Source organism: Streptomyces lichenis (assembly GCF_023218175.1).
In the GTDB taxonomy this organism is placed as follows: domain Bacteria; phylum Actinomycetota; class Actinomycetes; order Streptomycetales; family Streptomycetaceae; genus Streptomyces; species Streptomyces lichenis.
On sequence record NZ_JALPTH010000019.1, the window covers coordinates 1 to 112,766 of the forward strand.

Sequence of the window (112,766 nt, forward strand, 5' to 3'; positions counted from 1 at the left end):
CCACCCGCAGCGGCCCGGACACCGAGTGATGCGCGCCCCGGCCCGATGCCGGTACCGCGAAGTGCCGGGCCGCGCCCGGGTCTCCGCCGGCAACGCCACGTGGCGCGCCGCGCCCGGGGCGACGTGGGCAACGCGGGCCCGCTCGCGTCCTGCCTGGCCTCAGCAGCGCGACGTGGCGCGCCGCACCCGGGCCGACGTGGGCAACGGAGGCCTGCTCGCATCCGGCCTGGCCTCAGCAACGCGACGTGGCGCGCCGCGCCCGGGCCGACATGGGCAACGCGGGCCCGCTCGCGTCCGGCCTGGCCTCAGCAACGCGAGGCACACGTGCGACCCCTGCCGGCAACCCCTGCCGGGCGTCAGCAGCGCGGGACCCGGTGTTTCCCCTTCTGGCCGGGCCGGCTCAGATGCTTGTTACCGCCGGGGCCGGGAGCCGGTTGCCGCCTGGGTCAGGGGCGGGCGCCTGGGTCACCTTGGTCAGGGCCGGGAGAGGCGGCGGGTGTACCGCAGCTCGGTGAGGGTGGCGCCGCCGATGTGCCAGGGCTCCTCGGCGCCGTCCTGGGCGAAGCCGGCCTTCTCGTAGAAGCGCCGCCCCAGCGCGTTGCTGGCCAGCACCCACAGCCGCAGCGCCGGGTGGCCGGCGGCCGACGTCAACGCGACGACCTCGTCCATCAGCGCGCGTCCGATGCCGGTGCCGAGTCGCTGGGGGTCTGCGTACAGGGCGTACACCTCGCCGTCGCCGGGCCCGCCGTGCAGACCTCGCGGGACCACCTGCCCGCCCGCGGGACCGCTCGCGCCATCGGCAGTCGCGGGGGCGGGGGTGTCGGGGTGGCGGTAGGGGCCTAGGCAGGCCCAGCCGACTATCTCGCCGGCCTGCTCGGCCACCAGGTGGTGCGGACCCGTGCGCCCTTCCTCCATTTTGGGCAACGAGTCGGCGGGGTGCTGAAGTTCCGGGTTGGCGAGAGGTCGCCACGGTGAGTTGGACGAGGAGTAGGGCGAGGAAGAAGGGAGCGCTGTGGCGAGTTGATCGCGCAGACGCCGGGCGGTGGCCTCCTCGCTGAGGGCGTCCAGGTAGGGGCGCGGCACCAGGTCGGCGTAGGCGAACCGCCAGCCCGCGGTGCGGATGCGGGCGACGGCCGCGCAGTCGGCGGCCAGCATGGGCCGGACCCGTAGCCGGGAGTCCGGCGGGGCGCTCATCGCCGGGGGCCTTCCGGGAGCACCGCGTAGGCCTCGATCTCGACCAGCAGCTCCGGCCGGAAGAGGGCGGAGACCTGTACGGCGGAGCTGGCCGGCGGGCGGCGGGTGTCGATCACCTCGTCGCGCGCGGCGCGCACCGCCGGCAGATGGGCGACGTCGGTGACGAAGTAGGTGAGCTTCAGCACGTCGTCGAAGCCGGCTCCCGCGGCGGCCAGGCAGCGCCGCAGGTTCTCGAAGACCCGGCGGGCCTGGACCGCCGCGTCGCCCTCGCCCACGACCTCGCCCCGCTCGTCCAGCGCGCACTGGCCGGATATCGCGATGAACCGGCCGCTGCCCCACACCACATGGCTGTAGCCGGGCGCGGGAGCGATGCCCTCGGGGGCGGGCACATGGGTGAGGTGAGTCGTCATGCGGACCATCCTCACCCATGCCACTGACAGTCCCGCCCCGAGGCGTCAGCCGGGCGGCTCGGTGGGCGGTGTCAGCCTCGGTGGCCGAGCATGCCGTGCAGTGCCGCGCCACCGGTGGCGGGCAGGGTCGCGACCGACGTCCCGGCACGGCTGCCACGGGCGGCCGTACCGGCCGGCTCGGGTTCCGCGCGCGCCGCGCAGACCGCGTCCGCCTGCCCCTGGCCGCCGCCGTCCTTCGGCAGCTCACCGGTGTCCAGATAGCGTGCCAGGTGGCCGTCCGCGCAGGCGTTGCCCGCGAGGGTGACCCCGTGGTTGCCGCCGTCCTCCTCGACCACCAGCCGGGAACCGCGCAGCTCCCGCCGGGCCGTCACCGCTCCTTCGAACGGGGTCGCCGCGTCCTCGGTCGCCTGGAACAGCAGAACCGGGGGCAGCGCGTCGTTGGTCACCTCGATCCGGGACGCCGCCTCCACCGGCCAGAACGCGCAGGGTGCGTTGTACCAGGCGTTGTTCCAGGTGGAGAAGGGCGCCTTGGCGTGTGTACGCCAGTTGTCCTGGTACCAGGTGCCCCAGTCCTTGGGCCACCGGGCGTCCCGGCACTGCACGGCCGCGTAGACCGAGTAGCCGTTCTCGTCGGAGGCGTCGCGCGTGGCCAGCGCCTTGTACACGGCGACCAGCGGCGCGGGGTCGCGCTCGTTCGCGTACGCCGAGAACGCCTCGGCCAGCATCGGCCAGTAGCCGTTGTAGTAGCCGCCCGGCAGGAAGGTGTCCTCCAGCTCGGCCGGTCCGACCGTATGACCGGCCGGCCGGCGCTTCAGGGCCTCGCGCATCGCGTACCAGCGCCGCTCCACCTCCGCCGGGTCCCCGCCCAACTTGTACGCCTTGTCATGGCGCGCCACCCAGGCGGCGAACGCCTTGTGCCGGGCGTCGAAGGCGGTGTCCTGGGCGAGGTTCGCCTCGTACCAGACGCCGCGCGGGTCGACCACCGAGTCCAGCACCGCCCGCCGCACCCGGTCCGGGAACAGCCGCGCGTAGACCGCCCCCAGATAGGTGCCGTACGAGTAGCCGAGGTAGCTGATCTGCCGCGCGCCCAGCGCCTGCCGGATGGCGTCCAGGTCGCGGGCCGCCGCGGTGGTGCTGATGTGCGGCAGCAGCCGTCCGTACTTCTCGCCGCAGGCCCGCGCGAACGAGGCGGCCCGCGCCAGGTTGACCCGCTCGTCGCGGGTGTCCCGGGGCACCGAGTCCGGGCGCACCGGGGCGAAGTAGCCGGGCTTGCAGTTGAGAGCGGGCTTGCTGGCGCCCACACCGCGCGGGTCGAAGCCGATGACGTCGTACTGCGCGGCGGTCTTCGCGGGCAGCGAGGCGGCGACGAACCCGGCCATCGTCCTGCCGCCGGCCCCGGGCCCGCCCGGGTTCACCACCAGCGGTCCCTGGAAGGTCTTGGCGGTGTGCGGGACGCGGGAGAGGGCGAGGGTGATCCGCTCGCCCAGCGGGTCGTCATGGTCCAGCGGAACCGAGAGCTCCGCGCACTGGAGCCGGGGGTACGACGTGGTCGCGCACGCCTTCCACGCCGGCGGGGCCGCGGCCGCGGGAGTTCCCAGTGCCGGGGCCATGACTGCCGGAGTGGCCGGTCCTGGCGGCGCGGTGGCCGGAATCCCGGGTTCCGGCGGGGCGGAGGTCGGGCGGGCGGCGGCCGCGGGAGCGGCGGCCGTCACCGCCCCGGCCACCATGGCGCCCGCCGCGATCAGCACCCCTACGCGTTGTTGCATCTGGCCTGGCCTCCGAGTTGCATCGGAAAGGGACGGGGAGAGAGGGGAAGGAAACGGAGGAGGGGGCGAGGGCGCCCGAGCGAGCGCCGCCTGTCCCACTCCTGCCGGATCGTCCCCGTATTCCGATGCGGAGGGGCGGATTCCGACACGACGTCCCCCGATCAGGTGTGAGCCGGTCGGGGGCCGGTCCACCGGGGCGCAGACCGGGGCGGACTGGTATAGCAGGTCAGATCAGGTCATATCGGATGGCGTTCGATCACATCAGGGTGAGCTGGGTGGGTGCCGGCTCCTCTCGTTCCGGTCGGGGCGGGGCGATACGGCGTGCCGCGCCGCGCCGGGCCGGCCCGATCCCGAACTCGTCCGCCAACTCGTGCACCTGACGGGTGATCCGGCGCTGGTACCAGGTGGGCGCGTAGGAACCGCCCGCGTACATCCGTTCGTACCGCCCCACCAGCTGGGGGTGGTGGCGGTGCAGCCAGGTGGTGAACCACTCACGCGCGCCGGGGCGCAGATGCAGGACGAGTGGGGTCACCGAGTCTGCCCCGGCGTCCGCGATGGCGCGTACGGTGGCGCGGAGCTGGTCCGGGCGGTCGCCCAGGAACGGGATCACCGGGGCCATCAGCACCGAGCAGCCGATGCCGTGCTCGGCCAGCCGCCGCACCACGTCCAGCCGCCGTTCCGGCGCCGGAGTGCCGGGCTCCACGGTGCGCCACAGCTCGTGGTCGGTGAAGCCGACCGAGACCGAGATGCCGACCTCCGTCACCTCGGCGGCCTCCACCAGCAGCGGCAGGTCCCGCAGGATCAGCGTCCCCTTGGTGAGGATCGAGAACGGGTTGGCGTGGTCGCGCAGCGCCGAGATGATCCCCGGCATCAGCCGGTAGCGGCCCTCCGCGCGCTGGTAGCAGTCCACATTGGTGCCCATGGCGATATGAGCGCCATGCCAGCTCGGCGAGGCCAGCCGGCGGCGCACCAGCTCCGGCGCGTTGACCTTGACCACGATCTGCGAGTCGAAGCCCAGCCCGGTGTCCAGGTCCAGATAGCTGTGCGTCTTGCGGGCGAAGCAGTACACACAGGCGTGGCTGCAGCCCCGATAGGGGTTGACCGTCCATTCGAACGGCATCCGGGAGGCGCCGGGCACCCGGTTCACGATCGAACGGGCCCGTACCTCGTGGAAGGTGATGTCGCGGAACTCGGGCGTGTCGAAGGTCCTCGTCACGACCGCGTCCGCACCGAACAGGGCCGGGTCGGCGGTGGCCGCGGCGGGGTGGTCGCTCAGGTTGTCCCAGCGCATGGCGCCTCCTCGGTAGTACCGCGCACCACAATAGAACAAGTGTTCCCATGATCGCCGGAGGGAGGAGGACGGAAAGGGGGACAGGGGGAGTGGAGGTGGGGGCGGGCTGCTGGATTTGGGTGGTGGCAGGGCCTGGTGGTTGGCTGGCCTCCCCTGAGGTACGAACGCTGGAGGACGAGGTATGGCGCAGGTCGAGGCCACGACGGAACGGGTCATCGAGGCGGACGCGGAGGCGGTGTTCGGCGCCCTGGCCGACTACCGGCAGACCCGGCCGAAGCTCCTGCCGGAGCACTTCAGCGAGTACGAGGTGCGCGAGGGCGGCGAGGGTGCGGGCACCCTGGTCCACTGGAAGCTCCAGGCCACCAGCAAGCGCGTCCGCGACTGCCTGCTGGAGGTGAGCGAGCCGACCGAGGGGCAGCTCGTGGAGAAGGACCGCAACTCCTCCATGGTCACCACCTGGACCGTCACCCCGGCCGGTGAGGGACGGGCCAGGGTCGTCGTGACGACGGTCTGGCAGGGGGCCGGCGGCATCGGCGGCTTCTTCGAGAGGACCTTCGCCCCCAAGGGCCTGGGCCGCATCTACGACCAGCTGCTGGACAAGCTGGCTGCCGAGGTGGCCAAGTAGCGGTCGCCTGGTGGCGGGCGCCTGATGGTGGCCCTGCCGGTGGCCGGAGGGCCGTCGGCAGGGACCGCCGGCCGGCCGGTCCGGACGGTGGATTCGGGGTGGGTGAGCGGCGCCCCGGGTGAGGGGGATCGCGCCGCGCCGGGGGTTATCCACAGCCCTGGGCAGTCGGCTCGGGAGCGCGTACGGTCGGGGCTATGAAGATCCTCATCAGTGCCGACATGGAGGGCGCCACCGGCGTGACCTGGCCGGCCGACGTGCTGCCCGGCACGCCCCAGTGGGAGCGGTGCCGGTCCCTGTTCACCTCCGACGTACAGGCGGCGGCGCTCGGGTTCTTCGACGGCGGCGCCGATGCCGTGCTGGTCAACGAGGCCCACTGGACCATGCGCAACCTGCTCCTGGAGCAGCTCGACGAGCGGGTGGAGATGATCACCGGCCGGCACAAGTCGCTGTCCATGGTCGAGGGCGTCCAGCACGGTGACGTGGACGGCATCGCCTTCGTCGGCTACCACACCGGCGCCGGCAGCGAGGGCGTCCTCGCCCACACCTACCTCGCCAACTCCATCACCGGAGTCTGGCTGAACGGCGAGCGGGCGAGCGAGGGCCTGCTCAACGCGACGGTGGCCGCCGAGTACGGCGTCCCCGTCATCCTGGTCACCGGGGACGACCTGACCTGCGAGGACGCCCTGGATTACGCCCCGGAGGCGCGCAAGGTCGCGGTCAAGGACCACATCTCGCGGTACGCGGCGGTGTGCCGCACACCCACCCGGACGGCCGCCGACATCCGCGCCGCCGCCAAGGAGGCGACCGCCCTGGCCGTACGGTACGAAGCGGTGCGGGGCGGCCCGTTCACCGTGGAGCTGGAGTTCGACGCCGAGCACCTCGCGGCGGCCGCCACGGTCGTCCCGGGCGTGGCGCCCAGTGGGGAGCGGCGGGTCTCGTACACCGGCATGACGATGTACGAGACCATCCGCACCTTCAAGGCAGTGACCACGATCGTCTCGGCCGCAGTGGAGGAGCAGTATGGCTGACCTGACATCAGACGAGACCGACGACCTCACGCTGGACGAGGTGGTGGCCTTCACCTCCGACCTCATCCGCATCGACACCACCAACCGCGGCGGCGGGGACTGCCGGGAGCGCCCGGCCGCCGAGTACGTCGCCGAGCGGCTGGCCGACGCCGGGATCGAACCGCAGCTGCTGGAGCGCAGCCCCGGCCGCACCAATGTGGTGGCCCGGATCGAGGGCACCGACCCGTCCGCCGACGCCCTGCTGGTCCACGGCCACCTGGACGTGGTGCCCGCCGACCCGGCCGACTGGGCGGTGCACCCGTTCTCCGGCGAGGTCCGGGACGGGATGGTGTGGGGCCGCGGCGCCATCGACATGAAGAACATGGACGCGATGGTCCTGTCCGTGGTCCGCGAGTGGGCCCGCAAGGGCATCCGGCCGCGCCGCGACATCGTCCTCGCCTACACGGCCGACGAGGAGGACAGCGCCGTCGACGGCGCCGGGTACCTGGCCAAGCACCACGCCGATCTGTTCGAGGGCTGTACGGAGGGCATCAGCGAGTCCGGCGCCTACAGCTTCCACGCCGGTCCCGACCTCATCCTCTACCCGGTGGGGGCGGGGGAGCGGGGCACCGCCTGGCTGAAGCTCACCGCCGACGGCCGCGCCGGGCACGGCTCCAAGGTCAACCGGGAGAACGCGGTGAGCAGGCTCGCCGCCGCCGTCTCCCGGATCGGGGAGTACGAGTGGCCGGTGCGGCTCACCCCGACGGTGCGGGCCGCGCTGATGGAGCTGTCCGCCCTGCACGGCATCGAACCGGACCTCGACGCCGAGGACTTCGACGCGGATGTGCTGCTGGCCAAGCTGGGGCGGGCCGCCTCGCTGGTGGAGCCGGTCATCCGCAACAGCGCCAACCCGACCATCCTCCAGGCCGGCTACAAGGTGAACGTCATCCCCGGCACTGCCACCGCGCACATCGACGGCCGGATGGTCCCGGGCGGCGAGGAGGAGTTCATCCGCACCATCGACCAGCTCACCGGGCCGGACGTGGACTGGGAGTTCCAGCACCGCGAGATCCCACTGGAGGCACCGGTCGACTCGCCGACCTTCGCCAAGCTCCGGGAGGCGCTGACGCACTTCGACCCGGACGCGCATGTGGTGCCGTTCTGCATGTCGGGCGGCACCGACGCCAAGCAGTTCGCCCGGCTCGGCATCGTCGGCTACGGCTTCTCCCCGCTGCGGCTGCCCATCGGCTTCGACTACCAGGCACTGTTCCACGGCGTGGACGAGCGCGTCCCGGTCCAGGCCCTGCACTTCGGGGTGCGGGTCCTCGACCGCTATATGCGCTCCGCCTGACCGACCGTCGGCCGGCCCGGGGGCACCGGCCGAGCCGACCACCAGCTCGACCACGAGGGGGAAACGACCCATGGTACCCACCGGGCCCTACGGCACCTGGCCGTCGCCGATCGATGCCCGGCTGGCCGCCTCACACGACGGCCGCCCGGACTTCGTCGGAATCGTGGGCGAGGAGGTGTGGTGGACCGAGCCGCGCCCCGCCGAGGGCGGCCGGCGCGCCCTGGTGCGCCGGCGGGCCGACGGCACCGAGGAGGTGGTGCTGCCCGCCCCGTGGAACGTCCGCAGCCGGGTCATCGAGTACGGCGGCCGACCCTGGGCGGGCATCGCCACCGGCGGGGACGCCCTGGGCGGTGACGGCACCCGCGGTGACGGCAGTGACGCCATCGGCGGCGGCGGCGGCGACGGCGGTGACGGGACCGGGGCCGGGCCGCTGGTCGTCTTCTGCCACTTTCCCGACCAGCGGCTCTACGCCCACCGGCCGGACGGGGGCGGCGAGCCCCGGCCGCTCACCCCGCTGTCCGGCACCGGTGGCGGACTGCGCTGGGCCGACCCGGTCATCCTGGTCGACCGCGGCGAGGTCTGGTGCGTGCTGGAGGAGTTCACCGGGGAGCACCCCGGCGATCTGCGGCGGCTGCTCGCCGCGGTGCCGCTGGACGGCTCGGCCGCCGAGGACCGCGCCGCCATCCGCGAACTCACCGGCGACGAGCACCGCTTCCTCACCGGCGCCCGGCTCTCCCCGGACGGCCGCCGCGCCGCCTGGATCGTCTGGGACCACCCCCGTATGCCGTGGGACGGCACCACCGTGCTGACCGCCGACGTCACCGCCGACGGAGCCCTCACCGGGGTGCGGCCGGTCGCCGGAGGCCCCGAGGAGTCGGTCTGCCAGGTGGACTGGTCCGCCGACGGCTCCCTGCTGTACGCCTCGGACGCCGCCGGCTGGTGGGAGCTGTACCGGATCGCCCCCGGGGCCGTCGGCGGTACGGCCGAGGGCAGCATCCGGACGGACGGGGCGGACGGGCCCCGGCCGGTGGTGGGGGCCCCGCTGTGCGGCGGGCGCGGCGAGGAGTTCGGCGGCCCGCTGTGGCAGATCGGCCTCAGCTGGTTCCAGCCGCTCCAGGACGGCACCGTGGCCGTGGTTCACGGCCGGGGCGCCACCAGCCTCGGCATACTCGACCCGGAGACCGGGGAGCTCGTGGACGCCGCCGGCCCGTGGACCGAGTGGGCGGCCGGCCTGGCCGGGGACGGCTCCCGGGTGGTGGGCGTCGCCGCCAGCCCGCGCAGTGGGTACGAGGTCGTGGAGCTGGACACCAGCACCGGACGCACCCGGGTCATCGGCTCCGCCCATACCGACCCGGTCGACCCCGCGTACTACCCCGAGCCGCAGATCCGCACCTTCACCGGCCCCGACAACCGCGAGATCCACGCCCATGTCTACCCGCCGCACAACCCCGACCGCATCGCCCCCGACGATGAGCTGCCGCCCTATGTGATCTGGGCGCACGGCGGGCCCACCGGGCGGTCCGCCCTCGTCCTCGACCTGGAGATCGCCTACTTCACCTCACGCGGCATCGGCGTCGCCGAGGTCAACTACGGCGGCTCCAGTGGCTACGGACGCGAGTACCGCAACCGGCTGCGCGGCCAGTGGGGCGTGGTCGACGTGGAGGACTGCGCCGCCGTCGCCGAGGCGCTCGCCGCCGAGGGCACCGCCGACCCGGCCCGCCTCGGCATCCGCGGCGGCAGCGCCGGCGGCTGGACCACGGCCGCCTCACTCGCCGCCACCTCCGCCTACGCCTGCGGCACCATCCTCTACCCGGTGCTCGACCTCACCCAGTGGGGGCCGGATGAGACCCATGACTTCGAGGCGTACTACCTCGACTCGCTGATCGGCCCGCCCGACGCGGTCCCCGCCCGCTACCGCGCCCGCTCCCCGATCAACCAGGTCGAGCGGATCACCGCGCCGTTCCTGCTGCTCCAGGGGCTCGACGACGTCATCTGCCCGCCCGCGCAGAGCCGACGTTTCCTGGACCGGATCGCCGGGCGCGGGGTGCCGCACACCTACATCCCCTTCGAGGGCGAGGGCCACGGCTTCCGGGCCGAGGCCACCCTCGTCCGAGCGTTGGAAGCCGAACTCGCTCTCTACGTCGGCGTGTTCGGCATCGACCGACTTGACGTACCGCCGCTGGAGCTGCGGATATGACCGCCACCTTCGACGCGGACGCGCCGGGCAGGCCGGATGGCCCGGGCGGCCCGGAGGGCCCGTACGGCTTTCACGATTCCGACGGTCGGCGGGACGACGGGGTGCGGCCGTTGACGCGTCCTGGCCGGTTGCGCCCGGGGGACCGGGTCGCGGTGGTCGCGCCCAGCGGCACCGTCCCCGAGGAGCGGATCACCGCCGGGGTGGACATCCTGCGCGGCTGGGGCCTGGACCCGGTGGTGATGCCGCATGCCCTGGACGTCCACCCCCGGCTCGGATACCTCGCCGGCACCGACGAGGCACGCGCCCGGGACCTGGCGGAGGCCTGGTGCGATCCGGAGGTGGCCGCGGTGCTCTGCGCCCGCGGCGGATACGGCGCCCAGCGCCTGGTGGACCTGCTCGACTGGGACGCCCTGCGGGCCGCCGGGCCCAAGCTGTTCGTCGGCTACAGCGATGCCACCGTCCTGCACGAGGCCTTCGCCCTGCGCCTGGGACTCGCCACCCTGCACGGGCCGATGACCGGCGCGGCCACCTTCCTCCAGGACGAGCGGACCAGGCAGGAGCTGCGCACCACGTTGTTCGCCCCGGAGTCCGCCCAGGTCCTGACCGGACTGCCGGGCGCCCGCACCATGGTGCCCGGCCGGGCCCGCGGCACACTTTTCGGAGGCTGCCTCAGCCTGCTCGCCGCCGGGCTCGGCACCCCGGACGCCCGCTCGTCGGCCCGAGGCGGACTGCTGGTCCTGGAGGACGTGGGGGAGCAGCCCTACCGGATTGACCGCACGCTCACCCAGCTGCTGCGCTCCGGTCTGCTTGAGGGGTCCGCCGGGATCGTGCTCGGCTCCTGGGCGGAGTGCGGACCGTACGAGCGGGTCCGCGAGGTCCTGGTGGACCGGCTGGCCCCGCTGGGCGTGCCGATCGTGGAGGAGTTCGGGTTCGGGCACGGCCCCACCTCCCTCACCCTGCCGCTGGGCGTCCCCGCCGAGCTCGACGCCGACGCCCGCACGCTCACCCTGGAGCTGCCGGCTCTGCGGTAAGCCCCTGTCGCAGGGGCAGGGGCAGGGGCAGGGGCAGGGGCAGGGGCAGGGGCAGGGGCAGGGACCGGCCCGCCGTATCCGTCAGAGGGACCGTTACCGGGAGGCGGCCAGGGCGGCGTAGGCCGGGCGGACCACCTCGTCGATGAGCTGGCGGCGCTCCGGCAGCGGCAGGAACGCCGCCTCCAGCGCGGCCACCGTGAACTCCTCGAAGACCTCCGGCCCGTACTCGAACGCGTCCACCATGTGCTGGAACTCCCGGCTCATGGTCGTCCCCGACACCAGCCGGTTGTCGGTGTTGAGGGTGACCCGGAAGCCGGCCCGGCGCAGCAGGTCGATCGGGTGCGAGGCGTAGTCCTTGGCCGCGCCGGTCTGCAGGTTGGACGTGGGGCAGACCTCCAGCGCGATGCGGTTGTCCCGGACGTACGCGGCGAGGTGGCCCAGCGTGCCGTCCTCGGCGATGTCGTCGGTGATCCGCACCCCGTGCCCGATCCGCTCCGCGCCGCAGACCTGCACCGCCTCGTGGATCGACTCGGCGCCGACCGCCTCGCCGGCGTGGATGGTGAAGTGGCAGTTGTGCCGCTTGAGGTGCTGGAAGGCGGGCAGATGGCGGGCCGGCGGGTTGCCGATCTCGCCGCCCGCGATGTCGAACCCGGCCACCCCGTGATCCCGGTGCGCCACGGTGAGCTCGGCTATCTCCAGCGAGCGGTCGGTGTGCCGCATACCGGTCAGCAGGGTGCCGACGGTGATCCGGCCGCCGGCCCGCCGCTCGCCCTCGCGGAAGCCCTCGTTGACGGCCGCGACGACCTCGTCCAGGGTCAGCCCGGCCTCCAGGTGCTGCTCGGGGGCGTAGCGCACCTCCGCGTAGACCACGCCGTCGGCGGCCAGGTCCTCGGCGCACTCGGCGGCGACCCGGAACAGCGCCTCGCGGGTCTGCATCACGGCGCAGGTGTGGGCGAAGGTCTCCAGGTACCGCTCCAGCGAGCCGGAGTCCGCGGCATCCCGGAACCAGGTGCCGAGGGCAGCCGGGTCCTCGGTCGGCAGCCCTGCGTAGCCGCACTCGCGGGCCAGTTCGATGATGGTCGCCGGGCGCAGCCCGCCGTCCAGGTGGTCGTGCAGGACGGCCTTCGGGGCGAGCCGCACCCACTCCGCGATGGCCGGGGTGGAAGCGGGGGCAAGGTTGTCAGACAAGTGCATGGGGCGGGAGTGTACGGCACACCGCCGCCCTCGCGCCGTGACCCCGGTGACACCGGTACGGGGGACGCGCTGCCACCGGGGCGGGCCAGGGTCAGTTCGACTGGAGCACCGGAAGCGGGGCGGCCCCGGTGGGCAGCATGTGCTTGGCCGCCAGGACGGGGGTGCCGCCGACCCGGACCACCTGCGTGACCAGCACCGCCGGGGTGTCGGCGGGCCGGCCGAGCTGCTCACCGCGGCGCTGTCCGACCAGGGTGGCGGTGATCCCGCTGTGCGCGGTGAGCTGCACCCCCCGGGATGCCGCGGCCAGCACCGCCAGCATCGACGGGGCCGCGCCAGGCGCCGGTCCGGCGGCCAGGGCCTCGGCGAAGGCGGGGTGGGCGGTAGCGAGGACCTCCTCGTCGGCGGCCCACTCCTGGCTGAGCGCCGCCGCGTGGCCGTCGGCCGTCAGCAGCGACTCCCAGAACCGCAGCCGGGCCCGGGCGGGCGCCAGCAGGTGCTGGGTGGTGAAGTCGGTCGGTTCCTCGACCGCCCGTAGCAGCGCGCGCACCCGGACCGGGCCGGCCGTACCGAGGAGCTCCTCCAGCGGCCGGACGTGCTCGAAGCCGCGCCGCGGCGGCCGGTCGCTGACGGTCCGCCCCACGCCCCGGCGCACGGTGACCAGCCCGTCCTCCTGGAGCAGCAGCAGCGCCTCCCGCAGGGCCGGGCGGCTCACCCCCAGCTCGGCGGCGAGCCTGGGTTCCGAGGGCAGGGTCGAGCCCGGTGGATAGGTGCCGGCGTGGATGGCGTCCGCGATCCGCTCGTAGAGCACCACCACCGGTCTCCGCTGTTCCACGCTGACCACTCCCGCTCCTCCTCGGCCGGCTTGTCGGCAAGCCCGGCCGGTATGTCGGCAACCTCCACCGTGCCCGTCGGCAAGTTATGCCGGGTCGACCGCCTCGGGCAACGCTCCGGAGGGGGCGGGGGAGAGGGGGAGGGAGGGGTGAAGGGGGCGAAACGGGGCGAATGTGCCCGTGCGAGAGGTTCGAGGTCGGGAGGGTCTTGACGATTTACGCGCGTAGACCCGAAAGTGAGTGCGCTACTTGTCTGACAAGTTGCCCTTCCATGGCACCGCAACGGCATGACATGGCAGCGGCACGACGGCATGACAGCAGCACGACGGCATGGCATACGAGGCAAAGGGGCCGACATGTCCACCACCTCCGACCGTCCGGGCTCTCCGGCGGACTCCTCTGCGGATTCCCGGGCGGGATCCCGGGCGGATACCGGGGCGGTTTCCGGGACCGGATCAGTCTCCGGGACCGGACCAGTCTCCGGGACCGGATCCGATCTGGCGGGGCGCGGCCCCATGATGCTGGCGATGGTCCTCGCCGTACTCGGCTACCAGATCAACGCCACCATGCTCAGCCCCGCCCTGCCCGATGTCATCGAGCGGCTGGGCACCACCACGGCCGCCGCCGGGCTCTCCCAGACCCTGTTCTTCCTGATGGCCGCCATCGGCCAGGTGACCCTGGCCCGGCTCAGCGACCAGCGCGGGCGCAAGCCGATGATGCTGCTCTGCGCCGTCGTCCTGATCGCCGGCAACCTGCTCTGCGTCTTCGCGCCCAGCATCGAGGTCTTCATCGCCGGACGGATCCTCCAGGGCGTCTCCGCCGCGATGTTCACCCTCGCCTTCCTCACCCTCAACCAGCTGCTCAGCCCGGCCGGGTTCGGCAAGGCCGCCGGGGTCATCACCGCCGTCAACGGCGGTCTGGCCGGGGTGGACGCCATCGCTGGCGGCCAGATCGCCGACACCATCGGCTTCCGCGGCATCTTCGTCTGCTCCACCCTGATCGCCGTCGCCGGGCTGCTCGGTGTGCGCCGCTACGTGCCGGACGTGCCGCCCACCCTGGACGCCGGGGCCCGCTTCGACTCCCGCGGCATCGCGGCCCTCGCCCTCGGACTGACCGGTGTGCTGGTCGGTCTCGCCCAGGGCGCGGCCTGGGGCTGGACCTCCCCCCTCACCCTCGGCTTCCTGCTCGGCGGCCTGGCCGCGCTGGCCTTCTTCGTGGTCTCCCAGAAGAGCGCGCCCAACCCGGTCATCGACCTGGACGTCCTGGCCTCCCGCCGGGCCTGGCCACTGCTGCTCACCACCGTCTGCACCCTCGGCGGCGCCTTCGGCGCGATCGCCCTCACCATCCCGCTCTTCTCCCAGGACGCCCGGGTGGGCCTCGGACTGAGCGCGGTGACCGCCGCCTTCCTCTTCCTCACCCCGATCCAGCTCATCGGTGTGGTGTCCGCCCCGCTCACCGGCCGACTCGGCCCGCGGATCGGCTGGCGCACCGTGGTGGTCGCCGGGGCCCTCGCCAACTTCGTGATCTTCGCCCTCGCCACCGTCTTCCTGCACCACGAGTGGATCCTCATCGCCGCACTGGCCGCGCTCGGCGTGACCTACGGCGGGTTCATGCTCACCGGCCTCAACGGCCTCGCGGTCACCACCGCTCCCAAGGACAAGCCCGGCTCGCTCTCCGGTCTCAACGGAGCCTGCTTCGGCATCGGCGCCTCGCTGGGCATCGCCCTGGCTTCCGCCATGATCACCGCAGGCAGCGACGCGGGCGGGCCGACCGAGGCCGGGTACCAGCACGCGATGTACGCGGCGCTCGTCCTCCTCGGCATCGGCGTCCTCACCTCGCTGCTCATCCAACGCCCCGATCCCGCCGAGCAGTCCGAGGAGACTCCGAAGCTCCTGGTGACCCACCACTGACGGCCGCCGCCGCCCCAAGGGCCCCTACTGTGGGGCCATGACCTCCACGCACGGCACCGCCGTCCCCGTCGCCCGCGGACCGCGGGTCGCCCTGCGCGAGCTGCGCCACGAGGACGGCGAGGAGTTCACCGCCCGGACCCGGGAAAGCCGGGAGCTGCACCACCCCTGGCTCTTCCCGCCGGACAGCGTCAAGGACTTCGCCCGCTACGCCGGGCTGCGGGTCGGCAACCCCGCGAACGCCTCGCTCCTCGTCTGCGACCAGGACGCGGACGGTGCCATCGCCGGGTTCGTCAACATCAACAACATCGTCCGCGGAGCCTTCCTCAACGGCACCCTCGGCTACGGGGCCTTCGCCCACGCGGCGGGCCGCGGGCTGATGAGCGAGGCGCTGTCCCTGGTCACGGCGTACGCCTTCGGGCCGCTCGGGCTGCACCGGCTGGAGGCCAACATCCAGCCGGGCAACGCCGCCTCGCTGGCCCTGGTGCGGCGGGCCGGGTTCCGCAAGGAGGGCTTCTCACCGGCGATGCTCCATGTGAACGGGGAGTGGCGCGACCACGAGCGCTGGGCGCTCACCGCCGAGATGCCGACCGCCCGCGCGGCGATGGCGGAGCCGCACACGGGCGCCTGACCGGCCCCGCCGAGGGAGGGGTTGTCCCCGGCCCCTGCCGGTCGGCCCTGGACGGCGGTGATCATGCGCCGTCGTCCGCATCGTGCGCGTCATGCGCGTCATCGTGGTCATCGATCCCGCCGTGTACACCGGCACCCTGGCCATCCGCGACGAGGACGCTCCGCTCCGAGCGCTGCGTCGGCCTCCCTCTCAGGGGTGGTCGAGAGGGCCGCCGGGGTCGCGGGGCAGGAGGCTCCCCAGCGGGCCCAGGTCGAGGTTGAGATCGGCCAGGGTCAGCCCGTAGCGGTCGCACAGCTCGGTCATCCGGTCGTGCAGCACCATCAGGGTCATCCCGAGCCGCTCCTCCTCGTCCTCGGTCAGATCACCCGCGTCCACCCGGTGCAGTGCCTGCCGCTCCATCAGTTGCCGCAGCAGCTCGACGATGGTGAGCACCAGTTTCATCAGGTCGCGCTCCACGGTGTCCGGGTCCGCGTTGATCCGGTGCGCGGGCGGCGAGGGCCCCGGCCCCGCGCGACCGGATGGCGGCAACTGCCGGGGGGCCGCCGGAAGGAGCCGGAAGGCGCGGTCCGCCGCGTCCGCCAGCTCCCGGTAGCGGTCGGGGCCGGGGCCGGAGGGGGACGGCGACCCGGAACCGTACGCCGGGGGAGGGTCACCCGGCATGGGACGGCCCCGCCCAGGGTGACGGGTTCTCGGCGCTGATCGAGACGATCAGGGCCCGCAGGGAGACCCGTACCAGGTCGATGTCGGCGATGGAGAGGACCACGTCCCCGGTCACCACCACCCCGCCGGTCAGCAGCCGGTCCAGCAGATCGATGAGCGCGACCTGCCGGCCGGGGAGCGGGGAGCCCTCGTACGGGTCGGTGGGCGAGTACGGGTCGGTGGGGGAGTACGGCTCGGGGGTGGCGTACGGGTCGGGGGCGGCGTTCCTCGGGCCGGGGGCCGGGAAGCCGGGCGAGGTGTACCGGAAGGGGCCCTCGCTCATCACGGCCCCGCCGCCGCGCCGGAGCCGTCCAGGCCGGCGAAGGAGTACGGGGCCCAGGGACCGGTGACCTCCACTCGTACCGCGGGCTCCTGCTCGGCGGCCCGGCGGACCTCGGTCAGAAAGGCCGCGCACCGCTCCGAGGGCACCAGATAGGCGTCATTGGCGAGGTTCTCGGCCCCGCCCTCGGCCAGCGGGCCCTGCTGGACCCGGTGGTTCACCCGTTCGGCAGCATGGGCGGCCGCTGTGCGGCGCACGTGCTCCACGGCAGCCGAGGCGGCCCGGTGCGCGTCTTCCCGGCTGCGGCGCTCATGCCCCCGGGTGCGCAGATACGCCCGGCCCGGCCCGACGGTCCCGGGACCGTCGGTGGGGGAGGGGCGCCGTCCCGGCGTCGGTGCCTCGGGTCCGGAAGCGTGCGCTACGGGGGCGGGCCGGGCGGACGGGTCCGGTGCGGGTGCACTCGGCGGGGGCGCGGGTGGCGGTACGAGGTGCACCTTGACGCCCCACTCCACATGGCCGGCCAGCTGGGCCAGCCGGGAGGCGAACAGGTCCCGTCCGTCGGCCAGCAGGGCGCGTACGCCGTCCTCGTCCCGGTACACCGTCGCCAGCCGCAGCGGCAGCACCGGACCGGCGGCGGCCACGGCGTCCACCACCGCGTGATGGGCCCGGGCGACCGCCTCCAGCCAGCGGAGGTCCTCCAGCCGGGCGGCGAGTGCGGCCTCCTCGAAGTCGGCGGCGGCCACCGGTCCGGCCACGGCCGCCAGGCCGCCGTCCTCGATCAGCCGGACCCTCGCGCCGCCGACGCCCTGGAGGGTGGGCACCGTCTGCGCGAGCCCGGGCCCGGCGGCGGCGACGCCGTACACGTACACCAGCTCGGTGCTCACCGTTCGTCCCCGGCTCCCGGTCGGCGGCGCGGCCGGGTACGGGGCCGCTCACCGTCCTCCGCCCCGGCAGCCTCCTCGGGGCGGGCGCGGCGGGGCCGCCGGGGGACTCCCTCCCCGTCGGGGTCGGCGCGCCGAGGCCTTCGGACCGCACCCTCCTCGGGGTCGGCGCGCCGGGCGGGGCGCCGCCGGGGCCGGGGCGGCGGCTCGTCCACCACGACCTCGCCCGCCTCGTCCACCACATCCGAGCCCGCCTCGTCCACCACATCCGCGCCCGCCTCGTCCGGAATGGCTGCCTCCGCCTCGTCGTCCTCCCAGGCTTCCGCGTCCCAGACCTCCGCGCCGGAGGCGGACGCCCGCAGGGCCGCTACCTCCTCCCTCAGCCGCCGGTTCTCCTCGGCCAGCGCACCGCGTCCGCCGGTGCCGCTGACCCGCCGCTCGTCGCGGGCGCGGGAGGAGAGCGAGGGGTCGTGCTCCCACCAGTCGATGCCCATCTCCTTCGCCTTGTCGACGGAGGCCACCAGCAGCCGCAGCTTGATGGTGAGCAGTTCGATGTCCAGGAGGTTGATCTTGATGTCGCCGGCGATCACGATCCCCTTGTCGAGGACCCGTTCCAGGATGTCGGCCAGGTTCGCCGAACTCCCCTGGCCGTAGGGCGCGGCCGCTGAGGAGTAGGGGCCGAGATTGCGGGCCACGGGTTCGTTCACGGCGGTCGACCTCGATTCGGCGTCGGTGGGCCGGCCCGCCCGGACCGGGGCCCGGGCGCGGCCCGTCACTCAGCGGCGTCCCGCCCGGCGGCGCGGAGCCCGGTCCTCTTCCTCCTCGTCGTCCTCGTACTCGGGCTCGTCCTCCCCGTAGTCGTCCTCCTCCTCGTCTTCGTCCTGGTCCTCGTCCTCGTATTCGGCCTCTTCGTCCTCGGGCTCGGGCTCGTCCTCGTCTTCGTACTCCTCGTCCTCATAGGGCTCGTCGTCGTCCTCGCGGTCCTCGTCCGTGTCGGGCTCGTCCGCCCCGGACTCCTCCCCGGTGGACTCGTTGTCCTCGTGCTCCTCGTTGTCCTCGTTCTCTTCGGCCTCCGCGTCCTCGTGGCTGCGGACCACCTCGCCGTCGCGGATCTCCCCGCGCCAGCCCTCGGCGGGCTCGCTCTGCATGGTCACGAACTTGCGGTACAGCTTCAGATCGAGCCGCGCGCGGCGGCCCTGGGCGCGCCAGATGTTGCCGGTCTTCTCGAACAACCCCTTGGGGAAGTACTCCAGGACCAGCAGCACCTTGGTGAGGTTGTCGCCCAGCGCATGGAAGGTGACCGCGCCCTTGGTGGTGCCCTTGGCACCTTCCGAGGACCAGACGATCCGCTCGTCCGGGACCTGCTCCAGGACGCTCGCCTTCCAGTTGCGGTTGGACTTCGCGACCTTGACCTGCCACTGGGAGGTGGTGTCGTCGGACTGCTCCACGTTGACGACGCCCTTAGCGAAGCGGCCGAACTGCTGGAACTGGGTCCACTGGTCGTACGCCTGGCGCACCGGGACCCCGACGTCCACGTCCTCGATGACGACGACGCTCTTGCCCCGGGTCTCGCCCTTGCCGCTCTTTCCGCCCTTGCCGCCGCCGAACAGGCCGGAGACCTTGTCCTTCACGGTGTCCTTGACATGGGAGAAGGCCGCGCCGGCCACCGCCCGCTGGGGGGACTTCCCCTCGGCGAGGGCCTGGCCGCCCTTGCCGAGCGCGCCGGCGACGTTGCCGAGCGAGGAGCCCGGGTCGCCCAGCCGGCGGGTGGCCTCGCCGAGCCGTCCGCCCAGTGAGCCGACGGCCCGCCCCGCCTTGGCCTCCAGATACTGCCGGAGCTCGTCCTTGAGCCGGTCGCCGGCGTCACCGAGGGCGCCGGACAGGCCGCCGGCCGTCTCCTTCGCGCTGCGCGCCGTACCGGTCGCTTCCTGCTCACTCATGCGCCGGCCCTCCTCTGCGTCCGGCCGGATCCGGTCCGCTTGCGGGGTGCGGAAGTACGGGAGGACTCCGCGTTACGGGAGGAGTCCGCGGCCGGCGCCCGCTTGCGGGCCGCCCGCCGGGGCTCGCCGCCGTCCTGGTCGGCGGCCGCGCTCCGGGAGCGGGAGCCGCCGGAGGCCGACTTCTCAGCCGCGGTCTTGGCGGCGGTCTTGGTGGCGGTCTTCTTCGCCGGTGCTCGCTTGCGGGGAGGCGGAGGCGGTTCGTCCGGCTCCTCGTCCTCGCCCTCCTCCCCGTCCTCGTCCTCTCCCTTTTCCTCCTCGTCGTCCCGGCTCTCCGGCTCCCCCTCTTCCTCCTCGTCGTCCCGGCTCTCCGGCTCCCCCTCTTCCTCCTCCTCGTCCCGGCTCTCCGGCTCTTCCTGGTCCGCTTCCTCGCCCTTCTGCTCGCCTTCGTCGCCCTTCTGCTCGGCTTCCTCGTCCTCCGGGCCCTCCTCGTCCTCGCCCCGGCGCAGCCGTTCGGTCCGGGCGTGCAGCTGGTCGGCGAGCCGGTCCGCACGAGCGGCGACGGCGGAGGCCGCGGCCTCCTTGCCGGCGTGTTGCAACTGCTCCCGCAGCTGCCCGCTGAGCCCTTCCAGGGCGGGCGAGTCGCTGATCAGCGCGGTGACCTTCTTGGGGTCGATCTGCTTCCGCACCAGCCAGGTCGCCACGGCGATGGCGAGCTTGGCCTTCTTGGTGCGGCCGAGCACGTAGCCGCCGAGCAGTGCGGCGCCCGTGGTCGCTTTCGTCATATGGGAAGTCCTCCTGACACGCCTTGCGGCGGTGCGGGCGGACCGGCCCCGTCCGAGCCGGTGGGGTCCGCCGAGCGGGGGCCGCGCTGATCCGGGCCGGGGATCACCGCGGACCGCCTCCGGGGGCAGGGCCGGCGCCCTGGTGCCGGCGGATCTCCTCCAGCCGGTCCAGCAGCTCGTCCTCGCGGCGGTCGAACTCCCGTGGGCTGATCAGCCCGTCCGCGAGTTCGCGTTCCAACTCCCGCAGCCCTTCGAGTACCGGCTCGGGGTCGTAGTATTCGCGCTCCGCCGCATCTGTCACCTGCCGAACCACCCAGCCGACCCCGCGCACGGGGGCCAGCGGGAGGGTGAGCAGCTGGGTGAGTACGCCCATGGCCCGGTCGCACCCCCTCAGACGAAGCTGTACGGCGGGAGCGGGCCGTGCAGCCGGAAGCGGAACGCCGATGCACCGTGCTCGACCGCGAGTCGCGCCTCACGGTCGAGGAAGGCCGGCTGCTCGTCCTGCGCCACCAGGAAGGAGACGTTCAGCACGTCCTCGCCCGTCGGGTCCGAGGAGCGGGACTCCCGGGCCAGCGGCCCGAGGGCGGCGGTCACCTCGGCGGCGAGGGAGTCCCGGCGGGCCCCCTCCTCCGCGGCGGTCGGCTTTTCCGGCCGGTGGGAGGCCCGCAGGTGGTACTCGGCGCAGCCGTCCAGGGCGGCCAGCCGTTCCCGGTATCCGGGCGCACGTTCCTGAAGGGTCCGCCGGACGGCCTCGTCGTCGGGCGCCAGGGTGCCGAAGCGCAGCGGCAGCACACCGCCGTGGTCGCTCAGCCGGTCGAGTACGTCCTGGTGGGCGCGGACGTCCCGGCGGCCGGCGCGCAGCTCCTCGGGGGCGTCGCTGACCACCGCGTCCAGCGAACCGCCGGCGACGGTACGCAGTGGCCGCGGCGGGTCGCCCACCCCGTGGGCGCCGTCCAGGGCCGGCGGGGGCTCGGCCGCGGTGATCCCGTACACATAGACCGCCATGGCTCAGCCGTCCCGTCGCCGGTGGACGCGGCGCGCGGGCCGCGTGTCCTCGTCGACCGGCACCCGGACGTCGTCGTCGGTGGGAGGCGGGGCCCGGCGGACCGGACGCCGTCGGTCGGCGTCGGCGGACTCGGCGGCTGCCTCCTCGCGGTCCCGGTCCTTCCCGCGACCCCGGCGGAAGGACTCCGAGAAGGTGTCCGTGACCGCCTCCACGGCGCCGCTCAGCGCCCCCTTGGTCTTGCCGCGGGCGCCGCCCTCGGTGAGCCCGCCGACGACCTCCGGCAGTTGCGCCGGGGCCTTGCGGCCGGACTCCAGGTCCAGCCGGTTGACCGCCTCGGCGAAGCGCAGATAGGTGTCGACACTCGCCACGACCACCCGGACGTCGATCTTCAGGATCTCGATGCCGACCAGGGAGACCCGGGCGAAGACGTCGATGACCAGGCCCCGGTCGAGAATGAGCTCCAGTACGTCGTACAGCGAAGAGGCGTTCCCGCCGCCGCCCTGGGCAGCGGGGCCCGCACCGCTCTGGGGCACCACCGTCATGGTGCCTCCTCTCCTCCGACCCGCCGGTCCGGTGCCGCCCCGGTGCTGCCATGGCACCCGGCAGGGCACGGTGGGGGACGGGTGGTCAGCCACGCCGGTCGATCTGCCCCCGGGTGTAGCGGCGGACCCGTTCGTACGCGGTCAGTTCGCCCTCCGCGTCGAGCTGGACGCGGTAGCTGGCCAGCACGCTGGTCGTCTCGGGGATCCGTTCGAGTTCCAGGACCTCCACATCGGCCTCCCACCCTTCCTCGGTGGGCCGCACGGCGGAGATGGCTTCCGGTGCCCGCCCCAGCAGCTCACTCAGCTGGTCCGCGGCCGACCGCATGGCCTTCGGCGCGGACAGGCGGCCGTCGCCGGGGCGCACACGGGCGGGAGGCGGGTCTTCCGAGGCGAACCGCTCCGGGGACATCGCACCACCCTCCACAGGGGCACATTTGCCTATCAAGTAGAGGATATCGGACCAGATGGTGATGCGACGAATGGGTGAAGGGCCGGATCGGGTCGTCCGGTGCTTCACTCGTTCGAGGGTTCTCGGTGCGCCTCGGCGGCGGCGCACAAGTCCGGCTACTGGCGCCGGTCGACGTACTCGAAGACCGAGCCGTCCGGGTGGAGCGCGATCAGATTGCGCCCCACCGGCGTCGGCAGCGGCCCGGCGACGATCTTCGCCCCGGCCTCGCTGAGCGTGCCGTACGCCGCGTCCACGTCGTCGACCGCGATGGTCGCGGCCACCTTGCGCAGCACCTCCAGTTCCGCTTCCGGTCCGCTCATCAGCAGAAAGGAGCCCACGGCCGCCACCGACACCCCGCCGCGCTCGAAGCGCAGCGCTCGGGTGCCGGTGACCCGCTCGTAGAAGGCGGTCGAGGTCTCCAGGTCGTCGACGCAGACGCGCAGGGTGGTGCCCAGAATCTCCATGCGGGCCAGCCTAGTTGGGGCGGGACCTGCCGGGGCGGTGCGGTGCGGTGTGGTCGGGGGTTCAGGCCCGGCAGAGCACCTCGCCGTGCGGCACCGCGAACCAGGCGTCCTCGGCCCGCCCCCACTCCCGCCAGCCCTCGGCGATCTCGGCCAGCAGGGCGGGCGAGGCGTGTCCGCCCGCCACCGCCCGCTCGGCGTAGAAGGAGGAGACCGTACGGTCCGCCCACAGCCCGCTCCACCAGCTCCGCTCGTCCGGGGTGGCGAAGCACCAGGCCGAGGAGGTGGCCGTGACCTCGGTGAAACCGGCCCGGCGCGCCCAGGACAGCAGCCGCCGCCCCGCGTCCGGCTCGCCGCCGTTGGCCCGGGCGACCCGCCGGTACAGCGCCAGCCAGTCGTCCAGCGCCGGCGGCTCGGGGAACCAGGCAAAAGCCGCGTAGTCGGAGTCCCGGGCGGCCACCACCCCGCCGGGTCGGCACACCCGCCGCATCTCCGCCAGGGCGCGCACCGGGTCGCCCACGTGCTGGAGCACCTGGTGGGCGTGGACGACGTCGAAGGAGCCGTCCGGGAAGGGCAGCGCGTGCACATCGGCGACCCGGAAGTCGACGGCCTCCTCCAGCCCCCGCGCCCGTACCTCGGCGCGCGCCTGTTCCAGCACCCCGTCCGCCGCGTCGACCCCGGTGACCCGGCCGCCCGGCGCGACCAGCGCGGCCAGGTCCGCGGTGATGGTGCCGGGCCCGCAGCCCACATCCAGCACCCGCAGCCCGGGCCGGAGTTCGGCCAGCAGATAGCCGGCCGAGTTGGCAGCCGTACGCCAGCGGTGCGAGCGCAGCACCGACTCGTGGTGCCCGTGGGTGTAGACGGCCTGCTCGGATGTGCGGGCGGCGGCATCGCTCATGGCTTACTCCCGGGGTCGCTCGGGTGGTGGGGTGCGGCCAGCGTAGGCGCGTAGGTCGAATGGCGAGATAGACGTCTCATTGAGTGATACGTACTGGGGCGGGGGTGAGTGCGGAGGGGTCCGGTGCGCCCGGACTGCGGGCGTTTGGGGTGCGGGCTCAGGGGCACCGGGAAGGTCCGCCGGGCTGCCAGTCCGGCGGAGGTGTGCGCGGCAAGGACAGGGCCTTGGGGCTCCGCTCTTGGGTCCGCCGGGGTGCCGCCCGGAGGGCCTGGGAACTGCTCGCAGGTCCACCGGGACACGGCCTCGGATACGTCCGGGGGTGCTGTCCCTGTACGGCCCGGGGTCGCCGTCCGGAGGCGGCCGGGACACCGTTCCCGGAAGCTTCGGGGTCGCCGCCCTGGAGACGTCCGGGACGGGCCGCGGCCGCGGCGCAGCCCTGGCGCATCCGGGACGCGCCCCGGCAGGCGCGTCCGGGGTCACCGTTCCGGGAGGCCCGTGGACGCGCTGATTGGCACAGGGCGGCACAAGATCAGGCCACGCCGCACCAGACCGCACCGCACCAGACCGCACCAAGCCGCAGCAACCAGAGCAGACCGACACCAAGACCGGCCACACCAGAGCAGACCGGCACCAAGAAGCCAGCCTCACCACACCAGACCGCACCAGCCGCAGCAACCACCCCCCCGAGCACACCGCACCGGAACAACCGCACGATCACGCTGGAGGCCCCGTGACCCCGTCCGTCAGCCCGTCCGGCCCGACCACCCCGGCCGGGCGTACCGGCCCCGCCCGGTCCGGACCCTCCGGCGGCCCCCGCAGGCGCCCGCGGGTGGTGATCGTGGGGGCCGGGTTCGCCGGCTACCAGACCGCCCGCCACCTCAGCCGCACCCTGCGCGGCCGTGCCGAGATCGTCCTGCTCAACCCCACCGACTACTTCCTCTACCTGCCGCTGCTGCCGCAGGTCACCGCCGGTGTCCTGGAGGCCAGGCGGGTCACCGTCTCGCTGCCCGGCACCCTGCGCCAGGTGCGGCTGGTGCTCGGCCAGGCCGAGCGGGTGGACCTGGCCGCGCGTACCGTCCACTACAGCGACCCCGAGGGCGGGGAAGGCGAGCTGACCTACGACCGGCTGGTGCTCGCCGTCGGCAGTGTCAGCAAGCTGCTGCCCATCCCGGGCGTCGCCGAACACGCCACCGGCTTCCGCGGACTGCCCGAGGCGCTGTACCTGCGCGACCACATCACCCGCCAGATCGAGCTGGCCGGCTACTGCGGCGACCCCGCCGAGTGCGCCGCCCGCTCCACCTTCGTGGTGGTGGGCGCCGGCTACACCGGCACCGAACTGGCCGCCCACGGCAAGATGTTCACCGACGCGCTGGTGCGCAAGCAGCCCGGCTGGCCGCGCGGGGTCAAGCCCCGGTGGATGCTGCTCGACGTGGCCGACCGGGTCCTGCCCGGGCTGAGCGAACGCCTCGCCAGGACCGCCGACGAGGTGCTGCGCGAGCGCGGGGTGGACGTCCGGGTGAAGACCTCCGTGAAGGAGTCCACCAAGGACGGCGTACTGCTGGACACCGGGGAGTTCGTGGACACCCGCACCCTCATCTGGTGCGTCGGCGTCCGTCCCGACCCGCTCGTCTCCCTGCTGGACCTGCCCACCGAGAAAGGCCGGCTGGTGGTCACCCCGCAGCTCGGCGTGCCCGGCCATCCGGAGGTCTTCGCCTGCGGTGACGCCGCCGCCGTCCCGGACCTGACCCGGCCCGGTGAGTTCACCCCGATGACCGCCCAGCACGCCTCCCGCCAGGGCAAGGTGGCCGCCCGCAACGTGGCCGCCTCCCTCGGCCTGGGCACCCCGGTCGCCTACCGCCACAACGACCTGGGCTTCGCGGTGGACCTCGGCGGGGTGAAGGCGGCCGCCAACCCGATGGGCGTCCCGCTGTCCGGCCCGGTCGCCGGCGCCGTCACCCGCGGCTACCACCTGGCCGCCATGCCCGGCAACCGGGTGCGGGTCGCCGCCGACTGGCTGCTGGACGCGGCACTGCCCCGCCAGGCCGTCCAGCTCGGGCTGCTGCGCTCCTGGCAGGTCCCGCTGGACACCGCCTCGCCCGAGCTCGTCCACACCCCGGGCGCGCCGGGCACCTCCGGCACCCACGAAAACTCCGGCACGTCCGGGAACACGTCGTCCGGGAACACGTCTGGGAACACGTCTGGGAACACGCCCGGAAGCACCTCCGGAAAGGAGTGACATGCACTACGAAGAACTGGCCGAACTCGGACAGCAGCTGAGGGTGGACGCGGTCCGCGCCGCCGACGCCGCCGGCTCCGGCCACCCGACGTCCTCGATGTCGGCGGCCGACCTCGGCGCGGTGCTCCTCGCCCACCATCTGCGGTTCGACTTCGACCACCCCGAGCACCCCGGCAACGACCGGTTCGTGCTCTCCAAGGGGCATGCCTCGCCGCTGCTGTACGCGATGTACAAGGCGGCCGGGGCGATCGGCGACGACGAGCTGCTGACCTTCCGCGAGCTCGGCAGCCGGCTGGAGGGGCACCCCACCCCCCGGCTGCCGTGGGTGGACAGCGCCACCGGCTCGCTCGGCCAGGGCCTGCCCGTCGGGGTCGGCATCGCCATGGCCGGCAAGCGGCTGGACGAGATCCCGTTCCGGGTCTACGTCCTCTCCGGCGACAGCGAGATGGCCGAGGGCTCGGTATGGGAGGCCGCCGAGGCCGCCTCGTACCACCAGCTGGACAACCTCACGCTCATCGTGGACGTCAACCGGCTCGGCCAGCGCGGGCCCACCCGCGAGGGCCACGACCTGGACGCCTACGCCCGGCGGCTGCACGCCTTCGGCTGGCACACCATCGAGGTCGACGGGCACGACGTGGAGGACGTGGACCGGGCCTTCGCCGAGGCGCGCTCCACCATCCGCCAGCCCACCGCCATCCTGGCCCGCACCCTCAAGGGCAAGGGCGTCAAGGCGGTGGAGGACCAGGAGGGCTTCCACGGCAAGCCGATCAAGGACGCCGAGGCCGCGATCGCCGAGCTCGGCGGCCCCCGTCACCTCCATGTGGAGGTGCGCAGGCCCGAGCAGGGGGTCAGCCAGTCCACCCTGGGCGGGAAGTCCGGCGGCGAGGTCGAGCTGCCGCGCTACGACATCGGCGACGAGGTGGCCACCCGTACCGCCTACGGGCACGCCCTGGAGGCCCTGGGCACGGCCCGCGCCGACGTGGTGGCGCTGGACGGCGAGGTCGGCGACTCCACCCGTACCGAGTTCTTCGCCAAGGCCCACCCCGACCGGTACTTCGAGAGCTTCATCGCCGAGCAGCAGATGGTCGCCTCCGCGGTCGGGCTGCAGAGCCGCGGCTACCTCCCGTACGCCTGCTCCTTCGCCGCCTTCCTCACCCGGGCGCACGACTTCCTGCGGATGGCCGCGGTCAGCCAGGCCGGGATCAACATGGTCGGCTCGCACGCCGGGGTCGCCATCGGCCCGGACGGCCCATCCCAGATGGGCCTGGAGGACCTGGCGATGTTCCGGTCCATCCACGGCAGCACGGTGCTCTACCCGAGCGACGCCAACCAGACCGCGAAGCTGATCGCCACCATGGCCGATCTGGACGGCATCCGCTATCTGCGCACCTCGCGCGGCGACACCCCGGTGATCTACGGCCCGGACGAGACCTTCCCGGTCGGCGGCAGCAAGGTGCTGCGCACCCATGGCGACGACGACCGGGCGGCCATCGTGGCGGCCGGCGTCACCGTGCACGAGGCGCTGAAGGCGGCCGACACCCTGGAGGAGTACGGCATCCCGGTCCGGGTCATCGACCTGTACTCGCTCAAGCCGGTGGACAAGGACACCCTCGACGACGCGGCCGCCGCCACCGGCTGCCTGCTCACCGTGGAGGACCACCACCCGGAGGGCGGGCTCGGCGACGCGGTCGCGGAGGCCTTCGCGGACGGGCGCCCGGCGCCCCGGCTGACCCGCCTCGCGGTACGGAACCTGCCGGCCTCGGCCTCCCCCGAGGAGCAGCTGCACGCCGCGGGCATCGACGCCGAGGCGATCACCGCCGCGGTGAAGCTGCTGGTGGAGCGGGTCGTCACGCCCTGAGGCCGCTCGCCTCCGTCGCGGGCACCGGCCCCGGACCCTCTCGCGGGGGTCCGGGGCCGACACGCGCCGCGCGGGCGTGACCGCGGTCCGGCGCGGGTACCCGGCGGCGATGAGCGCCCGCGGCAGCACCCGTACCGGCACCGGTTCCAATACCGCTGGCACCGGCACCGGCACCGGCACCCGGACCGGTACCGGCTCCGGCACCCCGGTCCGTACGGTCCGGGCCGGTCGCCGGAGTGTGGAGGTGCTGATGCGGGAGCGCCACCCCGACGGCATCGACGGGCCCCGCTTCACGCAGAGGGACATGCCGGAGCACCATCCGGACCGGGTGCGCCGGGTGGAGGTGGCGCAGGAGGGCGGCACCGTCGTGCACACGGTCGCCGAGGACACCGCCACCCTGGTCCTCCTCGCCGGCCGGGCCGCCGTCGCCCCGCACCGCTGGCACCTCGTCGTGGCGCTGGACGGCCGCTGCGACCATGACGAGGTACGGGGCTTCGCCCGCGAAGTGGCCGGCACCCTGGCCGAGGCGCACCCCGAGGAGCTGACCGCCGCCGCGCGCAAGGACGCCCGGGGCGGCTGGCTCCACCTGGACGTCCAGCGCAGCGGCTCCGCGCAGACCGCCGTCGCGCCCTACTCGGTGCGCGCCCGGCCCGGTGCCCCGTTGGCCACCCCGCTGACCTGCGCACAGCCGGACAAGCCGGGGACCCATGCCCGTCGCTGGACCGTGCACAACGTGCCGGAGCAGGCCCGTGCCCGCCCCTGGGGCCCGGCGCCCCGGGGCCGCTCGCCGGCACCGGCCCGCCGGAAGCCGGAAGCGCTGCGCTGAGGGCGGTGTCCGGGCCGGAAACGGGGGCAATCGATCACCCGTCCGGGTCGTTTCGGATCAAGCGTGGGCCAAGGGTTTGCGAGGCCATGGTCCGGCAACCAGAGGGAACGAGGCTTCCATGGCAGACACATCAGAAGAATCCCAGGCATCCGGCAGAGACCGGGACGACACCGACGAGGGCGACACCCCGGAAGAGGAGGGCGCCCGCAGGCCGGCGGCGAAGAAGACCGCTGCCCGCAAGACCGCCGCCCGTAAGACCACTGCTCGAAAGACCACGGCTCGCAGGAGCACCGGCGGCAGCGGGGGCGGCACCAGCCGTACGAGGAAGAGCACCGCTGGCTCCACACGGTCCGCGGCCCGGGACGAGGACGCGGAACCGGACGAGCCGGAGGAGATCGAGGAGAACGAGGAGGCTCCGGAACCGGAGCCCCGCAAAAAGCCCAAGAAGGCCATGCAGATCGTCCGCGAGGCCGCCGCCCAGCTCAACGAGATGACCGGGCTGGAGGCCGAGTCGGTGTCCTCCTTCGAGCGCACCGACGACGGCTGGACGGTGCACGTCGAGGTGCTGGAGCTGGCCCGGGTCCCCGAGACCATGAGCCTGCTCGCCACCTATCTGGTGCAGCTCGACGAGGACGGCGATCTGACCGGATACAAGCGCGTCCGCCGCTATGAACGCGGCCGGGCGGACCGCTCCTAGGGAGGGAGAACGACATGTCAGTGGTTCCCGCACAGCAGAGCGGCGGCGGAGGCGGCAGCAGCGGCCTCTACGACGTCCTGGAACTGGTTCTCGACCGGGGCCTGGTGATCGACGCGTTCGTCCGGGTCTCCCTGGTCGGCATCGAGATCCTGAAGATCGACGTCCGGGTGGTCGTGGCGAGTGTCGACACCTACCTCCGCTTCGCCGAGGCCTGCAACCGCCTCGACCTGGAGTCCGGGCGCAAGGCCCCGGCCCAGCTCCCCGACATCGTGGAGGGCCTGACCGAGGGCGGCGCCCGCGGCAAGTCCAAGGGAGCGCTCTCCGGAGCCGCCGAGACCATATCCGGCGCCCTGAAGTCCGGCTCGTCCGAGCGCAGCAGCAGCCGCACGTCCCGTAAGAAGGAGGAGGAGACCGAGTGAGCACCTATGTCTACGGGATCGCGCGCAGTTCGCACCCCGGTCTGCCGGAGAAGCTCGGCGGCGTCGGGGAGCCGGCGCAGCCCGTGCGGGTCCTGACCCGGGGCGACCTGGTGGCGCTGGTCAGCGACGCGCCCGACAGCCTGCGCCCCAAGCGGCGCGATCTGCTGGCCCACCAGAACGTGCTGGCCGAGGCCGGCGCCGGGGGCTCGGTGCTGCCCATGCGGTTCGGCGGCGTCTCGCCCGACGACGACACCGTGCTGTCGGTGCTGGGCGAGCGCGAGGCCCACTACCTGGAGCGGCTGGACGCGCTGGACAACAAGGTCGAGTACAACGTCAAGGCCAGCCACGACGAGGAGTCCGTCCTCCACCAGGTGCTGGCCGACGACCCCGACCTGCGGGCGCTCAGCGAGGCCAACCGGGCCGCCGGCGGCGGCAGCTACGACCAGAAGCTGGCCCTCGGCGAGCGGGTGGTGGCCGCCGTCCAGCAGCGCGAGGCGCGCGACGCGGTCCTGGTCCAGCAGGCCCTGGAGGCCACCGCGGCCGACGTCAAGCCCGGACCGGAGAGCGGCGGCTGGCTTGCCAACATCTCCTTCCTGGTGGACCGCGACCGCTCCGACGCCTTCGTCAACGCGGTGGACGAGCTGAAGCAGGCCAACCCGCACCTGGTCCTCACCGTCAACGGGCCGCTGCCGCCGTACAGCTTCGTCGAATCGGAAGGGTGATCCCGCATGGGCCTGCTGGGAGAACTGCTGCTCCTGCCGGCGGCGCCCGCGCGCGGCACCGTCTGGGTGCTGCGCCAGGTGATGGCGGAGGCGGAGCGGCAGTACTACGACCCCTCCGCCATCCAGCGTGAACTCGCCCGGCTCTCCGACCGGCTGGACGCCGGGGAGATCACCGAGGAGGAGTTCGACCGGCTTGAGGACGACCTCCTCGACCGGCTTGAGAAGGGACCCCCGAACCGATGACCATGCCCGCCCCGCGGCCCTCCGCCTCGATGGCCTACCAGCCGGACGGCGGCGGCGCCAACCTCGCCGACATCCTGGAACGCGTCCTGGACAAGGGCGTGGTGATCGCCGGCGACATCAAGATCAACCTGCTGGACATCGAGCTGCTGACCATCAAGCTCCGGCTGGTGGTCGCCTCGGTGGAGCGCGCCAAGGAGATGGGCATCGACTGGTGGGAGAGCGACCCCTCGCTCTCCTCCCGTGCCCGCCAGGGCGAACTGGCTCGGGAGAACGCCGAGTTGCAGCGGCGCATCGCCGAACTGGAAGAGCGCGCCGAACTGGAGGAGCGCAACGCATGAGCACCGCCGCCCCCGACCTGCGGTATGTCTACGCGGTCACCCGGCCCTTCGACGGCGTCCCGCCGGAGGGCGTCCGGGGCATCTCCGGGCAGCCGCCGAAGCTGGTGCGCCATGGCGACCTGGTCGCCGTGGTGGACCCGGTGCCGGCCGCCGACTTCGAGGAGGGGCCGCTCAAGGCCCGCCTGGAGGACCTGGACTGGCTCGCCGCCACCGCGCGCGCCCATGACGCGGTGATAGCCGCGCTGGCCACGGTGACCTGCCCGGTGCCGCTGCGGCTGGCCACCGTCTGCCGCGACGACAGCGGGGTGCGGCGGCTGCTGGAGGAGGGCGGCGAGCGCTTCGAGCGCGCCCTCACCCGGCTGGACGGCCGGCTGGAGTGGGGCGTCAAGGTGTACGCGGAGCAGCCCGCGCCCGCGGCCGGGGCGGCGCCCGAGCGGGCCCCGGCCGGCGGCCAGGCCCGCGGCAGTGGACGGGACTACCTGCGCCGCCGGATGGAGGCACGCCGCAGCCGCGAGGCCGACTGGGGCCGGGCCGACGCGCTGAGCCGCCGGCTGCACGCCGAGCTGTCCGCGCAGGCGGAGGCGGCCGCCCTGCACCGCCCCCAGGACGCCAAGCTCTCCGGGGTCCCCGGGGTGAACGTGCTGAACGCCGCGTACCTGGTGGACCGGGCCCGCGGCCAGGAGTTCGCCGACCTGGTCCAGGGCTACGCCGAGGAGGGCGTCCAGGTCCGGCTGACCGGACCCTGGGTCCCGTACTCCTTCGCCGGCATCGGCGACGAGGAGCAGCCGGTCGGCGGTGGGGCGGAGCCGGCCGCCGGTGGCGCACAGTCGTCCGCTGGTGGCGCGGAGCCCGAGCCGGGCCCGAGCGCCGAGCCGACCGCCGGTGGCGCGGTGCCGGCCGCCGGTGCCGGTGACCGTGGCGGTGACGGGGCCGGTCCCGAGGCGGTACGCGGATGAGCGCGCCCATGGGGCCGGTGTCGGCCTCCCCGCTCGCCGAACGCCGGATCGCCCTGGTCGACCTGCTGGACCGGCTGCTGGCCGGCGGGGTGGTGCTCACCGGCGACCTGACCCTGAGCATCGCCGACGTGGACCTGGTCCGGGTCGACCTCAGGGCGCTGATCAGCTCGGTCAACGAGAACGTGCCCTCCCCGTTCGAGGTGCGCTGATGCGCGACGCCGAGCCCCCCTACGACATCCCGCACGACACCTCCTACGACATCCCCTCCGCGGAGGAGCCCGAGCCGGACCCCACCGGCAAGCGCCGGGTGGAACTCGACCCGGACACGATCGAGCGCGACCTCGCCCGGCTGGTGCTCACCGTCATCGAACTGCTGCGCCAGCTCATGGAGCGCCAGGCGCTTCGGCGCGTCGAGGGCGGCACCCTCAGCGAGGACCAGGAGGAGCGCATCGGGCTCACCCTGATGCTGCTGGAGGACCGGATGGAGCTGCTGCGCAGCCGCTTCGGCCTGAAGCCCGAGGACCTCAACATCGACCTCGGCCCGCTGGGGCCGCTGCTCTGACCCTGCACCGACCAGCGACCAGCAGGAAGCACCGTGAGCCCCGGCCGCCCAGGCCGGGGCTCACCTCGTCTCCGGACACCGGGTACGGACACCGGGGGAACTTTTCGCGCGTCGGCCCGGCCCGGCGCGCGGCTCCGGGCAGATCAGCAGATCATCACTTCCGTGGCCGCCCGTCCCCGCCGCACGGCCGCCGGCAACGTGAAGGAAAGGCCCCCGCCATGCCCGTCGTCAACAGCGCAGGTCGCCTGGTGCTCGCCGCCGCGGTGGGGGCCGGACTCCTCGTCGGCGGCTGCGCCGAGCCACCGCGTCCACCCGCCGCCGCGGTGCGCCCGCCCGCTCCGGCGGCCGGGCCGCCCCGCCCCGCCCCCGCCCAGGTCCCCGGACTGGGACCGGCCACCCGCTCCCGTATCCCTTCCGGCAGCAGCCAGGCCGTGGTGGTCACCGGCGACGGACCGGACTCCCCGCAGTCCACCGTCGTCCTCTACGAGCGCGACCCGGCGGCCGGCTGGCGGGCGGTCAGCCAGTCCTGGCCCGCCCACAACGCGCTGCGCGGCTGGAGTGCCCACCACCGCGCCGGCGACCTGCGCAGCCCCATCGGGGTCTACACGCTCAGCGACGCGGGCGGCCGGCTGCCCGACCCGGGCACCCGGATGCCGTACGACCAGACCGAATACTTCAACATGCCCGGCACCGGCTTCCTCGGCGAACCGCTGGAAGGCTCCTTCGACTACGTGGTGGCCATCGACTACAACCGGGTCCCCGGCAACACCCCGCTGGACAAGCGCCGCCCGCTCGGCGACGACGCGGGCGGCGGCGTCTGGATCCATGTGGACCACGGCGGCCCCACCAAGGCCTGCGTCTCCATGGACGAGGAGGACCTGCGGCAACTGCTGGTCGCCCTGGACCCGGCGCGCGCCCCGGTGATCGTGATGGGTGACGCGGGCACCCTGGGACGCTAGCGGATGCCCGGAAAGGCGTTGAGCCGGAGCCGGAGCCGGAGGCGGAGGCGAGGGTGACCATGGCCCGGTAGTGGCTGGCTCGTTTGTCGTAGCGCGTGGCCAGGGCCCGGTTGTGCCCGAGGCCGGCTTCCGCACCGCGCACGGCGCCGGCACTGCCGCCGGCGGCCTGGCAGAACCGGCCCGTCGGCGTGCGGCTGGTCATGCATGCTGGCAGCGGCTGCCGGTACGTCTAACTGCCGGGCGGCGCGACCCGCGTCGACATCACCTCCTACGCGGCGGCCGACCGGCTCTCGCCCTACCGGCCGATCGCCTCGGCCGTCTGCACCAGGAACGGCCGCGGAGACCGCCGCCGGAGGCCGCCGGCGGGTAGGAGGTGAGGGCCACTCCGCCGACCAGCAGCGCGGCGGCGCACCAGCGCAGTGGGGTGATGTGCTCGCCGAGGAAGAGGGCGGCGGAGGACATGCCGAAGACCGGCACCAGGAGGGAGAAGGGGGCGACCGAGGAGGCCGGGTGGTGGCGCATCAGGAAGCCCCAGGCGCCGAAGCCGAAGACGGTGGTGACCCAGGCGACGTAGACGATCACCCCGGCACCGGTCCAGTCCAGGGCCCGCAGGGCGTCGAGGTCGCGCCGCGGGCCCTCCACGGCCAGGGAGAGCAGCAGCAGCGGCAGCACCGGGACGGTGCTCACCCAGACCATGAAGTTGAGCGCGTCGGGCGGGGCGGCCCGACGGGTCAGCACGTTGGAGACGCCCCAGCACACGGCCGCCGCGATGACCAGCAGGAAGGCGGACATCGGTCCGGTGGAGCCCTCGTCCACCGCGGCGACGGCGATGCCGGCGACCGCCACGGCCATCCCCGCGATCCGGACGCCGCCGGGGCGTTCGCGGAGGAAGGCGCAGGCGAACAGCGCGGTGAAGACGGCCTGGATCTGCAGGATCAGGGAGGACAGGCCGGCCGGGGTGCCCCGGTCCATGCCGACGAACAGCAGCCCGAACTTGGCGACGCCCAGGGCGAGTCCGACGCCGACGATCCACCGCCAGGCGACCTTGGGCCGACCCACCAGGAAGACCGCGGGGAGCGCCGCCGCCAGGAACCGCAGCGCGGAGAAGAGCAGCGGTGGGAAGTGCTCCAGGCCGATGTGGATGACGGTGAAGTTGACCCCCCAGACCGCGGCGACGAGGAGGGCGAGGAGCAGGTGCCGGACCGGCATCGGCCCGGACGGGGAGGGGCCCGGGCGGGCGGCGGAGGGAGGTGCGGGGAGCGGACCGGAAGGGTTGGGAAGGGCGGTGCGTGGCATGGCATGAGCATCGCTGGCGGCGGACCGTGCAGTACAGCGCGGATTGCTGCATGGTTGGATGAAGCATCGCTGAATACTCCGCTGGGCGGAGGCCGTGGGAGGGGAGGGGTCGCTCGTGCTGGACCTCGGCCGGTTGAAGGCTCTGCACGCCGTCTCGGTCCACGGCACCGTGGTCGCCGCCGCCGCGGCCCTCGGGTACACGCCATCCGCGGTCTCGCAGCAGATCGCCAAACTGGAGCGGGAGACCCGCACCACCCTGCTGGAGCGCCGGGGCCGGGGCGTCCGGCTCACCGAGGAGGCCGAGCAGCTGGTCGTCACGGCGCAGGAGTTGATGGTCATCGTCGAGCGGGCCGAGGTGCGGTTGGAGGAACGGCGCGGGGAGCCGTCCGGGCGGCTCGACATCGCCTGCTTCGCCAGTGCCGCGCGCGGGCTGATGCCGACGGCGCTGGCCGACCTGGCCCGCCGCCATCCGGCACTGGACGCCCGTCTCCAGGAGATCGACCCGCATCTGTCGGTGGAGCTGGTGGCCCGCGGTGCGGTCGACCTGGCGGTGGCCCACGACTGGGACATCGCACCGGTGCCGGTCCCGCCAGGCGTCGCGGCGGCCGACATCGGGGTCGACCTGTGCGACCTCCTGGTGCCGGCCGGCCATCCGCTGGCGCACCGGGCGTCGGTGTGCCGGGAGGACCTGGCCGCCGAGCGGTGGATCTCCCAGCCCCCGGGCACCGTCTGCCACGACTGGCTGGTGCGCACCCTGCGGGCGACCGGCGGCGAGCCCCGGATCGTCCACCGCGCCGAGGAGAACCACACCCAGCTCGCCCTGGTCGCGGCGGGCCTCGGCATCGCCCTGGCGCCCCGGTTGGGCCGGGGAGCGCTGCCGACGGGGGTACGGGCCGTCCGGCTGGACCCGGTGCCGAGCCGGCGGCTGCGGGCCCTGTGGCGCACCGGCGCGGCCCGCCGCCCCGCCATCACCGAGACCGTGCGCACACTGGTACGCCTGTGGCCCGAGGTCGCGGGCCCGGACGCCGCGGCTCACTGAGTCGCCGCCCGCCCCGGCGTGCCCGGCCCGGCAGGCGGCGACGGTGGCGACGGCCGTGGGGCCGGCCACCGAACCGGCCGCGGAGACCTGCCCCGCCGGCGCCCGCCCGCCGCCGACCAGCGGGCGGTGAGCGGGCCGAGCAGCATCAGCAGCACATACGCGGTGGCCGGCGGCCCGATCCGGGGCCCGGTGGCGGCGGCCGGACCGGCGGGCCTCACCGGCGCCGCCCGGTATCCGTCGGCAGCCGCCGCCCGCGCCCACCCATCGTCCCAGACGAGTGGCCGACGATCCGCGCCGACCGCTCCAGCAGCCGCGCCGACCACGGTGGTCGGCTGGAGCCCGGCGGCCAAGTCGGGCTCGATGCCCGGGCCGAGGCGCTGGCCCCCTCGGACCCCGGTCGGTCGCCGCCTCGCTCACCCCAGTCCTGCCGGCCACGGACGAGATCCGAGCCCTGACCACAGCCTCCATCCGCCCGGGCCGTTCGGTGGGCCGTACTCGGTCATCCGACGACGCCAGTTCCCGGCGAGCGTCCGGCCATGCGGAGGCCGCGCTGGCTCCGCGACATCCTCGGGGACCGCCTGGACGTCCGGCGCGAGCCTCACCGGTACCTCGTCTTCGCCCCCGACCGACGACGCCACCGACACCGCAGGCGCTAGCTGATCGTCAGGCTCGTGAAGTGGATGGTAACGATCTGGGTGCTGCCGTTCTCGACCTTGACGACCCTGGGCTCTTGCAGGGTGAACCGCTTCGTCACATTGCCCGCGAAGTCCAACTGCTCGAGCGACGCCGACCCGGGCTGGGTCTTGCCGTCGATCAGGTCGGTGAACTGCTGGGACTGATCGGAACCGCGGGTCACGGTCACCGTGCCTGCCTGCGGCTGCTCTCCGGGGATGAGCCGGAGGCCGTCGGCCGGGTTCTGCTGGGTGGGTTGGTCCAGCGTGATCGCGGAGACCTCGGTGAGGGTGTCCGTGCCGCCGTCGACGCTCAGCCGGAGCTGCCGGGGGGCGAGCTCCTCGCCCTCCTGGAATTTCAGCTCGCCACCGTCGGGCTGGGACAGCGTCGAGGAGCCCTTCGCGCCGGCGTCGGGCGGGCCGGTGGGCGAACCGGCCTTCGGGGAGGCACTGGGATGCGGCGCACCGGTGTCCGAGGACCCGGAGCCGCACGCGGTCAACAGTCCCAGAAGCAGTAAGGCTGCGGCGGCCACGCCGGCCGTGCGGCGGCGCGAGCTGGTGGCGTAACGAGACATGCGGAGACTCCCTGAGATGCCGATGTCGAGGTGCACGTGATGCCGTACATACGGGTCACGTGTGAACGCCCCAAGCATGTGCGGCACTTCGTCCACCCAGCCACGAATTCCGGGCAACCCGGGACGGTGGAACGCGGAAACACCCTCTGGCCTGGGCATACGCAAAGCCCCTGGAACGCCGGGTTGGAACGCCACACTCCCCGAGACGGTCAGTTGAGTCGCAGCCCGTCCCTGGCGCCCAGGAGTTCCGGCCGCCGCCGTTTTCCGGGCCTGCTCCGTCGCGGCCCGCAGCGCGGTACGTACGGACCCATGCGCGCTCATGCCGGCGGCAAGCCCACCGCCGGCCTGCACCATCTCGGCGAGGACGCAGGGGCAGAGGGTCCGTCTCCTCGGACCGTGCGGCCGCTCAGGCGGAAGAAGTCAGCCTTCGGGCCGTGCCGCAACGTCCCCTGCGGCCCTGTAGCCGGAGCTGCACCAGCGTCCAGGCCAGCAGCAGAGCGAAGACCGTCAGCAGCACGCCGGCGAGGACCATATGGCGCTCGTTCGGCACGCGTCCGGTCTGGAGCAGCACGAGCAGAGACAGCAGCGCCCCTGCCGCGTAGATCGACCGCACGCGTCGCAACTGCCGTACGTTCCGCGGGGGAACGGCGTACTTCGTCAGAGCCATGCGTGCCGCATACCCCTGCATTCCCAGGACAGACCCGGTGAGTCACGTCCGGGGCGGCCGCGGTTCGACCGTGCGCTCGGCACAGGCACCCGTCAGCGGCGACAGAGCCGGACCCGGGCGCCTCACCATCCCCTCGGCGCGGCACCGGAGAAGACGGCACACACGACGCAGCCCACGAAGAACACTGCGAGGAAGGACCAGATGGCCACCGGCCCCACCCATGCGATCGCCGGGCGGGGCGGGCGGCGTGGTGGCCAGGTCCGGTCGGCCCGCCGGGTGGCGGACCGCCACCAGAGCTCCGACGCCCACCGTGGGAGGTCCACCGGTCCGCCCGCCGACCCGAGGGAAACCGCCTGAGGCGGGGGAGTCAGGGCGCCGAGATGTACGCCAGGCCGTGGGCGCCCGACTCGCCTTCGTGTTCGACCTCCAGGGTCGTGACCACCCGGGCCTCCGCGAGGTCCACCACGGTCACCGTACTGTCCAGGATGGCGGCCACGTAGCCGAACCGGCCGTCCGGCGACGAGGTGATGGTGAGGGGGAAGGCGCCCACCGGGACCCGGCCGAGGGGCTCGCCCCCGGCGTCGTGGATGTGCAGCACCCCCGGCTCCTGGGTGCCGAGGGAGGCGCCGTCCGACCCGGCGCTGACCCGGAGTTCACCTGCCAGCAGCAGCCCCTGGGAGGTGGTGTGGACGGGGAAGACCACGTTCTCGGTGGCGAGCGTCCGCACGGTCCGGCCCGTCGTCGTGTCGATGATCCGCACCCCCGCCCCGGGCACCGAGCCGGGGTGGTAATCCCCCTTGGGGGCGGCGACGTACACGTACCGCCCGTCCGGCGAGATGTCGATGCCCTCGCTGCCCGGGACCTCGATCCGGTCCAGCGCCTCGCCGGTCTCCAGGTCCACGACGGAGACGAAGGGCGCCTCCTTGTTGGCGGAGTAGGCCCGACGGCCGTCCGGGGTGACGGCGAACCAGTGGGGTCCGGGCGCGTGCACCGGGACCCGCCGCACCCGCCGGCGGGTGGTGGCGTCCAGGGCGACCAGACCGCCTGTCTCCTCCTCGGTGGCCTCCACGCTGACCCAGAGGAGGTCCCGCACCGGATCCAGCAGCAGGCCGTGCGGGGCGTGGTCGGGCGCGAGGTCCACGGTGTCCACGATCCGGCGGGTGTCCGGGTCGATCACCACCAGTTCCCGCGCCCGGCCGGCGTTCGCGTGGTAGTAGCCGGCGTGGTAGGTGATGGAGACGTAGAGCAGCCGGCGGGCCGGGTCGTAGCACAGTTCGTGGGGCTGACTGGGGAGGGGGAGGACGTCGAGCCGGCCGTGGCCGACGGCGTCGAAGAAGGTGACGGAGGAGCCGCCCTGGCTCACCACCGCAAGCATGTCGCCGGCCCTCGGGGACCGGGTACGGGCGGTGGCGGCAGCGGCGGTGGCGGCCGAGGAGCGGGCCGCTTCATGTGTACGGGTCATGACGGCAGCCTCACAGGGGGCTAGTGTTGACTCCAGTGCAACCTGCGCAAGGGTAGTGTGCGTCAAGCGCAAACGAGCTGGTCGGGGCGGGCTCCGGCCGGCTTCCCCATGATCGGAGTCACACCGTGGGACCGAGTGCCCGGCCGTTCCCGGAGCCGCCCCCGCCTGGTTCGCTCGATCTGAACCTGCTGGTCACCCTGGACATGCTGCTGGAGGAGGAGAGCGTCACCGCCGCCGCTGCCCGGCTGCGGTTGTCGGCGCCCGCCGTGAGCCGGGCGCTGGGCCGGATCCGCGCCGCCCTGGGTGATCCCGTCCTGGTGCGGGCCGGCCGCAGGCTGGTCCCCACCCCGTACGCCGTGGAGCTGCGTCCCCGGGTCCGTGCCCTGGTCGAGGAGGCGCGGGCGGTCCTGGTGCCGCAGCCGGCCGCCGATCCCGCCCGGCTGGACCGGCGGTTCACCCTTAGGGCCAACGAGATGATCCTGGCCTTCTTCGCGGCCCGGTTGATCGGGGCCGTCTCGCGCGAGGCGCCCGGGGTCGTGCTGCGTTTCCTGCCGGAGGTGCCGGAGGAAACCCAGGCGCTGCGGGAGGGCCGTCTCGACCTGGAGATCGGGGTGATCGCGCGGCCCGAGCCGGAAGTCCTGGTGGAGCGGCTCGGCGGGACGCGGCTGCTCGGAGTGGTCCGGCCCGGGCATCCGCTGCTGGACGCGGTCGGGCGGGGCGGGCGCGCCGGGGCGCGGGCGTTCGCCGCGGCCGACCATGTGGGGGTGTCCCGTAAGGGGCGGGTGCGCGGTCCGGTGGACGAGCGGCTGGTCGAACTCGGCCTGCGGCGGCGCGTGGTGGCGGTGCTGCCGAGCTACACCACCGCGCTGTTCCTGTGCCGGGAGACCGACCTGGTCTGCCTCACCCCGGTCGGGGTCGCCGAGCACTGTCCGGCGGCCCTGGGGCTGACCACCTTCGAGGTGCCGCTTCCGCTGCCGCCCCTGGACATTGCCATGGCCTGGCACCCGCGCGACGACGCCGACCCGGGCCACCAGTGGCTGCGAGACCGGGTGAGGGAGGTGTGGCGGCCGGACCCGGGCACCACCGGCTGCCCGGATGACCGGCTGCCCGGATGACCGGTCAGTCCGGGTGCCCGTTCAGTCCGGGGCCGCCGGGTGCCTCCCCGGCGCGGCGCGGGACCGGCCGGGGAGGCACCGGGGCGCGGAGGGCCCGTACGGGCGCACTGCCACGGCGTCCACCTCGAACAGCTTCCCCGGCAGGGCGAGCGCGGCCGCGCCGCGTGAGGTAGCCGTCCAGGCGGACGAGGGCCACGGATGCCCATGTCCGGGCCCGTGTCTTCCACGACCATGCCTTCCCCACCCGCTGCCTCGCGCCGGCCGTGGGCGCGCTGGTGTCGGCGCTGGAGCTTCGAGGGGCGGTGAGGTCACGGCCGCCCGTCGACCAGACCTCCTTCCTCGTCGGGCAGGCGTTCGATCGCGACCAGTGCCGCATCGTCGTCGAGATCGCCCTGGACGTGGTGCAGAAGGTCCCGGCGGAGGGCGGTGACCATCGCCTGAAGCGGCCGGTCCGCATGGGCGCGGACGTGTGCGGCCAGGTCGTGGAACCGGCCGCCGCGGTCCCGGGCCTCGATGAAGCCGTCGGTGTACAGCACCAACCGGTCGCCGGGGGCGAACGGCACGGTCTCGGCGACCGGGCGGGCGTCGAGCAGGTCGCCCAGTCCCAGTGGCGCGCCGGGCTGGTCCGGCTCGTGGGGCCGTACCGCCTCCCCACGCAGGACGTACGGTTCCGGGTGGCCGCAGTGCACGATCCGGGCCACCGGTTCGCCCGGCGGGAACTCCACCAGGAGGGCGGTCGCGAACCGTTCCGCGAACAGGGCGCCCGCACGGTCCTGGTGCGGCGTCCCGCCCAGCGCGGCGATCTGGCGCCGGGCCCGCTCGTCCAGTTGCTCCGACACCTCGGTCAGGTCGGCCTCCCGGTAGGCGAGTTCACGGAACGCGCCGAGCAGTGTCGCCGAGGCGTCCACGGCCGTCAGGCCCTTGCCCCGGACGTCGCCGATGAGCACTCGCGGGCCGAACGGGGTGCGCAGCGCCTCGTAGAAGTCGCCGCCGATCCGCGCCTCCGACTCGGCCGGCAGATACACGCCGCGCAGCTCCAACGGGCCGATCCGGGGCGGGAGCGGGTGCATCAGCGCGCGCTGCGCGGTCTCGGCGACCGAACGGACCCGCCGGAGCTGCGTCTCCCGGCGCTGCCGCAGGGAGCAGGCGGCGAGCGAGGCGAGCCCGGCCACGACCAGCGTGGCGAGGGTGACCTCCCCGTCCGGACGCCCCCAGCGCCCCGAGTCCGCCTGCAGCAGCGCGGTGACGGCGAGGGTGGCCGCGCCGACCGTCGCCGTCGCCCGGCAGGACAGCAGCGCGGCGGCCAGCACCGGCACGCCCGCCATCACCGGCAGGACATGCAGCCAGTCGGGGGTCAGCAGGTCGGTCACGGCGACGACCAGCATGAGCAGCACGGGTGCCGTGCCGGGGAGCAGGGGCGGGTGACGGTGGTCGCGCTCGGTGCCGGTGTCGCGGGGGCGCGTGGTGGTGTGCGGTGAGGTCATCATCGTGGGGAGAGCCGTTGGAGGGTGCAGGGGCGGTGGGGCCGGGCGGGCGGCGCGGGCGCGGGTGCCGCGAGACGGTCGAGGACCGCCCCGAGGTGCTCCAGCAGACGGGGGTCCCCGGCGGTGCCGGCGGGCGGGTCGCCGTCCGTCGTGGCCAGCCGGGCGAGGGCGTGCCGGGTGGCGGGCAGCGCGGGGTGCGGCCGACCGCCCCGGCAGGAGTAGACGCAGAGGGCGGCCGTGCGCAGCAGGCGCGGGTAGGGATCGGGGCAGGGGGTGCCGGTGGTGCCCGGTGTCCTCGCTCCGGTGGCGGCCGCCGGGTGGGCGTCCAGGAGACGGCCCGTCGCGGCGGCGCGGTCAGCCGCCTCGGTCAGGCTGTGCAGCACCTGGTGGTCCAGGTGCCAGCGGCGTCGGCGGGCCGTCGGGCGGACGTTCCAGCGCAGGCTCTCATGGGCCTCCTCCACGGCCTTGCGGGCGCGGCCCAGCGCCGTGTCGAGGTCGTCCTGCCAGGTGGGGCCGAGGACATCGCGCGGGCGCCGGTGCCGGGCCGCGGCGTCGGCCAGGCCGTCGAGGTGCCGGGCGGTGAGCAGGCGCAGGTCGTCCAGGGCCCGCTCGGCGGACCGTACGCGCACGGCCGGGAACAGCAGCGCGCCGCAGGCCAGACCGAAGGCCATGCCCAGCACGATCTCCGCGAGGTGGGAGCCCAGCTCACCGGGGTGGCGGCCCCGGACCATGGCGAAGGTGAGCAGCGCGGTCGTCGGCACGTGCAGGCCGTAGTGACCGAGGAAGCCCTGCCGGGCCGGCAGTACGGAGGCGAACGCGACCAGGCCGAGACCGGCCGTCGTGGGCTCCACGTAGAGCGCGCCGGGTATGGCGACAAGGACTCCGAGCAGACAGCCGGCGGCGTAGCGCAGGGCGGCGCCGGCGGTGCGCACCACGCTGGTCTCCACGATGAGCACCGCCGCGACGGCGCCCGCGTACGGCGCGGGCCTGTGCAGCAGCGTCGCGCACGTCTGCCAGGTCAGCCCGGCGGCCACCGCGGCCCGGGCGGCCTCGGCACGGCCCGCGCCCCCGATGCGCCTGGCGAGCCCGGAGAGTGCTGTGCCCCGCATGCCTTACCCGCCTCCTTCCCCCACCGCGCGATCACCGTCCGGTCGCCGGGACCGCTCAGCGGCCCGGGCACGGCCGCCAAGAGTAATAGGACATATGGGGATAGATGCAAATAAGGGAGGCGTATAGGATCCCTGCCCAAGCCTTATGGGCCGCACGGGTGTTCACGCCCCTGACGGCTGACTGCCAGCGCTCGCCCATGGACTGCGAGACCGCCGCTCGGGGGGAGGCTGTCGACGGAAAACCGCATGCCCGAAGGCTCGTACGGTCGGACGCTGATCACCTCGCGGCCGCCTGGAAGGCCGCCTACGGGCGCAGCCCGAATCCGGTGGGGGCGTGTACAGCGAGGCCGCCGAGGCCGTCGAGGCCGTGGCCCACGCCGTCGTCCAGCTGGACAACGCCAAGGCCGCGCTCGGCACCATGCCCGGCGAGATCGGCAACGCCCGGCACACGTTCGCCACGGTGATCCCGGCACCAGCCGCCGGCGACCCCATCGCCGTGGCCGAGGCGATGACGCCTGCCCTGTGGCAGGGGTAGACCTCCCGGCACGGTGGCCAGAGCGGCACCGTGCCGGACGCCCCGGAGGCCGCCCGGGCGGCGATTCACCTCGCTGCGGCGCTCGTGCAGTGGTTCATCTCCGGCGCCGGCCCGGCCCTGGGCGGCGGCCTGAGGGCCCCCCGTCCCGCCTCCGGCCCGGGCTTCGCCTGGTCGGTGGCCGGGCGTCGGGGGGCCTGGGTCAGTCGGAGGCCCTGGGTCAGCAGAGCTTCCGCTCGGCGGACTTGACCTTGTTGCCGGTCGAGCTGAGCGTCTCGGTGAAGTAGGTCGCGTTCCCGTCGCAGCCGGCGACGACGGACATGTTGCCGTTGCCGAACTGGGCGTGGGTGCGCGAGCCGACCGTGACATCGCCCTGCAGGAACCGCTTCTTCTGCACCCTGACCGTGAGCGTCACCCGGCTGGTGCCGCAGCCGGTACGGCTGCCCACACCGACGATGGTGCCGCCGGCGCCCGCCTTCGGGGCGTCGGCCCCCAGGCTGCACGCCGCCGCGGAGGCCGGGGTGGCGGCTGCCGGGCCCGCCACCGCGATCCCCGCGACCACCATCGATCCGGCCATGACGAGCGCTCCCAGGCTCCGGGAGATGGGGTTCATAGGACTGCCTCCTGATCGGCGTGACCGGTGAGGGGCGCCGGCCCCCGTCCGGCCGCCCCGGCGGCGGGTCTCCTCCGCGTGGAGGAGACCCGGCCGCACGGCAGAACCGTAGACACCCCCAACTGGCCCGTCAACAATAATAAATGAGATGCCGTCACCTCATTCACCTCAGTTGACGACGGTAGGATGGGTGCCATGGCAGAGGACAGCGTCGACGGACCACTGGCGGCGAAGGTGAACCGCCTGTTCAGCACGGTGCGCCGGTTGCCCGACGGAAACGAGTACACCTTCGAGGAGGTCGCGGGCGCGATCAAAGCCCAGGGAGGCCCCACCATCTCGGCCACCTACCTGTGGCAGCTGCGCAAGGGGCTGCGCGACAACCCGACCAAGCGCCATCTGGAAGCCCTCGCCGGATTCTTCGGCGTCCCGCCCGCCTACTTCTTCGACGACGCGGAGGCGGAGCGCATCGACGCCGAACTCGCCCTGCTCGCCGCCCTGCGGGACGCGCCGGTACGGCAGATAGCCCTCCGAGCCCGGGGGCTGTCCCCCAAAAGCCTCGACGCGATCAGGGACATGGTCGACCACGTCCGCGCGCTGGAAGGGCTGCCCGACCCGGCCGGCGAGCCGGACCGGTGACGCGGATCAGCCGCCGCGGGCTGCGGCGGCGCTGCACCACCGCGCTGCGCGAGCTCGGACTCCCGGACACCTTCGACCTACCCGCGCTGTGCGCCGCGCTCAGCGCCTCCCGCGGACGGCCGTTGCGGCGCATGCCCGTACCCGGCCTGCATGACGTGTGCGGACTGTGGATCGCCACCGACAGTGCCGATCTCATCGCCTACGAGCAGCACACCAGCGCACCCCACCAGGACCACATCGTGCTGCACGAGATCGGGCATGTGCTCTGCGACCACTTCCCGGCCACCCTCAGCGCCGCCGAGCAGGCGCGGCTGCTGCTGCCCGGGCTGGATCCGGCCCTGATCCGCCGGGTGCTGGGCCGCACCGGCTACTCCAGCACCGAGGAACGCGAAGCCGAGTACCTGGCCTCCCTGCTGGGCGAGCGCACCCGGCCCGCGGACCCGGACACCTCCGCGACCGGCCGATTGCGCTCGGCACTGGAGGGCGGTCACCGCGGTGGGTGAGGTACTGCGCCGCTACGGCCCGGCGCTGCTGGCCTGGGGCATGCTGCTGTGGCTGCGACCGAGCCCCGCGCCCGGCCGTCGGCTCGTACGGCTCTGCGTCCTCGGCCTCGCCCTCTCGCAGACGCTGCTCACCCCCGCCGCGATCCACCTCACGCACGCCGCGGGCATGGGCGGCGTGGAGAGGCTCGCCGGCCACCTCGCCATGCTCCTCGCCTGCTGGGCCGGCGCGCAGCTGCTGCTGCGTCTGCGGGGACACCAGGCAGGCGCCCGCGCCAACCCGATCTGGGCGATCACCGCGGGCAGCGTGATGACCCTGCTCTTCGCCCTCACTCCCGACCTGTACCCGCGGTCGCCCTGGGTCATGGAGTACTGCGTCGCCTACGCCGTGGCCCTGCTCCCGGAACTTCTGGTCATCGCCCTTCTCTGCCTGCGTGAACGGCGGGCGGCCCCGGACCGGACCCTGCGGCTCGGTCTCTCGCTGATCATCGCCGGGACCCTCGCCGCGGCCTGCTACATGGCCAGCCGGACCGCGGTCGCCGTCGCCGCCCGGACCTCCCTGGACTTCTCCCCGGGACAGGGGTTCGCCCTGAGCAAGGCGCTGCCGACCGCGGCACACCTGCTGGTGCTGGCCGGGGTGACCGTGCCGGCGGCCGCCACCTGGCTGCGCCGGCTGCGGCGCTACCGCCGGCTCCGGCCGCTGTGGCTCGCCCTCTACCAGGCCGAACCCGCCATCGCCCTGGAGCCTCCGGGACCACTGCGCGCGGTGGCGGACCTCCCCACCCGGCTGCGCCTGTACCGGCGGGTGATCGAGATCCGTGACGGCCTGCTCGCGATCCGCCCCTACCGGCCCACCACCCGGGGCCAGGACGACGGACGCGACCACCACGCGCGCGAGGCCTTCGAGATCGCGGCCGCGCTGCGCGCCCGCGCGGCCGGGGAGCGGCCCCGATCCGACGCGTTCGGCACATCCGGCGGCCACGACCTGAGCAGCGACACCGACTACCTCTGCCGGCTCGCCGACGCCTACCGCGCCCTCACCCGAGCCGACCGGAGGCGATGACCGCTACGACACACATCTACGTCCTGCCGCAGATGAGCGAGGTCCCGGATCGGATCAGGGTCCCCGGCCGCTGGGCGGACGGCCCAGGACCCGGCCCGACCACGCCGGCGGCGACAAGGGCCTGCGGTTCCCGACGCGACCGCCGCTGCCCGCGAGGTCACAGCTGCGGGCGGTAGACCGCCAGCGCCTCGTCCTCCTTGTCGAGCAGCAGTTCCGCCGGCGCCTCGGTGACCTCGCCGTCGTAGGCGAGCGGGGTCCCCGGGGCCAGCCCGGAGATTGTGAACCGGCGCAGCTTCTCGGCGGCGTGCACCGGCGACTTGCTCAGCGGACCGGCCAGCGCCGCCGCCGTCAGCCGCAGCCCGGGCAGCCGCCCGCCGTGCACCACCCGTACGTCCAGCAGCCCGTCCGCCAGGTCGTAGCGGCGGCCCGGGGTCGGCCCCATCCGCCGGTAGACGCAGTTGCCGGCGAACAGCATCCACAGCGGCCGGTGCTCCCCGCCCACCTCCGCCTCCAGCGGATGCCGTCCGCGCAGCACCCGCAGCGCCGCCAGCACCCCCGCCGACCAGCCGCCGATCCGGGGCGACCAGCGCTCCCGGCGGCGCACCAGCTCCGGGTAGACGCCCAGGCTGAAGGTGTTGAGGAAATAGCCGTGCTCCGCCCCGTCGGGGCCGGGGGAGAAGCGCCCGAGGTCCACCCGGACCGCATCGCCTGCGGCCAGTGCCCGGCAGGTGTCGTGCACCGACTCGATGCCCAGGTCATAGGCGAAGTGGTTGAGCGTGCCGCCGGGGAAGACCGCCAGCGGCACGGCGTGCTTGGCGGCGACCGCCGCCGCCCGGTTGACCGTGCCGTCCCCGCCGAGGACGCCCAGCGCCCGGAAGCCGCCGTCGCCGGCGGCCTTCTCCAGGGTCTCGGCCACCTCGTCCGGCTCGACCTCCATCACCCGGGCCAGCGGCAGGGCGTCGCGCACCAGCGCCGCCGCCTCCGAGGAGCCGGACGCCCGGTTGGCGACCACCACCAGCCCGTCGCCGCCGGGCAGCGCGGGCACATCGGCGTGCGGCCGACCGGGCGCGGGCAGCTGGTCGCGGGTCGGCACCATGCCCCGTACCGCGAAGGCGCACCCCACGCCGAGCGCCGCCCCCACCAGGACGTCGCTCGGATAGTGCACCCCGGTGTACACCCGGGACAGCGCCACCGCGGCGGCCACCGGCGCCACCGCGGCGCCCCAGCCCTTGGACTCGAGCAGCACCCCGGTGGCGAACGCCGCCGCCGAGGCGGAGTGCCCGGACGGGAAGGAGGTGGTGATCGGCTGCCGCTTCAGCTGCCGCATCAGCGGAACGCTGTCCAGCACCGGCCGGTTGCGCCGCACCGAGCGCTTGGCCACCGTGTTGACCGCCGCCGAGGCCAGCGCCAGCGAGGCCGCCCCGCGCACCGCCGCCCGCCGGGAGCGGGTGCCGCGGCCCAGCAGGACCATCCCGGCCGCCGTGCCGAACCAGAGCAGTCCGTGGTTGGCGCTGCGGCTCAGCCGTGGCAGCACGCGGTCGCCGCCCGGCCAGTGCCGGGCGGCGACGCGGTAGAAGACGTCGCGGTCCCACTCGGAGAGGGTGGCGGCGACGCGGGCACGGACGGAGTCGGCCGCGGGCTGTACGGCGTACGCATCGGACATGCCGTCCGCGTACCCCGGCCCGGCCCCGGCACGCGCCCGCGTCGAACGCCTGCGCACCGGCGGTGCGCGGTCCCGGTCGGGGCAGGGGTCGGGGGTCGGCCGGTGCCGGTACGCGGGGCCCCTCGCGTACCGCTCGGCCGGCGGGCTCAGCCGGCGCCGGTGTGCGCGGCCTCGCGCTCGCCCTCCGCGTACGGCCAGCGCAGCAGCGCCCCGAGGCCGCCCACGGGCACCTCCTCGTCGTCCTCCGGGCGCACCCGCAGGACCTCGGCGCCCGCCATCACCGCCGAGCGCAGCAGCGCGTCGTCCGCCCGGGCCGGCAGCGGATCGCGCTCACCGAGGTAGTGGGTGTCGCTGCGGCGCACCGCGATCTGGTCCGGCTCGGCGCCCACCCACACCTCGCGGTGCGCGTCCGGCCCCTCGGTGCGGACCAGCAGCTCGGCGATCCGGTGCTCCCGGGCCGCCTCCACCAGCGCCGGCACGCCCTCCGCGGCCGACGGACCGCCGCCGGTGTCCGAGCGCGCCGAGCGGAAGCGGTCCAGCTCCTGGTCGGCGGTACGGCGCAGATGCTCCTCGCGGGCCGCCTCCACGTCCTCGTCCAGCAGCCGGGTGCCCGCGCCGTCGGCCCGGCCGCCGTGCTCGCTCTCCACGGCCAGCGGCCGTACGTCGGCGGGCAGCCGGTCATGGACCGAGCGCCGCTCCCGGGCGTCACCCGCCAGAACGATCAGATCCGCGCCGGTCTCGTGCTCGCACTCGGCGACCGCCTCGGCGATCGTCCGCGCGTTCTCCTCCCAGGTGTTCTCCACGCTGGTCTGGAAGTGCCGTTCGGACCAGTCCGCCGAGGCGGTGCGGTGCACCGGCCAGTCACGGCCCTGCACCGTCCCGGCCAGCCGCTCGCCCCCCGGCCCGCGCAGCTCCAGATCGGCCCCGGTGCGGTCGATGTAGGCGACCAGGCAGACAGGTTCCGCGGCGGCCAGGTCCAGCAGCGGGCCGAGCCGGGGCAGCGCCGCCCAGGTGACCTCCGCGGGCGCCAGGGGCCGCCGGCTCAGCGGCGGGTCCAGCACCACCTCGCCGTGCGCGGCGAACACCGCCCGCCCCTGCTCGTGCGGCGGCCGCCCGCTGGTCAGCGCCTCGTACACGGCCCGCGCGGTGTCCTGGTCGCAGCCCTGCCCGAGCAGATCCTGGCAGGCCTCACGGGCCTGGAGCTCGCGCCGCTCCGCCGCCGACTCGTCGATGACGGAGGTGTCCAGATAGATGCTGGCCCACGGCCCCGGGCGGTCGAAGAGGCTGGTGAGGAAGGAGAGTTGCATGGATCTGATCCCTCCAGGATCGGTGGATCGTCGTGCACCGGCGACGAGTACCCGACGACCTGCCCGCCACACAGCTCACCCCCGCCGCCTCCGTTGCGCGGCCCGGCCGGTGCCGGGTCGCCGCCGGGCCGGTGTCGGGCAAGAGTGGTCGGGAACCCGGTACTCGCATGCGCCTGACTGTCCGACCTGGAGGTGGCGACCGCCATGCCCAACCCGCACGTCCCGTCCGAGCTGCCCGCCCGGCACGCCGAGGCGCTGGAGCTGTTCAGCGCACGGGTGCACGCCATCGGCGCCGACCAGTGGGACGACCCGACACCCTGCACCGACTGGTCCGTCCGCGAGTTGGTGAACCATCTCGCCGGCGAGCAGCTGTGGGTGGTGCCGCTGGTGCGCGAGCACCGCACCATGAAGGAGGTCGGCGACGCCTTCGACGGCGATGTCCTCGGCGAGGACCCGGTCGCCACCTGGGACGAGGCGGCCGCCGCCGCCCGCGCGGCCTTCTCCGAGAAGGGCGCCCTGGACCGGGTGGTCTCCCTCTCGTACGGGCAGACGCCGGCCACCGCCTACTGCGCCCAGATGGTCACCGACCTGGTGGTGCACGCCTGGGACCTGTCCCGGGGCATCGGCGCCGACGAGCGGCTGCCGAAGCCGCTGGTGGACTTCGCCCTGCGGGAGGTCGGCCCCCACGCGGACGCCCTGGCCGGCAGCGGGCTGTTCGGCCCGGCGGTCGACACCCCGGACGGCGCCGACGACCAGACCAGGCTGCTGGCCCTCACCGGCCGCGAGGCCTGAGAAGCCCGGGAGACACGGCAAGGCTCCCCGTACACGGCGAAGCTCCCGTACACGACAAGGCTCCTCGTCCGCCGCGCGGGACGAGGAGCCTTGCCGCGGGAGGCCCGGTGACGGGCGCCCGCCGGTCAGCCGGCCGAGGCCTTGGCGAACTCGGCGGTGAACGCCTCGTTGAACGCCTTCAGGTCGTCCGGCTTGCGGCTGGTGATCAGGGTGCTCGGCTCGGACGTGCACACCTTGACCTGCTCGTCCACCCAGGTGCCGCCCGCGTTCTGGATGTCGGTCCGCAGGCTGGGCCAGGAGGTCAGGGTCCGGCCCCGCAGGACGTCCGCCTCCACCAGGGTCCACGGGGCGTGGCAGATCGCCGCCACCGGCTTGCCCGCCTCGAAGAAGCCCTTGACGAAGGCGACGGCCTTCTCGTCCGTGCGCAGGAAGTCGGGGTTGGCCACCCCGCCCGGCAGGACCAGTCCGTCGAAGTCGGAAGCCGACACCTCGGAGACCGTCCGGTCCACCGGGAAGGTGTCCGCCTTGTCGAGGTGGTTGAAGCCCTGGATCTCACCGGAGTCGGTGGACACCAGGACCGGGGTGTCGCCGTTCGCCTTGACGGCCTGCCAGGGCTCGGTCAGTTCGACCTGCTCGACGCCCTCCGGCGCCACCAGAAACGCGATCTGCACGGTGTACTCCTCGTTTCTTCCTCGTCGTCCTTGTCCGTCTTCCGCCCCGCGCCGCCCGCTCAGGCGGGGTGGGGCCGGCGCTCCAGCGCCACGGCCACGTCCTGCACACTGCGGTAGGTGTCGTCCCGGGGGAGCTGTGCCACCCGGTCCGTCAACCGGTCGGGGGCGTGCCGTTCGCGCAGGATCCGCAGCAGGTCACCGCGGTGCGCCGGGAACGGCGTACGCGCCAGGAACCGGGCGAGCTCCAGCCGCAGCGCCTCGAACGGGTCGGCCGGCACATCCCGCGACGCCAGCCGCGGGTCGTCGTCGGCGATCGGCTCGGGGTCGTGCCACTCCTCGCTCCGCGTGGGGTGACCGGATCGGAGCAGCCCCTTGAGCTGGTGCTTCATCTCGTCGTCCTGGCGGCGGCTGAGCCGGTCACTGCCTCGCTGCATGTGCGCCCTCCATGTTCCTCGGGGTTCTCGGGGTTCCTCGGCTGCGGTCGCCGGGCCGGGTACCCGGCGATACGGAGGCAAACACGCCGGTTGGCCCGGGTTCGGGAGGTCTTCCGGAGGCGACCGGGCGAGGGCCCGGTTTGAGACCGCCCCGCAGCGGAGACCCGCTGCGGAACGACGGGAAGGAACAGGGTCGATGGGACTCATCACCGTACTGGTGCCCCTGCTCATGCCACCCGCCATGCTCGGCGGACTGATGGCCATGGGCCGGTACGAGGACTACATCCTTCCGCGCAGAGACCCCGGCCCCGAGCCCGCCGCCCGCCCCGCGCCGGTGGCGGCCCGCTCGGAGGCCACCGCACCGGCCGGTGCCGCCCCCGCGACCCCCGGGCCGTCGCCCCGGCCCCGGGCCCGCCATGCCCGTCCGGCCGAACTGGCCGGCACGCTACGGCGGCGCCCGCGTCCCGTCGGCAGGCGCTCGCACGCGGCACCCGCGACCGCGGGCGGCTGACCGCGCCCCGCCCGCCCCCGGCCCCGTACCGCATCCGGTACGGGGCCGGCGGCCGTCACCCGGACGGCAGATCCACCGCAGCCGCGACGCGCCCTCGATGAGCGGAATCGTCCCGTTACGGCCAGCATGGAAAGAGGAGTTTGCCGGGTTCGGCCACGGGCATGCGCACCTCGTGCTTCGGACCGGAGGCACGTCCCCGGAAGCGGCCCGCCGCTTCCCCGGGCGTGCGTGTCCGCGCCCGGGGAAAGGAGCTCTTCCTTCCAGGGTGTCAGCCAACCGTCAGCGCCGTTCAGGGAGCTGAAAGCCACATGCCTATCCTCGCTCACACGAAGCACCCGCACGACGACGCCCCCGACACGGCCGAGGCCTTCCAGCGGATGGCGGACCTCCCCGAGGGCGAGGAACGGGATGCCGTCCGACAGGACATCGTCCGGGCCTGGCTGCCCATGGCGGACCGGCTCGCCGGCCGCTTCCGCAACCGCGGCGAGTCCCTGGAGGACCTGAAGCAGGTCGCCGCCCTCGGGCTGGTCAAGGCGGTGGACCGGTACGACCCGACCCGCGGCGCGGCCTTCGAGAGCTTCGCGGTGCCGACCATCACCGGCGAGATCAAGCGGCACTTCCGCGACCACATGTGGACCCTGCACGTCCCCCGGCGCGTCCAGGATCTGCGGGGCCGGGTCCGCACCGCCTACCAGGAGCTCTCGCACACGGTCGGGGGCCGCGCCCCGACCGTGGCGGAGATCGCCAAGAAGGCGGGGATGACGGAGGAGGAGGCGATGGCCGGTCTTGAGGCCCTGGACAGCTTCACCGCCCTCTCGCTCGACGCCGAACTGCCCGGCACCGAGGACGGCTACACCCTGGTGGACGCGCTCGGCGGACCCGATCCGGCGCTGGACACGGTGATCGACCGCGAGGCGGTCAAGCCCCGGCTGGCCAAGCTGCCCGAGCGCGAGCAGCGCATCCTCTACATGCGGTTCTTCCGCGATATGACGCAGAGCCGGATAGCGGAGGATCTCGGCATCTCCCAGATGCACGTGTCCCGGCTGATCAGCCGCTGCTGCAACCAGATGCGCGAGGAGATCATGCGCGACTCCGGCGCCTGAGGCCCGCCTGAGGCCGCTCCCTCATCGCCCCGGCCCCGTGGGCCCGGCCCGCGCCGCGGCCGGACCCACGGGGCCGCCTCGTGCCCGGGCGACCGGATGCCCCCGAGCGGCGGGGCGCGCGGAACCTCCGTATAAAGAGGCCAGGGGGACGGCGGTGGACGCCCCTGGCCGGACGGCGGTCCGGGGCGGCGACGGTACGGCGGAGGTGAGCGCGTATGCGGCAGCCGGTCACCGAGGGGCGCGGCCCGGTGCGCTACGGGCCGCAGCCACCGGGCCCCGCGTCCGGGCTGCCGGTGCTGCCCGAGCTGGCCGACGTGGTCGCCGCCGCGGCCGGCAGCGGGGAACCCGCACCGCCCGGCGGCGGCCCCGAGCTGTGCGAGGCGGCCGGGGGCTACTGGCGGCGGCGCGGGGTGCACTGCGGGCCGAACGACCTGGCCGCCGCGCCCGGCGCCCCGGTACTGCTCTCCGCGATCATCGCCGCGCACGACGGCGACCTGTTGCTGCCCCGGCCCTGCCCCGCCTGGTGGGCGCCGCAGGCCCGGCTGCTGGGCCGGCCCGCGTACCACGTGCCCGTCCCGGCCGAGTGCGGCGGCGTGCCCGACCCGTACGCCCTGCTGGAGACCATCCGCCGGGTACGGGCCGAGGGCGGCCGCCCCGGGCTGCTGCTGGTCTCGGTCGCCGACGACCCCACCGGCACCGCGGCCCCGCCCGAGCTGGTGCGCGAGGCCTGCGAGGCGGCCGTCGGCGAGGGGCTGCACATCGTCAGTGACGAGACCTGGCGGGACACCGCGCACGACCCGGGCGGCACCGTGCTGGTCAGCCCCTCCGAGATGTGCCCCGAGGACACCACCGTGCTGGCCGACCTGGCCGGCGCGCTCGCCCCGGCCGCCTGGCCCGCCGCCGTCGCGCGCTTCCCCGCCGGAGAGCGCGGCGCCCGCTGGCGGGCCGACGCCCTGGACCGGCTCACCGCGCTGGGCGCCCAACTGGCCGCGCCGGTCGCCGCGGCCGCCACCCACGCGCTGCGCGAGCCCGCGCCGGTCGCCGCCCGGGCCGCCGCCTCGGCCGCCCTGCACGGCCGGGTGGCCGCCGCCGCCCACCGGACGGTGCTGGCCAGCGGCGGGCTCGCCCGGCCACCGCAGGCCGGACGGTGCCTCTACGCCGACCTCACCCCGCTGCGCGGGCAGCTCGCCGCCCGCGGGGTGACCGACGCCATGGAGCTGGAGGAGTACCTCGGCGAGGGGCTCGGCTTCCCGGCGCCCGGCGGGCACCGGTTCGGCGACGACCTCGGCGCCCTGCGGGTACGGCTGGACACCGCCCCGCTGCTGGGCGCGCCCCCCGACCCGGGCGGCCGGGCCCTGACCGCGGACGACCCGCTGGAGCTGCCCGAGGTGGCGGCCGCGCTGGACCGGCTCGCGGCCGCCTTCCACGAACTGCACCGCACCCCGGCGAACGGAGCTGGCCGATGACGGAACGGACCGCCCCCACCGGCCCCACCGACCCCGACCCCACCGGCCCCAGCGACGCCGCGCATACCGCCCCCGCACCCGCCAGCCCTACCGGCCCTGGCCCCACCAACACCGCGCCTACCGGCCCCGCCAACCCCGCGCCCACCGACGCGCCGCCCGCCGAAACGCCCGCGTCCGCCCATCCGGCCGTACCCGCCAGCCCTACCGGCCCTGGCCCCACCGATGCCGCGCCCAGGGACGCCGCGCCCACTGGTCCCACCCATGCCGTATCGGCCGGCCCCGCGCCCACCGACGCACCGCCCACCAAACCCACTGGCCCCACCCATGCCGTATCGGCCAGCCCCGCGCCCACCGACGCGCCGCCCGCCGAAACGCCCGCGTCCGCCCATCCGGCCGCACCCACCAGCCCTACCGGCCTCGGCCCCACCGATGCCGCGTCGAGGGACGCGCCCACCGGCCCCGCCAACCCCGCGCCCACCGATGCCGGTCCCGCCGATGCCGGGCCCACCGGCCCTACCCGTGCCGTATCGGCTGGCCCCGCGCCCACCGACGCGCCGCCCGCCGAAACGCCCGCGTCCGCCCATCCGGCCGCACCCGCCAGCCCTACCGGCCCCGGCCCCACCAACGCCGCGCCCACCGATGCCGGTCCCGCCGACGCCAGGCCCACCGGCACCACCCATCCCGTATCGGCCGGCCCCGCGCCCACCGACGCACCGCCCGCCGAAGCGGCCCCGTCCACCGAAGTGCCCGCAACCGCCCATCCGCCCACGCCCCCCGAGGGGCCCGCGCGGGCCCCTCGGCCGCCCGCCATTCCCGGGGCGGTCGCCGGGGCTCTGGGCCCGCATCCGCTCGCCCACCCGCATCTCCGCCCCTGGCCCCGCTCCTTCGCCGACCGGCTCACCGCGCCGCTGCCCGGCGTACGGGCCATGGCGCGACTGGCCCGGGAGGGCGCCATCCGGCCCCGGGCGGACGGGCTGCACGACATCCCCCATCTGCCCTTCGAACCGGAGCCGCTGCCCCCGGTCGGACCGGACACCACCGCCGTCACCTGGGCCGGGCACGCCAGCTGGATCGTCCGTACCGGCGGACTGACCCTGCTCACCGACCCGGTCTGGTCCCGCCGCATCCTCGGCACCCCGGCCAGGATCACCCCGGTGGGGGTGCGCTGGGAGGAGCTGCCGCCGATCGACGCCGTGGTCGTCAGCCACAACCACTACGACCACCTCGACGCGCCCACCATCCGCCGGCTGCCCCGCACCACCCCCGTGTTCGTCCCCGCCGGGCTCGGCCGCTGGTTCCGGCGCCGCCGGTTCAGCCGGGTCACCGAGCTGGACTGGTGGGAGTCGGCCGAACTCGACGGGGTGCGCCTCGACTTCGTCCCCGCCCACCACTGGTCCCGGCGCGGTGTCGCCGACACCTGCCGCACCCTGTGGGGCGGCTGGGTGCTCACCGCCCCGGACGGGCGGAAGGTCTACTTCGCCGGGGACTCCGGATACGGCCACTGGTTCGGCGAGATCGGCGCCCGCCACCCCGGTATCGACCTCGCCCTGCTGCCCATCGGCGCCTACGCCCCCCGCTGGTGGCTGCGGGATGTGCACACCGACCCCGAGGAGGCCGTCCAGGCCTTCCTGGACCTCGGCGCGCGGAACATGGCACCCATGCACTGGGCCACCTTCGTGCTCTCCGCGGAACCCGTGCTGGAACCGCTCACCCGGGTGCGAGCCGCCTGGCGGCGCGCCGGACTGGCCCGCGAACGGCTCTGGGACCTGCCGGTCGGCGGCTCCCGCGTACTGCCGTAGCCGCCGTAGCCACCGTGACCGCTCCGGGACGCCTCAGGCGTGGCGCCGGCGGCGTTGCAGCCGGTGCCACAGCCACGGCACCGCGCTCACCAGCACCGTCAGCGCCACCGCCGCCGCGACCCCCTCCCACGGCTCGGCGAACAGCGAACCGCCCAGGATGCCGATCAGCTGGTACGTCAGCGCCCACGCCAGGCAGGCCAGCAGATTGCCCCGCAGGAAGCGGCTCAGCGGCAGCTCCGCCAGCAGGCAGGCCAGCATCACCGGGATGCGGCCCGCCGGGACCAGCCGGGACAGCACCAGCACCGAGATCCGGTGCTCGTGCACCTTCTCCTGGGCCTGCTCCAGCCGCTCCGGCGCCGCCCGCCGCTTCAGCGCCGCCAGCCACTTCGAGCCGTGCTCGGAGTGCACTCCGCGCCGGCCCAGCCAGTACAGCGCCACATCCCCGGCGAAGGCCGCCGCCGAGGCCACCGCGAACACCGCCAGCAGCGGCAGCGGCGGCGCCGCCTGGTGGAAGGCGACCACGGCCGCCGAGCTGACGATCGCCCCGGTCGGCACCACCGGCACCAGCGCGCCCAGCGCCACCAGCAGGAACAGCGACGGATAGCCCACCGCCGACTGCGTACCCGGCGACGGCAGCTCGCCCAGCAGCGTCTCTATCAACGCCCCACCTCCGGGCGCACACTCTGCCCGTGCTCCAGCCGGTGCACCACCGTGCCCGGCGCCAGCCGGGCCGCGTGCCGGACGAACTCCTCGCCGGGGGAGTGGAACTCGTGCGGCCGCACCCCGTCCATCCCGATCGGCCAGTACGTGCCGTAGTGCACCGGCACCGCCGCGCCCGGCCCCAGCGCGGCCAGCGCCTCGGCCGCCCGCCGCGCGTCCAGATGGCCCGGGCCCAGGAACGGCCCCCAGCCGCCGACCGGCAGCAGCGCCACATCCACCGCGCCCACCGCCTCCGTCATCGCGTCGAACAGCCCGGTGTCCCCGGCGAAGTACGTCCGCGCCTCCCCGGCGACCACATAGCCCAGCGCCGGTGCCCGCTCCCGGCCCACCGGCAGCCGCCGCCCGTCATGGCGCGCCGGCACCGCCCGCACCACCAGCGGGCCGACCTTCACCTCCTCACCCGCCGCCACCTCGGTCAGCCGCAGCACCCTGGCCAGCCGCCGCAGCCCCGGCACCGCCCGCGGCGCGCCCCTCGGCACCACCACCCGGGTCCCCGGCGCCAGCCGGGCCAGCGAGGGCAGATGCAGATGGTCGGAGTGCAGATGCGACACCAGTACGGCGTCGGCCCGGGCCGCCTCTTCGGTCGGCACCGCCCCGCGCCGCCGCCGCAGATGCGCCAGCCGCCGCGCGAACAGCGGGTCGGTGAGCACCCGCGTCCCCGAGTCCTCGACCGTGCAGGTGGCGTGCCCCCACCATGTGACCTCGACCGCCACCCGTCCGTCCTCCTCGCTCCCGCGGCCCGTCCGCGCCTCCGGCCACCGCCGGACGCCGCCCCGTCACCGCGCCTACCGGGCTCCTTCGCCCCAGCGCCCGAGCCTAAACACGCGGCTGCCGGGCCCCGCGCGGCGGGGAGTAGGGTCATCCGCATGCACGGTGTACGTATGGCGAGCCCGACGCCACTGGAGGAGCCGGATCCCGCCGCGTGCCCCCGAGGAGCGCGCCGGCCGTGAGCGACGAGCAGCAGCGCGAGCCCGGCACCCCCGGCAGAGCCTCCGCAGACCCCTCCCCGTACGACTCCGGGCAGTGGGCCGCGTACGATCCGCACGCCCTCGCCGACCATCCGGCCGAGCCGGACGCCCCCGAGGCCCACCTCTCGGCCTTCGGCCACCGGCGCTCTTCCTCGCCCGGGATGCGCCGCGCCCTGAAGACCGCCGGGGCCACCCTGCTGCGGGTCACCCTGGTCTGGGCCGCCTCCAGCCTCACCCTGCTGGCGCTCGCCGGGATCCTGCCCGATGTCCAGCTCCAGTCCGAGGACGGCGAGTCCATCACCCGCACCGCCGTCACCGCCGCCTGGGCCGCCGGCGCCTTCGGGCTCCTCGGCGCCCTGGTCTGGCCCCTGCTGGTCCGAGCCCTGCTGCTGGTGCCCGCCCTGGTCCTCGGGCTGCTCGGCTTCGCCATCAACGGCTCCCTGCTGCTGGTCGCCCTCTGGGTCATCCCCGAGCGCGGCGGCGAGGCCGACCCGCGGGACGCCGTGGTGGTCGCCGCCGTGATGTCGGCCGTCGCCTCCGCCACCTCCACCGCCCTCGCCGTCCGCGACGACGCCGCCTACCGCCGCCGGCTCCACCGGCTCGCCGGCCGCCGCCGCACCGCACCCCCGGACGGTGCCCCGGACGCCGCCCCCGGCACCCTCTTCCTCCAGCTCGACGGCGTCGGCTGCCAGGTGCTGCGGGACGCCGTCGCCGACGGCACCATGCCCACCGTCGCCTCCTGGCTCGGCACCACCCACCGGCTCACCCCCTGGCGCACCGACTGGTCCAGCCAGACCGGCGCCAGCCAGCTCGGCATCCTGCACGGCTCCAACCACGACGTCCCCGCCTTCCGCTGGTACGAGAAGGACACCGGCCGGACCATGGTCAGCAACCGCCCCGGCAGCGCCGCCGAACTCCAGCGCCGCGCCATCGAGCGCACCGGCGACGGCGGACTGCTCACCCTGGACGGCGCCAGCCGCGGCAACCTCTTCAGCGGCGGCGCCGACCAGCTGGCCCTGGTGCTCTCCGTCTCCGCCCGCCGGGGCCGCCGCAACCGCTCCCGGGCCGGCTACTTCGCCTACTTCCGCGACCCCGCCAACGCGGTGCGCACCGCGCTCTCCTTCGCCGCCGAGGCCTTCCGCGAGATCGGCCAGTCCACCCGCGCCCGGCTGCGCGGCGACCACCCCCGGGTCGGCCGCGGCGGGCTCTACCCGCTGATCCGCGCCTTCGCCACCACCGTCGAGCGGGACGTGGTGGTCGCCGCCGTCATCGGCGACATGTTCTCCGGCCGCACCGCGATCTACGCCGACCTGGTCGCCTACGACGAGGTGGCCCACCACTCCGGACCGCGCAGCCGCGACGCCGCGGCCGTGCTGCGCCGCCTCGACCGCTCCATCTCCCTGATCGCCGAGGTCGCCGCGCACGCCCCGCGCCCCTACCGGATCGTGCTCCTCTCCGACCACGGGCAGAGCCCCGGTGAGACCTTCGAGTCCGCGTACGGGCTGAGCCTGCGCGACCTGGTCCGGTCCGGCTGCGGACTGCCCGTACCCCGGCACGCCCAGCGCCGGACCGGCGGCGCCGAGGCCCGCGACACCCTGCGCAGCGCGGTGCACCTGCCGCCCCCCGAGGACGAGGAGGCGGGCCCCCCGCCCGAACACGGCACCGACCCCGTCGTACTGGCCTCCGGCAACCTCGGCCTGGTCTCCTTCCCGGACATCCCCTACCGGGCCTCCAGGGAGGAGATCGACCGGCGCCACCCCGCGCTGCTGCGCACCCTGGCCGACCACCCCGGCATCGGCTTCCTGCTGGTCCGCAGCGAGCGGCACGGCTCCCTCGTCCTCGGCCCCGACGGGGCCGAGGTGCCCGTGGACGACCTGGCCGACGACCAGGGCCCGCTGGCCGGCTTCGGCCCCGGCGCCGCCGACGCCGTCCGGCGCACCGACTCCTTCCCGCACACCGCCGACCTCATGGTCAACTCCCGCTACCACCCGGCGACCGGCACCGTGCACGCCTTCGAGGAGCAGATCGGCTCGCACGGCGGCCTCGGCGGCGAGCAGTCCCACGCCTTCCTGCTCTGGCCGGTGACCCTCACCCCACCCGTCCCGGACCCCCAGCCCGCCGGCTCCGCCCTGGTCGGCGCCGAACAGGTCCACCGGGTCCTCCGCCGCTGGCTCACCGAAGGCCCGGGACCCCAGATACCGGTGGACCGCACGGCGCAGAATTCACCGCCGCACACACGCCCCAGCGAAGCATTTCCGGTCACCAGCCGCGTCACGCCGCACAAAAACGACTGATTTGGTGCAGCCTTCGCCCTACCCCGAGCATGTTCGGGTTTGCACGGCGAAAGGCGCACCACCCTCATGACCACGCTCAACCCCCCGGTCACCCCCGACGAGCAGAGCAGGCACTCCCGGCGGTTCGGCCTCCCGGTCGCGACCGCCCTGGTCATGGGGAACATCATCGGCGGCGGCATCTTCCTGCTCCCCGCCTCCGTCGCCCCCTACGGCACCATCAGCCTGGTCGCCTTCGGCGTGCTCACCGCCGGCGCCCTCACCCTCGCCCTGGTCTTCGGCCGCCTCGCCGAGAGGCACCCGCAGACCGGCGGCCCCTATGTCTACGCCCGCGAGGCCTTCGGCGACTTCGCCGGCTTCCTCACCGCCTGGTCCTACTGGATCACCACCTGGGTCTCCAACGCCGCGCTCGCCGTCGCCGCGGTCGGCTATCTGGACGTCCTGATCCCCGTCCGGCACTCCACGGCCGCCACCATCGCCGCCGCCCTCGCCGTCCAGTGGCTGCCCGCCCTCGCCAACCTGGCCGGCACCCGCTACGTCGGCGCGGTCCAGCTCACCGCCACCGTGCTCAAGTTCGTCCCGCTCCTGCTGGTCGCCGTCGGCGGGCTGTTCTTCTTCGACTCCGCCAACCTCGGCCCCTTCCAGACCGGTTCCACCAGCGCGGCCGGCGCGATCTCCGCCTCCGCCGCGATCCTGCTCTTCAGCTACCTCGGCGTGGAGTCCGCCGCGGTCAGCGCCGGCGAGGTCCGCGACCCCCGCCGCAACGTCGGCCGCGCCACCATCCTCGGCACCCTCGGCGCCGCGAGCCTCTACCTCCTGGGCACCCTCTCCGTCTTCGGCCTGGTCGCCCACGACCGGCTCATCGGCTCCAGCGCCCCCTTCACCGACGCCGTCAACGCCATGTTCGGCGGCACCTGGGGCGGCACCGCCGTCGCCTGCATGGCCCTGGTCTCCATGGTCGGCGCCCTCAACGGCTGGACCCTGCTCAGCGCCCAGACCCCCTACGCCGCCGCCCAGGACGGCCTCTTCCCCCGCTTCTTCACCCACAAGCGGCGCGGCGTCCCCACCTACGGCGTCCTCACCACCGTGGTGCTCGCCTCCCTGCTGACCGTCTACAACTACACGGCCGGCCCCGCCGGGGTCTTCGAGACCCTGGTCCTGGTCACCACCTTCACCGCCACCGTTCCGTACCTGCTCTCCACCGCCGCCCAGATCCACTTCCTGCTCACCGGCCGGGCCGACCGCGTCAACCGCCCCCGCCTCATCCGGGACGGCGTCCTCGCCCTGCTCGCCTTCGCCTTCTCCCTCTGGCTGGTCGCCGGATCCGGCTACGCCGCGGTCTACCAGGGCGTGCTGTTCCTCTTCGCCGGGGTCCTCGTCTACGCGGTGATGGCCGCGCGGGCCAGCCGGCGCCGCCCGGTGGCGTAACCCGCGTCGCCCGGTCGGGCGTTTCCCGGCGCGTAGCCGTCCGAGGGGCCCGGCCGCGGGTTACAGGCCCCCCATGACCAGCACCGCCGGGCCCGCCTCCCACGCGCCGCGGCGTCCGGCCGGTGCGGGCCATCGGCCCGGTAGTGCGCGACCACGGCGAGACGGGTCACAGACCCACCCGCGCCGGCGAACCCACCGGCCCGCAGTCGAACACCCGGCCAGGCACTACGCCGCGGACGCCGCCAGCGCCTCCAGCACCGGCCGTACCAGCGGATGCGCCTCCGCCCCGCGCCGGGTCGCGGCGAAGACGCGGCGGTAGGCGCCGGGCCCCGAGACCGGGCGGACGACCACGTCCTTCAGCTCCATCCCGCTCAGCGCCGAGCGCGGTACCAGTGCCACCCCGGCCCCCGCGCCCGCCAGCGCCACCGCCGCGCGGAAGTCGTCCGAGGAGTGCAGCACCCGGGGCGAGAAGCCGGCCAGCTCGCAGGCGAGGGCGACCATGTCGTGGCAGGGGTTGCCCGGGTAGGGCGCGATCCAGTCGCAGTCGGCCAGCTCGGCGACGGCCACCGTGGGGGAGACCGACAGCGGGTGCCCGGTGGGCAGCACCGCGTCGAAGGGTTCGGCGTAGAGCGGGACGCGGGCCAGCCGAGGGTCGCCGTCGCGCGGGGCGCCCCGGTACTCGACGGCGACCGCGAGGTCCGCCTCCCCGTCCAGCACCATCGGCAGGGACGCGTCGCCCTCGGCGTCCCGGACGCGGACCCGGATGCCCGGGTGGCTCCCGGCGAGCCGGGCGATCGCCGGGGCCAGCACCTCCGCGATGCCGGTGGCGAACGCGGCCACCACCACCTCGCCCCCGGTCCCGGCGGCGTAGGCCGCCAGCTCGGCTTCGGCGCGTTCCAGCTGGGCCAGCACCTCGTTGGCGTGGTTCAGCAGGATCTCCCCGGCGGAGGTCAGGGTGACGCCCCGCCCGCTGCGGTTGAGCAGGGTGTGCCCGGTCTCCTGTTCGAGCGCGGCGAGCTGCTGGGAGACGGCGGAGGGGGTCAGATACAGCGCGGCGGCCGCGGCGGTCACCGTACGGTGGTCCGCCACGGCCCGCAGGATGCGCAGACGGCGGGGGTCGATCACCCCGCCATTGTCGCGCGACCGCCGAAGCCGGTCACCCGGCGGCCATCACCGACCGCGCCTCGACGAACGCGGCCACCGCCCGCTGCACATCCGCCTCGGAGTGCGCGGCGGAGAGCTGGACCCGGATCCGGGCCTGGCCCAGGGGGACGACGGGGTAGGAGAAGCCGATCACGTAGACGCCGCGCTCCAGCAGCAGTTCGGCCATCCGCCCCGCCTCGGCCGCGTCGCCGATCATCACCGGGGCGATGGGGTGCTCGCCGGGCAGGATCTCGAAGCCCTCCTCGGTCATCCGGCTGCGGAACAGCTTGGTGTTGGCCTCCAGGCGCTCGCGCAGCTCACCGGCGGTCTCCAGCAGGTCCAGGACCTTCAGCGAGGCGGCGGCGATGACCGGGGCGAGGGAGTTGGAGAAGAGGTACGGGCGGGAGCGCTGCCGCAGCAGGGCGACGATCTCGGCGCGGGCGGCGACATAGCCGCCGGAGGCGCCGCCCAGGGCCTTGCCCAGGGTGCCGGTGATGATGTCCACGCGGTCCATCACCCCGTGCAGCTCGGGGGTGCCGCGCCCGCCGGGGCCGGTGAAGCCGACGGCGTGCGAGTCGTCCACCATCACCATCGCGTCATAGCGGTCGGCGAGGTCGCAGATCTCGGGCAGCGGGGCGATGTAGCCGTCCATGGAGAACACGCCGTCGGTGACGATCAGCCGGCGGCGGGCGTCCTGGGTGTCCTTGAGCTGCTGCTCCAGCTCGGCCATGTCCCGGTTGGCGTAGCGGTGGCGGCGGGCCTTGGAGAGGCGGATGCCGTCGATGATGGAGGCGTGGTTGAGGGCGTCGGAGATGACCGCGTCCTCCGGGCCGAGCAGGGTCTCGAAGACGCCGCCGTTGGCGTCGAAGCAGGAGGAGTAGAGGATCGTGTCCTCCTGGCCGAGGAACGCCGAGAGCCGCGCCTCCAGCTCCTTGTGCACGTCCTGGGTGCCGCAGATGAAGCGGACCGAGGCCATCCCGTAGCCGTAGCGGTCCAGCGCCTCCTTGGCGGCGGCGACCACCTCGGGGTGGTCGGCCAGGCCGAGGTAGTTGTTGGCGCAGAAGTTGAGCACCTCGCCGCCGTCGGCGTCCTTCGCAGCCACCGAGATCGCGGCGGACTGCGGGGTGGTGATGACCCGCTCGGGCTTGAACAGCCCGGCCTCGCGGATCTCGTCGAGGGTGGCGCGCAGCTCGTCGCGGACGGACGCGTACATGAGGAAGACTCCTAGGGTGAGGGCGGAAGGGATGCCGGATCAGGCGCCGGCCGAGGACCAGTCCAGGATGATCTTGCCGCTGCGGGCGGTGGCGGCCTCGTCGAAGGCGGCGTCGAAGTCCTGGTAGGAGTAGCTGCCGGTGATCACCGGGGTGAGGTCGAGACCGCCCTCCAGCAGGACCGTCATCGCGTACCAGGTCTCGAACATCTCCCGGCCGTAGATCCCCTTCACGGTGATCATGGAGGTGACGATCTTCGCCCAGTCGACCGCGAACTCCTCGGCCGGGAGCCCGAGCATCGCGATCCGGCCGCCGTGCGTCATGTTGTCGACCATCCCGCGCATCGCCTGCGCGTTCCCGGACATCTCCAGGCCGATGTCGAAGCCCTCGCGCAGGCCCAGGGTGCGCTGGGCGTCCTCGATGGTCTGCTCGGCCACGTTGACCGCCAGGGTCGCGCCGGCCTTGCGGGCCAGTTCGAGGCGGGACTCGCTGACGTCGGTGACGACCACGTTGCGGGCGCCGGCGTGCCGGGCCACCGCCGCGGCCATCACACCGATCGGGCCCGCGCCGGTGATCAGCACGTCCTCGCCGACCAGCGGGAAGGAGAGCGCGGTGTGCACGGCGTTGCCGAACGGGTCGAAGATCGCCGCCACATCCAGGTCCACCGGGGTGCGGTGCACCCACACATTGGACGCGGGCAGCGCCACGTACTCCGCGAAGGCCCCGTCCCGGCCGACCCCGAGGCCGACCGTGGCCCGGCAGAGGTGGCGCCGACCGGCCAGGCAGTTGCGGCACTTGCCGCACACCAGATGGCCCTCGCCGCTGACCAGGTCGCCCACCGCGATGTCGCTGACGTCCGCGCCGACCCGCGCGACCTCGCCGACGAACTCGTGCCCGAGCACCAGCGGGGTCCTCACCGCGCCCTGGGCCCAGCCGTCCCAGGAGCGGATGTGCAGGTCGGTGCCGCAGATACCGGTGCGCAGCACCCGGATCAGCACATCGGTGGGGCCGGTCTCGGGCTCGGGGACGTCCATGAGCCAGAGCCCGGGCTCGGCCTTGTGCTTGACGAGTGCCTTCATCGGTTGCGGCTCCAGGCTGCGGTGGGGAGTGGGGGAGGAGGGGAGCGGGGGACGGGGGAGACGGGAGAGATCGCGGACGGGGACCAATCTGCCCAGCCCGGCCGCCCGCGTCCATCGAGGTTTTCTTAAGCGGGCCGACAGGGCAGCTTCACGCGCCGCGCCTCTACCGTCGGGGTATGACGAGGGAAGTCTGGTACGCGGCGTACGGCTCCAACCTCCATGTGGACCGTCTGGCCTACTACCTGCTCGGCGGCCGCCCGCCGGAGGCCACCCGCGAGTACCCGGGCAGCCGGGAGCCGCGGATGCCCTCGGCCTCGGTGCCGGTGGAGCTGGCCGGAGCGGTGTACTTCGCCACCGAGTCACCCGTGTGGACGGGCGGACGGGCGTTCTACGATCCGGAGGCGCCCGGCCGGGTGCTGGCCCGCGCCCATCTGCTGACCGCGGTGCAGTTCTCCGATCTGGCCGCCCAGGAGATGTACCGCGAGCCGGGCGCCGACCTGGACCTGGGGCCGGTGCTGCGGGACGGGCGGGCGGCCTGCGGGGAGGGCCGCTACGAGACGCTGGTCCACCCCGGGATGCTGGACGGCCGCCCGCTGCTGACCTTCACCGCGCCCTGGCGGATGGACGAGGTGGAGCATACCGTCCCCTCGGCCGGCTATCTGCGCCATCTGGCCGCCGGGCTGCTGGCCACCGGGGCCTGGGACGAGGACGCGGTCACCGCCTATCTCGCGGCCCGGCCCGGCGCGGCCGGGCACTGGACGGCGGAGCGGATCGCCGCCCTGCTGGAGTGAGCCCCGGGCTTCGGGGGATGACCTGCGGGGTCATCGACGGGGCCGGGGCGCCCCGGGCATCGTGGGGTGCGCCGGGACCCGGTCGCCGCACTGCGACCGGGCTCCGGTGTCCCGCCCGCGGTCAGCGGGAGCGGAGGTAGGCGACCGTCTCCGGGTCGGCCGGCAGCAGCGTCTCGATGGCCAGCTCCGCGACGGTCACGTCCAGCGGGGTGTTGAAGGTGGCGATGGACGACACGAACGACAGCACCCGGCCGTCCTGCTCCAGCCGCATCGGCAGTGCGAAGGCCCGGTAGGGGGCGGGGTCGTCCGGGTCGTCGGTGTCGTCCGGGCCGGCCGGGGCCGGATAGGCCGCCACCTCCTCGTACAGCTCGCGCAGCGGCCGGGCGCGGGCCGGGGCGGTGGTCTCGGCGGCCCGCCGCAGCTGCCCCAGCAGATGCGCCCGCCACTGGCGCAGGTTGCGGATCCGCGGGGCGAGGCCCTCCGGGTGCAGGGTGAGCCGCATCGCGTTCAGCGGCGCGGCGAGCAGCCGCTCGGCCACCCCGCCCAGCAGCGCCGTCACCCCCTGGTTGGCCGCGACCACGTCGTACCGGCCGTCCACCACCAGGGCCGGGTAGGGGTCGTAGCCGGACAGCAGCTGCTCCAGGCCCTCCCGCAGCGCGCCCATGGCCGGGTCGTCGAGCGGGGTCTCGCTGTACCGGGGCGCGTAACCGGCGGCCAGCAGCAGCGCGTTGCGCTCCCGCATCGGTACGTCCAGATGCTCGGCGAGCCGCAGCACCATCTCCTCGCTGGGGCGGGAGCGGCCGGTCTCCACGAACGAGATGTGCCGGGCCGACGAGTCGGCGCGCAGGGCCAGTTCGAGCTGGCTGACCCGGCGCCGCTCCCGCCAGCCCCGCAGCAGGGGCCCTACTCCGCCGACCGGTGCGACAGTTGTCATGGGGCTGACGGTAGCCCAGGGGGCGGCCCGGGTGGTCGCGTCCCGGCCGGGCGGCGGCCCGGGTGGCCGACCGGCCGTGGGGATCCGGCCAGGGGTTACCCCGGCGGCGGTCCGGGGGACCGTATCGTCACGGCCGTACCGTCCGCCCCGACCCGAGGGAGCACTCCGATGCCCACTGAGCCGCTGTCGCAGAAGGAGATCGAGGACCGGCTGCGCGAACTGCCCGGCTGGTCCCAGGAGGGCGACCGGATCGCCCGCACCTACCGCCTTGAGGACCATGTGGCGGCGGCCGCGCTGGTCATGCATGTGGCCAGCATCCAGCAGCAGCTGAACCACCACTCGGAGCTGACCCTCGGCTACGACACCGTCGACCTCACCGTGCACACCCATGACGCCGGCGGCGCGGTCACCGCGCGCGACTTCGACCTGGCGGCCCGGGTGGAGGCGGTGGCCCCGGCGCACGGGGCCCGCTGAGCGGCGGCCGGCCCTTTTTGCCGTAACGGCAACGGCGTTCGCCGAAACGGCGTCCCGGCGCGCACGCTGGGACCATGACTTCCCACCACGCGGAACACCACGCGGAACGCCCCGCGGATCACCGAGACCCCGGCCACCCCCACGCCCACGGACACGCCGACCACGACACCGAGCTGGACTGGTCGGCGCTGCTGCCCCTGCTGGAGCAGAGCGCCGAGCTCCAGGCCCCCCTGTACCGCGAGGCCGGGCAGTGGCTGGCCGGCCTCCTTCCGGCGGGTACGGTCCGCCGGGTCCTCGATGTCGGCAGCGGGCCGGGCGTGCTGTCCTGCCTGCTGGCCGAGGTCTTCCCGTACGCCGAGGTGGTCGCCGTGGACGGCACCCCGGAGCTGCTGGCGGCGGCCGAGCGGCGCGCGACCGCGCAGGGCGCCCGGGTCACCACCCTGCACGCCGACCTGCCGGGCGAGCTGCCCGCGCTGGGCGAGGCCGATCTGCTCTGGGCGGCCAACTCCCTGCACCACCTGGGCGACCAGCGGGCCGCGCTCGCCGGGTTCGCCGAGCGGCTGCGGCCGGGCGGGCTGCTGGCGATCGTGGAGGGCGGGCTGCCGCAGCGCTTCCTGCCGCGCAACCCCGGGATCGGCCGCCCCGGTCTGGAGCAGCGGATCGAGGCGGTGCACGCCGAGTGGTTCGCCCGGATGCGGGCCGACCTGCCGGACGCCAAGGACGAGGTGGACGACTGGCGGGCCCTGCTGGCGGACACCGGGCTGGTGCCCAGCGGCAGCCGGACCTTCCTGCACGACTCCCCGGCGCCGGTGACCGACGCGGTGCGGCACCAGGCCGTCACCCAGTTCACCCGCTACCGGGAGGCGTTCGGCGAGGCGCTCGCCGCCGACGACCTGGTGGCACTGGACCGGCTGCTGGACCCGGCCGAGCCGCTGGGACTGCACCGGCGCACCGACCTGTACTGGCTGGCCGCGCACACCGTGCACACCGCCCGCAAGGGCTGACGGGCCGTCGGCCGCGCCGATACCGGGCATGGCGGCGCCGATCGGGGTCATCAGAGTGCTGACGGCGAACTGCCGGGACCGGTACGGCGAGAGGAACACGCGTGAGCGGAAAGAAGGACCGGAGCACCCAGGGCGACGCGGCCGCGGCGCCGGAGGTGGACGCCCAGCTGGAGGTGCTGCTGCGGATGGCCGAGGTCGCCGAGGACGGCCGGCTGGGGATCACCCTGTCCACCTCCGGCGGGGTGATCGCCGGTTCGCTGGTCGGCTCGGCCGCCTGGGCGCGCCGCTGGGAGCAGGTGGTCGCCCAGAACGCGGGGCCGGAGCAGCGCTCGGAGGACCTGGCACTGCTGCCCCGTACGGTCCAGGAGGCGCTGGGCGACGGCGAGGGGGCCGGCAAGGACGGGCTGCATCCCTTCCTGCACCTGGTGGACGTGGTCTTCCTGTCCGTGCACGGCACGGTGAGCGCGCCGCTGTGGCGGGGCCGCACGGCGGACGTCTCCGGCTGGGCGCTCGGCGGGCCCACCAACGGCTGAGCCGGGTCCGTGTCCGGGGCGGCGCCCCGTTCTCGTAGGGCTGGTGTACGGGGACGGGGCGCCGTCGCCGTACTCAGGAGCTCAGGGCCGCCACCGCCTCGTCCACGGTGGGGCGGAAGGAGAAGATCTGGTCCAGGCCGACGATGCGGAACACCCGCAGCAGATCGGCGCTCAGCCCGGCCAGCACCAGCGGCGTCCCGGCGGCCTGGGCCCGGTGGTAGCCGGTGACCAGCACGGTGATGCCGGTGGAGTCGCAGTAGCCCAGCCGGGTCAGGTCCAGCACCGTGCCGGCGGGCGGGTACGGGGCGGCCTCCACCGCGGCGCGCAGCTGCGGCGCGGTGTGGTGGTCGAGCTCTCCGTCCACGGTCAGCACCGTGGCGCCGGAGGGGTGGGTGCGGGAGGTGACGGTAAGGGTGCGTTCGGTCACCGGTTCTCCTGTGCGGATGGGGCCGTGGGGCGGGGCGGATCGGCCAGGGCTGGGTGGACGGGGGCGGTGGGCGGGACCCCGGCCGGGCGGGCGGGGACGGAGAGGGCGAGCAGGGCGGTGTCGTCGCTGACGCCGTCGCCGAGGTCGCCGAGGAGCTTGTCGACCGCGGCCAGCAGCGCCTCGGCCCCGTGCGGGGCGAGGTCGGCGAGGCGGTCGGCGAGGCCGTCCTCGCCCAGCATCCCCCCGTCGTCGGTCCGCGCCTCGGTGAGGCCGTCGGTGTACAGCAGCAGGGCGTCGCCCGGGTCCAGCCGGACGGTGTTGCGGGCGAAGTGCGGTGCGGGCAGCAGTCCGATCAGCTGCCCGCCGGGGGTGGGTACGGGCCGGGAGGTGCCGTCCGCGCGCAGCACCAGGGCCGGGGGGTGGCCGCCGGCGGCCAGCACCACCTCGAACGAGCCGTCCGGCGCGGACTCCAGCACCCCGAACACGGCCGTGCAGTAGCGCGGGTCGCCGTCCTGGTACTCGGCCTTGAGGACCGCGTCCAGGGTGGCCAGCGCCGCGCCGGGGTCCGGGTCGTGGATGGCGGCGGCGCGCAGGGTGTAGCGGGTCAGCGAGGTGAGGGCGGCGGCGTCCGCGCCCTTGCCGCAGACATCGCCCAGGAAGAACGCCCAGCGGCCGTCGGCCAGCGGGAACAGGTCGTAGAAGTCGCCGCCCACCTCGTCCGGGGAGGCGGTGTGGTAGGCGGCGGCCGTGCTCAGCCCGGGTACGGCCGGCAGGGCCGGGGGCAGCAGGGTGCGCTGGAGGGTGCGGGCCAGCCGCTCGGCGCCGGTGCGCATCCGCCGCTCGGCGGCCAGGGTCCGGGCCGCCGCCAGCCGGCCTTCCAGCTCCTCGGCGACCAGCGCGGCCAGCTCACCGAGGGCCGCCAGCCGGTCCGCGTCCGCCTCGCGCGGCCGGGTGTCCCAGACGTCCACGGTGCCCAGCCGGTCCCCGCCGGGCGTGGTGATCGGCGCGGCGGCGTAGAACCGCACCCCCGGCGCGCCCTGGACCAGCGGATGCGCGGCGGTACGGGGGTCGCGAAGGGTGTCGGGCACCACGTACGGCCCGTCCCGCTCGATCGCCGAGGCGGCGAGCCCCGGCTCGCGGCCGAGTTCGCGGGCGCCGGTCGGCCCGTACGCGGCCTTGAGGCGGATCCGGTCGGCGCCCACCACGGAGACGGTCGCCATGGGGGCGCCGAAGAGCCGCGCGGCCAGGGCGGCGACGCGGTCGAGGGCACCGTCGGGAGCGTCGTCCAGGAGCCCGTACCGGTGCACCGCGTCCAGCCGGCGCCGCTCGCCGGCCGTACGGGACGGGGCCGCCTCCGGCGTCCCGAGCATCCGGTTCCTCCCTTGTGCCGTCCCGGGTGTCCGCACCGCGCGCCGGCACACGGCGGCGGGGCGAGCTGGTTCCCGGTTCCGCCTGCCCGGGCGGAGGGGTGACGATGCCTGTGCGATGCCGCGACCGGCGCCGGACTCGTCCCACGGGTCCCACGCGCCGCCCTCGCGGCGGTCGACCCGGGTGACGGGCCGGGCCTGGTGAACCTCCTGGCCGGCCGATGGCCCGGACCGGCGGTGGTGCGGTGATCGTACCGGACGGGGGGCGCGGCGACGGCCGGTGGAAGGGCGCGTCGGGGCCCCGGGGCCCGCCCGGACGTGCGCGAACGCGCGCGAAGGCGCGGCCGCCGGGTGCGGCCGCGCCTTCGCGGGGTGCCGCCCTGACCGGGCGGCGGGGCTTCCTGCGGACGCCCGGGAGCGCCGGAGGGCTTCAGGAGTCGAGGTCGAAGGTGGCCGGGTCGGGCCCGAGCCGCTTGCCCTCGTCCAGGGCGGCGAGGCCGGCCAGGTCGTCCTGGTCCAGCTCGAAGCCGAAGACGTCGATGTTCTCCCGGATCCGGGAGGGCGTCACGGACTTGGGGATGACCACGTTGCCCAGCTGGAGGTGCCAGCGGAGCACCACCTGCGCCGGGGTGCGGTCGTGCTTCTGGGCGATGGCCCGCACCGCCGGGACGTCCAGCAGCCCCTTGCCCTGGCCCAGCGGGGACCAGGCCTCGGTGGCGATGCCGTGCCGCGCGTGGAAGGCGCGGGACTCGGCCTGCTGGAGCTGGGGGTGCAGCTCGATCTGGTTGACCGCGGGCACCACGGAGGTCTCCTGGATCAGCCGGTCCAGGTGCTCCGGGAGGAAGTTGGAGACGCCGATGGCCTTGGCCCGGCCCTCGGAGAGGACCTTCTCGAAGGCCTTGTAGGTGTCGACATAGGCGTCCTTGGCCGGCAGCGGCCAGTGGATGAGGTAGAGGTCGACGTAGTCGAGGCCCAGCCGGTCCAGGGAGGAGTCGAAGGCGCGCAGGGCGGAGTCGTAGCCCTGTTCGCTGTTCCACAGCTTGGTGGTGACGAACAGCTCCTCGCGGGGCAGCCCGGCGGCCCGGATCGCCTCGCCGGTGCCCTTCTCGTTCTCGTAGGCCGCTGCGGTGTCGATGCTGCGGTAGCCGGCCTCCAGGGCCGTGCCCACCGCCTTCGTCGCCTCGTCGTCGGACACCTGCCAGACGCCGAAGCCGAGCTGCGGCATGCTGACGCCGTTGTTGAGCGTGATGGAGGGGACCTTGCTCACGAGCGGTCGATCCTTACGTCGTCGTTGCTGGTGAATCGGTACGCCGGTGCGCGGGGCGGGCCGGTGCGACCCGGTACCGCAATGGTGCGGTGTACCGGTATGCCCCTATCCCGTTGCGCCGGTCGTACGCCCGATGTCAACAACCACATCCTGGATCATGTTCCCGCGGCGTGCGCGGCGAGCCGGACCGACCGGGGGCCGCTAGCGGTACAGGGCCTCGACCTCGGCCGCGTACTCGGCCTCGATCGCCTTGCGCTTCAGCTTCAGCGAGGGGGTCAGCAGCCCGCGATCCTCGGTGAAGGGGTGCGCCAGGATCCGGAAGGTGCGGATCGACTCGGCCTGCGAGACCTGGGTGTTGGCGGTCACCACGGCCCGCCGTATCTCGGCCTCCAGGGCCGGGTCGCGGACCAGCTCGGCGGGCGGCAGGGGCGGGCGGTGCTGCATGTCCAGCCAGTGCGCGACCGCCTCGCCGTCCAGGGTCACCAGGGCGGCCACATAGGGGCGGTCGTTGCCGACCACCAGGCACTGGGCGACCAGCGGATGGGAGCGCACCCGCTCCTCCAGACCGGACGGCGCCACGCTCTTGCCGCCGGAGGTCACCAGCATCTCCTTCTTCCGCCCGGTGATGGTCAGATAGCCGTCCGCGTCCAGGGCGCCCAGGTCGCCGGTGGCCAGCCAGCCGTCGTCGTCCAGGACGGCGTCGGTGGCGGCCGGGTCGCCCAGGTAGCCGGCGAAGACATGCGGCCCGCGCAGCCAGACCTCGCCGTCGTCGGCGATCCGCACCGCCGTGCCCGGGATCGGCGGGCCCACGGTGCCGTACTTCACCCGCTCCGGCGGGTTGGCGGTGGCCGCCGAGGCCGACTCGGTCAGCCCGTACCCCTCGTACACGGTGACCCCGGCGCCCGCGAAGAACAGCCCGAGCCGCCGGTCCATCGCCGAGCCGCCGGACATGGCGTGCCGCACCCGTCCGCCGAGCGCCTCGCGCACCCGGCCGTACACCGCCTTCTCGAAGAACTGGTGGCGCACCCGCAGTGCCGCCGAGGGGCCGGGGCCCTCCCCGAGCGCCCTGGCCTCCACCGCCTCGGCGTAGCGGACCGCCACCTCCACGGCCTTGTCGAAGACCTGCTCGCGGCCCTCGGCCTCCGCCTTGCGCCGGGCGGCCTGGTAGACCTTCTCGAAGACATAGGGGACGGCCAGCACGAAGGTCGGGCGGAACGCGGCCAGATCGGGGATCAGGGCGTCCGCCGACAGGGCCGGCTGGTGGCCCAGCTTGACCTGTCTGCGGACGGCCGCGATCTGCACCATGCGGCCGAAGACATGGGCCAGCGGCAGGAACAGCAGGGTGGCGGGCTCGACCCCGGGGCGCGGCCGGAACACCTCGCTCCAGCGGTCCACCAGGGTGTCGGCCTCGAACATGAAGTGCGCGTGGGTCAGCACACAGCCCTTGGGGCGCCCGGTGGTGCCCGAGGTGTAGATCACCGTGGCCACCGAGTCGGGGGTCACCGCGCGCCGGTGCCGGTGCACCACCTCGTCCGCGATCCGCTCCCCGGCCGCCACCAGCTCCGCCAGCGCCCCGGCGTCCAGCTGCCAGAGCCGGGACAGCCGGGGGAGCCGGTCGATCACCGAGCCGACCGTCATGGCGTGGTCCTCGTGCTCGACCACACAGGCGGTCACCTCGGCGTCCTGGAGCATCCAGTGGACCTGCTCGGCCGAGGAGGTCGGGTAGACGGGCACCGACTGGGCGCCCACCGTCCACAGCGCGAAGTCCAGCAGGGTCCACTCGTAGCGGGTACGGGACATCAGCGCGACCCGGTCGCCGAACCGCACGCCCTGGGCGAGCAGCCCCTTGGCCACCGCGAGCACCTGGTCGCGGAAGGAGGCGGCCGTCACCTCCGTCCAGCGCCCGGAGGCGTCCTTGCGGCCCAGGGCGACCCGGTCCGGCCGGCTCTCGGCGTGCTCGAAGACCGCGTCGGCCAGCCCGCCGACCAGGGGCGCCGCAGCCGGCGGCGGAACACTGAACTCGCGCAACGGCCTGCCTCCTCGGGGCGCGCCATTCGTGGGCGGGGGGTGGACGGTACCCCACCGCGAGGCGCCTGCGGGAGTGTCTTGGCCTAGTCCATTGCGCGGCCATCACCACAGGTCAGAGCGGCCCCGCTGGCCACAGACACGGGGCGTCAAGCCGTACTGACTTCTGAGTAAGGAGGTACGGGGGAATCTCCACCGAATCACCACGCCCCGCGCACGCCGGGGCGCACACCCCGGCGCACACGTCCCCCACCTGGGCGCCTCTGACCAGCGGCGGGCGGGACGCTGAGCCGGGGGCCTGAGCGGGGCCGGGTGGGGTGTGCGGGGCCAGGGCCCGGACCAGGACCGGACCACCCCCGTCCTCCCGTGATCATCCGGCCCGCTACGGTGGCCCCCATGCCCGCAGCAGCCGCACCCTCCTGGATACGCCCCGGCGCCTCCCGCCCCTGCACCCTGGTGGTGTGCCGCGGCTGCTGCTGCGGGGACGCCCGGAAGCACCCGGGCACCGACCACGCCGGGCAGCTGCGCCGGTTGCGGGAGGCCGCGGCGGCCTCCGGTGGGCGGCTCGCGGTGCGCACCAGCGACTGCCTGGGTCCCTGCGCGCAGGCCAACATCGTGGTGGTGCAGCCCTCCGGGGAGGCCCGGCGCCGGGGCGCCAAGGCCGCCTGGATCGGCTTCACCCTGGACGACGACTGCCTGGACGACATCCTCGCCTGGGTGGAGGCGGGCGGCCCCGGCCTGGCCCCGCCCCCGGACACCCTCGCCCTCCAGATGGTGGACCCGCCCCGCAAGTGACCCGGCGGCCCGGGCCTCAGTACAGCCCGTCCACCGCCTTGCGGGTGGTGGTCCTGAACGCGGCGACCGGGGCGTCCTGGAAGCCGCCCAGCTGCGCCCAGCGGACCACCGTCACCGTCCGCCCGTCCCGGCCCACCGCGAACAGGCTGACGTCGTTGCCGCCCCAGCTCCAGCTGGTGGCCAGCCCCCGCACGAAGGCCCCCTCCTCGACGTCGACCGTGCCGTAGTCGCGCCCGGTGGCGGTCACCTCCGGGTCCTGCTCCATCAGCTCGGCGGCACAGTCGGCGAGGTCGCGGCGGAGCAGCTCCACGAACTCCTTGGCCCGCCGTTCGTCGCGCTCCACCACCGTCAGCTGCTGGGCGCCCGCGTCCACATCGGTCCAGTAGTCGCGGTGCACGGTGGTGGACGGCAGGGCCGCCCCCACACACGGCGGCAGCGGGTCCGGCTGACCGGACACCACCGGCCCGGCGGTCCAGGCCGAGGACGGGTGCGGCGGCAGATCGGCCGGCTTGAGGAACCGGGGCGCGGCGGCGGTCGCGGACGTGGCGCCGCGCACGGGGGCGGGTGCCGACGCGGCGACGGCCGGTGCGGCGGCGGCCACCGCGCAGACCGCCGCCAGCACGGCGGCCAGTCCGCCGCGGACACCGGTGAGACCTCGGGTACGAACGTTCACGGCACTCTCCTCCAGGGTTCGGCCGGCGGGCCGGTTCGCCGCCCGCCGGTGGTCCGGCGAAGGGAGCCGGCCGCCGCGCCGGACGGCACGTCCCCCTTCGTCACCCCGTTGGACCCGCCGCACCCCGGGGGCGTTGTGCCCCGCACTGTCACAGCCCTGTCCCCGGTGTCACCGGATGGTGACAACGCCCCTGCCGGGCACGGCTGTTCACCGTGGAACCCCGGCAGCTCAGTCCAGCAGGTAGTCGAAGGAGTAGGGGAAGGGCGACTGCCCGGGCTGGTAGCTGAACTCGCCCTCGCCGCGCAGCCCGGCCAGCTCGCCGGTGCCGGAGCCGGGCACCACGGTGAAGGTGGCGCGCACCGAGCCGTCCTCCGCGAAGGTGGCCCGCTGCTCGATGACGAAGTTGCCCTCCCGCCCGTCCAGCCGCCCGGCCAGCAGCTCCATACCGGTGCAGGTGCCGGTCTTCTCGGTGGTGTACGCGATGGCGTACTCGCAGACCGTGCCCGCGGCCTCGATGCCGCCCGCGTAGTGGTTGACGACCGAGGCGCGGCTGAGCCGGGGGTACGTCCCGTCCGGGCCGGCCGGGGTCTCCCGCCAGTCGGCGAAGGTGATGCTGCCACTGGTCCGGATGGCCATGGGTGGTCCTCTCGTCGTCCTGTTGCGCGCCGCGCCACAGGTCCGGTGCGGCGGTGGAACCAGCATTCCGCCCGTACCTGACATCTGCTGTCAGGTACGGGCGGCACAATGGCGGCCATGCGCGCCGACCGGCTCCTCTCCCTGCTCCTGCTGCTCCAGAACCGCGGCCGGATGACCGCCCCCGAGCTGGCCGAGCGGCTGGAGGTGTCGGTGCGCACGGTGTACCGGGACGTCGAGGCGCTGGCCGCGGCGGGCGTCCCGGTGCTGGCCGACCGGGGGCCGGAGGGCGGCTACCGGCTGGTGGAGGGGTACCGCACCCGGCTGACCGGACTCACCGCCGCCGAGGCCGATGCCCTGTTCCTGGTGGGGGCGCCCGGTCCGGCCCGGGACCTCGGCCTCGGCGGGGTGCTGGCGACCGCCCGGCTGAAGGTGCAGGCCGCGCTGCCGGCCGAACTGGCCGAGCGGGCCCGGCTGATGGGGGAGCGGTTCCATCTGGACGCCCCGGGCTGGTTCCGGGGCGCCGACCCGGTGCCGCAGCTGGCCGCCGTCACCCGGGCGGTGTGGGAGCAGCGGCTGCTGCGCGGGACCTACCGGGGTCCGCGCGGTGAGGTGCGGCGGGAGCTGCGCCCGCTGGGCGTGGTGCTCAAGAGCGGGACCTGGTACCTGGTCGCCACCGCCGGTGATCCGGCGACCGCGCCGGTGCGGACCTACCGGGTCTCCCGGTTCACCGCGGCCGAGGTCGCCGAGGAGGGGTTCGAGCGCCCGGCGGGCTTCGCGCTGGCCGCGTACTGGGAGGAGTCCTCCCTCGCCCTGGAGTCCCGGATCGGCCGGGTCACCGCCCGGCTGCGGCTCTCGCCCCGGGCCTGCCGGCTGCTGCCCATGATGTACGGGGCGGCCGGCGGCCGGGCCCTGGCACAGGCCGGGGAGCCCGGGCCGGACGGCTGGGTGGAGACCGAGCTGGCCGTGGAGGCGTCCACCGTCGCGGTCGGCGATCTGCTGCGGCTCGGCCCGGACGCGGAGGTGCTGGGGCCGCCGGAACTGCGCCGGGCGGTCGCCGAGGCGGTCACCGCGCTGGCCGCCCGCTACCCGGCCGACGCGGACCCCTTGGTGGACTGACCGTCACTCCGGTGGATGGGCCAGGAGCCGGGCGCGCTTGCCGTCGAAGACCCCGGCCAGGGCCTCGCCCGCGGACCGCCCGCCCGCGAAGAGGCCCCGCCGGTCGACATGGACGACCAGGACGGGGTGGCGGTCGACCACCGCCGACACCCCACCCCCGTACAGGGCGTCCGACCAGGCGTCCAGATTCCGGCCGAACCACTCCGGCAGCCCCAGCGGCCCGCTGACCGCGTCCCAGAAGTCGCCGGGCGTCCCGATGGGCCGGCCGCGCAGATCGACGACCAACTCGCTCTCGCTGTCCGTCATCCCGGCAGCGTATCCGGGCCGGGACGGCGACCACGGGCCGGGACGGCGACCGCAAGGCACCAGGTGAAGGGTGCCGCTGCGCGCGGTAGTTGACAGCGTGCACTCGGCGGGCGAAAGTCCCGGCGTGACGGTGATCAGTGATCTTACGCCGGCCGAGACCCGCGTCTGGCGGGCCTTCCCGCGCGGCGAGTCCGTGGACTTCCGGGCCGCCGGAGACGAACCGCCCGCGCCGGGCGACGACTGGGGCGCCGAGCGGACCGTGCGGGCGAGTGTGCTGCGGGCGCTGTTGGTCAAGGCGCCGCGGGAGGAGGGGGAGATCGCGGCGCTCGCGCTCACGGGGGCGCGTATCACCGGCGCACTGGAGCTGAGGCACGCGGTGATCGAGGCGCCGGTCAGGCTGAGCGACTGCCACTTCGACGACATTCCCGACCTGTACGCGGCCCAGCTGCGCGAGCTCGATCTGAGCAGGTCCGTGCTGCCGGGCCTGACCTCGGGGGCGCTGCGGGTCGAGGGGGTGGTGCGGATGACGGGCTGCCGGGTGCGGGGACCGGCGCGGCTCGGAGGGGCGCGGATCTCCGGGGCGCTCTTCCTGGAGGGCGCGGAGTTCTCGGCGCCCGGCGCCTCCGAGCCCGCGCTGCAGCTCAACCAGATGGCGCTCGGGGAGGACCTGTGGGCGCCCGGGCTGCGCGTGGACGGACAGCTGCGGCTCACCGGCGCCTCGGTCGCCGGGCGGGTCAACCTCCAGGACGCCGAGCTCGACAACCCCGGCGGTATCGCGCTGGACGCCCAGAACCTCCAGGTGGAAGCCCATGTACGGGCCCGCTGCGTCCGGGTGCGGGGCCGGGTGGAGCTGCGCGGCTCACGGATACCGGGCCGCCTCGACCTGCTGCACGCCCGGCTGTCCCACCCCGGCGACACCGCCCTGCGGGCCAGCAGCGCCGTCATCGGCGAACTCTGGCTGCGCGGGGGCGACCGGATCGAGGGCACCCTCAGCCTGCGGCGCTCCCAGATAGAGATCCTGACCGTCGAACCCGAGATGCTGCCGGACCAGGTGTACCTCGGCAACCTCACCTACACCGTGCTCGCCCCGCACGAGCCCGCCGCGCGCCGCCTTCCGATGCTGGACCGGGACGGTGACCGGTACGAGCCCCATGCCTACGAGCAGCTGACCGCCGCGTACCGCCACATCGGCGACGACGACGCGGCCCGGCTCGTCCAGCTCGCCAAGCAGCGCCGCCGGCGCGCCACGCTCACCTGGTACGGACGGCTGTGGGGGTACGTCCAGGACGCCGCCGTCGGTTACGGCTTCCGGCCGTTGCGGGCGGTCGCCTGGCTGCTGTCGCTGCTGGCCGTCGGCTCGATCGCCTACGGCCTGGAGCACCCCCGCCCCGTCAAGGCGGACGAGGCTCCCGACTTCAACCCCGTCTTCTACACCCTCGACCTGCTCCTGCCGGTGATCGGCTTCGGCCAGGAACAGGCCTTCGCCCCCGCGGGCTGGCACCAGTGGCTGTCCTACGCCCTGATCATCACCGGCTGGATCCTGGCGACGACGGTCGCCGCGGGGGTGACCCGCTCGATCAGCCGGCAGTGACCTCGCCCGGGCCTCAGACGGGGGCGCCCGCCAGGTCCAGGCGGTGCTCACCCGCGTAGACGTTCATGCTCCGGCCGCGCAGGAAGCCCACCAGGGTCAGACCGGTCTCCGCCGCCAGCTCCACGGCCAGCGAGGAGGGGGCGGAGACCGCCGCCAGGAACGGGACGCCCGCCATCACCGCCTTCTGCGCCAGCTCGAACGAAGCGCGCCCGGAGACCAGCAGAATCGTCTCCTCCAGCGGCAGCAGCCCCTCCCGCAGGGCCCGCCCCACCAGCTTGTCCACCGCGTTGTGCCGGCCGACGTCCTCCCGTACGTCGATCAGCTCGCCCGCCGGGGAGAACAGCGCGGCCGCGTGCAGTCCGCCGGTGCGGTCGAACACCCGCTGCGCCGCCCGCAGCCGCTCCGGCAGCACGGCCAGCAGCTCCGGGGTGATCCCCATCGGCCCCGGACCCAGCGCGAACCGGGTCGAGGTGCGCACCGCGTCCAGGCTGGCCTTGCCGCACAGCCCGCAGGAGGAGGTGGTGTAGACGTTCCGTTCCAGGCCGGTCTCCGGCACCGGGACGCCGGGGGCGAGCCGGACGTCCACCACGTTGTAGGTGTTGGTGCCGTCGTCCCGGGCGCCGGCGCAGTAGACCACCGAGCGCACCTCCTCGGCCGCCGCCACCACCCCCTCGCTCACCAGGAACCCGGTGGCCAGCGCGAAGTCGTCGCCCGGGGTGCGCATGGTGACCGCCAGCGGCCGGCCGTTCAGCCGGATCTCCAGCGGCTCCTCACCGGCCAGGGTGTCCGGCCGCGCCGAGACGGCGCCGTCCCGGATCCGGACGACGCGGCGGCGCTCGGTGGCCCGTCCCATGTTCGATCAGCCCGTCCTTCGGTGTGCTAGTGCCTTCTCGTGACCGTTGACCGTGCCATTGTCGCGCGCCGGGAACGCCAGGGGACCTTCGGGAGATCTCCGGGGCATCTCGGGGGATCTTCGGCAGACGGGGAGGGGCGGTGGCTTCGCCGGTGCGGGCCGGTGGTGGCCGGTGATGTTGCGGACTCTCCAAGAGGAGAGCGTGATTCCTGTGGAATCACCTCACCGGTTACTCACCGGTCGCTGACGAGACTGGGGGGTCCGTACGCCCAGCAGGCCGTACGCCGCCGCTTCCGCACGTGGTTCCACACGTACCTCACGCAAGGGGGTCCCGGGCATGACGGGCACTCGTATCGCCGCGCTCGGGCACTACCAGCCCGCCCAGGTGCTGACCAACGCCGACCTGGCCGAGCTGGTCGACACCAGCGACGAATGGATCACCAGCCGGGTGGGCATCCGCACCCGCCATGTCGCCGGGCCCGACGAACCGGTGGACGAGATGGCCGCACACGCGGCGGCCAAGGCGCTGGCCACCGCGGGCCTGGCGCCCACCGACATCGACCTGGTCGTGGTCGCCACCTCCACCGCGATCGACCGCTCGCCCAACACCGCGGCCCGGGTCGCCGCCCGGCTCGCCATGACCTCCCCGGCCACCCTGGACCTCAATGTGGTCTGCGCCGGCTTCACCCACGCGCTGGCCACCGCCGACCACGCGGTACGGGCCGGTTCGGCCACCCGCGCCCTGGTGATCGGCGCCGACAAGATGACCGGGATCACCGACTGGACCGACCGCACCACCTGCGTCCTGGTCGGCGACGGGGCCGGGGCCGCCGTGGTGGAGGCCGCTCCGGAGGGCACCGACGCCATCGGCCCGGTGCTGTGGGGCTCGGTCCCCGAGATGGGGCACGCGGTACGGATCGAGGGCACCCCGCCGAAGTTCGCCCAGGAGGGCCAGGCGGTCTACCGCTGGGCCACCACCCAGCTCCCGCCGATCGCCCGCCGGGTCTGCGAGCGGTCCGGTATCGCCCCCGAGGAGCTGGCCGCGGTGGTGCTGCACCAGGCCAACCTGCGGATCATCGAGCCGGTGGCCCGGAAGATCGGCGCGGTCAACGCGGTCATCGCCAAGGACGTCACCGAGTCCGGCAACACCTCCGCCGCCTCCATCCCGATGGCGCTCAGCAAGCTGGTCGAGCGCGGCGAGGTCGCCTCCGGCGCGCCCGCGCTGCTCTTCGGCTTCGGCGGGAACCTGTCGTACGCGGGCCAGGTCGTCCGCATCCCCTGAGCCGGTCGTCGGTCGTCCCCGGTACGGGGATGGCCGGGTACGGCCTTTGTCCTGGGTGAGGAGAAAGTCGAGGGCGATTCCCGCGCAACTTCTTCCCCCTGCGGCAAAGCGCTGCTACGTTCCCCTCTCGACAGCAGGACGTGAACGGCCGGACGAGACGACGGCGGGGAGGGGCGCGTGAGACGGATGACGGCACGACCTGCCAACGCGCACCAGGCGCGGCTGCTGCGGCTGCTGCGCGACGGCGGCCCCAACTCCCGTGCCCAGCTCGGCGACCAGGTCGACCTGTCCCGCTCCAAGCTGGCGGTCGAGGTCGACCGGCTGCTGGAGACCGGCCTGGTGGTCGCGGACGGGCTCGCCGCCTCGCGCGGCGGGCGCCGTTCGCACAACATCCGGCTCGCGCCCGGCTTGCGCTTCCTCGGCGTGGACATCGGCGCCACCTCCGTGGACGTGGCCGTCACCAACGCCGAACTGGAGGTGCTGGGCCACCTCAACCAGCCGATGGACGTCCGCGAGGGCCCGGTCGCCGTGTTCGAGCAGGTGCTCGCCATGGCGGCCAAGCTCAGGGCCTCCGGGCTGGCCGAGGGGTTCGACGGTGCCGGGATCGGCGTTCCGGGCCCGGTCCGCTTCCCCGAGGGCGTGCCGGTCGCGCCGCCGATCATGCCCGGCTGGGACGGCTTCCCGGTCCGTGAGGCGCTCAGCCAGGAGCTGGGCTGCCCGGTCATGGTCGACAACGACGTGAACCTGATGGCGATGGGGGAGCAGCACGCGGGCGTCGCACGCTCGGTGGGCGACTTCCTCTGCGTCAAGATCGGTACGGGTATCGGCTGCGGCATCGTGGTCGGCGGCGAGGTCCACCGGGGCGTCACCGGCAGTGCCGGGGACATCGGCCACATCCAGGTCGTCCCGGACGGCCGCCCCTGCGCCTGCGGCAACCGAGGCTGCCTGGAGGCCCACTTCAGCGGTGCCGCGCTGGCCCGGGACGCCGAGGACGCGGCCCGCGGCGGGCACTCGGCGGAGCTGGCGGCGCGGCTGGAGGGCGCCGGACGGCTCACCGCGGCGGACGTCGCCGCGGCGGCCTCGGCCGGGGACGCCACCTCGCTGGAGCTGATCCGCGAGGGCGGCAACCACGTCGGCCAGGTCATCGCCGCGCTCGTCAGCTTCTTCAACCCCGGCCTGGTCGTGATCGGCGGCGGGGTGACCGGCCTCGGCCACACCCTGCTGGCCAGCGTCCGCACCCAGGTCTACCGCACCTCCCTGCCGCTGGCGACGGGCAACCTGCCCATCGTGCTGGGGGAGTTGGGCCAGCTCGCCGGAGTCACCGGCGCCGCCCGGCTGATCAGCGACCACCTGTTCTCCCCGGCCTGACCCGGCCGGGGCCGGCCCGCCCACCGGGCCGCCCGCACCACGGCACGCGCACCACCCGTTCCGTACGCGCACCACCCGTTCCGTACGCGATCCGCCTGTTCCGCACGAGCGCCACCTCTTCCGCATGCGCGCCACCCGTTCCGTATGAGCACCGCACGAGCACCTCCGCTCCACGAGTCCCAGGACTCGCCCGCGTCCCCCGCCTCACGAGTCCGGTGACTCGTCCGCGTACCCGCCCGTCCGTCCCGTCGGCCGCGCCACCGCCTCCGCCGACCCGCACCGCCCGCACCCCGTGTCCGCACTACCCGTGTACCCGTGTCCGTACCACCCGTGTGCCCGCCGCCGGTCCGGCGGGGCGCCCGTACGCCGAGGGAACCCACCATGGCTGCACCCGAACCACCGGCCGGCCCGGCCACCCCGCGACCACCGCTGCTCACTATGTCCGGCATCACCAAGTCCTTCCCCGGGGTACGCGCCCTGGACGGCGTGGACCTGGAGGTGCGGCCCGGTGAGGTGCACTGCCTGCTCGGCCAGAACGGCGCCGGGAAGTCCACCCTGATCAAGGTGCTCGCCGGCGCCCACCAGCCGGACGGCGGCATCATCACCTGGTGCGGCGAGGAGGTGCGGCTGCGCTCCCCGGTGGCCGCCATGCGCCTCGGCATCGCCACCATCTACCAGGAACTCGACCTGGTGGAGGGGCTGTCGGTCGCGGAGAACGTCTTCCTCGGCCATGAGCCGACCGCCGCCGGCTTCGTCGTCCGCGGCCGCGCCGCCCGCGCCGCCACCGCCGCGCTGCTGAAGCGGCTCGGCCACCCGGAGATCGACCCGGCCTGCCCGGTCGGCCGACTCTCCGCCGCCCAGCGGCAGATCGCCTCCATGGCCCGGGCCCTCTCGCACGAGGTGCGGCTCATCGTGATGGACGAGCCGTCCGCCGCGCTCGACCCGGACGAGACCGACAACCTCTTCCGGATCGTCGCCGACCTCACCGCGGACGGTGTCGCCGTCGTCTACATCTCGCACCGGCTGGAGGAGATCCGCCGGATCGGCGACCGGGTCACCGTGCTCAAGGACGGCCGGGCCGTGGCCGGCGGGCTGCCCGCCGACTCCACCCCCACCCGCGAGGTGGTCGCCCTGATGACCGGCCGGAACGTGGAGTACGTCTTCCCCGAGCGGCCCACCCTGCCCGCCACCGGACCACCCGTGCTGACCGTCGAAGGGCTGGGCCGCGAGGGCGAGTTCGCCCCGATCGACCTGGAACTGCGGGCCGGGGAGATCGTCGGTCTGGCCGGGCTGGTCGGCTCCGGCCGCTCGGAGATCCTGGAGACCGTCTACGGGGCGCGGCGGCCCGACACCGGCCGGGTCACCGTCGCCGGGCGGCCGCTGAAGCCCGGCAGCGTCCGGGCCGCGGTCCGGGCCGGACTCGGCCTCGCCCCCGAGGAGCGCAAGGCCCAGGGCCTGCTGATGCTGGAGTCGGTCACCGCCAACGTGTCCGTCTCCACCCTCTCCCGCTACTCCCGGGCCGGCTTCCTCGACCGCTCCGCCGAGCGCGCCGCGGCCCGGGCGGCCACCCGTGAGCTGTCGCTGCGCCCGGACAACCCGGACGCCCAGATCCGCACCCTGTCCGGCGGCAACCAGCAGAAGGCCGTACTGGCCCGCTGGCTGCTGCGTGGCTGCAAGGTGCTGCTGCTGGACGAGCCGACCCGCGGCGTGGACGTCGGCGCCCGCGCCGAGCTGTACGCGGTGATCCGGCGGCTCGCCGACGACGGGCTCGCGGTGCTGCTGGTCTCCAGCGAGGTCCCCGAGGTGCTGGGCCTCGCCGACCGGGTGCTGGTGCTGCGGGAGGGCCGGGTGGTGCACACGGCGCCCGCCGGGGAGCTGGACGAGCACCGCGTACTCGACCTCGTGATGGAGGGGAGCCCCGTACGGGACGGGCGCCCCGTGACGGAAGGGAGCCCGACGCCATGACGCAGCCCACCTCCCCGGCCACCGGTGCGGAGCACGGGAAGGCCGGGGGACCCGTCCGCGAGGACGCCCCGGTGCGGACCCGTCCGCCGCTGGGGCTGCGGGCCGACGTCCGCAACCTGTCGCTGCTCGGGGTGCTCGCGGTACTGGTCGCGGTCGGCGGGTTCACCCGGCCCGAGCAGTTCCTCGACACCGCCAACCTCCAACTGGTCCTCACCCAGGCCTCGGTGATCGGTGTGGTCACCGTCGGCATGACCTTCGTCATCACCAGCGGGGGCATCGACCTGTCGGTGGGCGCGATCGTGGCGCTCGCCTCGGTGTGGGCCACCACGGTCGCCACCCAGGAGTACGGCTTCGCCGGGATCCTGTTCACCGCGGTGGTCGTCGGCCTGGGCTGCGGACTGGTGAACGGGCTGCTCATCGCGTACGGCGGGATGGTCCCGTTCATCGCCACCCTCGCCATGCTCGCCTCGGCGCGCGGACTGGCCCTCCAGATCACCGAGGGCCGGACCCAGATCGTCACCGTGCGGTCCGTGCTGGACCTGGGCGTGCCCGATGCCTATGTGCTCGGCATCCCGCCGCTGGTGCTGGTCTTCGCGGTGGTGACGGCGGTCGGCTGGCTGCTGCTCAACCGCACCACCTTCGGCCGGCGCACCGTCGCGGTCGGCGGCAATCCGGAGGCCGCCCGGCTGGCCGGCATCGACGTCCGGCGCCAGCGGCTCTACCTCTATCTGCTGTCCGGGCTGTGCTGCGGGATCGCCGCCTTCCTGCTGATCGTGCTGGCCGGCTCCGGCCAGAACACCAACGGCAACCTCTACGAGCTGGACGCCATCGCCGCCGCCATCATCGGCGGCACCCTGCTCAGCGGCGGCCGCGGCACCATCACCGGCTCGGTGCTCGGGGTGCTGGTCTTCACCACGATCACCAACATCTTCGCCCTCAACAACCTGCAGAGCGACGTCCAGCAGATCGCCAAGGGCGCGATCATCGTCGCCGCCGTCCTGGTCCAGCGCCGCACCGCCGCCGAGCACTGACAGCCTCCGACCGGAAGGGTCCACCCGCCATGCCAGACGCCATGCCACCCGTCATGCCGGAGAACAGCCGCACCAGCCGCAGAGGACTGCTGTTCGGCACCGCCGCCGTCTCCGCCGGGGCGCTGCTGACCGCCTGCACCAGCAACGAGCCGAAGAACTCCGGCGCTTCGGGCCCGGCGGCGAGCGGGGCGCCGGCCGCCGACGACAAGCCCGGCACCCCGGTCACCATCGGCTTCGCCGGACCGCAGGCCGACCACGGCTGGCTGAACGCCATCAACGAGAACGCCAAGCAGCGCGCCGCCCGCTACTCCGAGGTCACCCTGGAGATCACCGAGGGCTCCAACGACACCGCCGCGCAGATCGGCCAGATCCAGACCCTCATCAACAAGAAGGTCGACGTGCTGGTGGTGCTGCCCGCCGACGGCAAGGCGCTCACCCAGGTCGGCCTCCAGGCGATGAAGGCCGGCATCCCGGTGGTCAACCTGGACCGGGTCTTCGCCTCCCCGCAGGCGTACCGCTGCTGGGTCGGCGGCGACAACTACGGGATGGGCCTCAACGCCGGGCGGTACATCGGCGAGCAGCTGAAGGACAAGCCGGACGCCAAGGTGGTGGAGCTCGCCGGGCTGGACAGCCTGGAGCTGACCAAGCAGCGCACCCAGGGCTTCGACGACGCGCTGAAGAACTACCCCAACATCACCAAGGTGGCCCGCCAGGCCGCCGAGTTCACCGTCGAGTCGGGCCAGGCCAAGATGGCCCAACTGCTCCAGGCGCAGAAGCAGTTCGACGCGCTGTGGAACCACGACGACGACCAGGGCGTGGGCGCGCTGCGGGCCGTGGAGCAGGCCGGGCGGGACGACTTCCTGATGGTCGGCGGCGCCGGTGCCCGCTCCGCGATGGACGCCATCAAGTCCGGCCGAGGGGTGCTCAAGGCGACCGTGCTCTACCCGCCCACCATGGCCGCATCCGCCATCGACCTGGCCCGGGCGCTCGGCCAGAAGAAGGGTGTCGGCGGTCTCGCCGAGATGGAGATCCCGTCCTCGATCACCCTCTACTCGGCCGTGGTCACCAAGGACAACGTCGACGAGTACCTGTCGACCGGCTTCAACTAGCCGGCCCCGTGCGCCGTTTCGACGGACACCGACGAGGAGGAACTGAACCCTATGGCCGCCAAGGAACCACCGGCCCAGTCCGGCGACCGGCCGGTGCTGGGCATCGGCATGGTCGGCTACGCCTTCATGGGCGCCGCCCACTCCCAGGGCTGGCGCACCGTGGGCCGGGCCTTCGACCTGCCGCTGCGCCCCGCGCTGGCCGCGGTCTGCGGCCGGGACGCCGCGGCCGTGCGCGCCGCCGCCGACCAGCACGGCTGGGCCGCCGCCGAGACCGACTGGCGGGAGCTGATCGCCCGGGACGATGTGCAGCTGGTGGACATCTGCACCCCCGGTGACAGCCACGCCGAGATCGCGATCGCCGCGCTGGAGGCGGGCAAGCACGTGCTGTGCGAGAAGCCGCTCGCCAACTCGGTGGCCGAGGCCGAGGCGATGGCCGCCGCCGCCGAACGGGCCCGCGCCCGGGGCCAGGTGGCGATGGTGGGCTTCAACTACCGGCGCGTTCCGGCGATGGCGTACGCGCGGCGGCTGGTCGCCGAGGGGCGGCTCGGCGCGCTGCGGCACGTCCGGGTCTGCTACCTCCAGGACTGGCTGGTGGACCCCGACTTCCCGCTGACCTGGCGGCTGGAGCGGGAGCACGCAGGCTCCGGCGCGCTCGGCGACCTCGGGGCGCACATCGTGGACCTGGCCCAGCATGTGGCGGGGGAGCGGCTGGTCGGGGTCTCCGCGCTGAGCGAGACCTTCGTCCGGGAGCGGCCCCGGCTGGTCGGGGCACCGGCGGGGCCCGCGGCGGCGAGTTCCATGGGGGCTGATCCTGCCGGTGGCGGTCCTGCGGCGGAGAGCGGGGCGGGCGCCGGCCTCCCGGCGGCCGGGGGCGCCGGGCGGGGGCCGGTGACCGTGGACGACGCGGTGGTGTTCACCGGACGGCTCGCCTCCGGGGCGCTGGCCTCCTTCGAGGCGACCAGGATGGCGGCCGGCCGGAAGAACGCGCTGCGGCTGGAGCTCAACGGCGAACGGGGCTCGCTCGCCTTCGACCTGGAGCGGCTGAACGAGCTGTTCTTCCACGACCACACCGAGCCCGCCGCCTCCGCCGGCTTCCGCCGGGTGCTGGTGACCGAGCCGGACCACCCGTATCTGGAGGGCTGGTGGCCGCCGGGGCACGCGCTGGGCTACGAGCACACCTTCGCCCACCAGGCCCGGGACCTGGTGCTCGCGGTCGCCGCCGGCACCGAGCCGTCCCCCTCGTTCGCGGACGGGCTCCAGGTGCAGCGGGTGCTGGCGGCCGTGGAGCGCAGCGCCGCCGACCACGCCGCCTACACCCCGACCGACGGCCAAGCCCCTACGGACGTGCCGCCCGCCGCCGGGCCGGTACCGCCCTCGCTCACCACCACCCCACCCCCGTCCCCGCCACCCCCGCCGCCCTCGTCCGCCGTCACCGCCTAGGAGGCCTTCCGGTGCCACGTCCCTTCACCCTCTTCACCGGCCAGTGGGCCGACCTGCCGTTGGAGGAGGTCTGCCGGCTCGCCCGCGACTTCGGCTACGACGGGCTGGAACTCGCCTGCTGGGGCGACCACTTCGAGGTCGACAAGGCGCTGGCCGACCCGGGCTATCTGGACGGCCGGCGGGCGCTGCTCGACAAGTACGGGCTGACCTGCTTCGCGATCTCCAACCACCTCATCGGCCAGGCGGTCTGCGACCATCCGATCGACGAGCGCCACCAGGCCATCCTGCCCGCCCGGATCTGGGGCGACGGGGAGCCGGAGGGCGTACGGCGGCGGGCGGCTCGGGAGATGGCGGACACCGCGCGGGCGGCGGCCGCGTTCGGGGTGCGCACGGTGATCGGCTTCACCGGCTCCTCCATCTGGCATCTGGTGGCGATGTTCCCGCCGGTGCCGGAGCGGATGGTCGAGCGCGGCTACCAGGACTTCGCCGAGCGCTGGAACCCCGTGCTGGACGTCTTCGACGCCGAGGGCGTCCGCTTCGCCCACGAGGTCCACCCCGGCGAGATCGCCTATGACTACTGGACCACCCAGCGCGCCCTGGAGGCGGTGGACCTGCGCCCCGCGTTCGGGCTCAACTTCGACCCCAGCCACTTCGTCTGGCAGGACCTCGACCCGGTGGGCTTCCTCTGGGACTTCCGGGACCGGATCTACCACGTGGACTGCAAGGAGGCCCGCAAGCGGCTGGACGGCCGCAACGGGCGGCTCGGCTCCCATCTGCCCTGGGGCGACCCTCGGCGCGGTTGGGACTTCGTCTCGGCGGGGCACGGGGACGTGCCCTGGGAGGACGTGTTCCGGATGCTGCGGTCCATCGGCTACGGCGGCCCGGTGTCGGTGGAGTGGGAGGACGCCGGAATGGACCGGCTGATCGGTGCGCCGGAAGCGCTCGCCACGCTGAAGCGGTACGACTTCGACCCGCCGGCCGCCTCCTTCGACGCCGCCTTCGGCTCCGCGGACTGAGGCATAACCGCTGCTGAGCGGCCCGGTGGCACGCGCGCGCCACCGGGCGGTCCGGCCTGCCCAAACCGACTTCGTCCCGCGCCGGGAGAAAGCCGGACCGAGGTGCGGCACAAGGGCTTTCCGCTCGGGACAAGGCAGGCTAACGTCCCTTCCGCCGCCCACTCTGAGGTGTGCACAACAACCCGGCCGGCCCGCCTCGGACCGGCCCCGCAGCCGGCGGTGGGCGGGGAGGCGCCGTACCCCCCGCCCACCGCCTCACCCCCCATCACCGCCGACCCCGGCACATGCACGCAGGCACCGCAGGCACCACTTCCAGGGAGGCAGGCCATGTCCGCTGAACACCGGGTCACCGAGGTACGCACCGGGGTCTGGCTGGTCGGGGCGCGCGGCTCCGTCGCCACCACCGCGGTCGCCGGATGCGCGGCGCTCGCCGCGGGCCTCCACCCCCCGACCGGCATGGTGACCGAGACCGGGCCGTTCGCCTCCGCCGGACTGCCTCCCCTTGCCTCCCTGGTCTTCGGCGGCCATGACACCGCCGCCGCCCCGCTGCCCAAGCGCGCCGAGGAGCTGACCCATGGCGGCGTCCTGCCGCACGGCCTGGCCACCGCCGTCCACGCCGAACTGGCCGCCGCCGACGCCGAGATACGGCCCGGCGGGCCCCAACCTGGCGACACTCGCGGCGACCAGGAGCTGATCGCCGCCTTCGCCGCCGACATCGCCGACTTCACCCGGCGGCACGGACTGGCCCGTACGGTGGTGGTCAACGTCGCCTCCACCGAACCCGCCCCGGATGAGGGCGCCGCGCGGCTGGCACCCAGCTCCCTCTACGCGGCCGCCGCCCTCCGCGCCGGCTGCCCCTACGCCAACTTCACCCCGTCCACCGGGCTGCGCACCTCCGCCCTGGAGGCCGAGGCCGCCCGGGCCGCCGTGCCGTACGCCGGGCGGGACGGCAAGACTGGCCAGACCCTGCTGCGCTCGGTGCTGGCGCCGATGTTCCTCCAGCGGGCCTTGGCCGTGCGCGCCTGGTCCGGGGCCAATCTGCTCGGCGGCGGTGACGGTGCCGCCCTCGCCGACCCGGCCGCGGCCGCCGCGAAGAACGCCGGGAAGGAACGCGTCCTCGCCGACACCCTCGGGCACACCCCCGAGGGCCAGGTGCACATCGACGACGTGCCCGCGCTCGGCGACTGGAAGACGGCCTGGGACCACATCGCCTTCGACGGCTTCCTCGGCTCCCGGATGGTGCTCCAGACCATCTGGCAGGGCTGCGACTCGGCGCTGGCCGCGCCGCTGGTGCTGGACCTCGCCCGGCTGCTGGCCCGCGCCCAGGAGGCCGGCCTCACCGGCCCGCGCCCCGAACTCGGCTTCTACTTCAAGGACCCGGACGGCGGCCCCGCCGCCCTGGCCGACCAGTACGCCGCCCTCCTCGCCTTCGGGCAGCGGCTGGCGGAGGCCCGATGAGCGGGCTCCGCGACGAGACGGACGGCGACGACGGCGGTACGGGCCGGGAGACCTGGGGGCCCTCGGCGGCCAACGGCCACCGGGGCGGCGGGAGCGGCCGCGTCACCGCGGCGGTGCCGCTCCCCCCACCGGGCCCCGGAGCGGCTACGAGTACGGGTACCGGTTCCAGCGAGGTGACCGTGCCCCCCGATCCGTCCGGTCCATCCGGTCCGTCCGGTCCGTCCGGCCCGACGGCCCGACAGGCGACGGACCCTCGCGACGGCAAGGACCACCGCACGATCCGCCGTCGGGCCCGCCGTCGGGCCTGGGCCGAACTGCTGCGGGTCTCGGCGCTGCCGAGCGTCCCGGGGGACGCCCTGGCCGGTGCGGCCGCCGTCGGTACACGGCCCCACCGGGGCACCGGATGGGCGATCGCCGCCTCGCTCTGCCTCTACGAGGCGGGGATGGCGCTCAACGACTGGGCCGACCGCGCGGAGGACGCGGTGGACCGGCCGCACCGGCCCCTCCCCTCCGGGCGGGTCGCCCCCGGCGCGGCGCTGGCGGCCGCCGGGGCACTGAGCGGCGCCGGACTGCTCTGCGCCGCCCGGGCCGGCCGGGCCCCGCTGGTGGTGGCGGGCGCGCTCACCGCCACCGTCTGGGCGTACGACCTCCGGCTCAAGCACACCTCCCTGGGCCCGGCGGCCATGGCGGCGGCCCGCGCCCTGGACCTGCTGCTCGGCGCCACCGCCACGGCGGTCGGGCCCGGTGGCCGGGGGAGCGGGAGTGCCCGGGCCGCCCTTCCGGCCGCCGCCGCGCTGGGGGCGCACACCTACGCGGTGACAACCGTGTCGCGCCACGAGGCATACGGCGGCTCCACCACCGCCCCCTTGGCCGCCCTCGCCACCTGCACCGCGCTGGCGGCCTGGGCCGCGCGCCCGACACGGCCGCTGCCCGGCGCGGACCGTTGCCCCGCCATAGGCGGTTCACCCGCCTCCGGGCGCTGGCCAGCCGTAGGCCGCCCGTCCGCCTTCGCCCGCTCGCCCGCCGTAAGCCGCTCCTTCGATGGCCGTGCGCCTGCCTTCGCCCGCCTGCCTGCCGTGGGGCGTTGGCCCGCCGGAGGGCGCTCATTCGTCGTGCGTCCACCCGAGGGCGCCGCCCCTGTGCGGGCCGCGTGGGCTGTGCGCCCGGCACGGCGGTCGTCCGGCGCGGGCCGCTCGCTCGCCTCCGGCCGCTCGTCTGCCGGAGGCAGTTGGCCTGCCTCTGGCCGTTGGCCTGCCGTGGGTCGTTGGCTCGCCGGAGGGCGCTCGTTCGTCGTCCGCCCACCTGAGGGCGCCGCCCCTGTGCGGGCCGCGTGGGCTGTGCGCCCGGTCTGGCGGTCTTCCGGCGCGGCCCACTTGCTCGCCTTCGGCCGCTCGTCCGCCGTAACCCGTTGGCTCGCCGGAGGGCGCTCATTCGCCGCCAACCCACCCGAGGGCGCCGCCCCTGCGCTGGCCGCGTGGGCTGTGCGTCCGGCACGGTGGCTGCCCGGCGTGGACCGCTCGCCTGCCGGAGGCCGTTCGTCCGCCGTAGGTCGCTCATTCACCGCCCGCCCACCCGAAGGCGCCGCCCTTGCACTCCGGGACGCCTTCCGCGCTACGGATGTGCTCCGGGACGTCTCCCGCGTGGTCGCCGGGCTCTGTGCCGTCGGCTACCTCCGTACCGCCGGGCCGCCGCTGCTGCATGCCGCGCTCAACCCCTCGGCCACGCTCACCCGGCGGGCCGTGGGCGGCGGTATCCGGGCGATGATCCCGCTCCAGGCGGCGCTGGCCGCCCGCGTCGGCTCCCCGGCCACCGGGCTCGCCCTGCTGGCGGCCGCCCCGCTCGCCCGTGTCCTGTCCCGGAAGGTGAGCCCCACATGAGCGACCACCCGACGCCCCTCCCGCCCCCGGCTCTCCGATTCGGCTACGGCACCAACGGGCTGACCGATCTCCGGCTGGACGACGCTCTCGGCCTCCTCGCCGACCTCGGCTACCACGGGGTCGGGCTGACGCTCGACCATATGCACCTCGATCCGCTCGCCCCTGGTCTCGCGGCCCGCACCGGCAAGGTGGCCGCCCGGCTGGCGGAGCTGGGGCTCGGGGTCACCGTGGAGACCGGGGCCCGCTATGTACTCGACCCGCGCCGCAAGCACGGCCCCTCGCTCCTCGACCCGGAACCGGAGGGCCGCGCCGCCCGCGCCGGGCTGCTGACGACCGCCGTACGGGTCGCCGCCGACCTCGGCGCGCACGCGGTGCACTGCTTCAGCGGCACTCTTCCCGCGGACACCACGGCGGAGACCGCCTGGCGACGCCTCGGGGACTCCCTGGCCCCCGTCCTCACCGCCGCCGACACCGCCGGCGTACCGCTGGCCGTCGAGCCCGAACCCGGTCATCTCCTCGCCACCCTCGCCGACTTCCACCACCTCCGCTCCCTCCTCGGCGACCCCGGGCCGGGCCTCCTCGGGCTCACCCTGGACATCGGCCACTGCCAGTGCCTGGAGCCCGAGTCCCCGGCCGACTGCGTACGGGCCGCCGCCCCCTGGTTGCGCCATGTCCAGATCGAGGACATGCGCCGAGGGGTGCACGAGCACCTTCCCTTCGGCGACGGGGAGATCGACTTCCCTCCCGTCCTGGACGCCCTCGCCGCCACCGGCTACCGGGGCCTGACCGTGGTGGAGCTGCCCCGCCACTCCCACGCCGGCCCGCAACTCGCCCGCACCTCCCTCGCCTTCCTCCGCACCCTCACCGATCCCTCCGGCCCCGCCCCGGCCCCGGCCGTGACCACCTCCGTGAAGGGAGCCCCGGCCCCATGACCGTTCCCCGTCCGTCAGGAACACGGACCGCCTCCGTCGCCGCCTCCCGGGCCGAGCTGGAGGAGCGGCTCGACGGCGCCGCCCGTACCTGGCTGTCCGAGGCGCTGGCCGAAGCCGCCCACGCCGCCGAACAGCATGCCGGTCAGCCCGCCGGTCAGGACGTGGCCGACCTGACCGGGATACCCGTGCCCCCGCCGGCCCGGCCGGCCGCGTGGGAGCTGCGGTTCGCCTCGGCGGGCCGCCACTGCGGGGGCGAGCACGCCGCCGCGGTCCGTGCCCTGCTGCTGCGCACCGCCCGGCCCGGCCAAGACGCCCTGGCCCGGCTCTACCGGTACGGCGACGCCGCCGAACGCCGCGCCGTGCTGCTCGCCCTGCCCGCCCTGTTCTCCGGGCCGGAGGCGCTGGACCTGGTCCAGGACGCCCTGCGCACCCATGACACCCGGCTGGTCGCCGCCGCCGTCGGCCCCTATGGCGCCGCCCATCTGGACCCCCACTCCTGGCGGCACGCCGTACTGAAGTGCCTGTTCACCGGGGTGCCCGTGGACGCGGTCGCCGGGCTGGCGAAGCGCGCCCGCGCCGACGCCGAACTGGCCCGGATGCTCACCGACTTCGCCGCCGAACGCACCGCCGCGGGCCGTCCCGTCCCCGGCGACCTGCACCGCGTCCTCGCCCTGACCGTCCCTCCGGAGGCCTCCTGATGCGCATCTTCGACCCGCACATCCATATGACCTCCCGCACCACGGACGACTACCAGGCGATGCACGGGGCCGGGGTGCGGGCCGTGGTCGAACCGTCCTTCTGGCTCGGCCAGCCCCGCACCAGCCCGGAGTCCTTCCACGACTACTTCGACGCCCTGCTCGGCTGGGAGCCGTTCCGCGCCGCCCAGTACGGCATCGCCCACCACTGCGCGCTCGCCCTCAACCCCAAGGAGGCCAACGACCCGCGCTGCGTGCCGGTCCTGGACACCCTGCCCCGCTATCTGGTCAAGGACTCGGTCGTCGCCGTGGGCGAGATCGGCTACGACTCCATGACCCCGGCCGAGGACACCGCGCTGGCCGCCCAGCTCCAGCTGGCCGCCGAGCACGGGCTGCCCGCCCTGGTCCACACCCCGCACCGGGACAAGCTCACCGGACTGCGCCGCACCCTGGACGTGGTGCGCGAGTCCGCGCTGCCGGTGGACCGGGTGCTGCTCGACCACCTCAACGAGACCACCGTCAAGGAGGCCGCCGGCAGCGGCGCCTGGCTCGGCTTCTCCGTCTATCCCGACACCAAGATGGACGAGGACCGGATGGTCGCCGTGCTGAAGGAGCACGGCACCGCACGGGTGCTGGTCAACTCGGCCGCCGACTGGGGCAGGAGCGATCCGCTGAAGACCCGCAGGGTCGGCGACGCCATGCTCGCGGCCGGCTTCGGCGAGGACGAGGTCGACCGGGTGCTGTGGCGCAACCCGGTCGCCTTCTACGGGCTGAGCGGCCGCCTGAGGCTCGACCCGCCCGACGACCCGGGCACCCTGCACGAGGGCAACTCCATCCTGCGCGGCGGTGAGTGAGAGGAGCCCCCGATGCGCTTCCGCCACCCGGACGGCACCACCGTCCACCTGGCCTACTGCACCAACGTCCACCCCGCCGAGACCCTGTACGGGGTGCTCGCCCAGCTCCGCGACCACTGCGAACCGGTCCGCCGCCGCCTCGGCCGCGACCGGCTCGGCATCGGGCTGTGGCTCGCCCGGGACGCCGCCGCCGCGCTGACCGCCGACGCGGGCGCCCTGCGCGGGCTGCGCGCCGAGCTCGACCGGCGCGGCCTGGAGGTGGTCACCCTCAACGGCTTCCCCTACCAGGGCTTCGGCTCCCGCGAGGTCAAGTACCGCGTCTACCAGCCCGACTGGACCCGCCCCGAACGCCTCGCCCACACCACCGACCTGGCCCGGCTGCTCGCCGCCCTCCTCCCCGACGACACCTCCGAGGGCTCGGTCTCCACCCTCCCGCTCGCCTGGCGCACCCCCTTCGACGCCACCGCCGCCCGCACCGCGCACACCGCGCTCACCACCCTGGCCGCCCGGCTGGACGCCCTGGAGGAACTCACCGGCAAGTCGGTCCGGATCGCCCTGGAACCCGAACCGGGCTGCACCGTGGAGACCACCGCCGACGCCATCGCCCCGCTCACCGCCGTGGGCAGCCCCCGTATCGGACTCTGCCTGGACACCTGCCATCTCGCCACCTCCTTCGAAGACCCGGCGACCGCTCTGGCCGCCCTCACCGCCGCGGGGATCGCCATCCCCAAGGCCCAGCTCTCCGCCGCCCTGCACGCCGAGCATCCGCACCTCCCCGAGGTGCGCCAGGCGCTCGCCGCGTACGCCGAACCCCGCTTCCTCCACCAGACCCGCACCCTGGCCCGACCGCTCGGCCCCGGCGAGACACCCGCCGACGCCGGACTCCTCGGCACCGACGACCTCGCCGAGGCCCTGGCCGGCAGCCCGGTCACCGGCAGCCCGGTCACCGGCGCGGCGGCCTCCGATGGCGCGGCCTCCGGTGGCCCGGTCGCCCCGCTGCCGGACGGGAGACCCTGGCGGGCCCACTTCCACGTCCCCCTGCACCGGCCGCCCGACCCGCCGCTCACCTCCACCCTCCCCGTACTGCGGGACGCCCTCGCCCGGCTGGTCGGCGGCCCGACGCCGCTGACCCGCCATCTGGAGGTGGAGACCTACACCTGGCAGGCCCTGCCGCCCGCGCTGCGCCCCCGCACCCGCGCCCGGCTCGCCGACGGGATCGCCGCCGAACTCACCCTCGCCCGCGACCTCCTCACCGACCTCGGCCTCAAGGAACTGCCATGACGACCCCCACCCCCGGCGGACCGGCGGACCCCGGCTCGCTGCCCTCGCAACTCCCCACCCCCCTCCTCGTGCTGGACGTCGTCGGCCTCACCCCCCGTCTGCTGGAGCACATGCCCCGGCTGCGGGCCCTGGGCGACTCCGGCTCCCGGGCGCCGCTGAGCACCGTCCTGCCCGCCGTCACCTGCACCGCCCAGTCCACCTTCCTCACCGGCGCCCTCCCCTCCAAGCACGGCATCGTCGGCAACGGCTGGTACTTCCGCGAACTCGGCGACATCCTGCTGTGGCGCCAGCACAACGGCCTGGTCTCCGGCGACAAGCTGTGGGACGCCGCCCGCCGCGCCCACCCCGGCTACACCGTGGCCAACATCTGCTGGTGGTACGCCATGGGCGCCGACACCGACATCACCGTCACCCCGCGCCCCGTCTACTACGCCGACGGCCGCAAGGAACCCGACTGCTACACCCGGCCACCCGACCTCCACGACGAACTCACCGAACTGCTCGGCACCTTCCCCCTCTTCCGCTTCTGGGGTCCCGGCGCCGACCTGGTCTCCAGCCGGTGGATCATCGACGCCACCCGCCACATCCTGCGCACCCGCGCCCCCGACCTCGCCCTGTGCTACCTCCCCCATCTCGACTACGACCTCCAGCGGTACGGACCCGAGGACCCCCGCTCTCACCGGGCCGCCGCCGAACTCGACGCCGCCCTGCCCCCGCTGCTCGCCGACGCCGCCGCCCAGGGGCGCACCGTCGTCGCCCTCTCCGAATACGGCATCACCCCGGTCAGCCGGCCCGTGGACATCAACCGGGTGCTGCGCCGCGCCGGGCTGCTGGAGGTGCACACCCAGGACGGCATGGAATACCTCGACCCCATGGCCTCCCGGGCCTTCGCCGTCGCCGACCACCAGCTCGCCCATGTCTACGTCCGCCGACCCGAGGACCTGGACACCGTGCGCGCCGCCCTCGCCGAGGTGCCCGGCGTCGAACGGCTGCTGGACGACCAGGGCAAGAAGGCCCACGGCCTGGACCACCCGCGCTCCGGGGAGCTGGTCGCCGTCGCCGAACCCGACGCCTGGTTCACGTACTACTACTGGCTCGACGACACCCGCGCCCCGGACTTCGCCCGGCTGGTGGAGATCCACCGCAAACCCGGCTACGACCCGGCGGAGCTCTTCATGGACCCCGAGGACCCCTATGTGCGGCTACGGGCCGCGACAGCCCTGGCCCGCAAGAAGCTCGGGCTGCGCTACCGGATGGCGGTGGTCCCCCTGGACCCCTCGCCTATTCGCGGCAGCCATGGACGCCTTCCCGCGAGCGACGACGACGGTCCGCTGATCGTGTGCTCCACCCCGCGCTCCCTGCCCGGCCGCGTCGCGGCCACCGATGTGAAAGCCCTGCTGCTGGACCTGGCCGGCCTCACCGCCACCGCCTCCTGAACACCTCGGGAAACCGTCGAAGTCCACTGAAGCAGACCCCACTGACAATCGAGTCTGGAGCCAGCCCATGCCCCACACCCCCCGCGACCGCGACCCCGAACTCGCCCACCGGCTCAGCAGGCGCGGCATGCTCGGCGTCGCCGCCGGCGCCACCGCCGCGGCCCTGCTCCCCACCACGGCGGTCTCCGCCACCGCGGCCGCCCCCGCCGCCGCCCCGGCGCCCGGCCGGGGACGCCCCGTACTGCCGCCCGGCCGGCTCGGCGTCCAGCTCTACTCGCTCCGCGACAAGGTCTCCACCCTCGGCTTCGCCGCGGTCTTCCGGGAGCTGGCGCTCTACGGCTACGACGAGGTCGAGTACGCCGGCTACACCCAGGGCTCCGCAGGACCCATCACCCTGGCCCAGCTCCGGCGGCTCACCCGCGACCACGGGCTGAACGCCATCGGCAGCCACGTCAACTACTACGACGACGGCAACCCGAACGCGTACAGCTTCGCCCAGAACCTCACCAAGGTCCTCGACGAGGCCGAGGCCCTCGGCCTGAAGCACATCGGCACCGCCTCCGGTCCCTGGCGCTACGGCGCCACCGTGGACGGCTGGAAGCGCTGCGCCGAGGACTTCAACCACTACGGCGCCGAGGCCAGGAAGCGCGGCATGAAGTTCTACCAGCACAACCACGCCGAGGAGTTCTCCTTCGCCACCGACCGGCCGGACGTCCGCCTCTACGACGTGCTGCTCGCCGAGACCGACCCGGACCTGGTCCATCTGGAGATGGACATCTACTGGGCGTACGCGGGCGCGTTCCGCTTCGGCCGGCGCCCGGACGGTGTCCCGGCGCCGTTCGACCCGCTGGACTACGTCCTGCGCGCCCCGGACCGCTACCCGCTGTTCCACGTCAAGGACGGCCGACGGGACATCGCCGAACGCGACGGCTACCGCATGGTGGACGTCGGCGACGGCGACATCGACTACCGGCGCTTCCTCACCGCCGTGGGCCGCACCCCCGGCGGCCGCCGCGACCACCACTGGCAGGCCGAGCACGACAACCCGGCCGACTCCTTCGCGTTCGCCCGCAAGTCCAGCGCCCATCTGCACGCGCTGCGCGAACGCGGCGGCCGCTGAGCCCGGGGCTCAGCCCGCCCCCCGGGCGGTCTCGGCGCGCAGCGCGGCCAGCAGCCAGTCATGGAGGGTGCCCGGCACCGGGACCGGCGGCCCGGACGGAGGCGAGACCACCTCGGTGACCAGCTCCCAGTAGCGGTCGATCCGGGGATCCGCGGTCAGCCGGCCGGCCAGCGCCCGGCGGAAGTCCGCGGTGTCCCGCACCCCGCGCGCACCGGCATAGGCGGCGGCGAAGCAGTCCAGCGCCCCGCCGGCGTGCGGCCCCCGCCCCGCCCGCATCTCGGCCGCCGCCAGCCCGTACGCCTCGGTCAGGCCCGCGTACAGCACCGCCGGGCGGTAGCCCTCCGCGGTGCTGTGCGCGGCCGGCTGCGGCAAGGCCCCACCCCCGCAGGGCGCGGAGACGAAGGCGTGCAGCCGGGCGAAGGCGAGCACCTGGGCGGGGGACGGATCGTCCGGCGGCTCGGGAACCGCCTGCTCGACCACCGCCGAGCGCAGCCGGGCCGGCAGCCGCGGCGGCAGCCAGCCGCGCCAGAACCGGGCCAGCGGGGCGGTACTGGGCGGCGACGCCAACGCGCCCACCAGCAGCAGCCGTTCGGCGCGCTCCTCGGCCGGGCCGGTGGCCACCACCCGTAGCGCCGCCTCCCGCCAGCGCAGCGCGGCCAGCCGACCGCCGACCTCCACCAGCCGCCGGTCGGCCACCTCCGCCAACGCCGCCCCGTCCGCGTCCCCGCCGGAGTCCACCCCGGACTCGATCAGCCGCCGCACCTCCGGCACCGGCACGTCCAAGGCCCGCAGCGCCCGGATGAACCGGAGCCGGCCCAGCGCGTCCACCCCGAACCGCCGGTGCCCGCCGGACGTACGGGCGCCCTCGGGCAGCAGCCCGCGATCGGAGTAGAAGCGGACGGTCTTGACGGTGACCCCGGCCCGCTCGGCCAGTTCGCCGATGCTCCACCGGTCACCCTCGTCTCCGGCCGGATGGGGCGCGGCACACACGTCTTGAACCTCCCTCAGGGGGAGTTCCTACCGTAGCCGCGCGCGGACGGCCGCAGGGGCCGGGACCCCGCGCAGGAGAGGGGGACTCCCATGGCGGAGCAGCCCATGACGGAGCAGCCCATGACGGAGTCGATGGCGTTCATCTTGGTGCCGGATGCGTTCACCGGGGGATGGGTCTGGGCGGAGACGACGGCCCTGCTGCGGGAGGCGGGTGCGGCGGCGTACCCGGCCACCCTGACCGGCACCGACCTGGCGGCACACACCGATGACGTACTGAGAGTGCTCGACGCCCTGACCGAGGAGCGGATCGTGCTGGTCGGGCACGGCTACGGCAACCAGCCCGCGACCGCCGCCGCCCACCGGCGCCCGGAGCGGATCGCCCGGGTGGTGCATGTGGACGCGGGGCTGCCGAGGAACGGGGTGGCGCCACTGGCCGCGATCGCCGACGAGCAGACCCGGGCCCGGCTGCTCGGCGGGGAAGGGGCGTCCGGGACCGCCCCGCGTTCCGTACCACCGCCCGGGCCCGGCGAGTGGGGCCGCCTCGGCAGCACCGAGGGCGTACCGGCCGCCGCGCTCGCCCGGCTGGCGGAGCGGGCGTCCCCGCAGCCGGCAGCCACCCTCACCCGGCCGCTCCGGCTCACCGGAGCCACCGCCCCGCCGCCGGACACCGCGATCCTCTGCACCGCGAGCGGCGTGAGCATCGCCCTCCTGGAAGGGCTGCTCGGCCTGGGCGACCCGGACATGACGGCGCTGGCGAAAGCGCGGGCGGCCTTCTTCGAGCTGGCCACCGGCCACTGGCCGATGCTCTCCGTCCCCGACCAGCTCGCCGAGGTGCTGCTGCGCGCCGCCGCCGGACAGGGGCACCGGCTGACCGCCCCGACCGAGGAGCAGCCGCCGGCCCATCTCCGGCCCTTCGTCCTGGAGGTCGCCGAGCGGCCCCGCGAGCGGCACGGCGCCGTCGACCTCCACCTCCCGGACGGCCCCGGCCCCCGGCCGACGATCCTCTTCGTCCACGGCGGCCCGGTCCCCACCGACCTGAGGCCCACCCCCAGGCACTGGCCCGCTCATCTCGGCTACGCCCGGTACGCGGCCGAGCTCGGCGCGGTCGGGGCCGTGGTCGACCACGGGCTGCACCGGCTCGACGCTTATCCACGGGCCGCCCAGGACGTGGCCGACGCTCTCGGCCTGCTCCGCCGCGACCCCCGGGTGGACCCCGACCGGATCGCCCTGTGGATCTTCTCCGCGGGCGGGCTGCTCGCCGCCGACTGGCTCGACGGGCCGCCGCCGTGGCTGCGCTGCCTGGCCCTGACGTACCCGGTCCTCGCCCCGCTGCCCGGCTGGCCCGCGGTCGACGGCCGCTTCCGCCCAACCGAGGCGCTGGCCCGCGGCACCGGCACGCCTCCCGTCGTGCTGACCCGGGCGGGCCGGGAGGACGCCGCCATCGCGAACACCGTCTCCGCCTTCCTCGCGGCCGCCCGGGACACCGGAGCCCCGGTCGAGGTGATCGACGTCCCGCACGGGCGCCACGGCTTCGACACCCTGGACCACACCGAGGAGAGCCGGGATGCCGTCCGGCGGGCCCTGCACGCCGTCCTCGGCCGGCTGACGGCCTGAGAACGCCGCCCCGGACACAAGCGGTGCCCGCCCCGGGACGCAGCGCGAGCGTGTTCCGTGCACCGCTCTGACCATCGGATATGCGGGTGAAGGGTGCCTCGGACCCCTGGTAGAGTTGTCGATGTCGCCGCGGGGAAGCCCGCGCGACAGACACCTTGTCCGGGTGGCGGAATGGCAGACGCGCTAGCTTGAGGTGCTAGTGCCCTTTATCGGGCGTGGGGGTTCAAGTCCCCCCTCGGACACCAGCGAAGGCCCCAGCGAAAAGCTGGGGCCTTCTGCCGTGCTGTGACGCAGTCGATGCGACGGGGCTGCTACCAGTTGGCCTCGATGGCGCCGCCCTGGTCCCAGCCGCCCACGGCGATCTCGGAGCCGCCCGCGGACTCCAGGGACGCGAACTTGCCCTTGTTCCACTCCAGGGCGCCGAAGCTGCCGTGGTCGCGGTCGTCGTCGTTCGCGGCGGCGGGGACGGTACCGAGCGCCGTGGCGGCGGCGATGAGCGCGGCGCAGGCGAGGGCCTTCCTCAACATGGTGAATCCTCCGTGAGACGCACCGCCCGGTCCGTCCGGGCGGGGTTCGGAGGGAGGGGTTCCCGCGTTCCGGGGCAGCGGCGCGCGTGTCGCTGCCGATCCCACCCTTTCGAGCGGGTCCGGTCAGCGCAGTCGGCCGGTGTCAGGCCGGCCGGCGGCGTACCAGGTCGTGCAGCCGGCCGCCGGTGTCGGCGGGCGGGGCGGCGGATCAGGGCCTGGGCGATCATCAGCCGCCGGCGCCGGCCGCCCGGGATCCCGGCGCCGCCCGCGACCATGGTGTGCGGGCCCATCGGCATCCGCCGGAGGTCCTCCGCCTGCCCGGCGTGCAGCCCGGCGAGCTCCACCGCAGCCCATACCTCCTCCTGGGTGTACGGCTCGGAGCCGGCCACGGCTCCAGGGAGGGGGCCACCTCTTCACCCGAACGGCGGGCACGCGGGGTGTTCGTACGCCTACACCGCTTCCGGCCGGGCACTCGCCGGGGTCCATGAGACGTCCGCGGTCGCAGTCCGCGGCCCGGAGGGAGGCGCCCGATGACCGCTCGCGCGGCGGATGGACCGAGCAGACCCGCCCAAGGACCGCACGGGGCCGACGGCGGTCCGCACGGGCTGGCCGAGATGCAGGCCGTGGTGTTCGACACGGACGGGGTCATCACCGACTCGGCCCGGCTGCACGCCGCCGCCTGGCAGGCCGCCTTCGACGCCTGGCTGGCCGCCCACCCGCCCGCCGACCCCGCCCGGCGCGGCCCCTTCGACCCGGTCGCCGACTACGCGCGGTACGTGGACGGCAAGTCGCGGCTCGACGGTGCCGCCGCCTTCCTGGCCTCGCGGGTGCCGGAGCCCGACCGCGCCACCGTGGAGGCGGTCGCCGCCGACAAGGAGCGCCGCTACACCGCGCTGCTGCGCGAGCGGGGCGCCGACGCCTTTCCCGGCACCGTGCTGCTGCTGAGGGAGCTGCGCCGTACCCGGACCCCGCTGGCCGCCGCCTCCGCCTCCCGGCACGCCCGCGCGGTGCTCGCCTCCGCCCATGTCCTCGGGCTCTTCGACGCCCTGGTGGACGGGGTGGAGTCGGCCCGCCTCGGGCTGCCCGGCAAACCGCAGCCCGCCCTCTTCCTGGAGGCGGCCCGGCGGCTCGGCGTCCCACCCGGCCGCTGCGCCGTGGTGGAGGACGCCACCGCCGGGGTCGCGGCCGCCCGGCGCGGCGGCTTCGGCCTGGTGGTCGGGGTGGACCGCAGCCCCGGCCAGGAACTGGCCCCCGAGCTGCGCCGGTACGGCGCCGACCTGGTCGTGTCCGACCTCTCCGCGCTGCTGCCCGAGCCCCCGGCCCGGCCGCCGCACCCGCCCGGGGCACCCCGGTGAGCACCGACCACCGGGCCTGGACCTGGGAGTACGAGGGGTACGCCGCCGGGCGGCAGAGCCTGCGCGAGTCCCTGTGCACCCTGGGCAACGGCTACTTCGCCACCCGCGGCGCCCTCACCGAGTACGGCGCCGACGGCACCCACTACCCGGGCACCTACGCGGCCGGCTGCTACAACCGGCTCACCTCCGAGGTCGCCGGCCGCGCCGTCGAGAACGAGGACATGGTCAACCTGCCCGACTGGCTGCCGCTGCGCTACCGCGTGCTCGACCAGACCCCGCCCCGGGAGCGGGAGGAGGGCCGGGACGCCACCGGGCCGGGCCCCGGTCACGGGCCGGTACGGGCGGCCGCCTCCGGCGACTGGCTCGGCCCCGCCGACGACACGGTGACCGGCCACCGGATGACCCTGGACCTGCGCCGCGCCATCCTGCACACCCGCACCCGCTACCAGGACGGCGAGGGGCGGCGGCTCACCGTCCGGCAGCGGCGGATCGTCCATATGGCCGACCCCCATCTCGCCCTGCTGCGCACCGAGTTCACCGCCGAGAACTGGGCCGGCACCATCGAGGTGGAGGCCGCCCTGGACGGCGCGGTCGCCAACACCGGGGTCGCCCGCTACCGGCAGCTCGCCGCTCGGCACCTGGTCCACGTCCACACCGGGGACGCCGACCCGGACACCGACCCCGGCACCCTCTGGCTGCGCTGCCGCACCAGCACCTCCGACATCCGGATCGGCCTGGCCGCCCGTACCACCGTGGCCCCGGCCAAGGCCGCGATCCAGCGCACCACCCACCATCCCGACCGCCGGGCCGTCCAGCGCCTCACCCTGGACCTGCGCCCCGGGCACCCGGTCACCGTCGACAAGTGCGTGGCCCTGCACACCTCCCGCGACGCCGCGATCAGCGACCCGCTGCATGCCGCCGTGGAACGGGTGCGCCGCGCCCCGGACGCCGACGCGCTGCTCGCCTCGCACCGCACCGCCTGGGGCCAGCTGTGGCGGCGGGCCGAACTGGAGGTCCCCGACGAGGCGGGGCGCATTCTGCGGCTGCACCTCTTCCACGTCCTGCAGACTCTGTCCCCGCACACCGCCGACCTGGATGTGGGCGTGCCGGCCCGCGGGCTGCACGGCGAGGCCTACCGGGGCCATGTCTTCTGGGATGAGCTGTTCGTGCTGCCCTATCTGAACCTGCACTTCCCCGAGGTGTCCCGGTCGCTGCTGACCTACCGGCACCGCCGCCTCCAACAGGCCAGGTTCGCGGCCCGGGACGCCGGCTGCACCGGGGCGATGTACCCGTGGCAGTCCGGCAGCGACGGCCGCGAGGAGGCCCAGCGGCTCCACCTCAACCCGTGTTCCGGGCGCTGGCTGCCCGACCACTCCCACCTCCAGCACCATGTCGGCTCCGCCATCGCCTACAACGTGTGGACCTACTGCGAGGCCACCGGGGACAGCGAGTTCCTGCACACCAAGGGCGCCGAGATGATGCTCCAGATCGCCCGCTTCTGGGCCGGGCGCGCCACCTTCGACCCCGAGCTGGACCGCTACCGCATCCGGGGCGTGATGGGCCCCGACGAGTACCACGACGCCTACCCGGACGCGGTACGGCCCGGTCTGGACGACAACGCCTACACCAATGTCACCGCCTCCTGGGTGCTGGCCCGCACCCTGGAGCTCCTGCGCGAACTGCCCGAGCCGCGCCGCCTGGAGCTGGCCGAGCGCACCGAACTGGCACAGGGCGAGCTGGAGTTGTGGGAGGACGTGTCCCGGCGGCTGCATGTCCCCTTCCACCAGGGCGTGATCAGCCAGTTCGAGGGCTTCGGCGAGCTGGCCGAGCTGGACTGGGAGGGCCTGCGGCGCCGGCACGGCGACATCCGCCGGCTGGACCGGGTGCTGGAGGCCGACGGCGACACCGTCAACCGCTACCAGGCCTCCAAGCAGGCCGATGTGCTGATGCTCGGCTACCTCTTCCCGCCCGCCGAGCTGAAGGCGCTGTTCGCCCGGCTCGGGCACACCCTGGACGACGCGGCCTGGGGGCGGACCGTCGACTACTACCTGCGCCGCACCAGCCACGGGTCCACGCTCAGCGGGCTGGTGCACGGCTGGGTGCTGGCCCGGGTGCGCCGCAAGGAGGCCTGGCAGTTCTGCCAGGAGGCGCTGGAGGGCGATATCGCCGACCTCCAGGGCGGCACCACCGGCGAGGGCATCCATCTGGGCGCGATGGCCGGCACCCTGGACCTGGTCCAGCGCGGGCTGACCGGACTGGAGACCCGCGCGGGCCGGCTGCGGCTGGACCCGGTGCCGCTGCCGGAGCTCTCCGCGTACGACGTCAGCCTGCGCTATCGGGGCCACTGGGGCGTCCGGCTGCGGATGACCCCGGGCGGGTTGCATGTCGCCGTACCGCCGGACGGCGGCCGGTCCCCGGTCGAGGTGGAACTGGCCGACGGCCGCACCGTGGCGGTGGAGCCGGGGCGCTCCTACGACCTGCCGCTGCCGGACTGAGGGCCCGCCCCGGTCACGCGCCTAGCAGGACGACCTCCAGGGTGCGGGGGCCGTGCACGCCCTCCACCCGGTCCAGCTCGATGTCGCTGGTGGCCGAGGGCCCGGAGATCCAGGTCAGCGGGCGCCCCGGGGCGAGCCGGGGCAGGGCGAGCGGCACCGAGGCGACCAGCTGCTCCGGCACCCGTACCACGCACAGATGCAGGTCCGGGACGAGCGTCAGCGCCCGGCGGCCCTGCCCGGCGCCGCCGTCCAGAACCAGGGTGCCGGTCTCCGCGACGGCCAGCGCGCAGCCGGTCACCACCGCGTCCACCGCGTCGAGTTCACGGGCATCGAGCGGCCCGGCCGGCCGGTCGTCGGGGTGCCGTTCGGCCCCGGTCTCGGCCAGCCAGTGGGCCGGCAGTCCCGGTGGCACCGCCACCGACCGGGCGCCCCGCTCGGCCAGCAGCCGCGCCACCAGGCCGGGCAGCCCGGCCGGTCCTGTGCGGTGGACCCGCGCCCGGTAGTCGGCCAGGTTCTCGTGGAGCAGGTCCACCAGGGCGGCCGGGTCGCCGGCGGGCGCATGGGCGGTGAGGTAGTCCCGGGACGGCTCGGGGGCTTCGGGCGCCCCGGCGTTGGCCGCCCGGATCCGGGCCAGGATCCGCTCCCGCGCGCTCACGACCCCTCCTCCCCGTCCCGGGTGCGCCGCCGCCACCAGTCGCGGAACGACCGCTCGGGCAGCTCCGGCAGGCTCCGCCCCTCGGTCCAGGCGCCCGCGCCGAGCGGGCGGGACGGGTGCAGCCGCCGGGTGGCCGACGCCAGCCGCTCGCCCGCGGCCAGCGCGGCCGGATGGTCGAACACCCAGGTGGCCGCCGCCATCGCGGCCCGCTCCAGCCGGTGCCCGGAGCGGTGCGGGGAGCCGCCCTCCGCCACCACCCGCTCGCGCAGCGCCACCAGCACCTCGGGGATGTCGATGGCCACCGGGCACACCTCGTAGCAGGCCCCGCAGAGCGAGGAGGCATACGGCAAGGACGCGTCCAACTCACTCACCGTACCGCGCAGTTGCGGGGTGAGGATGGCGCCGATCGGGCCCGGGTACACCGAGCCGTAGGCATGGCCCCCGGCCCGCTCGTAGACCGGGCAGACATTGAGGCAGGCCGAGCAGCGGATGCAGCGCAGCGCCTGCCGCCCGGTGGCGTCGGCCAGCGCGGCGGTGCGGCCGTTGTCCAGCAGCACCAGATGGAAGGCGCGCGGCCCGTCGCCGTCCGCGGTGCCGGTCCACATGCTGGTGTACGGGTTCATCCGCTCCGCCGTGGAGGAGCGGGGCAGGGTCTGCAGGAACACCTCCAGATCCCGCCAGGTCGGCACCACCTTCTCCACGCCCACCACCGAGATCAGCGTCTCGGGGAGGGTCAGGCACATCCGGCCGTTCCCCTCCGACTCGACCACCACCAGGGTGCCGGTCTCCGCCACCATGAAGTTGGCCCCCGAGATCCCGACCCTCGCCCGCAGGAACTTCTCCCGCAGATGGAGCCGGGCCGCCTCCGCCAGCTCGGCGGGCTCGTCGGTCAGCCCCTCCGGCGCCGGGCGGCCGAAGTCCCCCATCCGCTCCCGGAAGATGTCCCTGACCTCCCCGCGGTTGCGGTGGATCGCCGGCACCAGGATGTGCGAGGGCCGGTCGTCCCCCAACTGCACGATCAGCTCCGCGAGATCGGTCTCGTACGCGGCGATCCCGGCCGCCGCCAGCGCCTCGTTGAGCCCGGTCTCCTGGGTGGCCATCGACTTGACCTTGACGACCTCCCGCTCCCCGGTGGCCTCGACCAGCCCGGTGACGATCCGGTTGGCCTCCTCGGCGTCCTCCGCCCAGTGCACGGTGCCGCCCGCCGCGACCACCGCCTCCTCCAACCGGAGGAGGTACACGTCCAGTCGCCGCAGGGTCCGGTCCTTGATCTCCTTGCCGGCCTGGCGCAGCTCCTCCCAGTCGGCCAACTCGGCCACCGCGCGCTCCCGTTTGGCCCGGATGGTGTGGGTGGCGTGCCGCAGGTTGGCGCGCAGCACGGGGTCCGCCACCGCGGCCCCGGCCGCCTCGGGGAATGCCGGCATACCGAGAAACGTCCCGCTCATCGCAGCGGCTCCTCCTCCGTGCTCGCCAGGATCTCGGCGAGGTGCACGGTCCGCAGCCTCGCCGCCCCCTCACCGCCCGTGCGGGCCCTCACCCCCTCCAGATGCATCAGACAGGAGTTGTCCGCTCCGCACAGCACCTCGGCGCCGGTGGCCACGGCGGCGCCCACCTTGTCCCGGCCCATCGCCACCGACACCTCCGGGTTCTTCACCGCGAAGGTGCCGCCGAAGCCGCAGCACTCCTCGGCGCCCTCCAGCTCCACCAGCTCCAGCCCCCTCACCGCTGCCAGCAGCCGCCGTGGCCGGTCGCCCAGCCCCAGCAGCCGCAGCCCGTGGCAGGACGGGTGGTACGTCACCCGGTGCGGGAAGACGGCGCCCACGTCCACCACCCCCAGCACATCCACCAGGAACTCCGACAGCTCGTACACCCGCGGCCCGAGCCCCGGTTCGCCCAGCCCCGCGTAGTGGGCGCGCACCATCGCCGCACAGGAGCCGGAGGGGGTGACCACATGGCTGTAGCCGTCGAACGCCCTGGCGGTACGCCGGGCCAGCCGCCGCGCCTGCTCGCGGTAGCCCGAGTTGTACTGCGGTTGCCCGCAGCAGCTCTGCGCCGCCGGAAAGCCCACGGCCACCCCCAGCCGCTCCAGGATCCGCACCACGGCGATCCCGGTGGCCGGGTACACCGCGTCGTTGACGCAGGTGACGAAGAGCGCGACCCGCACGGCGGCGGCTCCCTTCCGAGGTCCGGAGCGTGCCCGGAGTCCGGTGGTTCCCCTCGATCATCTCAGTCCGGTGGAGGCGGTACGGGATCATGGCCGACCGTGAGCGGGTCGAAGGCGATCCGGGTCACCGCGCCCACGTCCCCGGGGGCCCAGCGCACCGACACCCCTTCCGCGTCGGCGTGGACCACCTCCGCCGCCCCGGTCAGCTGTGCCGGTGCCTCGATACCGGTGAGGGAGGCGAGGGCCACCAGCACCCGCGGTGCCCCGTCCCCCTCCACCGGCCCGGCGGTGAGCCGGGGGAGCACCGCCCAGGGGGTGAACGCCGTGCCGTCGGGCGCCCGGAGCTCGTGGTGGCCGGCCCAGCCGGAGAGCCCGTGGAGCTGGGAGGTGAGCGGCTGGTCCGGGCCGGTGGCCCAGCCGGTCAGCCGGAGCCGGGCGCCCGGCGGCAGGCCGGTCACGCGGTGCACCCGCAGCTCGTACCGCCCGTAGGCCACCGTCACGCTCACCACCTCCAGGTCCGGCGGCAGCGGCCGACCGGCCGGGAGGACCGGACGGTGCGCGGAGGCGGCCCAGCCCCAGCCCGCACCGCCGCCCGCGCCCAGCGGCCGGATCCGGCAGCGCACCGAGGCGGCTCCGGCCACCTCCACGGCCAGATGGTTGTCCGGTGCGTTGCCCTCGGCCGTCGGCCCGGTCGCGGTGGAGTAGGCGAACCGCCCGTACAGCGGATCGGACCCGGCCGCGGTGTCCCCGGTCCAGGGGGCGACCGCGTCACTGCCGTGGTTGTGCAGCCGGGCCACCCCGTCCGCGCCGGTCGTCTGCACCAGCAGCCCCGGTCCCGGCAGGGCCAGCACCCGGTCCGGGCCCTCCACCGGGCCCGCCTCCTCCACGGTTGTCCACAGCGGATGCTCCGGCCCGGCCAGCAGCGCCACGAACGCCTTGGAGGCCCAGTAGGGCGACGCCGGGCCCGAGTAGTTCTGGAGGGTCGGCGGATGCGGCCCGTACCAGCCGGGCGTCAGCAGCCCGGTCTGCCCGTCCACCGCGCCCCGGTCCAGGAAGTGGCGCAGACAGCCGCTCAGCAGCCGTCGCGAGGCCCCCGGCGCCAGCGGGGTGTACCCGATGACCGCGCCCGCGCCCACCGCCGCGCCCGCCGCGAACCGGTACGCCAGCGACCGGCCGAAGTACACCGGCGCCCCGTCGGCGCCGAACAGCGAGCCGAGGCCGAGCAGATGCTCGCGCAGCCGCTCCCCGTAGCGCGCGAGCATGTCCGTGTCGCCCGCCAGATGGGCGTGCAGCACCGGATAGAGGTGCAGCGCCCAGCCGTTGTAGTGGTCGAACGCCCGCCCCTCGCCGTCCGCGTACCAGCCGTCCCCCCGGTACCAGCGTTCCAGCAGCCCCAGCCCCCGCTCGACGGCCCGGGCGGTCTCGGCGTCGCCGCGCCCCACCGACTCCAGGAACCCGGCGACGGCCAGCGGGAAGAGGTACCAGTTGTTGGGCGCCGGGGTGTGCCGCAGCGCCCCGCGCAGCCAGGCCTCGGCCCGGTCCCGTACGCCCTCGTCCAGCCGGTCCCACAGCCAGGGCCGGGTCAGCCGCAGCCCCAGCGCCACCGAGGCGGACTCCACCATCGGCTGGCCGCCCACCCCGTGGTCCAGGATCACCGGCCAGGACTCGGCGTCCTCCCGGCCGGGGTGCAGGGTGCCGGCCGCCAGCCCGTCCGCGTACCGGCCGAGCAGCCCGTACGGATCCTCGCCGCCCGCCCCGGCCACCCGGAAGGCCGCCGCGAGAAAGGTCCGGGCGTACCCCTCCAGCCCGTCGGAGCGCACCCCCGAGACGGATGGCCGCCCGGGCAGGTCCAGCAGCGCCCCGCCCGGTGTCGCCCACCGCCAGGCCGCCCGCACCAGCCCGTCGGCGGCGGCCTCCCAGTGGGCGCGGGTGTAGCCGGTGTACGGGCTGAGGGCCCGGTCCTCGCCGGGGAGCCGCAGCAGTTGCGCCGCGCTCCCCGGGTGCTCGCCGCTTCCGGATATACCGGTCATGCCGGAACCAGCCTCCCCGCCGTACGGACAGCCGCCTGCGGACCGGCGACGGGGAGATCGTGATCGACCGATCGGGTGACGGTCAAGAGCGAGCGGCCAGATGATCGAACGATCATCGGGAAGGGGAGTCGCGGTGGGCGGCCCTCACCTCCGCCACCAGCTCCGGTCCGAGGGTGTGGCCCAGCAGATGCAGTGGCCCTGCCGCCACCCCGGCGTGCTCCACCGCCGCCCAGTGGGCGAGGGCGGCCGCCGGGTCCACCAGGCCGTGCACCGGGCGGAGTCCGGGGTCGGCGGCGTGCAGCAGTGACTCCACCCGGCAGGAGGCGAGCGTGCCCGCGATCCACGGCTGGGCGAGATAGCCGGCCGCTGCCGCCGGCGGCAGACCGTCGGCGACCTCCCGGCTCACCTCGCCGAGGTGCAGCAGCCCACCGCCCAGGACCAGGACGTCCCGGCGCTCCCGCATCCGGGCCAGCGCCCGCCCGGTGTCGAAGCAGTGCGGGAAGGAGTCGTCCACCACCACGGCGCCCGGCGCCAGCCGGTCCACGTCCAGCAGGGTGGCAAAACCGCTCACCGCCGTGACCAGCAGCCCGGCCCCGTACACCGCGTCCGGCAGGGCGGGCCGGGACTCCACCACCGCCACCTCACCCGCCAGACCGCGCTCCCTCAGCCGCCGCGCCAACCGCTCCAGCCGCGCACCGCTGCCCGGCGCGTCGCAGAGCAGCAGCCGCCGGGGCGGCCGGGCCGCCCGGCCGAGCAGCAGCTCCAGCGAGGAGGCGCCGATCGACCCGAGCCCGACGAACGCCACGTCCAGGTCGGCCAGTTCGCGCCCGAGGGCGTCCAGCGCCACCTGCACCGTCCGGACCACCGAGACCACGGTCGCCGCATGCCCGGTCGTCACCTCCACCGTCGAGCCCGCCCCCTCCGAGGCGCGCAGCACCTCGAAGCCGTAGCCGGTCAGCGACGGGATCATCCCGGCCAGCGAGACACACCGGGCACCGAGCGAGGAGGCCAGCGCCACCGCGCGGGCGGTATGGCCCACCAGCCCGCCATCTCCTCGGAGTTCATCGGCCAGTTCGTCGGCGAAGAGGGGCACGCAGACGAAGCCCGAGCGGCCCAGTCCGGTCCGTACCGTCTCCAGCAGCCTCGGCGCCCCGTCGGGGAAGAGCAGCGCGCGCAGCTCCTCCCGCCGCAGGGCCTCCTCCGGCAGACCCGCCAGCCGCGCCAGGTGGCCCGGGGACGGCAGATAGCCGATCAGCGCGGCGTCCATGGTGCATGGGGTGTGGTGGGGGTCGGTGGCCCGGTCGAGGCGGTCCCGTAGCGCCCGGGCGAAGTCCGCCAGGGCGGCGGGGGAGAAGGCGGCGGCGGAGCCCCGCACCGTCACCCGCAGGCCGCCGTCCTCCTCCGGCCGCACGGCCAGGAACACATCCGTCACCGAGGAGGGCGGCGCGAACGCGCTGTCCCCGTCGTCCCAGGACACCGTCAGCGACCGCCCGGGCGGGGAGGACAGCACGGAGAAGTCCAGGAAGGTGAAGAAGAACTGCGCCGTCAGCGGCAGCCCGTCGCCGTCCCGGGGCACCACCTCCTCGTATCGGCGCGCCTCCTCGGCCTCGGCCACCACCCGGCGCAGCGCCTCCGCGAACGCCTCGTCCCCGTGCGGGGCGGCCGCCGGGCGGACGGGGACGGCGGTGGCGAACGGGCCGAAGATCCGGTGCACATCCGGCAGCGGGCCGTCGCGACCGCTCACCGCCAGCCCGACGATCAGGTCCGCCTGGCCGGTGAGGTGCGTCAACTGCTGGTGGTACGCGGTCAGCAGGGGTGCGTAGAGCGTTGCCCCCGCTTTGGCGGCGAGCGTCCGCAGCGCCGCCGTGTGCTCGCCGCCGAGCAGGAAGGTGGTGGAGTGGAACGGTGCGGGGGCCTTCTCCGCGCGCAGTACGGGGGGCCGGTAGGGGGCCTCCATCGCCTCCGTCCGGGCCTGCCGTGCCGGGCCGGGGGCGGCATCGGCCGGCAGCAGGGCGTGGTCGCGGAAGGTGGCGCGGGGCGCGGGCGGCTCGACGGGGCGGCGGCCCGCCGCCAGCTGCTCGTAGAAGGCGGTCAGCTCCTGGAGGAGCAGCGCGGCGCTGTATCCGTCGCCGATCAGATGATGGGCGTGGACCAGCAGGACATGCTCGCGCGCGCCGAGGGTGAGGACATGGAGCCGCAGCAGGGGCCAGGCCCAGGGTTCCAGGCGCCGCGCGCCCTCGGCCGCCGCGTACGCCTCCACCTCGGCCTGGTCGGTGATCCGCGCGAAGGTGACCGGCAGCCGCAGCGAGGGCGGGAGTTCCTGCTGTACGGGTGGCCGGGCACCGGCCGGGAAGACGGTACGGAGCATGCCGTGGCGCTCCACCAGCGCATCCACCGCCGACTGGAACAGCTCGGGATCCAGGGCGCCGGTCAGCCGCAGCCGTGCCGTCCAGGAACCGCCGCCTCCACCGGGTGCCAGCGCCTCGGCGAGCAGGAAGCCGCGCTGGACGGCGGTGACCGGGAAGGGGGTGGCGGGGTCGGCGGGTGCGACGGTCGGAGGCGTCCGCTGGGCGGTGGCCGCGTCCACCGCCGCCGCGAGCGCGGCCAGGGTGCGGTGCTCGTAGACCACGGTCGGCCGGGGCAGCGGGGACCTGACCTCGCCGAGCCGGGCGAACACCTGGAGGACCAGCAGCGAGTCACCGCCCAGCTCGAAGAAGTCGTCCTCCCGGTGGACCGTCTTGACCT

Annotated in this window: 105 protein-coding genes, 1 tRNA gene and 4 pseudogenes (1 of these 110 running past the window's edge); 59 read left to right on the forward strand and 51 right to left on the reverse strand. The window is 74.6% G+C overall.

The window, feature by feature from the left end; genetic code table 11:
* Positions 1-474 precede the first annotated feature (474 nt).
* The 4 genes from M1O15_RS31685 to M1O15_RS19440 all read right to left on the reverse strand — a co-directional run bounded on the left by M1O15_RS31685 (position 475) and on the right by M1O15_RS19440 (position 4,661).
* Entirely contained in the window at positions 475-1,194 is a 720-nt protein-coding gene (locus tag M1O15_RS31685) for a GNAT family N-acetyltransferase (RefSeq protein WP_308282370.1), read from the reverse strand.
* Positions 1,191-1,604, reverse strand: coding sequence for a RidA family protein (locus M1O15_RS19430; RefSeq protein WP_248635227.1), 414 nt, complete (start codon positions 1,602-1,604; stop codon positions 1,191-1,193). Before M1O15_RS19430 ends, M1O15_RS31685 begins: the two co-directional genes overlap by 4 nt.
* Positions 1,605-1,675: 71 nt before the next feature.
* A complete protein-coding gene (locus M1O15_RS19435; RefSeq protein WP_248635228.1) occupies positions 1,676-3,370 on the reverse strand; it encodes an alpha/beta hydrolase in 1,695 nt (564 codons plus the stop codon).
* 256 nt (positions 3,371-3,626) lie between these two features.
* Positions 3,627-4,661, reverse strand: coding sequence for an Rv2578c family radical SAM protein (locus M1O15_RS19440; RefSeq protein WP_248635229.1), 1,035 nt, complete (start codon positions 4,659-4,661; stop codon positions 3,627-3,629).
* A gap of 181 nt (positions 4,662-4,842) precedes the next feature.
* Here M1O15_RS19440 and M1O15_RS19445 point away from each other — a divergent pair, with 181 nt between their 5' ends.
* From M1O15_RS19445 to M1O15_RS19465, 5 genes are all read left to right on the forward strand, one after another.
* Entirely contained in the window at positions 4,843-5,286 is a 444-nt protein-coding gene (locus M1O15_RS19445; RefSeq protein WP_248635230.1) for an SRPBCC family protein, read from the forward strand.
* 194 nt (positions 5,287-5,480) lie between these two features.
* Positions 5,481-6,314, forward strand: coding sequence for a M55 family metallopeptidase (locus M1O15_RS19450; RefSeq protein ID WP_248635231.1), 834 nt, complete (start codon positions 5,481-5,483; stop codon positions 6,312-6,314).
* Positions 6,307-7,644 (forward strand): M20/M25/M40 family metallo-hydrolase, encoded by a 1,338-nt coding sequence (locus M1O15_RS19455; protein WP_248635232.1) that lies wholly within the window; start codon positions 6,307-6,309, stop codon positions 7,642-7,644. The genes M1O15_RS19450 and M1O15_RS19455 overlap by 8 nt, the downstream gene beginning before the upstream one ends.
* A 70-nt stretch (positions 7,645-7,714) precedes the next feature.
* Positions 7,715-9,841: a prolyl oligopeptidase family serine peptidase gene (locus tag M1O15_RS19460; protein WP_248635233.1), complete on the forward strand. Its 2,127-nt coding sequence runs from the start codon at positions 7,715-7,717 to the stop codon at positions 9,839-9,841.
* 110 nt (positions 9,842-9,951) lie between these two features.
* Positions 9,952-10,872, forward strand: a complete 921-nt coding sequence (locus tag M1O15_RS19465) for a S66 peptidase family protein (protein WP_248635234.1) — start codon at positions 9,952-9,954, stop codon at positions 10,870-10,872.
* Between the two features lie 93 nt (positions 10,873-10,965).
* Here M1O15_RS19465 and M1O15_RS19470 read toward each other — a convergent pair whose 3' ends face one another.
* The gene (locus M1O15_RS19470) at positions 10,966-12,066 is read right to left on the reverse strand and encodes an adenosine deaminase (protein ID WP_248635235.1); all 1,101 of its coding nucleotides are present in this window, start codon (positions 12,064-12,066) and stop codon (positions 10,966-10,968) included.
* Between the two features lie 91 nt (positions 12,067-12,157).
* A complete protein-coding gene (locus M1O15_RS19475; RefSeq protein ID WP_248635236.1) occupies positions 12,158-12,907 on the reverse strand; it encodes a GntR family transcriptional regulator in 750 nt (249 codons plus the stop codon).
* A 504-nt stretch (positions 12,908-13,411) separates the two neighbouring features.
* Between M1O15_RS19475 and M1O15_RS19480 the strand changes: the two genes are divergently transcribed.
* Together M1O15_RS19480 and M1O15_RS19485 are read left to right on the forward strand one after the other, a co-directional pair.
* The gene (locus tag M1O15_RS19480) at positions 13,412-14,806 is read left to right on the forward strand and encodes an MFS transporter (RefSeq protein WP_248635237.1); all 1,395 of its coding nucleotides are present in this window, start codon (positions 13,412-13,414) and stop codon (positions 14,804-14,806) included.
* Between the two features lie 37 nt (positions 14,807-14,843).
* Positions 14,844-15,434: a GNAT family N-acetyltransferase gene (locus tag M1O15_RS19485; RefSeq protein WP_248635238.1), complete on the forward strand. Its 591-nt coding sequence runs from the start codon at positions 14,844-14,846 to the stop codon at positions 15,432-15,434.
* A gap of 189 nt (positions 15,435-15,623) precedes the next feature.
* Here M1O15_RS19485 and M1O15_RS19490 read toward each other — a convergent pair whose 3' ends face one another.
* The 12 genes and pseudogenes from M1O15_RS19490 to M1O15_RS19545 form a co-directional block, all read right to left on the reverse strand.
* A complete protein-coding gene (locus tag M1O15_RS19490; RefSeq protein ID WP_248635239.1) occupies positions 15,624-16,094 on the reverse strand; it encodes a gas vesicle protein K in 471 nt (156 codons plus the stop codon).
* Positions 16,084-16,248, reverse strand: coding sequence for a gas vesicle protein GvpJ (gene gvpJ / locus M1O15_RS19495; protein ID WP_248635402.1), 165 nt, complete (start codon positions 16,246-16,248; stop codon positions 16,084-16,086). The genes M1O15_RS19490 and gvpJ (M1O15_RS19495) overlap by 11 nt, the downstream gene beginning before the upstream one ends.
* 167 nt (positions 16,249-16,415) lie before the next feature.
* The gene (locus tag M1O15_RS19500; protein WP_248635240.1) at positions 16,416-17,297 is read right to left on the reverse strand and encodes a GvpL/GvpF family gas vesicle protein; all 882 of its coding nucleotides are present in this window, start codon (positions 17,295-17,297) and stop codon (positions 16,416-16,418) included.
* Between the two features lie 350 nt (positions 17,298-17,647).
* Positions 17,648-17,989, reverse strand: a pseudogene (gene gvpJ, locus M1O15_RS19505) (gas vesicle protein GvpJ); the annotation flags it as partial.
* Between the two features lie 81 nt (positions 17,990-18,070).
* Entirely contained in the window at positions 18,071-19,234 is a 1,164-nt protein-coding gene (locus M1O15_RS19510) for an SRPBCC family protein (protein WP_248635241.1), read from the reverse strand.
* Entirely contained in the window at positions 19,231-20,016 is a 786-nt protein-coding gene (locus tag M1O15_RS31480) for a hypothetical protein (RefSeq protein ID WP_282576971.1), read from the reverse strand. The genes M1O15_RS19510 and M1O15_RS31480 overlap by 4 nt, the downstream gene beginning before the upstream one ends.
* A 103-nt stretch (positions 20,017-20,119) precedes the next feature.
* A complete protein-coding gene (locus M1O15_RS19520) occupies positions 20,120-20,389 on the reverse strand; it encodes a gas vesicle protein GvpG (protein ID WP_248635242.1) in 270 nt (89 codons plus the stop codon).
* A gap of 17 nt (positions 20,390-20,406) precedes the next feature.
* Positions 20,407-21,021, reverse strand: a complete 615-nt coding sequence (locus M1O15_RS19525) for a GvpL/GvpF family gas vesicle protein (protein WP_248635243.1) — start codon at positions 21,019-21,021, stop codon at positions 20,407-20,409.
* A 3-nt stretch (positions 21,022-21,024) separates the two neighbouring features.
* Positions 21,025-21,564 carry a gas vesicle protein GvpJ gene (gene gvpJ / locus M1O15_RS19530; protein WP_248635244.1) on the reverse strand — a complete coding sequence of 180 codons (540 nt, stop codon included), beginning with the start codon at positions 21,562-21,564 and terminating at the stop codon, positions 21,025-21,027.
* A gap of 85 nt (positions 21,565-21,649) precedes the next feature.
* Positions 21,650-21,973 carry a gas vesicle protein GvpO gene (locus tag M1O15_RS19535; RefSeq protein WP_248635245.1) on the reverse strand — a complete coding sequence of 108 codons (324 nt, stop codon included), beginning with the start codon at positions 21,971-21,973 and terminating at the stop codon, positions 21,650-21,652.
* 155 nt (positions 21,974-22,128) lie between these two features.
* Positions 22,129-22,476 carry a VOC family protein gene (locus M1O15_RS19540; RefSeq protein ID WP_248635246.1) on the reverse strand — a complete coding sequence of 116 codons (348 nt, stop codon included), beginning with the start codon at positions 22,474-22,476 and terminating at the stop codon, positions 22,129-22,131.
* Between the two features lie 61 nt (positions 22,477-22,537).
* Positions 22,538-23,371 (reverse strand): methyltransferase domain-containing protein, encoded by an 834-nt coding sequence (locus M1O15_RS19545; protein ID WP_248635247.1) that lies wholly within the window; start codon positions 23,369-23,371, stop codon positions 22,538-22,540.
* Positions 23,372-24,203: 832 nt separating this feature from the next.
* Here M1O15_RS19545 and M1O15_RS19550 point away from each other — a divergent pair.
* From M1O15_RS19550 to M1O15_RS19605, 12 genes are all read left to right on the forward strand, one after another.
* On the forward strand, positions 24,204-25,607 hold the full coding sequence (locus M1O15_RS19550; protein ID WP_248635403.1) for an FAD-dependent oxidoreductase: 1,404 nt from the start codon (positions 24,204-24,206) through the stop codon (positions 25,605-25,607).
* Between the two features lies 1 nt (position 25,608).
* Entirely contained in the window at positions 25,609-27,465 is a 1,857-nt protein-coding gene (locus M1O15_RS19555; RefSeq protein ID WP_248635248.1) for a transketolase, read from the forward strand.
* A 250-nt stretch (positions 27,466-27,715) separates the two neighbouring features.
* A complete protein-coding gene (ligD, locus tag M1O15_RS19560; protein WP_248635405.1) occupies positions 27,716-28,291 on the forward strand; it encodes a non-homologous end-joining DNA ligase LigD in 576 nt (191 codons plus the stop codon).
* A gap of 394 nt (positions 28,292-28,685) precedes the next feature.
* The gene (locus tag M1O15_RS31890; protein ID WP_248635407.1) at positions 28,686-28,988 is read left to right on the forward strand and encodes a gas vesicle protein GvpO; all 303 of its coding nucleotides are present in this window, start codon (positions 28,686-28,688) and stop codon (positions 28,986-28,988) included.
* Positions 28,989-29,002: 14 nt separating this feature from the next.
* Positions 29,003-29,407 carry a gas vesicle structural protein GvpA gene (locus M1O15_RS19570; protein ID WP_248635249.1) on the forward strand — a complete coding sequence of 135 codons (405 nt, stop codon included), beginning with the start codon at positions 29,003-29,005 and terminating at the stop codon, positions 29,405-29,407.
* Complete coding sequence (locus M1O15_RS19575) at positions 29,404-30,129, forward strand: GvpL/GvpF family gas vesicle protein (RefSeq protein WP_248635250.1); 726 nt, start codon at positions 29,404-29,406, stop codon at positions 30,127-30,129. Before M1O15_RS19570 ends, M1O15_RS19575 begins: the two co-directional genes overlap by 4 nt.
* Before the next feature lie 6 nt (positions 30,130-30,135).
* Positions 30,136-30,372, forward strand: a complete 237-nt coding sequence (locus tag M1O15_RS19580; protein WP_248635251.1) for a gas vesicle protein GvpG — start codon at positions 30,136-30,138, stop codon at positions 30,370-30,372.
* The gene (locus M1O15_RS19585) at positions 30,369-30,710 is read left to right on the forward strand and encodes a gas vesicle protein (RefSeq protein ID WP_248635252.1); all 342 of its coding nucleotides are present in this window, start codon (positions 30,369-30,371) and stop codon (positions 30,708-30,710) included. The genes M1O15_RS19580 and M1O15_RS19585 overlap by 4 nt, the downstream gene beginning before the upstream one ends.
* Positions 30,707-31,666 (forward strand): GvpL/GvpF family gas vesicle protein, encoded by a 960-nt coding sequence (locus M1O15_RS19590; RefSeq protein WP_308282372.1) that lies wholly within the window; start codon positions 30,707-30,709, stop codon positions 31,664-31,666. Before M1O15_RS19585 ends, M1O15_RS19590 begins: the two co-directional genes overlap by 4 nt.
* Positions 31,663-31,875: a gas vesicle protein gene (locus M1O15_RS19595; protein WP_248635253.1), complete on the forward strand. Its 213-nt coding sequence runs from the start codon at positions 31,663-31,665 to the stop codon at positions 31,873-31,875. Before M1O15_RS19590 ends, M1O15_RS19595 begins: the two co-directional genes overlap by 4 nt.
* The gene (locus M1O15_RS19600) at positions 31,875-32,228 is read left to right on the forward strand and encodes a gas vesicle protein K (protein ID WP_282576972.1); all 354 of its coding nucleotides are present in this window, start codon (positions 31,875-31,877) and stop codon (positions 32,226-32,228) included. Before M1O15_RS19595 ends, M1O15_RS19600 begins: the two co-directional genes overlap by 1 nt.
* A gap of 218 nt (positions 32,229-32,446) precedes the next feature.
* Positions 32,447-33,187 carry a hypothetical protein gene (locus M1O15_RS19605; protein ID WP_248635254.1) on the forward strand — a complete coding sequence of 247 codons (741 nt, stop codon included), beginning with the start codon at positions 32,447-32,449 and terminating at the stop codon, positions 33,185-33,187.
* A 261-nt stretch (positions 33,188-33,448) separates the two neighbouring features.
* Here the strand turns inward: M1O15_RS19605 and M1O15_RS19610 are convergent, their stop codons facing one another.
* Complete coding sequence (locus M1O15_RS19610; protein WP_248635255.1) at positions 33,449-34,396, reverse strand: EamA family transporter; 948 nt, start codon at positions 34,394-34,396, stop codon at positions 33,449-33,451.
* A 202-nt stretch (positions 34,397-34,598) separates the two neighbouring features.
* On the opposite strand from M1O15_RS19610, the gene M1O15_RS19615 reads away from it, so the two are divergent.
* Entirely contained in the window at positions 34,599-35,522 is a 924-nt protein-coding gene (locus tag M1O15_RS19615) for a LysR family transcriptional regulator (protein ID WP_248635256.1), read from the forward strand.
* 652 nt (positions 35,523-36,174) lie between these two features.
* Here the strand turns inward: M1O15_RS19615 and M1O15_RS19625 are convergent.
* The 3 genes from M1O15_RS19625 to M1O15_RS19635 form a co-directional block, all read right to left on the reverse strand.
* On the reverse strand, positions 36,175-36,768 hold the full coding sequence (locus M1O15_RS19625) for a phage tail protein (RefSeq protein WP_248635257.1): 594 nt from the start codon (positions 36,766-36,768) through the stop codon (positions 36,175-36,177).
* Between the two features lie 406 nt (positions 36,769-37,174).
* On the reverse strand, positions 37,175-37,435 hold the full coding sequence (locus tag M1O15_RS19630) for a hypothetical protein (RefSeq protein ID WP_248635258.1): 261 nt from the start codon (positions 37,433-37,435) through the stop codon (positions 37,175-37,177).
* Between the two features lie 367 nt (positions 37,436-37,802).
* Positions 37,803-38,897 carry a YncE family protein gene (locus M1O15_RS19635; RefSeq protein WP_248635259.1) on the reverse strand — a complete coding sequence of 365 codons (1,095 nt, stop codon included), beginning with the start codon at positions 38,895-38,897 and terminating at the stop codon, positions 37,803-37,805.
* A 125-nt stretch (positions 38,898-39,022) separates the two neighbouring features.
* Here M1O15_RS19635 and M1O15_RS19640 point away from each other — a divergent pair, with 125 nt between their 5' ends.
* Positions 39,023-40,012, forward strand: coding sequence for a LysR family transcriptional regulator (locus tag M1O15_RS19640; RefSeq protein ID WP_248635260.1), 990 nt, complete (start codon positions 39,023-39,025; stop codon positions 40,010-40,012).
* A 308-nt stretch (positions 40,013-40,320) separates the two neighbouring features.
* Here M1O15_RS19640 and M1O15_RS19645 read toward each other — a convergent pair whose 3' ends face one another.
* Together M1O15_RS19645 and M1O15_RS19650 are read right to left on the reverse strand one after the other, a co-directional pair.
* The gene (locus M1O15_RS19645) at positions 40,321-41,496 is read right to left on the reverse strand and encodes a PP2C family protein-serine/threonine phosphatase (RefSeq protein ID WP_248635261.1); all 1,176 of its coding nucleotides are present in this window, start codon (positions 41,494-41,496) and stop codon (positions 40,321-40,323) included.
* Positions 41,496-42,605, reverse strand: coding sequence for an aromatic acid exporter family protein (locus tag M1O15_RS19650; RefSeq protein ID WP_248635262.1), 1,110 nt, complete (start codon positions 42,603-42,605; stop codon positions 41,496-41,498). The genes M1O15_RS19645 and M1O15_RS19650 overlap by 1 nt, the downstream gene beginning before the upstream one ends.
* A 334-nt stretch (positions 42,606-42,939) precedes the next feature.
* On the opposite strand from M1O15_RS19650, the gene M1O15_RS19655 reads away from it, so the two are divergent.
* Positions 42,940-43,140, forward strand: coding sequence for a hypothetical protein (locus M1O15_RS19655; RefSeq protein ID WP_248635263.1), 201 nt, complete (start codon positions 42,940-42,942; stop codon positions 43,138-43,140).
* Between the two features lie 217 nt (positions 43,141-43,357).
* On the opposite strand, the gene M1O15_RS19660 is transcribed toward M1O15_RS19655, so the two are convergent.
* Positions 43,358-43,750: a hypothetical protein gene (locus M1O15_RS19660; protein ID WP_248635264.1), complete on the reverse strand. Its 393-nt coding sequence runs from the start codon at positions 43,748-43,750 to the stop codon at positions 43,358-43,360.
* A 195-nt stretch (positions 43,751-43,945) separates the two neighbouring features.
* Here M1O15_RS19660 and M1O15_RS19665 point away from each other — a divergent pair, with 195 nt between their 5' ends.
* From M1O15_RS19665 to M1O15_RS19675, 3 genes are read left to right on the forward strand one after another with little or no spacing between them, the layout of a single operon-like run.
* Positions 43,946-44,386 (forward strand): helix-turn-helix domain-containing protein, encoded by a 441-nt coding sequence (locus tag M1O15_RS19665; RefSeq protein WP_248635265.1) that lies wholly within the window; start codon positions 43,946-43,948, stop codon positions 44,384-44,386.
* A complete protein-coding gene (locus M1O15_RS19670) occupies positions 44,383-44,889 on the forward strand; it encodes a regulator component (protein ID WP_248635266.1) in 507 nt (168 codons plus the stop codon). The genes M1O15_RS19665 and M1O15_RS19670 overlap by 4 nt, the downstream gene beginning before the upstream one ends.
* Positions 44,882-45,949: an MAB_1171c family putative transporter gene (locus M1O15_RS19675; protein ID WP_248635267.1), complete on the forward strand. Its 1,068-nt coding sequence runs from the start codon at positions 44,882-44,884 to the stop codon at positions 45,947-45,949. The genes M1O15_RS19670 and M1O15_RS19675 overlap by 8 nt, the downstream gene beginning before the upstream one ends.
* 157 nt (positions 45,950-46,106) lie before the next feature.
* On the opposite strand, the gene M1O15_RS19680 is transcribed toward M1O15_RS19675, so the two are convergent.
* Together M1O15_RS19680 and M1O15_RS19685 are read right to left on the reverse strand one after the other, a co-directional pair.
* Positions 46,107-47,612, reverse strand: a complete 1,506-nt coding sequence (locus M1O15_RS19680) for a bifunctional phosphatase PAP2/diacylglycerol kinase family protein (RefSeq protein WP_248635268.1) — start codon at positions 47,610-47,612, stop codon at positions 46,107-46,109.
* A gap of 146 nt (positions 47,613-47,758) precedes the next feature.
* A complete protein-coding gene (locus tag M1O15_RS19685; RefSeq protein ID WP_248635269.1) occupies positions 47,759-48,919 on the reverse strand; it encodes a baeRF2 domain-containing protein in 1,161 nt (386 codons plus the stop codon).
* A gap of 204 nt (positions 48,920-49,123) precedes the next feature.
* Between M1O15_RS19685 and M1O15_RS19690 the strand changes: the two genes are divergently transcribed.
* A complete protein-coding gene (locus M1O15_RS19690; protein ID WP_248635270.1) occupies positions 49,124-49,711 on the forward strand; it encodes a TIGR03086 family metal-binding protein in 588 nt (195 codons plus the stop codon).
* Positions 49,712-49,836: 125 nt separating this feature from the next.
* Here the strand turns inward: M1O15_RS19690 and M1O15_RS19695 are convergent, their stop codons facing one another.
* On the reverse strand, positions 49,837-50,382 hold the full coding sequence (locus M1O15_RS19695) for a type 1 glutamine amidotransferase domain-containing protein (RefSeq protein ID WP_248635271.1): 546 nt from the start codon (positions 50,380-50,382) through the stop codon (positions 49,837-49,839).
* 59 nt (positions 50,383-50,441) lie between these two features.
* Positions 50,442-50,816, reverse strand: a complete 375-nt coding sequence (locus M1O15_RS19700; RefSeq protein ID WP_248635272.1) for a DUF2795 domain-containing protein — start codon at positions 50,814-50,816, stop codon at positions 50,442-50,444.
* 196 nt (positions 50,817-51,012) lie between these two features.
* Here M1O15_RS19700 and M1O15_RS19705 point away from each other — a divergent pair, with 196 nt between their 5' ends.
* The 4 genes from M1O15_RS19705 (at position 51,013) to M1O15_RS19720 (ending at position 55,695) form a co-directional block, all read left to right on the forward strand.
* On the forward strand, positions 51,013-51,327 hold the full coding sequence (locus M1O15_RS19705; protein WP_248635273.1) for a hypothetical protein: 315 nt from the start codon (positions 51,013-51,015) through the stop codon (positions 51,325-51,327).
* A 308-nt stretch (positions 51,328-51,635) separates the two neighbouring features.
* Positions 51,636-52,430 (forward strand): RNA polymerase sigma factor SigF, encoded by a 795-nt coding sequence (locus M1O15_RS19710; RefSeq protein ID WP_248635274.1) that lies wholly within the window; start codon positions 51,636-51,638, stop codon positions 52,428-52,430.
* Between the two features lie 215 nt (positions 52,431-52,645).
* Positions 52,646-53,896, forward strand: coding sequence for an aminotransferase class I/II-fold pyridoxal phosphate-dependent enzyme (locus M1O15_RS19715; RefSeq protein WP_248635275.1), 1,251 nt, complete (start codon positions 52,646-52,648; stop codon positions 53,894-53,896).
* Between the two features lie 743 nt (positions 53,897-54,639).
* On the forward strand, positions 54,640-55,695 hold the full coding sequence (locus M1O15_RS19720; protein ID WP_372499515.1) for an MBL fold metallo-hydrolase: 1,056 nt from the start codon (positions 54,640-54,642) through the stop codon (positions 55,693-55,695).
* 33 nt (positions 55,696-55,728) lie between these two features.
* Here M1O15_RS19720 and M1O15_RS19725 read toward each other — a convergent pair whose 3' ends face one another.
* Positions 55,729-56,355, reverse strand: coding sequence for a DedA family protein (locus M1O15_RS19725; protein ID WP_248635276.1), 627 nt, complete (start codon positions 56,353-56,355; stop codon positions 55,729-55,731).
* On the reverse strand, positions 56,352-57,128 hold the full coding sequence (locus tag M1O15_RS19730; RefSeq protein WP_248635277.1) for an MBL fold metallo-hydrolase: 777 nt from the start codon (positions 57,126-57,128) through the stop codon (positions 56,352-56,354). Before M1O15_RS19730 ends, M1O15_RS19725 begins: the two co-directional genes overlap by 4 nt.
* A 416-nt stretch (positions 57,129-57,544) precedes the next feature.
* Between M1O15_RS19730 and M1O15_RS19735 the strand changes: the two genes are divergently transcribed.
* Positions 57,545-59,677, forward strand: coding sequence for a phage holin family protein (locus tag M1O15_RS19735; protein WP_248635412.1), 2,133 nt, complete (start codon positions 57,545-57,547; stop codon positions 59,675-59,677).
* A gap of 66 nt (positions 59,678-59,743) precedes the next feature.
* Entirely contained in the window at positions 59,744-61,102 is a 1,359-nt protein-coding gene (locus tag M1O15_RS19740) for an amino acid permease (RefSeq protein WP_248635278.1), read from the forward strand.
* 225 nt (positions 61,103-61,327) lie between these two features.
* Here the strand turns inward: M1O15_RS19740 and M1O15_RS19745 are convergent, their stop codons facing one another.
* The 3 genes from M1O15_RS19745 to tdh are packed head-to-tail and all read right to left on the reverse strand — an operon-like array spanning position 61,328 to position 64,535.
* On the reverse strand, positions 61,328-62,227 hold the full coding sequence (locus tag M1O15_RS19745) for a LysR family transcriptional regulator (protein WP_248635280.1): 900 nt from the start codon (positions 62,225-62,227) through the stop codon (positions 61,328-61,330).
* Between the two features lie 31 nt (positions 62,228-62,258).
* Entirely contained in the window at positions 62,259-63,458 is a 1,200-nt protein-coding gene (locus M1O15_RS19750) for a glycine C-acetyltransferase (protein WP_248635282.1), read from the reverse strand.
* A gap of 39 nt (positions 63,459-63,497) precedes the next feature.
* Positions 63,498-64,535, reverse strand: coding sequence for an L-threonine 3-dehydrogenase (gene tdh, locus M1O15_RS19755; protein WP_248635284.1), 1,038 nt, complete (start codon positions 64,533-64,535; stop codon positions 63,498-63,500).
* Positions 64,536-64,711: 176 nt separating this feature from the next.
* On the opposite strand from tdh, the gene M1O15_RS19760 reads away from it, so the two are divergent.
* Positions 64,712-65,326 (forward strand): histone deacetylase, encoded by a 615-nt coding sequence (locus M1O15_RS19760; protein ID WP_248635286.1) that lies wholly within the window; start codon positions 64,712-64,714, stop codon positions 65,324-65,326.
* Positions 65,327-65,447: 121 nt separating this feature from the next.
* Here the strand turns inward: M1O15_RS19760 and M1O15_RS19765 are convergent, their stop codons facing one another.
* Complete coding sequence (locus M1O15_RS19765; protein ID WP_248635288.1) at positions 65,448-66,260, reverse strand: helix-turn-helix domain-containing protein; 813 nt, start codon at positions 66,258-66,260, stop codon at positions 65,448-65,450.
* 168 nt (positions 66,261-66,428) lie between these two features.
* On the opposite strand from M1O15_RS19765, the gene M1O15_RS19770 reads away from it, so the two are divergent.
* The 3 genes from M1O15_RS19770 to M1O15_RS19780 all read left to right on the forward strand — a co-directional run bounded on the left by M1O15_RS19770 (position 66,429) and on the right by M1O15_RS19780 (position 68,271).
* Positions 66,429-66,734, forward strand: a complete 306-nt coding sequence (locus M1O15_RS19770; protein ID WP_248635290.1) for a 4a-hydroxytetrahydrobiopterin dehydratase — start codon at positions 66,429-66,431, stop codon at positions 66,732-66,734.
* 74 nt (positions 66,735-66,808) lie between these two features.
* On the forward strand, positions 66,809-67,738 hold the full coding sequence (locus M1O15_RS19775; RefSeq protein WP_248635291.1) for a class I SAM-dependent methyltransferase: 930 nt from the start codon (positions 66,809-66,811) through the stop codon (positions 67,736-67,738).
* Positions 67,739-67,839: 101 nt separating this feature from the next.
* Positions 67,840-68,271: a GvpU-like protein gene (locus M1O15_RS19780; protein WP_248635293.1), complete on the forward strand. Its 432-nt coding sequence runs from the start codon at positions 67,840-67,842 to the stop codon at positions 68,269-68,271.
* Between the two features lie 73 nt (positions 68,272-68,344).
* Here M1O15_RS19780 and M1O15_RS19785 read toward each other — a convergent pair whose 3' ends face one another.
* The 4 genes from M1O15_RS19785 to M1O15_RS19800 form a co-directional block, all read right to left on the reverse strand.
* Positions 68,345-68,698: an STAS domain-containing protein gene (locus tag M1O15_RS19785; RefSeq protein ID WP_248635294.1), complete on the reverse strand. Its 354-nt coding sequence runs from the start codon at positions 68,696-68,698 to the stop codon at positions 68,345-68,347.
* Positions 68,695-70,068, reverse strand: a complete 1,374-nt coding sequence (locus tag M1O15_RS19790; protein WP_248635295.1) for a PP2C family protein-serine/threonine phosphatase — start codon at positions 70,066-70,068, stop codon at positions 68,695-68,697. Before M1O15_RS19790 ends, M1O15_RS19785 begins: the two co-directional genes overlap by 4 nt.
* 427 nt (positions 70,069-70,495) lie before the next feature.
* Positions 70,496-71,332 carry an aldo/keto reductase gene (locus M1O15_RS19795; protein WP_308282373.1) on the reverse strand — a complete coding sequence of 279 codons (837 nt, stop codon included), beginning with the start codon at positions 71,330-71,332 and terminating at the stop codon, positions 70,496-70,498.
* Between the two features lie 201 nt (positions 71,333-71,533).
* Positions 71,534-73,360, reverse strand: coding sequence for an AMP-dependent synthetase/ligase (locus M1O15_RS19800; RefSeq protein ID WP_248635297.1), 1,827 nt, complete (start codon positions 73,358-73,360; stop codon positions 71,534-71,536).
* 393 nt (positions 73,361-73,753) lie between these two features.
* On the opposite strand from M1O15_RS19800, the gene M1O15_RS19805 reads away from it, so the two are divergent.
* On the forward strand, positions 73,754-74,152 hold the full coding sequence (locus M1O15_RS19805; RefSeq protein WP_248635298.1) for a (2Fe-2S) ferredoxin domain-containing protein: 399 nt from the start codon (positions 73,754-73,756) through the stop codon (positions 74,150-74,152).
* Positions 74,153-74,168: 16 nt separating this feature from the next.
* Here the strand turns inward: M1O15_RS19805 and M1O15_RS19810 are convergent, their stop codons facing one another.
* Entirely contained in the window at positions 74,169-74,825 is a 657-nt protein-coding gene (locus tag M1O15_RS19810) for a hypothetical protein (RefSeq protein WP_248635300.1), read from the reverse strand.
* A gap of 228 nt (positions 74,826-75,053) precedes the next feature.
* Positions 75,054-75,461: a DUF3224 domain-containing protein gene (locus M1O15_RS19815; protein WP_248635302.1), complete on the reverse strand. Its 408-nt coding sequence runs from the start codon at positions 75,459-75,461 to the stop codon at positions 75,054-75,056.
* Between the two features lie 117 nt (positions 75,462-75,578).
* Between M1O15_RS19815 and M1O15_RS19820 the strand changes: the two genes are divergently transcribed.
* The gene (locus M1O15_RS19820; RefSeq protein WP_248635304.1) at positions 75,579-76,577 is read left to right on the forward strand and encodes a helix-turn-helix transcriptional regulator; all 999 of its coding nucleotides are present in this window, start codon (positions 75,579-75,581) and stop codon (positions 76,575-76,577) included.
* Between the two features lie 3 nt (positions 76,578-76,580).
* Here M1O15_RS19820 and M1O15_RS19825 read toward each other — a convergent pair whose 3' ends face one another.
* Entirely contained in the window at positions 76,581-76,883 is a 303-nt protein-coding gene (locus M1O15_RS19825; RefSeq protein WP_248635306.1) for a barstar family protein, read from the reverse strand.
* Between the two features lie 124 nt (positions 76,884-77,007).
* Between M1O15_RS19825 and M1O15_RS19830 the strand changes: the two genes are divergently transcribed.
* A complete protein-coding gene (locus M1O15_RS19830) occupies positions 77,008-78,474 on the forward strand; it encodes a membrane-associated oxidoreductase (RefSeq protein WP_248635308.1) in 1,467 nt (488 codons plus the stop codon).
* A gap of 13 nt (positions 78,475-78,487) precedes the next feature.
* Here M1O15_RS19830 and fdhD read toward each other — a convergent pair whose 3' ends face one another.
* Entirely contained in the window at positions 78,488-79,327 is an 840-nt protein-coding gene (fdhD, locus tag M1O15_RS19835) for a formate dehydrogenase accessory sulfurtransferase FdhD (RefSeq protein WP_248635310.1), read from the reverse strand.
* A gap of 337 nt (positions 79,328-79,664) precedes the next feature.
* Between fdhD and M1O15_RS19840 the strand changes: the two genes are divergently transcribed.
* The 16 genes and pseudogenes from M1O15_RS19840 (at position 79,665) to M1O15_RS19910 (ending at position 98,191) form a co-directional block, all read left to right on the forward strand.
* The gene (locus tag M1O15_RS19840; RefSeq protein ID WP_248635312.1) at positions 79,665-80,609 is read left to right on the forward strand and encodes a beta-ketoacyl-ACP synthase III; all 945 of its coding nucleotides are present in this window, start codon (positions 79,665-79,667) and stop codon (positions 80,607-80,609) included.
* Positions 80,610-80,795: 186 nt separating this feature from the next.
* Positions 80,796-81,977 (forward strand): ROK family transcriptional regulator, encoded by a 1,182-nt coding sequence (locus tag M1O15_RS19845; RefSeq protein ID WP_248635314.1) that lies wholly within the window; start codon positions 80,796-80,798, stop codon positions 81,975-81,977.
* Positions 81,978-82,358: 381 nt separating this feature from the next.
* Positions 82,359-83,942, forward strand: coding sequence for a sugar ABC transporter ATP-binding protein (locus tag M1O15_RS19850; protein ID WP_248635315.1), 1,584 nt, complete (start codon positions 82,359-82,361; stop codon positions 83,940-83,942).
* Positions 83,939-84,973 (forward strand): ABC transporter permease, encoded by a 1,035-nt coding sequence (locus M1O15_RS19855; RefSeq protein ID WP_248635316.1) that lies wholly within the window; start codon positions 83,939-83,941, stop codon positions 84,971-84,973. Before M1O15_RS19850 ends, M1O15_RS19855 begins: the two co-directional genes overlap by 4 nt.
* Before the next feature lie 53 nt (positions 84,974-85,026).
* Positions 85,027-86,082 carry a substrate-binding domain-containing protein gene (locus M1O15_RS19860; protein WP_248635416.1) on the forward strand — a complete coding sequence of 352 codons (1,056 nt, stop codon included), beginning with the start codon at positions 85,027-85,029 and terminating at the stop codon, positions 86,080-86,082.
* Positions 86,083-86,133: 51 nt separating this feature from the next.
* Positions 86,134-87,522, forward strand: coding sequence for a Gfo/Idh/MocA family protein (locus M1O15_RS19865; protein ID WP_248635318.1), 1,389 nt, complete (start codon positions 86,134-86,136; stop codon positions 87,520-87,522).
* An 11-nt stretch (positions 87,523-87,533) separates the two neighbouring features.
* The gene (locus tag M1O15_RS19870; protein WP_248635320.1) at positions 87,534-88,538 is read left to right on the forward strand and encodes a sugar phosphate isomerase/epimerase family protein; all 1,005 of its coding nucleotides are present in this window, start codon (positions 87,534-87,536) and stop codon (positions 88,536-88,538) included.
* Between the two features lie 327 nt (positions 88,539-88,865).
* Positions 88,866-89,996, forward strand: coding sequence for an inositol-3-phosphate synthase (locus tag M1O15_RS19875; protein ID WP_248635321.1), 1,131 nt, complete (start codon positions 88,866-88,868; stop codon positions 89,994-89,996).
* Positions 89,993-91,873 (forward strand): SCO3242 family prenyltransferase, encoded by a 1,881-nt coding sequence (locus tag M1O15_RS19880; RefSeq protein WP_248635323.1) that lies wholly within the window; start codon positions 89,993-89,995, stop codon positions 91,871-91,873. The genes M1O15_RS19875 and M1O15_RS19880 overlap by 4 nt, the downstream gene beginning before the upstream one ends.
* A complete protein-coding gene (locus M1O15_RS19885; RefSeq protein ID WP_248635325.1) occupies positions 91,870-92,805 on the forward strand; it encodes a sugar phosphate isomerase/epimerase family protein in 936 nt (311 codons plus the stop codon). The genes M1O15_RS19880 and M1O15_RS19885 overlap by 4 nt, the downstream gene beginning before the upstream one ends.
* The gene (locus M1O15_RS19890; protein WP_248635327.1) at positions 92,802-93,503 is read left to right on the forward strand and encodes an EboA domain-containing protein; all 702 of its coding nucleotides are present in this window, start codon (positions 92,802-92,804) and stop codon (positions 93,501-93,503) included. Before M1O15_RS19885 ends, M1O15_RS19890 begins: the two co-directional genes overlap by 4 nt.
* On the forward strand, positions 93,503-94,354 hold the full coding sequence (locus tag M1O15_RS19895) for a TatD family hydrolase (RefSeq protein WP_248635329.1): 852 nt from the start codon (positions 93,503-93,505) through the stop codon (positions 94,352-94,354). Before M1O15_RS19890 ends, M1O15_RS19895 begins: the two co-directional genes overlap by 1 nt.
* Before the next feature lie 12 nt (positions 94,355-94,366).
* A pseudogene (gene eboE, locus M1O15_RS19900) lies at positions 94,367-95,275 on the forward strand (metabolite traffic protein EboE); the annotation flags it as partial.
* A 72-nt stretch (positions 95,276-95,347) separates the two neighbouring features.
* Positions 95,348-95,635, forward strand: a pseudogene (locus M1O15_RS31895) (metabolite traffic protein EboE); the annotation flags it as partial.
* Complete coding sequence (locus tag M1O15_RS19905; protein WP_248635331.1) at positions 95,632-97,071, forward strand: alkaline phosphatase family protein; 1,440 nt, start codon at positions 95,632-95,634, stop codon at positions 97,069-97,071. The pseudogene M1O15_RS31895 and the gene M1O15_RS19905, both read left to right, overlap by 4 nt.
* Positions 97,072-97,138: 67 nt before the next feature.
* Entirely contained in the window at positions 97,139-98,191 is a 1,053-nt protein-coding gene (locus tag M1O15_RS19910) for a sugar phosphate isomerase/epimerase family protein (protein WP_248635333.1), read from the forward strand.
* Positions 98,192-98,200: 9 nt separating this feature from the next.
* Here M1O15_RS19910 and M1O15_RS19915 read toward each other — a convergent pair whose 3' ends face one another.
* On the reverse strand, positions 98,201-99,181 hold the full coding sequence (locus M1O15_RS19915; protein WP_248635335.1) for a MerR family transcriptional regulator: 981 nt from the start codon (positions 99,179-99,181) through the stop codon (positions 98,201-98,203).
* A 105-nt stretch (positions 99,182-99,286) separates the two neighbouring features.
* On the opposite strand from M1O15_RS19915, the gene M1O15_RS19920 reads away from it, so the two are divergent.
* Together M1O15_RS19920 and M1O15_RS19925 are read left to right on the forward strand one after the other, a co-directional pair.
* A complete protein-coding gene (locus tag M1O15_RS19920) occupies positions 99,287-100,795 on the forward strand; it encodes an alpha/beta fold hydrolase (protein ID WP_248635337.1) in 1,509 nt (502 codons plus the stop codon).
* 157 nt (positions 100,796-100,952) lie between these two features.
* Positions 100,953-101,040 (forward strand) — tRNA-Leu (locus M1O15_RS19925).
* Positions 101,041-101,106: 66 nt separating this feature from the next.
* On the opposite strand, the gene M1O15_RS19930 is transcribed toward M1O15_RS19925, so the two are convergent.
* The gene (locus tag M1O15_RS19930) at positions 101,107-101,322 is read right to left on the reverse strand and encodes a hypothetical protein (protein ID WP_248635339.1); all 216 of its coding nucleotides are present in this window, start codon (positions 101,320-101,322) and stop codon (positions 101,107-101,109) included.
* A 197-nt stretch (positions 101,323-101,519) separates the two neighbouring features.
* Positions 101,520-101,705, reverse strand: a pseudogene (locus tag M1O15_RS19935) (hypothetical protein); the annotation flags it as partial.
* Between the two features lie 147 nt (positions 101,706-101,852).
* Between M1O15_RS19935 and M1O15_RS19940 the strand changes: the two are divergent.
* The gene (locus tag M1O15_RS19940; protein WP_372499516.1) at positions 101,853-102,677 is read left to right on the forward strand and encodes an HAD family hydrolase; all 825 of its coding nucleotides are present in this window, start codon (positions 101,853-101,855) and stop codon (positions 102,675-102,677) included.
* A complete protein-coding gene (locus M1O15_RS19945) occupies positions 102,674-105,172 on the forward strand; it encodes a glycoside hydrolase family 65 protein (RefSeq protein WP_248635341.1) in 2,499 nt (832 codons plus the stop codon). The genes M1O15_RS19940 and M1O15_RS19945 overlap by 4 nt, the downstream gene beginning before the upstream one ends.
* A 13-nt stretch (positions 105,173-105,185) precedes the next feature.
* On the opposite strand, the gene M1O15_RS19950 is transcribed toward M1O15_RS19945, so the two are convergent.
* The 5 genes from M1O15_RS19950 to M1O15_RS19970 all read right to left on the reverse strand — a co-directional run.
* Positions 105,186-105,827 (reverse strand): LutC/YkgG family protein, encoded by a 642-nt coding sequence (locus tag M1O15_RS19950; RefSeq protein ID WP_248635343.1) that lies wholly within the window; start codon positions 105,825-105,827, stop codon positions 105,186-105,188.
* Positions 105,824-107,272: a lactate utilization protein B gene (locus tag M1O15_RS19955; protein WP_248635344.1), complete on the reverse strand. Its 1,449-nt coding sequence runs from the start codon at positions 107,270-107,272 to the stop codon at positions 105,824-105,826. Before M1O15_RS19955 ends, M1O15_RS19950 begins: the two co-directional genes overlap by 4 nt.
* Positions 107,269-107,991, reverse strand: a complete 723-nt coding sequence (locus tag M1O15_RS19960; protein ID WP_248635345.1) for a (Fe-S)-binding protein — start codon at positions 107,989-107,991, stop codon at positions 107,269-107,271. Before M1O15_RS19960 ends, M1O15_RS19955 begins: the two co-directional genes overlap by 4 nt.
* A 62-nt stretch (positions 107,992-108,053) precedes the next feature.
* Entirely contained in the window at positions 108,054-110,021 is a 1,968-nt protein-coding gene (locus M1O15_RS19965) for a DUF2264 domain-containing protein (RefSeq protein WP_248635346.1), read from the reverse strand.
* A 112-nt stretch (positions 110,022-110,133) separates the two neighbouring features.
* Positions 110,134-112,766 carry the final stretch of a non-ribosomal peptide synthetase/type I polyketide synthase gene (locus M1O15_RS19970; protein ID WP_248635348.1) on the reverse strand. 9,193 nt of this gene lie beyond the right edge of the window, so only the last 2,633 of its 11,826 coding nucleotides appear in the window; its start codon lies off the right edge, out of view; it ends in the stop codon at positions 110,134-110,136.

Coding starts and splice junctions, on each gene's coding strand:
- M1O15_RS19965 (WP_248635346.1), bottom strand. CDS start 110,021: ATGACCGGTATATCCGGAAGCGGCGAGCACCCGGGGAGCGCGGCGCAA.
- M1O15_RS19905 (WP_248635331.1), top strand. CDS start 95,632: ATGACGACCCCCACCCCCGGCGGACCGGCGGACCCCGGCTCGCTGCCC.
- M1O15_RS19540 (WP_248635246.1), bottom strand. CDS start 22,476: ATGGAGATTCTGGGCACCACCCTGCGCGTCTGCGTCGACGACCTGGAG.
- M1O15_RS19490 (WP_248635239.1), bottom strand. CDS start 16,094: ATGCCGGGTGACCCTCCCCCGGCGTACGGTTCCGGGTCGCCGTCCCCC.
- M1O15_RS19710 (WP_248635274.1), top strand. CDS start 51,636: ATGCCTATCCTCGCTCACACGAAGCACCCGCACGACGACGCCCCCGAC.
- M1O15_RS19450 (WP_248635231.1), top strand. CDS start 5,481: ATGAAGATCCTCATCAGTGCCGACATGGAGGGCGCCACCGGCGTGACC.
- M1O15_RS19820 (WP_248635304.1), top strand. CDS start 75,579: ATGCGCGCCGACCGGCTCCTCTCCCTGCTCCTGCTGCTCCAGAACCGC.
- M1O15_RS19880 (WP_248635323.1), top strand. CDS start 89,993: ATGAGCGGGCTCCGCGACGAGACGGACGGCGACGACGGCGGTACGGGC.
- M1O15_RS19660 (WP_248635264.1), bottom strand. CDS start 43,750: ATGAACCCCATCTCCCGGAGCCTGGGAGCGCTCGTCATGGCCGGATCG.
- M1O15_RS19740 (WP_248635278.1), top strand. CDS start 59,744: ATGACCACGCTCAACCCCCCGGTCACCCCCGACGAGCAGAGCAGGCAC.
- M1O15_RS19635 (WP_248635259.1), bottom strand. CDS start 38,897: ATGACCCGTACACATGAAGCGGCCCGCTCCTCGGCCGCCACCGCCGCT.
- M1O15_RS19840 (WP_248635312.1), top strand. CDS start 79,665: ATGACGGGCACTCGTATCGCCGCGCTCGGGCACTACCAGCCCGCCCAG.
- M1O15_RS19735 (WP_248635412.1), top strand. CDS start 57,545: ATGCGCCGCGCCCTGAAGACCGCCGGGGCCACCCTGCTGCGGGTCACC.
- M1O15_RS19510 (WP_248635241.1), bottom strand. CDS start 19,234: ATGAGTGAGCAGGAAGCGACCGGTACGGCGCGCAGCGCGAAGGAGACG.
- M1O15_RS19600 (WP_282576972.1), top strand. CDS start 31,875: ATGCGCGACGCCGAGCCCCCCTACGACATCCCGCACGACACCTCCTAC.
- M1O15_RS19910 (WP_248635333.1), top strand. CDS start 97,139: ATGCCCCACACCCCCCGCGACCGCGACCCCGAACTCGCCCACCGGCTC.
- M1O15_RS19435 (WP_248635228.1), bottom strand. CDS start 3,370: ATGCAACAACGCGTAGGGGTGCTGATCGCGGCGGGCGCCATGGTGGCC.
- M1O15_RS19585 (WP_248635252.1), top strand. CDS start 30,369: ATGACCATGCCCGCCCCGCGGCCCTCCGCCTCGATGGCCTACCAGCCG.
- M1O15_RS19890 (WP_248635327.1), top strand. CDS start 92,802: ATGACCGTTCCCCGTCCGTCAGGAACACGGACCGCCTCCGTCGCCGCC.
- M1O15_RS19595 (WP_248635253.1), top strand. CDS start 31,663: ATGAGCGCGCCCATGGGGCCGGTGTCGGCCTCCCCGCTCGCCGAACGC.
- M1O15_RS19470 (WP_248635235.1), bottom strand. CDS start 12,066: ATGCACTTGTCTGACAACCTTGCCCCCGCTTCCACCCCGGCCATCGCG.
- ligD (WP_248635405.1), top strand. CDS start 27,716: ATGCGGGAGCGCCACCCCGACGGCATCGACGGGCCCCGCTTCACGCAG.
- M1O15_RS19875 (WP_248635321.1), top strand. CDS start 88,866: ATGTCCGCTGAACACCGGGTCACCGAGGTACGCACCGGGGTCTGGCTG.
- M1O15_RS19430 (WP_248635227.1), bottom strand. CDS start 1,604: ATGACGACTCACCTCACCCATGTGCCCGCCCCCGAGGGCATCGCTCCC.
- M1O15_RS19665 (WP_248635265.1), top strand. CDS start 43,946: ATGGCAGAGGACAGCGTCGACGGACCACTGGCGGCGAAGGTGAACCGC.
- M1O15_RS19815 (WP_248635302.1), bottom strand. CDS start 75,461: ATGGCCATCCGGACCAGTGGCAGCATCACCTTCGCCGACTGGCGGGAG.
- M1O15_RS19580 (WP_248635251.1), top strand. CDS start 30,136: ATGGGCCTGCTGGGAGAACTGCTGCTCCTGCCGGCGGCGCCCGCGCGC.
- M1O15_RS19650 (WP_248635262.1), bottom strand. CDS start 42,605: ATGCGGGGCACAGCACTCTCCGGGCTCGCCAGGCGCATCGGGGGCGCG.
- M1O15_RS19605 (WP_248635254.1), top strand. CDS start 32,447: ATGCCCGTCGTCAACAGCGCAGGTCGCCTGGTGCTCGCCGCCGCGGTG.
- M1O15_RS19895 (WP_248635329.1), top strand. CDS start 93,503: ATGCGCATCTTCGACCCGCACATCCATATGACCTCCCGCACCACGGAC.
- M1O15_RS19790 (WP_248635295.1), bottom strand. CDS start 70,068: ATGCTCGGGACGCCGGAGGCGGCCCCGTCCCGTACGGCCGGCGAGCGG.
- M1O15_RS31685 (WP_308282370.1), bottom strand. CDS start 1,194: ATGAGCGCCCCGCCGGACTCCCGGCTACGGGTCCGGCCCATGCTGGCC.
- M1O15_RS19460 (WP_248635233.1), top strand. CDS start 7,715: ATGGTACCCACCGGGCCCTACGGCACCTGGCCGTCGCCGATCGATGCC.
- M1O15_RS19700 (WP_248635272.1), bottom strand. CDS start 50,816: ATGCAGCGAGGCAGTGACCGGCTCAGCCGCCGCCAGGACGACGAGATG.
- M1O15_RS19850 (WP_248635315.1), top strand. CDS start 82,359: ATGGCTGCACCCGAACCACCGGCCGGCCCGGCCACCCCGCGACCACCG.
- M1O15_RS19955 (WP_248635344.1), bottom strand. CDS start 107,272: ATGAGCGGGACGTTTCTCGGTATGCCGGCATTCCCCGAGGCGGCCGGG.
- M1O15_RS19680 (WP_248635268.1), bottom strand. CDS start 47,612: ATGTCCGATGCGTACGCCGTACAGCCCGCGGCCGACTCCGTCCGTGCC.
- M1O15_RS19705 (WP_248635273.1), top strand. CDS start 51,013: ATGGGACTCATCACCGTACTGGTGCCCCTGCTCATGCCACCCGCCATG.
- M1O15_RS19775 (WP_248635291.1), top strand. CDS start 66,809: ATGACTTCCCACCACGCGGAACACCACGCGGAACGCCCCGCGGATCAC.
- M1O15_RS31480 (WP_282576971.1), bottom strand. CDS start 20,016: ATGACGAAAGCGACCACGGGCGCCGCACTGCTCGGCGGCTACGTGCTC.
- M1O15_RS19930 (WP_248635339.1), bottom strand. CDS start 101,322: ATGTTGAGGAAGGCCCTCGCCTGCGCCGCGCTCATCGCCGCCGCCACG.
- M1O15_RS19765 (WP_248635288.1), bottom strand. CDS start 66,260: ATGACAACTGTCGCACCGGTCGGCGGAGTAGGGCCCCTGCTGCGGGGC.
- M1O15_RS19630 (WP_248635258.1), bottom strand. CDS start 37,435: ATGGCTCTGACGAAGTACGCCGTTCCCCCGCGGAACGTACGGCAGTTG.
- M1O15_RS19625 (WP_248635257.1), bottom strand. CDS start 36,768: ATGTCTCGTTACGCCACCAGCTCGCGCCGCCGCACGGCCGGCGTGGCC.
- M1O15_RS19445 (WP_248635230.1), top strand. CDS start 4,843: ATGGCGCAGGTCGAGGCCACGACGGAACGGGTCATCGAGGCGGACGCG.
- M1O15_RS19940 (WP_372499516.1), top strand. CDS start 101,853: ATGACCGCTCGCGCGGCGGATGGACCGAGCAGACCCGCCCAAGGACCG.
- M1O15_RS19610 (WP_248635255.1), bottom strand. CDS start 34,396: ATGCCGGTCCGGCACCTGCTCCTCGCCCTCCTCGTCGCCGCGGTCTGG.
- M1O15_RS19480 (WP_248635237.1), top strand. CDS start 13,412: ATGATGCTGGCGATGGTCCTCGCCGTACTCGGCTACCAGATCAACGCC.
- M1O15_RS19885 (WP_248635325.1), top strand. CDS start 91,870: ATGAGCGACCACCCGACGCCCCTCCCGCCCCCGGCTCTCCGATTCGGC.
- gvpJ (WP_248635244.1), bottom strand. CDS start 21,564: ATGACGGTGGTGCCCCAGAGCGGTGCGGGCCCCGCTGCCCAGGGCGGC.
- M1O15_RS19805 (WP_248635298.1), top strand. CDS start 73,754: ATGCCCGCAGCAGCCGCACCCTCCTGGATACGCCCCGGCGCCTCCCGC.
- M1O15_RS19770 (WP_248635290.1), top strand. CDS start 66,429: ATGCCCACTGAGCCGCTGTCGCAGAAGGAGATCGAGGACCGGCTGCGC.
- M1O15_RS19520 (WP_248635242.1), bottom strand. CDS start 20,389: ATGGGCGTACTCACCCAGCTGCTCACCCTCCCGCTGGCCCCCGTGCGC.
- M1O15_RS19535 (WP_248635245.1), bottom strand. CDS start 21,973: ATGTCCCCGGAGCGGTTCGCCTCGGAAGACCCGCCTCCCGCCCGTGTG.
- M1O15_RS19715 (WP_248635275.1), top strand. CDS start 52,646: ATGCGGCAGCCGGTCACCGAGGGGCGCGGCCCGGTGCGCTACGGGCCG.
- M1O15_RS19545 (WP_248635247.1), bottom strand. CDS start 23,371: ATGAGCGATGCCGCCGCCCGCACATCCGAGCAGGCCGTCTACACCCAC.
- M1O15_RS19645 (WP_248635261.1), bottom strand. CDS start 41,496: ATGACCTCACCGCACACCACCACGCGCCCCCGCGACACCGGCACCGAG.
- M1O15_RS19685 (WP_248635269.1), bottom strand. CDS start 48,919: ATGCAACTCTCCTTCCTCACCAGCCTCTTCGACCGCCCGGGGCCGTGG.
- fdhD (WP_248635310.1), bottom strand. CDS start 79,327: ATGGGACGGGCCACCGAGCGCCGCCGCGTCGTCCGGATCCGGGACGGC.
- M1O15_RS19750 (WP_248635282.1), bottom strand. CDS start 63,458: ATGTACGCGTCCGTCCGCGACGAGCTGCGCGCCACCCTCGACGAGATC.
- M1O15_RS19440 (WP_248635229.1), bottom strand. CDS start 4,661: ATGCGCTGGGACAACCTGAGCGACCACCCCGCCGCGGCCACCGCCGAC.
- M1O15_RS19525 (WP_248635243.1), bottom strand. CDS start 21,021: ATGGCGGTCTATGTGTACGGGATCACCGCGGCCGAGCCCCCGCCGGCC.
- M1O15_RS19485 (WP_248635238.1), top strand. CDS start 14,844: ATGACCTCCACGCACGGCACCGCCGTCCCCGTCGCCCGCGGACCGCGG.
- M1O15_RS19555 (WP_248635248.1), top strand. CDS start 25,609: ATGCACTACGAAGAACTGGCCGAACTCGGACAGCAGCTGAGGGTGGAC.
- M1O15_RS19825 (WP_248635306.1), bottom strand. CDS start 76,883: ATGACGGACAGCGAGAGCGAGTTGGTCGTCGATCTGCGCGGCCGGCCC.
- M1O15_RS19590 (WP_308282372.1), top strand. CDS start 30,707: ATGAGCACCGCCGCCCCCGACCTGCGGTATGTCTACGCGGTCACCCGG.
- M1O15_RS19690 (WP_248635270.1), top strand. CDS start 49,124: ATGCCCAACCCGCACGTCCCGTCCGAGCTGCCCGCCCGGCACGCCGAG.
- M1O15_RS19570 (WP_248635249.1), top strand. CDS start 29,003: ATGTCAGTGGTTCCCGCACAGCAGAGCGGCGGCGGAGGCGGCAGCAGC.
- M1O15_RS19860 (WP_248635416.1), top strand. CDS start 85,027: ATGCCGGAGAACAGCCGCACCAGCCGCAGAGGACTGCTGTTCGGCACC.
- M1O15_RS19865 (WP_248635318.1), top strand. CDS start 86,134: ATGGCCGCCAAGGAACCACCGGCCCAGTCCGGCGACCGGCCGGTGCTG.
- M1O15_RS19855 (WP_248635316.1), top strand. CDS start 83,939: ATGACGCAGCCCACCTCCCCGGCCACCGGTGCGGAGCACGGGAAGGCC.
- M1O15_RS19760 (WP_248635286.1), top strand. CDS start 64,712: ATGACGAGGGAAGTCTGGTACGCGGCGTACGGCTCCAACCTCCATGTG.
- M1O15_RS19920 (WP_248635337.1), top strand. CDS start 99,287: ATGACGGAGCAGCCCATGACGGAGTCGATGGCGTTCATCTTGGTGCCG.
- M1O15_RS19455 (WP_248635232.1), top strand. CDS start 6,307: ATGGCTGACCTGACATCAGACGAGACCGACGACCTCACGCTGGACGAG.
- tdh (WP_248635284.1), bottom strand. CDS start 64,535: ATGAAGGCACTCGTCAAGCACAAGGCCGAGCCCGGGCTCTGGCTCATG.
- M1O15_RS19845 (WP_248635314.1), top strand. CDS start 80,796: ATGACGGCACGACCTGCCAACGCGCACCAGGCGCGGCTGCTGCGGCTG.